The sequence below is a fragment of the Halorubrum halodurans genome, assembly GCF_002252985.1.
GTDB lineage: Archaea > Halobacteriota > Halobacteria > Halobacteriales > Haloferacaceae > Halorubrum > Halorubrum halodurans.
On the sequence record NZ_NHPJ01000092.1, the window covers coordinates 1 to 111,997 of the forward strand.

107 protein-coding genes, 1 tRNA gene and 3 pseudogenes (1 of these 111 cut by a window edge) are annotated in these 111,997 nt (G+C 69.5%); 48 read left to right on the forward strand and 63 right to left on the reverse strand.

Annotated features, from left to right (window positions below; all coding sequences use genetic code 11):
* Window positions 1-528 (reverse strand): iron chelate uptake ABC transporter family permease subunit (locus DJ70_RS09295; RefSeq protein WP_143421000.1); only part of this gene is annotated, 528 nt, incomplete at its 3' end.
* 62 nt (window positions 529-590) lie between these two features.
* Here DJ70_RS09295 and DJ70_RS09300 point away from each other — a divergent pair.
* Window positions 591-1,742 (forward strand): PGF-CTERM-anchored ABC transporter substrate-binding protein, encoded by a 1,152-nt coding sequence (locus DJ70_RS09300; RefSeq protein WP_094532235.1) that lies wholly within the window; start codon window positions 591-593, stop codon window positions 1,740-1,742.
* 61 nt (window positions 1,743-1,803) lie between these two features.
* Here the strand turns inward: DJ70_RS09300 and DJ70_RS09305 are convergent, their stop codons facing one another.
* The gene (locus DJ70_RS09305; RefSeq protein ID WP_094532237.1) at window positions 1,804-3,033 is read right to left on the reverse strand and encodes a pyridoxal-phosphate dependent enzyme; all 1,230 of its coding nucleotides are present in this window, start codon (window positions 3,031-3,033) and stop codon (window positions 1,804-1,806) included.
* Between the two features lie 164 nt (window positions 3,034-3,197).
* Between DJ70_RS09305 and DJ70_RS09310 the strand changes: the two genes are divergently transcribed.
* Window positions 3,198-4,520, forward strand: a complete 1,323-nt coding sequence (locus DJ70_RS09310) for an NAD(P)/FAD-dependent oxidoreductase (protein ID WP_094532239.1) — start codon at window positions 3,198-3,200, stop codon at window positions 4,518-4,520.
* A gap of 42 nt (window positions 4,521-4,562) precedes the next feature.
* On the opposite strand, the gene DJ70_RS09315 is transcribed toward DJ70_RS09310, so the two are convergent.
* The 3 genes from DJ70_RS09315 to proS form a co-directional block, all read right to left on the reverse strand.
* On the reverse strand, window positions 4,563-5,789 hold the full coding sequence (locus DJ70_RS09315; RefSeq protein ID WP_094532241.1) for a helix-turn-helix transcriptional regulator: 1,227 nt from the start codon (window positions 5,787-5,789) through the stop codon (window positions 4,563-4,565).
* Window positions 5,790-5,870: 81 nt separating this feature from the next.
* Complete coding sequence (locus tag DJ70_RS09320; protein ID WP_094532243.1) at window positions 5,871-7,067, reverse strand: DUF7096 domain-containing protein; 1,197 nt, start codon at window positions 7,065-7,067, stop codon at window positions 5,871-5,873.
* A 125-nt stretch (window positions 7,068-7,192) separates the two neighbouring features.
* Window positions 7,193-8,680: a proline--tRNA ligase gene (gene proS / locus DJ70_RS09325; protein WP_094532245.1), complete on the reverse strand. Its 1,488-nt coding sequence runs from the start codon at window positions 8,678-8,680 to the stop codon at window positions 7,193-7,195.
* A gap of 126 nt (window positions 8,681-8,806) precedes the next feature.
* On the opposite strand from proS, the gene DJ70_RS09330 reads away from it, so the two are divergent.
* Window positions 8,807-9,406: an NUDIX hydrolase gene (locus DJ70_RS09330; protein ID WP_094532247.1), complete on the forward strand. Its 600-nt coding sequence runs from the start codon at window positions 8,807-8,809 to the stop codon at window positions 9,404-9,406.
* Window positions 9,407-9,485: 79 nt separating this feature from the next.
* Window positions 9,486-10,781 (forward strand): Glu-tRNA(Gln) amidotransferase subunit GatD, encoded by a 1,296-nt coding sequence (gene gatD, locus DJ70_RS09335; protein WP_094532249.1) that lies wholly within the window; start codon window positions 9,486-9,488, stop codon window positions 10,779-10,781.
* Between the two features lie 115 nt (window positions 10,782-10,896).
* Here the strand turns inward: gatD and DJ70_RS09340 are convergent, their stop codons facing one another.
* Both DJ70_RS09340 and DJ70_RS09345 read right to left on the reverse strand, forming a co-directional pair.
* The gene (locus DJ70_RS09340) at window positions 10,897-13,386 is read right to left on the reverse strand and encodes an efflux RND transporter permease subunit (RefSeq protein ID WP_094532251.1); all 2,490 of its coding nucleotides are present in this window, start codon (window positions 13,384-13,386) and stop codon (window positions 10,897-10,899) included.
* A 75-nt stretch (window positions 13,387-13,461) separates the two neighbouring features.
* Window positions 13,462-15,498: a COG1361 S-layer family protein gene (locus tag DJ70_RS09345; RefSeq protein WP_094532252.1), complete on the reverse strand. Its 2,037-nt coding sequence runs from the start codon at window positions 15,496-15,498 to the stop codon at window positions 13,462-13,464.
* A 256-nt stretch (window positions 15,499-15,754) separates the two neighbouring features.
* On the opposite strand from DJ70_RS09345, the gene DJ70_RS09350 reads away from it, so the two are divergent.
* The gene (locus DJ70_RS09350) at window positions 15,755-16,426 is read left to right on the forward strand and encodes a TetR/AcrR family transcriptional regulator (protein WP_094532254.1); all 672 of its coding nucleotides are present in this window, start codon (window positions 15,755-15,757) and stop codon (window positions 16,424-16,426) included.
* Between the two features lie 16 nt (window positions 16,427-16,442).
* Here DJ70_RS09350 and DJ70_RS09355 read toward each other — a convergent pair whose 3' ends face one another.
* From DJ70_RS09355 to DJ70_RS09365, 3 genes are all read right to left on the reverse strand, one after another.
* Window positions 16,443-17,144: an HD domain-containing protein gene (locus DJ70_RS09355; protein ID WP_094532256.1), complete on the reverse strand. Its 702-nt coding sequence runs from the start codon at window positions 17,142-17,144 to the stop codon at window positions 16,443-16,445.
* Window positions 17,145-17,258: 114 nt separating this feature from the next.
* A complete protein-coding gene (locus DJ70_RS09360) occupies window positions 17,259-17,582 on the reverse strand; it encodes a transcription factor S (protein WP_094532258.1) in 324 nt (107 codons plus the stop codon).
* 98 nt (window positions 17,583-17,680) lie between these two features.
* Complete coding sequence (locus DJ70_RS09365; protein WP_094532260.1) at window positions 17,681-18,535, reverse strand: alanyl-tRNA editing protein; 855 nt, start codon at window positions 18,533-18,535, stop codon at window positions 17,681-17,683.
* Between the two features lie 97 nt (window positions 18,536-18,632).
* Between DJ70_RS09365 and DJ70_RS09370 the strand changes: the two genes are divergently transcribed.
* Complete coding sequence (locus tag DJ70_RS09370; protein ID WP_094532262.1) at window positions 18,633-19,145, forward strand: hypothetical protein; 513 nt, start codon at window positions 18,633-18,635, stop codon at window positions 19,143-19,145.
* 57 nt (window positions 19,146-19,202) lie between these two features.
* Here the strand turns inward: DJ70_RS09370 and DJ70_RS09375 are convergent, their stop codons facing one another.
* From DJ70_RS09375 to DJ70_RS09385, 3 genes and pseudogenes are all read right to left on the reverse strand, one after another.
* On the reverse strand, window positions 19,203-19,760 hold the full coding sequence (locus DJ70_RS09375) for a DUF7332 family protein (protein ID WP_094532264.1): 558 nt from the start codon (window positions 19,758-19,760) through the stop codon (window positions 19,203-19,205).
* Between the two features lie 48 nt (window positions 19,761-19,808).
* A complete protein-coding gene (locus DJ70_RS09380) occupies window positions 19,809-20,243 on the reverse strand; it encodes a methylglyoxal synthase (protein WP_094532266.1) in 435 nt (144 codons plus the stop codon).
* 101 nt (window positions 20,244-20,344) lie between these two features.
* Window positions 20,345-22,217: pseudogene (locus DJ70_RS09385) on the reverse strand (beta-CASP ribonuclease aCPSF1).
* Window positions 22,218-22,440: 223 nt separating this feature from the next.
* Between DJ70_RS09385 and DJ70_RS09390 the strand changes: the two are divergent.
* The gene (locus DJ70_RS09390) at window positions 22,441-22,956 is read left to right on the forward strand and encodes a hypothetical protein (RefSeq protein WP_094532268.1); all 516 of its coding nucleotides are present in this window, start codon (window positions 22,441-22,443) and stop codon (window positions 22,954-22,956) included.
* A gap of 37 nt (window positions 22,957-22,993) precedes the next feature.
* Here DJ70_RS09390 and DJ70_RS09395 read toward each other — a convergent pair whose 3' ends face one another.
* The 8 genes from DJ70_RS09395 to DJ70_RS09430 form a co-directional block, all read right to left on the reverse strand.
* Window positions 22,994-23,860, reverse strand: coding sequence for an SDR family oxidoreductase (locus tag DJ70_RS09395; RefSeq protein ID WP_094532270.1), 867 nt, complete (start codon window positions 23,858-23,860; stop codon window positions 22,994-22,996).
* Window positions 23,861-23,912: 52 nt separating this feature from the next.
* Window positions 23,913-24,395 carry a GNAT family N-acetyltransferase gene (locus DJ70_RS09400; protein ID WP_094532272.1) on the reverse strand — a complete coding sequence of 161 codons (483 nt, stop codon included), beginning with the start codon at window positions 24,393-24,395 and terminating at the stop codon, window positions 23,913-23,915.
* Between the two features lie 68 nt (window positions 24,396-24,463).
* The gene (gene psmA / locus DJ70_RS09405) at window positions 24,464-25,231 is read right to left on the reverse strand and encodes an archaeal proteasome endopeptidase complex subunit alpha (protein ID WP_094532274.1); all 768 of its coding nucleotides are present in this window, start codon (window positions 25,229-25,231) and stop codon (window positions 24,464-24,466) included.
* Between the two features lie 4 nt (window positions 25,232-25,235).
* Complete coding sequence (locus DJ70_RS09410) at window positions 25,236-25,715, reverse strand: Rpp14/Pop5 family protein (protein ID WP_094532276.1); 480 nt, start codon at window positions 25,713-25,715, stop codon at window positions 25,236-25,238.
* A gap of 63 nt (window positions 25,716-25,778) precedes the next feature.
* On the reverse strand, window positions 25,779-26,423 hold the full coding sequence (locus DJ70_RS09415) for a class I SAM-dependent methyltransferase (protein WP_094532278.1): 645 nt from the start codon (window positions 26,421-26,423) through the stop codon (window positions 25,779-25,781).
* On the reverse strand, window positions 26,407-27,135 hold the full coding sequence (locus DJ70_RS09420; protein ID WP_094532280.1) for an RNase P subunit p30 family protein: 729 nt from the start codon (window positions 27,133-27,135) through the stop codon (window positions 26,407-26,409). The genes DJ70_RS09415 and DJ70_RS09420 overlap by 17 nt, the downstream gene beginning before the upstream one ends.
* 85 nt (window positions 27,136-27,220) lie before the next feature.
* Window positions 27,221-28,117 (reverse strand): DUF6498-containing protein, encoded by an 897-nt coding sequence (locus tag DJ70_RS09425; RefSeq protein ID WP_094532282.1) that lies wholly within the window; start codon window positions 28,115-28,117, stop codon window positions 27,221-27,223.
* A gap of 133 nt (window positions 28,118-28,250) precedes the next feature.
* On the reverse strand, window positions 28,251-28,448 hold the full coding sequence (locus DJ70_RS09430) for a DUF5800 family protein (RefSeq protein ID WP_094532284.1): 198 nt from the start codon (window positions 28,446-28,448) through the stop codon (window positions 28,251-28,253).
* Window positions 28,449-28,733: 285 nt separating this feature from the next.
* On the opposite strand from DJ70_RS09430, the gene DJ70_RS09435 reads away from it, so the two are divergent.
* Complete coding sequence (locus DJ70_RS09435) at window positions 28,734-29,759, forward strand: amidohydrolase family protein (RefSeq protein WP_094532286.1); 1,026 nt, start codon at window positions 28,734-28,736, stop codon at window positions 29,757-29,759.
* 267 nt (window positions 29,760-30,026) lie between these two features.
* Here DJ70_RS09435 and DJ70_RS09440 read toward each other — a convergent pair whose 3' ends face one another.
* The 8 genes from DJ70_RS09440 to DJ70_RS09475 form a co-directional block, all read right to left on the reverse strand.
* Window positions 30,027-30,440: a Zn-ribbon domain-containing OB-fold protein gene (locus DJ70_RS09440; protein WP_094532288.1), complete on the reverse strand. Its 414-nt coding sequence runs from the start codon at window positions 30,438-30,440 to the stop codon at window positions 30,027-30,029.
* Window positions 30,437-31,603, reverse strand: a complete 1,167-nt coding sequence (locus tag DJ70_RS09445) for a thiolase domain-containing protein (RefSeq protein WP_094532290.1) — start codon at window positions 31,601-31,603, stop codon at window positions 30,437-30,439. The genes DJ70_RS09440 and DJ70_RS09445 overlap by 4 nt, the downstream gene beginning before the upstream one ends.
* A gap of 74 nt (window positions 31,604-31,677) precedes the next feature.
* On the reverse strand, window positions 31,678-32,433 hold the full coding sequence (locus DJ70_RS09450; RefSeq protein WP_094532292.1) for a proteasome assembly chaperone family protein: 756 nt from the start codon (window positions 32,431-32,433) through the stop codon (window positions 31,678-31,680).
* 81 nt (window positions 32,434-32,514) lie between these two features.
* The gene (locus DJ70_RS09455; RefSeq protein WP_094532294.1) at window positions 32,515-32,697 is read right to left on the reverse strand and encodes an RNA-protein complex protein Nop10; all 183 of its coding nucleotides are present in this window, start codon (window positions 32,695-32,697) and stop codon (window positions 32,515-32,517) included.
* A gap of 36 nt (window positions 32,698-32,733) precedes the next feature.
* Window positions 32,734-33,534 (reverse strand): translation initiation factor IF-2 subunit alpha, encoded by an 801-nt coding sequence (locus tag DJ70_RS09460; protein ID WP_094532296.1) that lies wholly within the window; start codon window positions 33,532-33,534, stop codon window positions 32,734-32,736.
* A gap of 17 nt (window positions 33,535-33,551) precedes the next feature.
* Window positions 33,552-33,725, reverse strand: coding sequence for a 30S ribosomal protein S27e (locus tag DJ70_RS09465; RefSeq protein ID WP_066414656.1), 174 nt, complete (start codon window positions 33,723-33,725; stop codon window positions 33,552-33,554).
* Between the two features lie 2 nt (window positions 33,726-33,727).
* Window positions 33,728-34,009 (reverse strand): 50S ribosomal protein L44e, encoded by a 282-nt coding sequence (locus tag DJ70_RS09470; RefSeq protein ID WP_066414660.1) that lies wholly within the window; start codon window positions 34,007-34,009, stop codon window positions 33,728-33,730.
* 160 nt (window positions 34,010-34,169) lie between these two features.
* Complete coding sequence (locus tag DJ70_RS09475; RefSeq protein WP_094532298.1) at window positions 34,170-35,261, reverse strand: M42 family metallopeptidase; 1,092 nt, start codon at window positions 35,259-35,261, stop codon at window positions 34,170-34,172.
* 175 nt (window positions 35,262-35,436) lie between these two features.
* Between DJ70_RS09475 and DJ70_RS09480 the strand changes: the two genes are divergently transcribed.
* From DJ70_RS09480 to DJ70_RS09515, 8 genes are all read left to right on the forward strand, one after another.
* A complete protein-coding gene (locus DJ70_RS09480) occupies window positions 35,437-35,694 on the forward strand; it encodes an MTH865 family protein (protein WP_094532300.1) in 258 nt (85 codons plus the stop codon).
* Between the two features lie 292 nt (window positions 35,695-35,986).
* Window positions 35,987-36,688 (forward strand): J domain-containing protein, encoded by a 702-nt coding sequence (locus DJ70_RS09485; protein ID WP_094532302.1) that lies wholly within the window; start codon window positions 35,987-35,989, stop codon window positions 36,686-36,688.
* Window positions 36,689-36,784: 96 nt separating this feature from the next.
* The gene (locus DJ70_RS09490) at window positions 36,785-37,825 is read left to right on the forward strand and encodes an NAD(P)-dependent alcohol dehydrogenase (protein ID WP_094532304.1); all 1,041 of its coding nucleotides are present in this window, start codon (window positions 36,785-36,787) and stop codon (window positions 37,823-37,825) included.
* A gap of 65 nt (window positions 37,826-37,890) precedes the next feature.
* Window positions 37,891-38,367: a hypothetical protein gene (locus DJ70_RS09495; RefSeq protein ID WP_094532306.1), complete on the forward strand. Its 477-nt coding sequence runs from the start codon at window positions 37,891-37,893 to the stop codon at window positions 38,365-38,367.
* 22 nt (window positions 38,368-38,389) lie between these two features.
* Window positions 38,390-39,595 carry a thiamine pyrophosphate-dependent dehydrogenase E1 component subunit alpha gene (locus DJ70_RS09500; protein ID WP_094532308.1) on the forward strand — a complete coding sequence of 402 codons (1,206 nt, stop codon included), beginning with the start codon at window positions 38,390-38,392 and terminating at the stop codon, window positions 39,593-39,595.
* A 116-nt stretch (window positions 39,596-39,711) separates the two neighbouring features.
* Window positions 39,712-39,894 carry a hypothetical protein gene (locus DJ70_RS09505; RefSeq protein WP_094532310.1) on the forward strand — a complete coding sequence of 61 codons (183 nt, stop codon included), beginning with the start codon at window positions 39,712-39,714 and terminating at the stop codon, window positions 39,892-39,894.
* 234 nt (window positions 39,895-40,128) lie between these two features.
* The gene (locus DJ70_RS09510; RefSeq protein WP_094532312.1) at window positions 40,129-40,890 is read left to right on the forward strand and encodes a ribonuclease H-like domain-containing protein; all 762 of its coding nucleotides are present in this window, start codon (window positions 40,129-40,131) and stop codon (window positions 40,888-40,890) included.
* Window positions 40,891-40,972: 82 nt separating this feature from the next.
* On the forward strand, window positions 40,973-41,467 hold the full coding sequence (locus DJ70_RS09515) for a universal stress protein (RefSeq protein ID WP_094532313.1): 495 nt from the start codon (window positions 40,973-40,975) through the stop codon (window positions 41,465-41,467).
* A gap of 40 nt (window positions 41,468-41,507) precedes the next feature.
* Here DJ70_RS09515 and DJ70_RS09520 read toward each other — a convergent pair whose 3' ends face one another.
* Entirely contained in the window at window positions 41,508-42,698 is a 1,191-nt protein-coding gene (locus tag DJ70_RS09520; protein WP_094532315.1) for a polymer-forming cytoskeletal protein, read from the reverse strand.
* Between the two features lie 208 nt (window positions 42,699-42,906).
* Here DJ70_RS09520 and DJ70_RS09525 point away from each other — a divergent pair, with 208 nt between their 5' ends.
* A complete protein-coding gene (locus DJ70_RS09525; protein ID WP_094532317.1) occupies window positions 42,907-43,083 on the forward strand; it encodes a DUF5786 family protein in 177 nt (58 codons plus the stop codon).
* A gap of 34 nt (window positions 43,084-43,117) precedes the next feature.
* Here the strand turns inward: DJ70_RS09525 and DJ70_RS09530 are convergent, their stop codons facing one another.
* Window positions 43,118-43,885, reverse strand: a complete 768-nt coding sequence (locus DJ70_RS09530; RefSeq protein ID WP_094532319.1) for a VOC family protein — start codon at window positions 43,883-43,885, stop codon at window positions 43,118-43,120.
* Window positions 43,886-43,998: 113 nt separating this feature from the next.
* Between DJ70_RS09530 and DJ70_RS09535 the strand changes: the two genes are divergently transcribed.
* Window positions 43,999-44,430: an EamA family transporter gene (locus tag DJ70_RS09535; RefSeq protein ID WP_094532321.1), complete on the forward strand. Its 432-nt coding sequence runs from the start codon at window positions 43,999-44,001 to the stop codon at window positions 44,428-44,430.
* A gap of 99 nt (window positions 44,431-44,529) precedes the next feature.
* Entirely contained in the window at window positions 44,530-45,975 is a 1,446-nt protein-coding gene (locus DJ70_RS09540; protein ID WP_094532323.1) for an MATE family efflux transporter, read from the forward strand.
* Window positions 45,976-45,996: 21 nt separating this feature from the next.
* Here DJ70_RS09540 and DJ70_RS09545 read toward each other — a convergent pair whose 3' ends face one another.
* A complete protein-coding gene (locus DJ70_RS09545; RefSeq protein WP_094532325.1) occupies window positions 45,997-47,196 on the reverse strand; it encodes an iron-containing alcohol dehydrogenase family protein in 1,200 nt (399 codons plus the stop codon).
* A 260-nt stretch (window positions 47,197-47,456) separates the two neighbouring features.
* Here DJ70_RS09545 and DJ70_RS09550 point away from each other — a divergent pair, with 260 nt between their 5' ends.
* From DJ70_RS09550 to DJ70_RS09560, 3 genes are read left to right on the forward strand one after another with little or no spacing between them, the layout of a single operon-like run.
* Entirely contained in the window at window positions 47,457-50,627 is a 3,171-nt protein-coding gene (locus DJ70_RS09550) for a tubulin-like doman-containing protein (RefSeq protein WP_094532327.1), read from the forward strand.
* A 7-nt stretch (window positions 50,628-50,634) separates the two neighbouring features.
* A complete protein-coding gene (locus tag DJ70_RS09555) occupies window positions 50,635-52,077 on the forward strand; it encodes a hypothetical protein (RefSeq protein ID WP_094532329.1) in 1,443 nt (480 codons plus the stop codon).
* A 6-nt stretch (window positions 52,078-52,083) separates the two neighbouring features.
* A complete protein-coding gene (locus DJ70_RS09560; RefSeq protein WP_094532331.1) occupies window positions 52,084-53,823 on the forward strand; it encodes an MSCRAMM family protein in 1,740 nt (579 codons plus the stop codon).
* Between the two features lie 350 nt (window positions 53,824-54,173).
* Here DJ70_RS09560 and DJ70_RS09565 read toward each other — a convergent pair whose 3' ends face one another.
* Both DJ70_RS09565 and DJ70_RS09570 read right to left on the reverse strand, forming a co-directional pair.
* The gene (locus tag DJ70_RS09565; RefSeq protein WP_094532333.1) at window positions 54,174-54,788 is read right to left on the reverse strand and encodes a DUF6517 family protein; all 615 of its coding nucleotides are present in this window, start codon (window positions 54,786-54,788) and stop codon (window positions 54,174-54,176) included.
* Between the two features lie 157 nt (window positions 54,789-54,945).
* Window positions 54,946-57,531 carry an outer membrane protein assembly factor BamB family protein gene (locus tag DJ70_RS09570; protein ID WP_094532335.1) on the reverse strand — a complete coding sequence of 862 codons (2,586 nt, stop codon included), beginning with the start codon at window positions 57,529-57,531 and terminating at the stop codon, window positions 54,946-54,948.
* Window positions 57,532-57,654: 123 nt separating this feature from the next.
* Here DJ70_RS09570 and DJ70_RS09575 point away from each other — a divergent pair, with 123 nt between their 5' ends.
* From DJ70_RS09575 to DJ70_RS09595, 5 genes are all read left to right on the forward strand, one after another.
* A complete protein-coding gene (locus DJ70_RS09575) occupies window positions 57,655-58,494 on the forward strand; it encodes an RNA ligase family protein (RefSeq protein ID WP_094532337.1) in 840 nt (279 codons plus the stop codon).
* 206 nt (window positions 58,495-58,700) lie between these two features.
* Window positions 58,701-59,561, forward strand: coding sequence for an IS5 family transposase (locus DJ70_RS09580; protein ID WP_094532339.1), 861 nt, complete (start codon window positions 58,701-58,703; stop codon window positions 59,559-59,561).
* A 239-nt stretch (window positions 59,562-59,800) separates the two neighbouring features.
* Window positions 59,801-61,261 (forward strand): oligosaccharide flippase family protein, encoded by a 1,461-nt coding sequence (locus tag DJ70_RS09585; protein WP_094532341.1) that lies wholly within the window; start codon window positions 59,801-59,803, stop codon window positions 61,259-61,261.
* A 93-nt stretch (window positions 61,262-61,354) separates the two neighbouring features.
* Entirely contained in the window at window positions 61,355-62,560 is a 1,206-nt protein-coding gene (locus tag DJ70_RS09590; protein ID WP_094532343.1) for a glycosyltransferase family 4 protein, read from the forward strand.
* Between the two features lie 536 nt (window positions 62,561-63,096).
* Window positions 63,097-64,032, forward strand: coding sequence for a glycosyltransferase family 2 protein (locus DJ70_RS09595; protein ID WP_094532345.1), 936 nt, complete (start codon window positions 63,097-63,099; stop codon window positions 64,030-64,032).
* Window positions 64,033-64,051: 19 nt separating this feature from the next.
* Here DJ70_RS09595 and DJ70_RS09600 read toward each other — a convergent pair whose 3' ends face one another.
* The 4 genes and pseudogenes from DJ70_RS09600 to aglG form a co-directional block, all read right to left on the reverse strand.
* Window positions 64,052-65,221: a glycosyltransferase gene (locus tag DJ70_RS09600; protein ID WP_094532347.1), complete on the reverse strand. Its 1,170-nt coding sequence runs from the start codon at window positions 65,219-65,221 to the stop codon at window positions 64,052-64,054.
* A 73-nt stretch (window positions 65,222-65,294) separates the two neighbouring features.
* Window positions 65,295-66,166, reverse strand: a pseudogene (locus DJ70_RS09605) (IS5 family transposase).
* 2 nt (window positions 66,167-66,168) lie between these two features.
* Window positions 66,169-66,996: pseudogene (locus tag DJ70_RS09610) on the reverse strand (IS5 family transposase); the annotation flags it as partial.
* A gap of 359 nt (window positions 66,997-67,355) precedes the next feature.
* Complete coding sequence (aglG, locus tag DJ70_RS09615) at window positions 67,356-68,294, reverse strand: glucosyl-dolichyl phosphate glucuronosyltransferase (RefSeq protein ID WP_094532349.1); 939 nt, start codon at window positions 68,292-68,294, stop codon at window positions 67,356-67,358.
* Window positions 68,295-68,396: 102 nt separating this feature from the next.
* Here aglG and DJ70_RS09620 point away from each other — a divergent pair, with 102 nt between their 5' ends.
* The 3 genes from DJ70_RS09620 (at window position 68,397) to DJ70_RS09630 (ending at window position 74,268) form a co-directional block, all read left to right on the forward strand.
* On the forward strand, window positions 68,397-71,501 hold the full coding sequence (locus DJ70_RS09620) for an oligosaccharyl transferase, archaeosortase A system-associated (protein WP_094532351.1): 3,105 nt from the start codon (window positions 68,397-68,399) through the stop codon (window positions 71,499-71,501).
* A 6-nt stretch (window positions 71,502-71,507) separates the two neighbouring features.
* Window positions 71,508-72,452, forward strand: a complete 945-nt coding sequence (locus DJ70_RS09625; RefSeq protein WP_094532353.1) for a DUF368 domain-containing protein — start codon at window positions 71,508-71,510, stop codon at window positions 72,450-72,452.
* Between the two features lie 139 nt (window positions 72,453-72,591).
* Window positions 72,592-74,268: an acyl-CoA mutase large subunit family protein gene (locus tag DJ70_RS09630; protein WP_094532355.1), complete on the forward strand. Its 1,677-nt coding sequence runs from the start codon at window positions 72,592-72,594 to the stop codon at window positions 74,266-74,268.
* Between the two features lie 57 nt (window positions 74,269-74,325).
* On the opposite strand, the gene DJ70_RS09635 is transcribed toward DJ70_RS09630, so the two are convergent.
* Window positions 74,326-75,129, reverse strand: coding sequence for a formate/nitrite transporter family protein (locus DJ70_RS09635; protein WP_094532357.1), 804 nt, complete (start codon window positions 75,127-75,129; stop codon window positions 74,326-74,328).
* A gap of 148 nt (window positions 75,130-75,277) precedes the next feature.
* Here DJ70_RS09635 and mce point away from each other — a divergent pair, with 148 nt between their 5' ends.
* Window positions 75,278-75,670, forward strand: coding sequence for a methylmalonyl-CoA epimerase (mce, locus tag DJ70_RS09640; protein WP_094532359.1), 393 nt, complete (start codon window positions 75,278-75,280; stop codon window positions 75,668-75,670).
* 13 nt (window positions 75,671-75,683) lie between these two features.
* On the opposite strand, the gene DJ70_RS09645 is transcribed toward mce, so the two are convergent.
* Together DJ70_RS09645 and purB are read right to left on the reverse strand one after the other, a co-directional pair.
* Entirely contained in the window at window positions 75,684-76,331 is a 648-nt protein-coding gene (locus tag DJ70_RS09645) for a sensor domain-containing protein (protein ID WP_094532361.1), read from the reverse strand.
* Between the two features lie 57 nt (window positions 76,332-76,388).
* Window positions 76,389-77,861 (reverse strand): adenylosuccinate lyase, encoded by a 1,473-nt coding sequence (gene purB / locus DJ70_RS09650; RefSeq protein WP_094532363.1) that lies wholly within the window; start codon window positions 77,859-77,861, stop codon window positions 76,389-76,391.
* Between the two features lie 168 nt (window positions 77,862-78,029).
* Between purB and purN the strand changes: the two genes are divergently transcribed.
* Complete coding sequence (gene purN, locus DJ70_RS09655) at window positions 78,030-79,634, forward strand: phosphoribosylglycinamide formyltransferase (protein ID WP_094532365.1); 1,605 nt, start codon at window positions 78,030-78,032, stop codon at window positions 79,632-79,634.
* Between the two features lie 39 nt (window positions 79,635-79,673).
* Here the strand turns inward: purN and DJ70_RS09660 are convergent, their stop codons facing one another.
* From DJ70_RS09660 to DJ70_RS09670, 3 genes are read right to left on the reverse strand one after another with little or no spacing between them, the layout of a single operon-like run.
* Entirely contained in the window at window positions 79,674-80,390 is a 717-nt protein-coding gene (locus DJ70_RS09660) for a type I 3-dehydroquinate dehydratase (RefSeq protein ID WP_094532367.1), read from the reverse strand.
* A gap of 25 nt (window positions 80,391-80,415) precedes the next feature.
* The gene (locus tag DJ70_RS09665; RefSeq protein WP_094532369.1) at window positions 80,416-80,808 is read right to left on the reverse strand and encodes a hypothetical protein; all 393 of its coding nucleotides are present in this window, start codon (window positions 80,806-80,808) and stop codon (window positions 80,416-80,418) included.
* A 30-nt stretch (window positions 80,809-80,838) separates the two neighbouring features.
* A complete protein-coding gene (locus DJ70_RS09670; RefSeq protein ID WP_066414566.1) occupies window positions 80,839-81,810 on the reverse strand; it encodes a transcription initiation factor IIB in 972 nt (323 codons plus the stop codon).
* A 221-nt stretch (window positions 81,811-82,031) separates the two neighbouring features.
* Here DJ70_RS09670 and DJ70_RS09675 point away from each other — a divergent pair, with 221 nt between their 5' ends.
* The 3 genes from DJ70_RS09675 to DJ70_RS09685 all read left to right on the forward strand — a co-directional run bounded on the left by DJ70_RS09675 (window position 82,032) and on the right by DJ70_RS09685 (window position 83,820).
* The gene (locus tag DJ70_RS09675) at window positions 82,032-82,823 is read left to right on the forward strand and encodes a cobalamin-binding protein (protein WP_094532371.1); all 792 of its coding nucleotides are present in this window, start codon (window positions 82,032-82,034) and stop codon (window positions 82,821-82,823) included.
* Window positions 82,820-83,389 carry a DUF84 family protein gene (locus DJ70_RS09680; RefSeq protein WP_094532373.1) on the forward strand — a complete coding sequence of 190 codons (570 nt, stop codon included), beginning with the start codon at window positions 82,820-82,822 and terminating at the stop codon, window positions 83,387-83,389. The genes DJ70_RS09675 and DJ70_RS09680 overlap by 4 nt, the downstream gene beginning before the upstream one ends.
* A 176-nt stretch (window positions 83,390-83,565) precedes the next feature.
* Window positions 83,566-83,820: a DUF7123 family protein gene (locus tag DJ70_RS09685; RefSeq protein ID WP_094532375.1), complete on the forward strand. Its 255-nt coding sequence runs from the start codon at window positions 83,566-83,568 to the stop codon at window positions 83,818-83,820.
* A gap of 29 nt (window positions 83,821-83,849) precedes the next feature.
* Here the strand turns inward: DJ70_RS09685 and DJ70_RS09690 are convergent, their stop codons facing one another.
* Together DJ70_RS09690 and DJ70_RS09695 are read right to left on the reverse strand one after the other, a co-directional pair.
* Window positions 83,850-84,452, reverse strand: coding sequence for a winged helix-turn-helix transcriptional regulator (locus DJ70_RS09690; protein WP_094532377.1), 603 nt, complete (start codon window positions 84,450-84,452; stop codon window positions 83,850-83,852).
* A gap of 66 nt (window positions 84,453-84,518) precedes the next feature.
* Complete coding sequence (locus DJ70_RS09695; protein ID WP_094532379.1) at window positions 84,519-85,655, reverse strand: SPFH domain-containing protein; 1,137 nt, start codon at window positions 85,653-85,655, stop codon at window positions 84,519-84,521.
* A 137-nt stretch (window positions 85,656-85,792) separates the two neighbouring features.
* On the opposite strand from DJ70_RS09695, the gene DJ70_RS09700 reads away from it, so the two are divergent.
* Window positions 85,793-86,536 carry a protein sorting system archaetidylserine synthase gene (locus tag DJ70_RS09700; RefSeq protein ID WP_094532381.1) on the forward strand — a complete coding sequence of 248 codons (744 nt, stop codon included), beginning with the start codon at window positions 85,793-85,795 and terminating at the stop codon, window positions 86,534-86,536.
* A gap of 59 nt (window positions 86,537-86,595) precedes the next feature.
* Here the strand turns inward: DJ70_RS09700 and psmB are convergent, their stop codons facing one another.
* A complete protein-coding gene (psmB, locus tag DJ70_RS09705) occupies window positions 86,596-87,327 on the reverse strand; it encodes an archaeal proteasome endopeptidase complex subunit beta (RefSeq protein WP_094532383.1) in 732 nt (243 codons plus the stop codon).
* Window positions 87,328-87,516: 189 nt separating this feature from the next.
* The gene (locus tag DJ70_RS17405; protein WP_179234027.1) at window positions 87,517-87,690 is read right to left on the reverse strand and encodes a hypothetical protein; all 174 of its coding nucleotides are present in this window, start codon (window positions 87,688-87,690) and stop codon (window positions 87,517-87,519) included.
* 276 nt (window positions 87,691-87,966) lie between these two features.
* On the opposite strand from DJ70_RS17405, the gene DJ70_RS09710 reads away from it, so the two are divergent.
* On the forward strand, window positions 87,967-88,659 hold the full coding sequence (locus tag DJ70_RS09710) for a uracil-DNA glycosylase family protein (RefSeq protein ID WP_094532385.1): 693 nt from the start codon (window positions 87,967-87,969) through the stop codon (window positions 88,657-88,659).
* 308 nt (window positions 88,660-88,967) lie between these two features.
* On the opposite strand, the gene DJ70_RS09715 is transcribed toward DJ70_RS09710, so the two are convergent.
* From DJ70_RS09715 to DJ70_RS09730, 4 genes are all read right to left on the reverse strand, one after another.
* Window positions 88,968-90,188, reverse strand: a complete 1,221-nt coding sequence (locus tag DJ70_RS09715) for an asparagine synthase C-terminal domain-containing protein (RefSeq protein WP_094532475.1) — start codon at window positions 90,186-90,188, stop codon at window positions 88,968-88,970.
* 37 nt (window positions 90,189-90,225) lie between these two features.
* Window positions 90,226-90,909 (reverse strand): PHP domain-containing protein, encoded by a 684-nt coding sequence (locus tag DJ70_RS09720; RefSeq protein WP_094532387.1) that lies wholly within the window; start codon window positions 90,907-90,909, stop codon window positions 90,226-90,228.
* A gap of 77 nt (window positions 90,910-90,986) precedes the next feature.
* Window positions 90,987-91,253, reverse strand: coding sequence for a DUF7513 family protein (locus tag DJ70_RS09725; RefSeq protein WP_094532389.1), 267 nt, complete (start codon window positions 91,251-91,253; stop codon window positions 90,987-90,989).
* The gene (locus tag DJ70_RS09730; protein ID WP_094532391.1) at window positions 91,250-92,788 is read right to left on the reverse strand and encodes a Na+/H+ antiporter NhaC family protein; all 1,539 of its coding nucleotides are present in this window, start codon (window positions 92,786-92,788) and stop codon (window positions 91,250-91,252) included. Before DJ70_RS09730 ends, DJ70_RS09725 begins: the two co-directional genes overlap by 4 nt.
* Window positions 92,789-93,108: 320 nt before the next feature.
* On the opposite strand from DJ70_RS09730, the gene DJ70_RS09735 reads away from it, so the two are divergent.
* The 6 genes from DJ70_RS09735 to DJ70_RS09760 all read left to right on the forward strand — a co-directional run bounded on the left by DJ70_RS09735 (window position 93,109) and on the right by DJ70_RS09760 (window position 97,340).
* Window positions 93,109-93,576 carry a 30S ribosomal protein S15 gene (locus DJ70_RS09735; protein ID WP_094532393.1) on the forward strand — a complete coding sequence of 156 codons (468 nt, stop codon included), beginning with the start codon at window positions 93,109-93,111 and terminating at the stop codon, window positions 93,574-93,576.
* 22 nt (window positions 93,577-93,598) lie between these two features.
* Window positions 93,599-94,759, forward strand: coding sequence for an exonuclease RecJ (locus DJ70_RS09740; protein ID WP_094532395.1), 1,161 nt, complete (start codon window positions 93,599-93,601; stop codon window positions 94,757-94,759).
* Window positions 94,756-95,178 carry a KEOPS complex subunit Pcc1 gene (locus tag DJ70_RS09745; RefSeq protein WP_094532398.1) on the forward strand — a complete coding sequence of 141 codons (423 nt, stop codon included), beginning with the start codon at window positions 94,756-94,758 and terminating at the stop codon, window positions 95,176-95,178. Before DJ70_RS09740 ends, DJ70_RS09745 begins: the two co-directional genes overlap by 4 nt.
* Window positions 95,175-95,816: a 30S ribosomal protein S3ae gene (locus DJ70_RS09750; protein ID WP_094532401.1), complete on the forward strand. Its 642-nt coding sequence runs from the start codon at window positions 95,175-95,177 to the stop codon at window positions 95,814-95,816. Before DJ70_RS09745 ends, DJ70_RS09750 begins: the two co-directional genes overlap by 4 nt.
* Before the next feature lie 109 nt (window positions 95,817-95,925).
* Window positions 95,926-96,204 (forward strand): DNA-directed RNA polymerase subunit L, encoded by a 279-nt coding sequence (locus tag DJ70_RS09755; RefSeq protein ID WP_094532404.1) that lies wholly within the window; start codon window positions 95,926-95,928, stop codon window positions 96,202-96,204.
* 107 nt (window positions 96,205-96,311) lie between these two features.
* Complete coding sequence (locus DJ70_RS09760; RefSeq protein ID WP_094532478.1) at window positions 96,312-97,340, forward strand: glycosyltransferase family 4 protein; 1,029 nt, start codon at window positions 96,312-96,314, stop codon at window positions 97,338-97,340.
* A gap of 32 nt (window positions 97,341-97,372) precedes the next feature.
* On the opposite strand, the gene DJ70_RS09765 is transcribed toward DJ70_RS09760, so the two are convergent.
* Window positions 97,373-97,717 carry a DUF7510 family protein gene (locus DJ70_RS09765; protein WP_094532407.1) on the reverse strand — a complete coding sequence of 115 codons (345 nt, stop codon included), beginning with the start codon at window positions 97,715-97,717 and terminating at the stop codon, window positions 97,373-97,375.
* A 114-nt stretch (window positions 97,718-97,831) separates the two neighbouring features.
* Between DJ70_RS09765 and DJ70_RS09770 the strand changes: the two genes are divergently transcribed.
* Genes DJ70_RS09770 through DJ70_RS09780 form a run of 3 tightly spaced genes read left to right on the forward strand, consistent with a single transcriptional unit; the run spans window position 97,832 to window position 101,516 of the window.
* On the forward strand, window positions 97,832-99,106 hold the full coding sequence (locus DJ70_RS09770) for a Single-stranded DNA binding protein (RefSeq protein WP_094532410.1): 1,275 nt from the start codon (window positions 97,832-97,834) through the stop codon (window positions 99,104-99,106).
* Window positions 99,103-100,716 carry a hypothetical protein gene (locus DJ70_RS09775; protein WP_094532412.1) on the forward strand — a complete coding sequence of 538 codons (1,614 nt, stop codon included), beginning with the start codon at window positions 99,103-99,105 and terminating at the stop codon, window positions 100,714-100,716. Before DJ70_RS09770 ends, DJ70_RS09775 begins: the two co-directional genes overlap by 4 nt.
* A complete protein-coding gene (locus tag DJ70_RS09780) occupies window positions 100,716-101,516 on the forward strand; it encodes a metallophosphoesterase (protein ID WP_094532415.1) in 801 nt (266 codons plus the stop codon). Before DJ70_RS09775 ends, DJ70_RS09780 begins: the two co-directional genes overlap by 1 nt.
* 27 nt (window positions 101,517-101,543) lie before the next feature.
* Here the strand turns inward: DJ70_RS09780 and DJ70_RS09785 are convergent, their stop codons facing one another.
* The 3 genes from DJ70_RS09785 to DJ70_RS09795 are packed head-to-tail and all read right to left on the reverse strand — an operon-like array spanning window position 101,544 to window position 104,505.
* The gene (locus DJ70_RS09785; protein WP_094532418.1) at window positions 101,544-102,638 is read right to left on the reverse strand and encodes a glycosyltransferase; all 1,095 of its coding nucleotides are present in this window, start codon (window positions 102,636-102,638) and stop codon (window positions 101,544-101,546) included.
* Window positions 102,639-103,625, reverse strand: coding sequence for a glycosyltransferase family 4 protein (locus DJ70_RS09790; protein WP_094532421.1), 987 nt, complete (start codon window positions 103,623-103,625; stop codon window positions 102,639-102,641).
* Between the two features lie 10 nt (window positions 103,626-103,635).
* Window positions 103,636-104,505 (reverse strand): hypothetical protein, encoded by an 870-nt coding sequence (locus tag DJ70_RS09795; protein WP_094532424.1) that lies wholly within the window; start codon window positions 104,503-104,505, stop codon window positions 103,636-103,638.
* 103 nt (window positions 104,506-104,608) lie between these two features.
* Here DJ70_RS09795 and DJ70_RS09800 point away from each other — a divergent pair, with 103 nt between their 5' ends.
* Complete coding sequence (locus tag DJ70_RS09800) at window positions 104,609-105,628, forward strand: lysylphosphatidylglycerol synthase transmembrane domain-containing protein (RefSeq protein ID WP_094532427.1); 1,020 nt, start codon at window positions 104,609-104,611, stop codon at window positions 105,626-105,628.
* A 43-nt stretch (window positions 105,629-105,671) separates the two neighbouring features.
* On the opposite strand, the gene DJ70_RS09805 is transcribed toward DJ70_RS09800, so the two are convergent.
* From DJ70_RS09805 to DJ70_RS09825, 5 genes are all read right to left on the reverse strand, one after another.
* Window positions 105,672-106,154 carry a Zn-ribbon domain-containing OB-fold protein gene (locus DJ70_RS09805; RefSeq protein WP_094532430.1) on the reverse strand — a complete coding sequence of 161 codons (483 nt, stop codon included), beginning with the start codon at window positions 106,152-106,154 and terminating at the stop codon, window positions 105,672-105,674.
* Entirely contained in the window at window positions 106,151-107,311 is a 1,161-nt protein-coding gene (locus DJ70_RS09810) for a thiolase family protein (protein WP_094532433.1), read from the reverse strand. Before DJ70_RS09810 ends, DJ70_RS09805 begins: the two co-directional genes overlap by 4 nt.
* Window positions 107,312-107,417: 106 nt before the next feature.
* Window positions 107,418-109,769: a DNA mismatch repair endonuclease MutL gene (mutL, locus tag DJ70_RS09815; protein WP_094532436.1), complete on the reverse strand. Its 2,352-nt coding sequence runs from the start codon at window positions 109,767-109,769 to the stop codon at window positions 107,418-107,420.
* A gap of 372 nt (window positions 109,770-110,141) precedes the next feature.
* Window positions 110,142-110,378 (reverse strand): CDGSH iron-sulfur domain-containing protein, encoded by a 237-nt coding sequence (locus tag DJ70_RS09820; protein WP_094532439.1) that lies wholly within the window; start codon window positions 110,376-110,378, stop codon window positions 110,142-110,144.
* A 281-nt stretch (window positions 110,379-110,659) separates the two neighbouring features.
* A tRNA-Leu gene (locus DJ70_RS09825) sits at window positions 110,660-110,744 on the reverse strand.
* A 101-nt stretch (window positions 110,745-110,845) separates the two neighbouring features.
* Here DJ70_RS09825 and DJ70_RS09830 point away from each other — a divergent pair.
* Window positions 110,846-111,154 (forward strand): cyclin, encoded by a 309-nt coding sequence (locus DJ70_RS09830; protein WP_094532442.1) that lies wholly within the window; start codon window positions 110,846-110,848, stop codon window positions 111,152-111,154.
* A 49-nt stretch (window positions 111,155-111,203) separates the two neighbouring features.
* Here DJ70_RS09830 and DJ70_RS09835 read toward each other — a convergent pair whose 3' ends face one another.
* Together DJ70_RS09835 and DJ70_RS09840 are read right to left on the reverse strand one after the other, a co-directional pair.
* Window positions 111,204-111,839 (reverse strand): fibrillarin-like rRNA/tRNA 2'-O-methyltransferase, encoded by a 636-nt coding sequence (locus DJ70_RS09835; protein WP_094532444.1) that lies wholly within the window; start codon window positions 111,837-111,839, stop codon window positions 111,204-111,206.
* Window positions 111,832-111,997, reverse strand: the 3' portion of a protein-coding gene (locus tag DJ70_RS09840; protein WP_094532447.1) for an NOP5/NOP56 family protein. 707 nt of this gene lie beyond the right edge of the window; 166 of the gene's 873 nt are visible here — the last part of the coding sequence; its start codon lies off the right edge, out of view — the gene reads right to left on this strand; the stop codon is at window positions 111,832-111,834. The genes DJ70_RS09835 and DJ70_RS09840 overlap by 8 nt, the downstream gene beginning before the upstream one ends.

Here is a 111,997-nt window from a genome sequence, read left to right on the forward strand (position 1 = left end):
CGCGCCGACGAACGCGAACAGGCTCACCCCGGTCCCGTAGGAGACGGCCACGTCGACCGCGCCGAGGAGGGGAAGCGTCAGCGTCGTCGACAGCGCGGTCGGGAAGACGATGAACGCCACCGCGCCGACGGCCGCGCCCGAGGAGACGCCGATGATCGAGGGGTCGGCCATCGGGTTCCGGAAGAAGCCCTGCATCACGGTGCCCGCGGCCGCGAGCGAGAACCCCACGAGCGCCGCGAGCAGGATCCGCGGGAGCCTGACGAGCAGCACGATCCGGCGGTGGACGTCGTCGACGGGGAAGGCGAACGGCGACCGGTAGGCGAACTCGACGCCGGGCAGCGCGAGCGACCCGACGCCCGCCGTGCCGAACTCCACGCCCGCGGGCACGACCGCCGCGTTCAACACGATCTTCGCCACCTCCGCGGGCGGGATCCTGACCGGCCCGATCCCGGCGCTGACGACGACGACGACCGCCAGCGCGGCCGCTAACGCGGACGACCACGCGACGGCCCGACGCCGGACTCGCATCCGATAGGCAACAAAACTTGTAGTAGATAAATACTTATTGGACCGTCCGTGTCGATACATCGATGCGAGACAGCTTCGCGGTCGCGGTCGCCCTGCTCGTGACGACCGCCCTCGTGGGGGGCGTCGCGGGCGGGGCGGCGGGCGCACAGCCGACGGTCGAGACGGGCGACGCTCCGGAGATCCGCGGGACGGGTGCCCACCAGGCGGACGACGCGGCGTGTTCGTTCCCGCTCACCGTCACCGACGCGACGGGCACGGAGATCACCCTCGAGGAGCCGCCGGAGCGGATCACGACGACGAACCCGTCGGCCGCACAGACGCTGTGGGAGATCGGCGCGCGCGACCGCGTCGTCGGCGTGACCCAGTACGCGGCGTACCTCGACGGGGCGGGAGAGCGAACGAACGTCTCCGCCGCGGGCCTCGGCGTCGACGTCGAGAAGGTCGTCGGGACGGACCCGGACCTGGTGTTGGCCCCGAACGCCTCCGCCGACGACGTGGAGCCGCTGCGGAACGCCGACCTCACCGTCTACCACTTCTCGGAGGCGACCGACGTCGACGACATCGCCGAGAAGACGACGACCGTCGGCCGGCTGGTCGGCGCGTGTGACGCCGCCGCCGAGACGAACGCGGAGATGAACGCCGCGGTCGCGGAGACCCGCAACCGGACCGCCGACCTCGACCGCCCGGCCGCGCTCTACCCGCTGGGGAGCGGCTTCGTCGCCGCCGGTGACACCTTCATCGACGAGCTCATGACGATCGGCGGTGTCGAGAACGTCGCCGCCGCCGAACACGAGGGGTACCCACAGCTCTCCGCCGAGGTCGTCCTCGAGCTGGACCCCGAGCTCATCCTCGTCAACGGTCCCGACGCGCCGATCATGGACGAGGAACCGTACGCGAGCACGACCGCCGGCCGGGAGGGGAACGCGGTCGTCGTCGAGGTCCAGTGGCTGAACCAGCCCGCGCCGCGCAGCGTGATCGTGGCGACGTCGACAATCGCGGACGCGGTCGAGGCGTACGAGGCGGAGAGCGACGACGACGGCGAAAGCGAGACGGGGAGCGACGACGGGGACACCGAGGTCGGGAGCGACGGCGACGACGAGTCCGACGACGCCGGATCGACCGGGACCGGCGACGAGGCCCCCGGATTCGGGGTCGTCGCCGCGGTGCTGGCCGTGCTCGCGACGCTCGCCGTCGGCGTGAGCCGCCGGCCGTAGGGAGGACTTGCCGGTCGTAGGGAGAACCCGCCGGGCGCGGAGGCCGGACGCGGGCGGCTCCTCAGATCCCCTGGCCCATCAGGTGGCTGCGCAACACGTCGGGCGTCTTGAGCCCGGCGTCGGTGTTGAGGAGGACCACCGTCTCGTCGCCGTCGAAGTACCCCTCCTCGGCGAGCTCCCACGCGCCCGCCGGCGCGGCTCCGCCCGCGGCGCCCGTCTCGATCACCTCGTTCTGGGCGACGGCGACCGCGCTCGCGAGGACGTCCTCGTCGTCCGCGGTCACCGCGGTCCCGCCGCTCTCCCCGATGGCCGCCAGGGCCTCGCGGCCGCCGGCCGGGTCGGGGATCTCCAACTCGCCGCAGATCGTGTCGGGCGTCGACCACGGCTCCGGCTCGTCGAGCCCGCGCTCGTGTGCGGTCGCGATCGGGGCACAGCCGCTCGCCTGCGCCGCGACGAGCCGGGGCACCGCGTCGATCGCGCCGATCCGCGCCAGCTCGACGAACCCCTTGTGGATCCCGGCGAGCACCTCGCCGGTGCCGGTCGGGACGACGACGACGTCGGGCGTGTCGCCGAGGTCGGCGACGAGCTCGAACGCGACCGTCTTCACCCCCTCGTGGCGGTAGGGGGTCGCGAACTCGTCGAGGTCCGTGTACTCCGTCTCCAGCTGCTCGTCGACGGCGGCGGCCGCGTCGGGGTAGCGCCCGCCGACGACCCGCATGTCGCCGCCGTGGACGTTCGTCATCGCCTTGTTCGAGAAGGCACAACGCGAGGGGACGAACGCGTACGAGCGCAGGCCCGCCCGCCCGGCGTACGCCGCCATCGACTGGCCGGCGTTGCCGGGGCTCGCGCACGCGAGCGGCTCGACGTCGCGGTCGTCGGCGACCGCCGCGACCGCGGTCATCGCGACCGAGAGCCCGCGGTCGAGGACGGTCCCCGTCGGGTTCCGCCCCTCGTCCTTGACGTAGACGCGCTCGACGCCGAGCTCGTCGGCCAGGCGGTCGGTCGGCACGAGCGGGGTCGACCCCTCGCTGCCCGAGAGCGCGGCCGAGGCGGGAAACGGCAGGAGCGCGTCGTACCGCCAGTGGCCGGGCGCGCGAGCCCGCTCGGCGCCCGCGCCGTCGCCCGCCGAAGCCGCTCCCGCGCCGAACAGCGCGTCGGGATCGACCGCGTCGTAGCGGTAGGTCGCCTCGACGTGCCCCGCCTCCTCCGGGAGGGCCGCCGGGTCCGCCGTCTCGTACACTCGACCGGACGCGCGACTCTCCAGCCCGCGGAACGTCTCCGTCGTCTCCATACGTGACCTTGCGGCGGGCCCGACTAATCGCTTCGCTTCCCGCGCGGGCCGGGGACGGGAACCGGCGGGTCGACACGCAGCGGACGGGTCGACGAACCGACACGCCGCGGACCGACCGACCCGTCCCGCGGCCGCTTATTACCCGCCGGCCCGATATCACGCGCATGGACGCAGACGCCATCGTCGTCGGCGGCGGCCTCGCCGGGCTCGTCTCGGCGGCCCGGCTCGCGGAGACGGGCGCGGACGTGACGCTTCTCGAACGGCGGCCGCGCGTCGGCGGCCGGGTCCGCTCCCGCGAGGTCGACGGCTTCACGCTCGACCGCGGGTTCCAGGTGCTGTTCACGAGCTACCCGGCCGTGGCGCGCGAGCTCGACACGGAGGCGCTCGACCTCCGCCGGTTCTCGCCGGGCGCGACGATCTGTCGGCCGGGATCGCGGGCCGTCCTCTCTGACCCGCTCCGCGAGCCGACCGCCGCGATCGAGTCCGCGCTCAACCGCGAGGTGCCCTTCTCCGACAAGCTCCGGACGCTCGCGCTCCGGTACGACCTCTCGAATCGCGCGGACGACGAGTTCTTCGCGGACGCCGGCTCCGACGCCTCGATCCGCGAGTACCTCGCCGACTGGGGCTTCTCGAGCGACTACGTCTCGAACTTCGTCGAGCCGTTCTACGGCGGGATCACCCTCGACCGGTCGCTGTCGACCTCCAAGGCCGTCTTCGAGTACACCTTCCGCGCGATGAGCCGCGGGTCGATCGCGATCCCCGCCGACGGGATGGCGGCGATCCCCGACCAGCTGGCCGAGCGCGCCGCGGACGCCGGCGTCGAGGTCCGTACCGGCGAGGACGTCGAGGCGGTCGACGTCGGGTCGGGCGGCCGGTTCCGGCTCGGCTCCGGCGGGCCCGTCGACGGCGCGCGCGTCGAACTCGCCGACGGGGAAACGCTCGACGCGAACTGTGTGGTCGTCGCGACCACGCCCCCGGAGGCGCGGCGGCTGACGGGCGTCGAGTCGGTCCCCGAGTCGGGGGTGCCGAACGTCACCGCGTGGTTCTCGCTGCCCGAGCGGTCGTCGTTTTCGACCCGGAGACGGATCCTGCTCAACGCGGCGGGCGAGTCGCCGAACGCGGTCGTCCCGATCTCGGAGGTCGCCCCCGAGTACGCACCCCGGAACCGGCCGCTGCTCGCGGCGACGTTCCTCGGCGAGGCGGCGCTGGAGCGCGAGGCGGCCGACCTCCGTGCGGACACCCGCGAGGCGCTCTCGGCGTGGTATCCGGAACGGGGGTTCGAGAGCCTCGAGACCGTCGCAGTCGACCGGATCCCGTTCGCGCAGTTCGCCCAGCCGCCGGGCGTCCACGCGACGCTTCCCGCCCCGGACGACCCGGAGGGGCCGGTGGTGCTCGCGGGCGAGTACACCGAGTGGTCCGCGATCCAGGGGGCGCTGGAGAGCGGGCGGACCGCGGCGGCGGCCGCGCGCGAGCATCTGGAGACGTAGAGCAGCCGGAGAGCGCGGCCGGCGTCGTCGTTCCCGCCGTCGCTACGCTCGATCGTCCCCGTCGGCGGAGTCGCCGTCGTCCTCGCCGGGCAGCCGGAGCACGTTCTCGCGTCCCAGCCGGAACCCCTCCAGGTCGCCCTCGTCGCGGAGCCCGGTGACCACCTGGCTCGTCTTGGCCGCCGTCCAGTCGAGCTCCTCGGCGACCCGTTTCTGCTTCATCCGCCCGCCCTCCCGCTCGATGAGCCGGAGGACCTGCTCCTCGTTGCTCAGAAGCTCCGCGTCGACGGGCGGCGTCCCCCCGTCCCCGTCCGGGGGGTCCTCGTCCGTCGGGGCACCCTCCGCCGGATCACCCTCCGCCGATCCCTCGTCGGTCGACCCCGCCCCGGTCGACCCGTCGGGATCGTCGACGACCGCCGACCCGGATCCGTCGTCGGGGCGTCCCTCGACGTCGCCCGCGCCGGCGGTCGACGCGGCCCCCGACTCGGCCGGGGACGCCCCGGACGACGTCGTCGACGACCCGCGCTCGCGCCGGGCGTACGCGGCCGCCCCGCCGAGGACGACGAGGAGGCCGGCGGCGAGGAGCGGGAGCCCGCTCGGGATCGAGTTCACCACGGAGTCGGGGACCGCCGCGATCCGCGGTTCGCCCCCGGCGAAGTCGACCGGACCGACCCAGACGACCGACCCGTCGCGCGTCTCCGCGGGCGCGGGGGAGGCCGTCTCCAGTTCGTGGGAGTCCGGCCACGAGACGATGAGGGAGCTCTCCTCGTCGAGGAACAGCCCGTCGATCGCGTCGCCGGCCGCGATCCGGCCGTCCTCGACGGCCGCGAACCCGCCCCACCGGAACCGATAGGTGACGATCCCGTACTCCTGGGGGATCTCCCGGCGCTCCGCGGTCACCGACACGTTCGAGACGCTCATCTCGCGGCCCGTCGCCGACGCGGACTCGTTGACCGTCGTCTCCATCCGTCCGCGAAAGCGGTCGGCGTACGCCGCGGGGTTCGCCTCGAGGTCCGTCCGGAACTCCTCGAAGGCCCGTTCCTCGTCGCTCGTCGAGAGCCGAACCCGGTACTCGATCGTCCAGACGGCGTCGCCGTCGGCGTCGACGGCGGCGGTGATCAGGACGTCGTCGGGATCGATCTCCTCCTGCTGAGCGAAGGGGTCCCCGGCGACCCCCGCGACGCCGCCGGACGCGCCGACGAGCAGGCCGCCGATGAGGAGCCCGACGACGAGGAGACGCCGGGGGACCGGCGGGAGCGTCGTTCGCTTCACGCCCGACCCGACACGCGGGCGCGCTAAATCGCTTCTCATGTCCGGCATCGACTCCGGACGTCCGTCGCCGACGGGGGCACGCTACGCGCCACCGCGCCGCTCCCCCCCGCCCGCTCCGTCTCCCGAACCGGGATCGCTTCCACCGGCACCGTCACCGGGGTCGCTGTCGCCGGCACCGTCACCGGGATCGCTTCCACCGGCACCGTCACCCGGACCGCTTCCACCGGCGGCGTCGCTGCCGTCGTCGCCGTCCGCCGTCCCTGCCCCGGTCGCGTCGGCACCGTCGTCCGCGGAGCCGCCGCTCGCGGAGTCGCCACCGGCGGGGGCGCCGGTCGACCCGCCGTTCCCGCTTCCGGTGGTGGCGTTCCCGGCAGTGGCGCTTCCGTCACCGTCGCTCCCGGCAGTGGCGTTTCGGCCGGAACGCGCCCCGCGGTCCGGTCCGCTCCGTGCCGGCCCGTCGCCGGCGGACGCGTTCCGCGGTCCCGACGCGTCGACACCGGGGCGATCGGCGTCGGTTCCCGGAGGGCCGCCGCCGGGGAGCCCATCGAGCGGAGCCCCGCCGCCGGGGGTTCCCGGAGGACCGCCGCCGGATCCGGGCGGACCGCGGCGGTCGGGGCCCATCGGCGCGCCGGTCCGGTTTCCGCCGATCTCCCGAGCGATCGCCGCGGTCTCGGGACCGCTCAGTTCGCTTGCGCTCCGGCGCAGGGTTCGGATCCGCTCGGCGTCGACGCCGCGCTCGACGAGCGCCTCCGCGGGAAGCCCAGCCGCGACGGCGGCGCTCCGGTTCGTCGTTCGGTTCACCACGGCCGCCCGCGTGCCGATCGCCGCCTTCCGGGCGGCGTACGCGCCGGGACTCACGTTCCCGGCCTCGCGGCGTTCGCGGAGCTCCCGTTGCCGCTCCCGTAGCTCCGCGAGCCGCCGCTCGTTCCGCTCGAGTTGCGCCGCGATGACCGCCGCGCGCTCCGCGTCGGTCTCCGCCTCCGCGAGCCGGATCTCGAAGGACCGCGAGGACACTTCGCCGTCGATCTCGGCCCCCTGGACGCCGATGACCCCAGAGAGCCGTTCGCCGGGCGAGAGGTTCGCCGTGGCGTTCGCCGGTCCGGTTCGCGTGTCGTTCTCGGGGGTCGTCCGGGCGACCGGCGCGTCCTCGCCGGCGGCCGCGTCGCCGGTCGCCTGCGGCGCTCCGGAGTCGCCGGTCACGGCGGCGCCGAGCGGGACCATCGCGATCAGTCCCGCGACCGCCAGGGCGGCGACGAGCAAGGTGATCCGTCGGGTCATGCGTCCCGATCGGCGACCGCCGCGTAAATACACCGACACCCTTCAGGTCGGATCAAGCCCGATCAAGCCGGATTAACTCGGGGTGATCGCGGCCGGACCGTCGCGACCGGCGGCCGACCGCGATCTCAGTACGACTTCGCGAAGTAGGCCGTCCGCTCGGCCGGGTCGCCGCAGATCGCGCATGTCTCGCCGTGGTCTCCGTTCCCGCCCTCCCCGGCGAGGGGGTCGTCGTCCTCGAAGGGAACCATGACGATCTCCGCGGCCATCGGCTCCTTGATCGGCTCCTCGCAGGCCTCGTCGCCGCACCACGGCGTCTTCACGTAGCCGCCGTGTTGGCCGAGCGTGCCGAGGATCCCGGCGCGGTCGTCCGCCTCCCGGACCTCGCCGTCGAGGGTGTCCTCGGCGGCCGCGTACAGCTTCGCGTACACCGTGTCGAGGTGGTCGCGGACGACGTCGACGACGTCCTCCCGGTCCTCGACGTGCTCCTCGCCGTCGGGGCGATGGTTCAGCGTCAGCTCGTCGTCCTCGACCTCGTAGGGGCCGATCTCGATCCGCAGCGGGATCCCGTTCAGCTCGTGTTCGTTGAACTTGAAGCCGGGGTTGCGCTCGTCGCGGTCGTCGAGCTCGACGCGGATCCCCGCGTCCTCGAGGTCGTCGGCGACCCCCTCCGCGTACGCGAGCACGTCGGCCTTGGTGTCCTCCTGCCAGATGGGGACGACGACGACCTGCGTCGGCGCGACCGTCGGCGGGAGCACGAGCCCCTGCTCGTCGGAGTGGGTCATGATCAGCGCGCCGAGCGCGCGCCAGGAGAGCCCCCACGAGGTCGTGTGGGCCGTCCGATCGTTCTCCTCCTCGTCGGAGAAGGTGATGTCGAACGCCTCCGCGAACGACCGTCCGAGGTGGTGGGAGGTCGCGCCCTGGACGGACTTCCCGTCGGGCATGAGCGCCTCGACGGTCGTCGTCGTGTCCGCGCCGGGGAACGCGTCGTGGTCCGGCTTCTGGCCCTTGAGGACCGGGATCGCGAGGAAGTCCTCGTAGACGGACTCGTACTGGTCGAGCCGGGTCATCGTCTCCTCCCAGGCGTCCTCGCTCGTCGCGTGGGCGGTGTGGCCCTCCTGCCAGAGGAACTCCTTCGTCCGGAAGAACGGCTTCGTCTCCGTCGCCTCCCAGCGCACGACCGAACACCACTGGTTCACCCGCAGCGGGAGGTCGCGGTGGCTCCGGACCCACTGGGAGATGTACGGCGTGATGATCGACTCGGAGGTCGGTCGCACCGCGAGCCGCTCCTCGAGCTCCGTGGTTCCGGCTTCCGTCACCCACGCGACCTCGGGGTCGAACCCCTCGACGATGTCCTTCTCGCGTTCGAGGTACGACTCGGGGATGAACATCGGGAAGTAGGCGTTCCGAACGCCGGTGTCCTTGAACTTCGCGTCGAGAAAGCCCTGGAGCCGCTCCCAGACCGCGTACGCCCGCGGCCGCGTGACGATGAAGCCGCTCATGCCCTCGGGGCCGTAGTCCGCGAGTCCTGCCTTCCGTACGACCTCGGCGTACCACTCGCCGGTGTTGTGTGACTTGGACTCGGTGATCCCGAGCTCCTGGTCGTCGTCGCTCATTGTTCCTCACACGGCGGGTCGCGGGCTTAAAAGGTCCGAAGGCGCGTGCGGGGGCGGCGCGGGCGCGGACGGGAACGAGGGACGGACGGAGAAAGGTTAACTCCCCCGCAGGTCCTACGCTCCGGCATGGACCTGTCGGGGCTCCGCCGTCACGCGTCGCGGTCGCTCGCGGGTCGCCGCGAGGCGGCCGTGTTGGCCCCGGTGATCGAACGCGACGGCGACGCCCACCTGCTGTTCACGAAGCGGGCCGAACACCTCGGGGAACACCCCGGCCAGATGAGCTTTCCCGGCGGCGGCCGCGAGCCGGTCGACCGGACCCTCACCGACACCGCGCTCCGGGAGGCGAACGAGGAGGTCGGGATGCGGCCGGAGGAGGTCGACGTCGTCGGCCGCATCGACGACACGCGGACCAGCAGCGCCTACGCGGTCCGGCCGTTCGTCGGGGTCGCGCCCGACCGCGAGTACGTCCCCGACGAGTCGGAGGTCGCCGAGGTCGCCGTCCTCCCGATCGACGACCTCGTCGACCCCGCGAACTACGAGTCCGAGCGGCGGCTCGGCCACCCGGAGTACGGCGACCACCGCGTCCACTACTTCCACGTCGACGGCTACACCGTCTGGGGCGTGACCGGGCGGATGGTGGTCCAGCTGCTCGAGCGCACGACCGACTGGCGCGCCCCGCCCGACCCCGACCGCGTCGTCGGCCCCGAGGCCGACTTCCCGATCTGAGCGGGAGACGACGGGCGACTCCGGTCGCCGCCGACCGCGAACGGCTGGATTCAAGTCCGCCGACCCGGAACCGGAGGGCATGCAACCCGGAGATCGCGTCCGCGTCGACCGCGGGGACGTCACGAACGAGGGCGTCCTGTTGCCCTCGACGACGCGCGACCACCTCGTCGTCAAGCTCGACGGCGGGTACAACGTCGGCATCGACCGCGAGGACGCCGACGTGGAGGTGCTGGAGTCGGGCGCGCGCGACGTCGACGACGCCGGCGACGCGGGCGAGTCGAGCGAGATCACCTTCGACGACGACCTCCCGACGGTGGCGCTCATCTCCACCGGCGGCACCATCGCGTCGACCGTCGACTACCGCACGGGCGCGGTCACGGCGCGGTTCGACGCCGAGGACGTGTTGCGGGCGGTCCCCGACCTCGCCGGCCGCGCGAACTACCGCGGGCGCGTCGTCGCCAACATCCTCTCCGAGAACATGGAGCCCGGCATCTGGCGGGACCTCGCCGAGGCGGTCCGCGAGGAGGTCGCGGCCGGAGCCGACGGCGTCGTCGTGATGCACGGGACGGACACCATGCAGTACTCCGCCTCGGCGCTCGCCTTCTCGCTCGACGTCCCCGTTCCGGTCGTCTTCACGGGGAGCCAGCGCTCGGCGGACAGACCCTCCTCGGACAACGTCATGAACGCCGTCTGTGCCGTGGAGGCCGCGAAGGCCGACCACGCGGAGACGCTCGTGTGTATGCACGCGAGTCCCTCCGACGACGTCTGCGCGCTCCACCGTGGCACCCGCGTGCGGAAGAACCACACCTCCCGGCGCGACGCCTTCGAGACGGTCGGCGCGGAGCCGCTCGGGCTCGTCGACTACGAGGCCGCCACCGCGGCGGGCGCCGACGGCGACGTCGCCGCGGAGGCGATCGCCTGGAACCGGGAGCCCGCCACGCGGGACGTCGAGGAGGGGGAGAGGGCCGACCCCGCCATCGCGGCCGACCTCGAGAGCGACGTCGAGCTCGTGAAGTTCACGCCGGGGATGGATCCCGCGGCGTGGGATTACCTGGAGGGGAAAGCCGGCGTCGTGATCGAGGGGACGGGGCTCGGCCACGTTCACACCGACCTCATCCCGCGGATCGAGTCGCTCGTCGTCGACGGCACGGTCGTCGTCATGACGAGCCAGTGTCTCGAGGGCCGGGTGTGCGACCGGGTGTACGACACCGGTCGCGACCTGATCGACGCGGGCGTGATCGAGGCGGGCGACACCCTCCCCGGCACCGCGAAGGTGAAGCTGATGTGGGCGCTCGCGAACCTCGACGACCCCGCGGCGGCGATGCGCCGGGACCTCGCGGGCGAACTCACCGAGGAGTCCCGCCCCTGGCGGTGAGCGGCGGCCGCGGAGGCCCGTCCGACGCGATCGCTCGCGACGCGACCCCGTGCCGGCCGCGACCGGACCCGTCGCCCCGCGGGATCCCCTGACGGGGGGATCCCGAGGGAGTCACCTACGGTTCGGCGTCCTCCCGGAAGGTCGCCTCCAGCCCGAGGCCGACGCGGGAGCCGTAGCGGTCCCAGACGACCACGAGCGACGGCACCAACACGATCGAACAGAGGTACGCGTAGAACACGCCGAGCGCGAGCAGCGCGCCGAACTCCTGGATCAGCGGGATGACGGCGAGCCAGAGCACGCCGAGGCCGGTGACGGTCGTGAGCATGCTCCCGGTGAGCGCGCCGCCGGTGCCGCCGATGGTGACGTCGAGCGCCTCCTGGAGCGGCTCGCCGGCCTTGTACTCGTCGACGAACCGGTGGACGAAGTGGACGGTGTAATCCACCCCGAGCCCGATCGACACCGAGAGGATGGGCGCGTTGATCGGCGTCAGCGGGATGTCGAGCAGCCACATCGACCCGACCAGCAGCCCGACGGTGGCGAGCACGGGGACGAGATTGAGCACGCCGTACACCGCCTTCCCCTCCAGGTACCGGTAGGACAACGTGAGGAACGCCGCCGTGAACACGAACGCCGCGATCAGGCTCCGGACCGCCGACTCGAGGAGCAGGTCGATCACGGCCTCGTTGACGACGAGGGTCCCGGTGGCGACCGCGGTCAGCGGCGTCCGGTCCGCGAGCTCCCGCACGTCGGCGACGGCCTGCTCGCTCTCGACGCCCGGCCGGATCGTGTAGTCGATCCGGGCGCTCCCCCGGTCGGCCGCGATGTAGCCGCGCGCGCGCTGCTCCGCGGGGGAGTCGAGCAGCGCGTCGTACACCTCGTCGACGTTGCGGTCGGGGACGCCCGTGCCGAGCCGGTCGTTCCGCTCGACGAGCCGACGGAACTCGGGGTCGCTCTCGGCGCGGTCCTCGATCACGGTGACGACGCTGGTGCTCCGTGCGCGACGCCGGTCGGTCGTCGCGAACGTCTCCGGCGGGTTGCGGGTGGTCCGGTCGATCAGCTCGAGCGAGTCGTCGTCGCGGACGGACTGGTCGATGTACAGCGTCACCGACCCCACGAAGTCCTGGTCGAACTCCTCCTCGAAGAGGGTGAGCACGTCGAGGAACGTGTACTCCGTCGGCGCGAGCGGCTCCGGAAGCTGGCTGTACGTCTCCAGCCGGTCCTCGTCCGGGAAGAAGGCCTCCTCCGAGAACTCCGTGTCGACGCCCGTGCCGTACGCGCCGCCGAGCGCCCCGCCGAGGAGCACGACGACCACGACGAGGACGGGCGCGACCCGCGAGAGGTCGACGCCGACGTGGAGGAGGCGGCCGAGCCGTGACCCGCCCGTGCCGAGCGGCGTCGACCCGAACTCGGGGACCGGCAGCCGGTCGCGCCACCGGTCGACGAACACCTTCGCGGCGGGGAGGTAGACCCCGAAGACCAGCAGGGTGAACACCATCCCGACGGCGGCGACGATCCCGAAGTCGCGGTTCGGGTCGAACGGACTCACGACGTTGGCGATCAGGCTGACCACGGTCGTGATCGTCACGAGCAGGAAGGCGATGAACAGCTGGTCGGTCGTCGTCCGCATCGACGCCTCGATCCCGCCGCCCTCCAGCCGCTCCTCGCGATATCGGTTGATGATGTGGATCCCGAAGTCGATCCCGACCGCGACGAGAAGCGGGAAGACGGTGACGAGCGAGTCCGAGAAGGGGATCCCCGCGTACCCCATGAACCCGAACGTCCACACCACCGACATCCCGAGCGCGGAGAGCCCGAGCGTCATGTCGATCGGGTCGCGGTAGGCTAAAAGCAGGAACAGGAGGATGAACACGAGCGCCGCGGGGAAGACGATGACCGCGGTGTCGGTGAGCAGCGCGTTGATCTCGCTCTGGAGGATCCCGTCGCCGAAGAGGATCGCGTTCTCGCCCGCCTCCATGCCGGGCACCGAATCGACGACCGCGACGCTGCGGACCTGGAGGGTCTCGACCCGCGCGGTCGTCGCCGCGTCGGGCACGTCGTAGGTGACGCCGACGATCGCGCTGTCGGCCTGCTGGGCGGTCGGGTTGTAGTCCGTCGACACCTGCGCGGCCACCGCGCCCGACTCGTCGGCGGCCGCGATCGCGGCGGCGAGCTCGGTCGGCGTCGCCGCGACGACCGCGTCGCGCTGCTCGCCCGGAGTCTCGGCCGACGGGTCGAGCTCGCGGGCGATCGCGTTCGCGTGGCTCGTCGTCGACGCGACCCGGAGCGTCGAGCGCGACTCCAGTCGCTCCTGCGTCTCGAGGATCCGCACGAGCGCGTCCCGCGAGAGGACGTCGTCCTCGGTGACGATGACCTGCCCGGCGGTGTCCGACCCGCCGATCGAGGACTCGAACTCCTCGTCTATCTCGTCGAGCGCCTGCTGGGCCGGGATGTCCTGGGTGAACTGGTCGGCCCCCGCCGACGTCGAGATGGCCGTGACGCCGCCGAACGCGACGACGGTCACGAGCAGGAACGCGACGATCACGGCGACCGGACGGCCGGTGGCGAGCTCGTCGATGCGCTCGACGAGCCGGTCTGCGGCGGTCACCGTCGCCTCCCCGACGGCTCGCGCGGCGTCGACCGTCCGTGCCAGCGGCGACGCGGATCGGGTCCGGTCATCGGGTCACTGTCGCCCGCGATACCAGACCGCCCCGCCGACGAGCCCGGCGAGGACCAGGATCCCGAACACGATCGTGGCCATCGAGGGACCCCCGCCGTCGTCGACCGGCTCGGTCACCTCGAGCGGGTACTGTGTCACGTCGGAGATCCGGTCGTTCCCCCGCCCGTCCTCGTACCGGAAGTCCAACTCCACCGGATACGTCCGGATCCCGGCGCCGCCGCCGGCGGACACCTCGAACCAGATCTCCGTCGACTCGCCGGGCTCGAGCTCGTCGACGAACGCCTCGTCGGTCGGGGCGGCGATCGGGTCGTCGGCGTACAGCCCGGCGTTGATCGACGAGAGCGTCTCGGGGCGCTGGTTCGTGATCTCGAAGGTTATCCGGCGCGTCTCGCCGGCCGGCACGGTCGGGTCGTCGGCCTCGATCGCGAACTCCGGCCGCCGCGGGGCGACCGCGATCCGGGCGGTCGACTCCTCCGTCAGCGTCGCGTCGTCGCCCATGTACTCCACGGTGAAGCGGACCTGCCGGGGACCCGGATCGGCCTGCCCGCTCACGTCCGCGTCGAACGAGAAGTCGGTCGACTCGCCGGGCGCGAGGTCCGGCAGCGCGTAGCGGCTCTCCCCGAGCGTCACCCGCGTGCTCTGCGGCTCGGCCACCAGCACCGCCTCGTCGACGGTCCGCGGGCCGTCGTTCGTGAGCGTCCCGTTTATCGACCCGGAGTAGCCGACCTCCAGGGTCGAGTCGACGCCGTCGACCGCGAACGACTGGCCGGGGCCGACCGGGATCCGGGCGGTCGACTCGTCGCTCGCGACGCGGTCGCCGCTCTCGTGTTCGACGGTGAACCGGAACTGTCGCGGGCCGGCGTCGGCCTCCGGAGTCACGTCGGCGTCGAGCGAGAACTCGGCCGACCCGCCGGGCGCGAGGTCCGGCAGCGCGTAGCGGCTCTCGGGGAACGTCACGCCGGGGCTCGTCGACTCCGCGACGAGGACGGCGTCGTCGACCGCCAACGGACCGTCGTTCGTCACCCTCCCGGCGACGGTCCCCGAGTGGCCGACGCTCAGGCTGCCGTCGACGCCCTCGACCGCGAACCGCTGTTCGGGCGTCGGCGTCACGCCGATCCGCGAGGACGGCGAAGCGACCTCCCCCCCGTCGCCGTCGCGGTACTCGACGCTCGTGCGCAACACGTAGGTCCCGCCGGCGAAGTCGGGCGCGACCGACGAGTCGAACCGCACGGTCCGGTTCTCCTCGGGATCCCAGTCGCCGACGAACACGTCCGGCGGACCGTTCGCGCCCACGGTGACGCCGCTGCCCGAGACGCTCCCCGTGACGATCGCGTCGCGGGCGGTCTCGTCGCCGACGTTCCGGAGCGTGACCCGGACCTCGCCGGTTCCGCCCACCTGCGCGTCGGTCCCGGCGTCGACGATCGCGAACCGCGCCCCGTCGTCGACCACGACGGTGACGTCCAGCTCCTCGCTCCTGGAGGAGTCGTAGGTGGTGCTACTGTTCGGGACGATGGTCCGGGTGTAGTGGTAGTCGACCGTCACGTCGAGTTCGTACTCGCCGTCCGCCGCGTCGTCGGGGACGGCGATCCCGATCGGGACTGAGGTGGGCGTGCCGGGCGGGACGTCGCCGACGGCGATCTCCTCGCTCGTCACCGCGATCGGGTCGTCGTCGTCCTCCGCCTCCGCCTCGAGCGTGAGGCTCCGCGCGGTCGTCACGCGCGGGTCGACGTCGTTGCCGATGGACATCTCCCCGGTGTTGAGGAGGTCGACCTCGATCGTCGTCTCCCCGCCGGTGGGCACGGTCGGCTGGGGGAGGTACGCCTCGAGGTCCGGCTCGCCGCGGACCTGCCCGACCTGCCCGACCGCGTCGTCGCCCTCGGGGCTCCCGACCGCGAGCGTGCCCGCCGCGTCGGGGCCGTCGGAGACGCCCGAGACCGGCGTCGGCTGTGCGGCGACGCCGGCGAAGCTCCCGACCGCGGCGACGAGGAGCGCGCCCGCGACGACGACCGCGACGACCGTGCGCCCGCTCGGGAGCGTCACCGCTCACCTCCGGTGCGCGAGCGACGGGAGGGGACTGTCCGGAGGACGGCGGCGCGAACGGCGGGCGAGGTGCGGAGGCGGGACGTGAGAGCGGCGGCGGAGGCGGCGGCCGCGAGCGTGAGGCCGCGGCGTCGGAGGGACGACCCTCCGATCGCCGGTGGTCGAGTCATGGCTTCGTCTCTCACGCCGACGGCATAAGCGTGTTGAATGAACGTTCAATCAGGAGCGATATATACTTCACCCCGGTACACTCCGCATGGACGACCCGTTCACGGAGCCGACGGACACGCGGGAGGCCATCCTCGGCGCGGCCTTCCGCGCGCTCTGTGAGCACGGGTACGCGGACCTCACGATAAAGCGGATCGGCGAGGCGTTCGAGAAGAGCCCCTCGCTCGTGTACCACCACTACGACGGGAAGGACGAGCTGTTGGTCGACCTCCTCGAGTTCCTGCTCGAGGACTTCGAGGCGGCCATCGCGGGGGGCGCCTTCGACCTCCCGCCGCGGGCGCGGCTCGACGCGTACGTGGCGGCGATGACCGATCCGGACGGGGTCGACGACGAGCACGCCCCCGACGGCCGGTTCCTCGTCGCGATGGTCGAGCTCCGCGCCCAGGCGGCGACCGACGGGGCGTACCGCGAGCACTTCGACCGGAGCGACCGCGTGTTCCGCCGGTTCCTCGAGCGATCCGTCCGCGAGGCGGCCGCCGAGGCGCGTCCGGACGGCCGGTCGGGCGCGGCGGGCGCCGTTTCCGAGGGCGTCGACGACGGGGTCGCGCCCGCCGCGGTCGCGGAGACGCTCCAGACGCTCGCGACCGGCGCGATGCTGCGCTGGTCGACGACGACCGACCGCGAGTGGGCCGGGGCGGTCCGCGAGGAGGCGAGCCGGTACCTGTCGCGGACGCTTCCGGCGGTGGATCCGGAGGCCTAGGGGAGCTGACGGCGGGTCATCGACCCGTGGCGCCGTCGGCGTCCATGCGGCTGACCTCCTCCTCGAGCCACTCGCGGATCCACTGGACGCGTTTGATCCGCTGGTGGGCGATGCTCTCCGCGGTGTCGGAGACGACGCGGTCGGTGTGGTCGCGGCCGCGGTCGAGCACCCGGTCGACCATCTTCGCGGCGTCCATGTGGGTGCGGGACTCGTACCCCATCCGCAACAGCATCAACACGGCCCCGTTCGCGCCGACCTTGTCGAGCACGTCGGCCTCGATCAGACAGCGGCTCTCCAGTGGCACGTCGGCCAGGTCGCCGGTGTAGGAGTGGTCGACGACCGCCCCGCACACCTCCTCGATGAACGACTCCGGGTAGTTCCCGCGGCTCTGGAGGTACTCGCGGGCGACGCGTGCGCCGGCCTCGGCGTGGACGTCCTGGTCGACCTCGAGTTTGGCCACGTCGTGGAACGCCGCCGCCACGCGGACGACGTCGACGTCCGCGCCCTCGGCCTCGGCGATCTCCTCGGCGAGGTCGATCACGTTGAGGATGTGATTGAACCGGTACTCCGCCGAGTGCCAGGGGTACCACCGCATGCGTCCGCCGTCCTCCTCGCTCTCGACGCTGGCCGCGAGGTAGTCCCGCACGAACCGTTTCATCTCCTCGAAGTCCTCGTCGTCCACCTCCGTTTCCTTAATCTCGACGCCCACGGAGACCACCTCGGGCGAAAAACTCGTGATTCATTGGCCTAACGGAGGGGCGTTCCGTTCTTAGTCGTTACGACGAGGGCCTCGGAGAGCGGGCCGATCCGGGCGTCACGAACGCGGAGCGGCTCAGTGGTCGTCCTCGCGCCACTTGTGTTCACACTCGGTACAGACGAAGAATCGGGTCTCGGACTCGTCGGCCGAGCGGATCTGCTGCATGTACCAGTACGCTCGGTCGTTGCCACACTCCGGGCAGTGTGCCGTCGTCTCCGGCAGTCCCTTGTCCTCGGCGTCGCTGACGTCGACGATCTCCGACTCCTCCTGTGACTGCGTGGTCCAGGCGTCCTCCTCGTCCCCGTCGCGGCCGACCTCGTGACCGCAGGCGTCACAGACCCAGTGGTCCGCTCCCTCGCCCGACTTCATCATCGAGCCGCACTCGTCGCAGAACTTCATGTACGAACCAACGAGAGGTCACACACATAAGCGGCGGGATCCCGCGGTCGCGCCCGCGGGAACTCCGAGTACCTCGCGGTCGGGATCGGCGACGGGTCTCACGCGACGTGATCGGCGAGGGCGAACCGGATCCGCTCTTCCCCGCTTCCCTTCGTCTCGCGGCCGGTGACGACGACCTCGCCGATCTCGCCGGTGGAGCCGACGTGCGTCCCCGCACAGGCCGTCCGATCGTACGGGTCGGCGTCGTCGCTGGCCGCGTCGGCGACGTCTCCGGTCGCCGCGTCCGCCCCGCCGATCTCGACGATCCGCAGCTCGGTTATCGAGTCCGGAAGCAGGTCGATCCGCGTCCGATCGGTGTCGAGCGTCGCCTCGGCGTCGGCGCGGTCCATCGTGTAGCTCGTGACGGGGCGGTCGTCGGCGACGAGCTCGTTGAGTCGCCGCTCGATCCGGTCGAGGTCGTCCGCGTCGAACCGGTCGTACGCCGCGTCGAGGTGGGCGCGGTCGGCGTACAGCTGGTTCCCGGTCGTTTGCGCGCCGAACGCCTCGAGGAGGAGCGCCGACAGCAGGTGCTGTGCGGTGTGGTAGCGCGCGTGTGCCCGCCGCCGGTCCCAGTCGATCTCGCCGATCACGGCGGTGCCGGGTTCGGGGAGCGTGGAGGCGTCGGGTGCCGCCGGGGCGTCGGGAGTCGCCGGAGCGTCGGGCCCGGCGGCCGAGTCGTCCCCGGAGACGGGGTCGAGCGTGTGGTAGATCGTGTCCGACTTCTCGACGTCGACGACCCGGAAGCGCCGGTCGGGATCGTCGGCGACGTACAGCGTTCCGGTGTCGTGGGGCTGGCCGCCGCCGGTCGGGTAGAAGTGGGTTCCGTCGAGGACGACCCGGTCCTCGAGGGTTCGCTCGACGGTCGCCTCGAACCGCCGAACCGTGTCGTCGGCGAGGTAGCGTTGCTCGGTCACGTGATCCGGGAGCGGTCGAGCGACCATAAACCGATCCCCCGGTCTCCCGGCTCACGGCCCCGTTCGTTTACGTGCGTTCCGGCCGAACGGGGTCGGTATGGACCCGCCGGTCGTCCCCGCCGAACGCCTCGACGGCTGGCGGCGCGTCGACGAGACGACCGACCGCCCGTTCGCCGCCGGCCCCGTCTCGGTGACCGCGAGCACGGTCCGGTACGAGCGCGACGACCGCCGGGAGCCGCGACCCTTCTTCTTCGCGAGTCGCCTCCGGATCCGCCCCGAAACCCCGCCGAACGCCGCGCTCACCCGACTCGTGGAGAACCGAGCGAGGACGGGCTTTCGCGACCGGCTCGCCGAGCGCGACGTCGAGGCGGTCGAGTCCCGCGGCGAGCGGACGATCGCGGTCGACGACCCCGACGCCGGGAAGGCGACGCTCGTCACCCTCCGCGGCCGCTGCGCGCTCGACGGGGGGACGGTCCCGGTCGAGGCGCTGCTCGCGACGTGGGAGGCCGGACCGTACCTGCTCGCCGGCGGCGCGTACCGGCTCGACGGGGACGCGACCGGCGTCCGGCGGGAGCTCCTCGGGCTCGTCCGCGGGGTGCGTCCCGACTGACTCGACGGGACCGCGCGCGTCACGCGGACGGGACGTGTTGGGGAAGGACCGCCGTCCTCAACACGGAACGACCCCCGCGGCCGAGCCGACCGGCGGGCGGTCCGCGTCGTACGTCGTCTCGTCGATCCCGCCGTCGAACATCGGCAGTCGGAGCTCGTAGGCGTACAGCAGGTCGAACGCCGCGAACGGGTCGATCCCGGTGGCGACCAGTCCGGGGGCGTCAAGCCGGACGCCGGCCGCGAGCGTCACGATCGGGTCGCCCTCGAGACGGCCGGCGAGCTCGACGCCGAGCTCGTCGCCGGCGGCGGGGTCGGTGAGCACGGAGACGTGAACGAGCGCGTCGATCGTCGCCGGCGGGTCGCCGATCGCGAGCGGGTACCCCTCGCCGGCGAAACACTCGGTCAGCGGCCCGACCTCGCGCTCGGCGGCCGGCTCGGGCGACCCCGCGGCCCCTCCCGCGACCGGTCCGTCGACCGCCCCGACCACCCCGCCGGGGACGGCCGCGACCGCGACGAGACACGCGAGGAGGACGGCCACGGACGCCCGCGTCGCGGGTGGGAGCGCCGACCCGCCGGCGGGGGCGTCCGCGGAGTCTCGGCCGGGATCGGTGCCCATCGATCGCGGCTACGTCGCCCCCCGAAATAAAGCTCGCCCGTCCGGTTATCACTCGCGAGATCCGTCGTCGCGAAGCGGCGACGCCTCGTCCAGGAGCTCCTCGTCGACGGAATGTTCCCCGAGAAGGAGTCCCCGTACGAGCAGCTCGGCCGACGCGACGTTCGTCGCCACCGGCACGTCCTTCACGTCACAGACGCGCAACAGCGCGGAGACGTCCGGCTCGTGCGGCTGTGCGGTGAGCGGGTCACGCAGGAAGACCAGCCCGTCTATCGCGCCGTCCGCCACCATCGCCCCGATCTGGAGGTCTCCCCCGAGCGGCCCGGAGGCCTGCCGGTCCACGGCCAACCCGGTCTCCTCGGCGATCCGCTTTCCGGTGGTGCCCGTCGTGACCAGGTCGTGATCGGCCAGCACGTCCGCGTGCGTCCCCGCGAACGCCACCATCTCGTCTTTGAGTTCGTCGTGGGCGATGAGCGCGATGCGCATGGATCGGCATCGGCTCGCCGGGACTTAAAGGGTCAGCCGCAAGCGCGGCCGAGACGACGCGGCAGCGACGCGCGACGGACGCCGTCACGCCGGTCGCCGGGTCACTTGAACCGGAACGTCTCGAGGTTCTTCGGCGCGAACGTCCGCATGTTGTAGTCGTGGTACAGCGCCGACGAGAGGTCCTGGACGGACCGCTCGTCGCCGTGGACGCACAGCACCTTCTCCGGGCGCGGGTTCATCGTCTTCACGAAGTTCTCCAGGCCCTGCCGGTCGGCGTGGCCGGAGAAGCCGTCGACGGTCTCGACACCCATCTCCAGCGAGAGGGTGTCGCCGCGGCCGCCGTTCCCCCAGTCGGAGACGGGGATCTCGTCCCAGCCGTTCTGGATCCGGCGGCCGAGCGTCCCCTGCGCCTGGTAGCCGACGAACATGAGCGTCGAGTCCGGGTCCGGCCCGATGTGGCGGAGCCACGACATGATCGGCCCCCCCTCGATCATCCCCGACGTCGAGAGGACGATACACTCCTCGCCGTCGGCGACGTCCTGCCGCTCGTCCTCGCCGCCGTCGATGTGGTTGAACTCCTCGGCGAGGAAGGGGTTCTCGTCCTCGTGGAAGATCCGGTTTCGGAGCTCGTCACGGAGGTACTCGGGGTAGGTGGTGTGGATCGCGGTCGCCTCCCAGATCATCCCGTCGAGGTGGACCGGCATCTCCGGGATCTCCCCCTCGCGCATCGCCTCCTCCAACACGAGCATGATCTCCTGGGAGCGCCCGACCGCGAACGCCGGGATGACCACCTTCCCGCCCTGCTCGTACGTCTCGTTGATGACGCGTTTGAGCGCCTCCTCGGAGTCCTCCTGGTCGGTCTGGTAGTCGTTGCGGCCGCCGTAGGTCGACTCCAGCACCAGCGTCTCGACGCGCGGGAAGTCGTTGACCGCGCCGTTGAACAGGCGGGTGTCCTCGTAGTGGATGTCCCCGGAGAAGGCGACGTTGTAGAGGCCGTCGCCGATGTGGAAGTGGGTCACGGCGCTGCCGAGGATGTGTCCCGCGTTGTGGAACGTGAGCTTGATGTCCGGCGCGATGTCGGTCACGTCGCCGAACTCCAGCGGGATCGTATGTTTGATCGTCTCGCGGACCTGTGCGGACTCGTACGGCGGCGTGCGGCCCTCCTTGGCCGCCACGTCGAGGTAGTCGAGCTGGAGCAGCCCCATCAGGTCGCGGGTCGGCTCGGTGGTGTACACCGGGCCGTCGTAGCCGTACTTGTAGAGCAGCGGGAGGAGCGCGGAGTGGTCGAGATGGGCGTGGGTCAACACGACGGCGTCGAGCGTCGCCGCGCCCGCCCCGAGCGCCTCGGGCACCTGGAGGTACGGGACCTCGCCCTCCGCGCCGNNCGGCGCGGCCGACCTCGCGACAGCAGCCGAGCGTCGTGATCCGGACCCACTCGTCGTCGGACATCTCCTCGCGGTGGATCTGCCTGCCGACGCGTTCGAGGATGTCGCGGCGCTCCTCGCGCTCGTTCTTCAGGAAGTTGCGGACGTTCGAGACGGTCGAGGACTCGATCGGCGGGGTCCGGACGACCTCCGGGGTCCAGCCGATCTCCTGGGTGATCTCCCGGAGCGTGGAGCCCCGGCGGCCGATCACCATGCCGGGCTTTTCGGCCTCGATCACCACCTCGCCGGTGTCCTCGTGGAAGTCGAGGTCAGTCACGCCCGCGTCGTCGGGGATGACCTCCCTGACCTCCTCTTCCGCCCGTTTCGGCGGAGAGAGCACCGACGGATCCGGACGGACCGTGATCCGCTTGCGGAGCTTCGAGGCGAGTCGCCGGATCAGGTCGCCGTCCCCCGCGAACCGCTTGGGGTCGCGGGTGTACACGACCAGTTCCGGCCCCTCGTATTTGACGTCCGTGACGCTCACGTCGTTCGGGACCTCCTGTTCTATCGTCGACTTCAGGTTCTCGAGTTGCTTATCGACTTGGCTCATAGCTCACCGCGGGCCGTAGATCGCCGTCGCCGTCGGGTCGGACCGGTATCGATGCGCGGCACGTCGCCTTGACGCTCGACCGTGACGGGGTAGGCATAGTGGAAGTACTGTCCGTATGTACCGTTGCGGGAACAGCCAGCGAAAACCCGCTTGCCTCGGAGTAGTTCCCCTTCGTTATAAAAGACTTCGCAAAACGGATACCGCTCGCCGGCGTGGTCCGCCCATGCGCGTCACCCCCGAGACCGTTCGCGAGGAGCACGCCCGCGTCCGCGACCGCGCCCCGGTCGTCGTCCCGATCCTCAACGACACCCGCGAGCGGCTCGGGGACCTGTTCGACGCCGAGGTCGACCGCGTCGCGGAGGAGACGTACCGCCGCGAGGTCGACGCCGTCTTCGCGGACGGCGAGGTCGGGGTCAACGTGGCGGGGTACGTCGCGGTCCTCCGTGATCTCGACGTCGCCGGCGACTATCCGGGGTTCGTCGTCGACGAGGTCCTCGGCCGGGAGCTGGCGGCGGCGATCGCCGGCGGCCAGCCGCTCTCGCTGCTCGCGCAGGCGACGTTCCACGTCGCGGACGTCCACGTCGACCGCGACGCCACGGCGGACGCGGCGGGGCCCGGCGCCGGAACCGCGGGCGCGGACGACCTCGACGCCGCGCTCGCCGCCGGCTTCCAGACGCGGCTCCCCGGCTGGGAGTGGCGCGAGGGAGAGAGCCCGTTCGCGGTCGACCCCGATCGGTGACCGGACGGAGCCTCGCGACGGGGACGAACCGACCCGGTTAGGAGGTGAAGTTCCGGAGCAGCGCGAACCCCTTATCGCGCAGCGCGTCGGGGAGAAACCGGGCGAGCACGCCGACGCGCGCGGGCGTCCCCGGCTGGACGCGGGCGGGGGGTTTCGTCGCGCTCGCGGCGTTGAGGATCTCCGCCGCGACGAGCTCCGGCTCGACCGCGCCGGGGCCGTCGCCGCCGATGGCCTTCGTGTCCTCGAAGAGCGCGTAGAACGCCTCGTACGCGCCCGACCGCTCGATCCCCTCCGTCTCCTCCGGATCCGCCTCGCGCGCGACCCGGTCGGAGAAGCCCGTCCGGACCGGACCGGGCTCGACGACGACGACGTCGACGCCGAACTCGCGGACCTCGTTGCGGAGGGCGTCGGACATCGCCTCGAGCGCGAACTTCGATCCGGCGTAGACGCCGCCGCCGGGGAACGACACCCGCCCCGCGACGGAGGAGACGTTCACGACCGTCCCGTCCCGCTCGCGGCGCATCGCCGGCAACACGGCCCGCGTCAGCCGGTGGGGGCCGTACACGTTGACGTCGAACTGCTCGTGGACCTTCTCCGTCGTGACGTCCTCCATCGGCCCGAACTGGCCGTAGCCGGCGTTGTTGACGAGCGCGTCGATCGCCCCCTCCTCGTCGAGGATCCGGTCGACGACGCGGTCGACGTCCGCCTGGTCCGTGACGTCGAGCGTCGCCAGCGTACAGCCCGCCTCGCCGAGCGTCTCGACGTCCGCGGGGTTCCGCGCGGTGGCGTACACGGTCCACCCCTCGTCGTTGAACGCGTGCGCGGTCGCGCGACCGATGCCCGAGGAACACCCGGTGATGAGTACCGTCTTCTGCACGCCTCGTCGGTCGGCCCCCGCCGGCATAACTCTCCCGACCCGGATCGGGGACGCTCTCGGCGAGTTCCGGTTCGGAGCGTCACAGCTCCTCGGTCCGGACCCCCATCGCCCGCGAGGCGGGCGCGGTCCGCTCGAACCCCCACCGCTCGTAGAAGCCGTCGACGTCGGCGAGGAGGTCGACGTACGCCCCGTCCGGCGCGTTCGCGCGGAGCCAGGCGACGAGCGCGTCCATCATCGCCGTCCCGATCCCCCGTCCCTGGTGGGGCTCCGCGACGGCCATGTCGGAGAGGTGGAAGATCGAGCCGCCGTCGCCGACGATCCGCGCCATCCCGACCGCCGCGCCGCTCCCGGTCTCGACCACGTGGACGCCGTACGTCGTGTTCGGGAGCCCCCGCTCGACCGCCTCCCGCGACCGGTCGCTCATGTCGGCCTCCCGGCGGAGCCGGAGGAACGCGTCGACCGAGGGGGTCGTCTCGCGCAGTTCGTAGCCCGTCGGGAGCGTCGGTTCCGTTCCTCGCTGCCGGTCCGGGAGCCCGGTCCCGCCGGCGTCGACGTCGCTCATGGAGCGTCCTTTCGTGTACCGAAGGATGGTCGTTTCGACCGGGGCCGGACGGATCGGCGCGGGACGTCCTACTCCTCGTCGGCGTCCGCCGACTCGTCGTCGTCTGTCGCGAGCAGGTCGCGCTCGGCGAGGACCGACTCGAGCTCGTCGGCGGGCACCTCGGCGTACTGCTCGTCGTCGACGGTGATCGTCGCGACGCCGACGCCCTCGGGGGTGAGCCCCTCGTCGTTGGTCTCAGCGAGGGTGTCGAGCGCGAGCCCGACCGCCTCGTCCGTGGAGATGCCCTCCTCGTACTCCGACTCGAGGTAGTCGCGGAGGTCGCTCCGGTCCGAGCCGATGGAGAGCGCCTGCCACTCGTAGGGCGTCCCGGAGGGATCCGTCTCGAAGAGCCGGGGCTCGCCGTTCTCGATCCCGCCGACGATGAGCGCGACGCCGAAGGGGCGCGCGCCGCCGATCTGGGTGTACTGCTGGATGTGGTCGGTGATCGTCTTCGTCAGCGTCTCGATCCCCATCGCCTCGCCGTAGCGCAGGCGGTTCACCTGCGCCTGCCGGCGCGCGAAGTCGATGAGCTGGCGGGCGTCCGCGACGTGACCCGCGCTGGCGACGCCGACGTGGTCGTCGGCCTTGTGGAGCTTCTCGATGCTCGCGGGCTCCATGAGCGGGGAGCGGGCGCGCTTGTCGGCGGCGAGGACGACCCCGTCCTCGGCGCGGATGCCGACGCTCGCCGTCCCGCGTTTGACCGCCTCCCGCGCGTACTCGACCTGGTAGAGCCTGCCGTCGGGAGAGAAGATGGTGATGCCTCGGTCGTACGCCTGCTGTTGGGATTGGCCCTGCATGATATCACTCGATGTCGAACGCCGCCGCGCCGACGTACCCCGACTCGGTCCGCACGTCACACGCGTCACCGCGCACGACGGCGGGCCGCTCGGCGCCTGCGAACGCGACGTCTCGCTGTGTCGAACTGCCGGCCGCGCGACCCATATATCTTTCTTCACAGGCACGGACCGTCCCGGAGATCCCCCGAACGCGGATCCCGACGGGGTCGCCGTCGACCTCGCTCACGCAGCCGATCGCGGCCCGCGCCTCGGCGACGTGGCCGCGGCGGACCCGGACGACCGCCTCGCCAGCGCCCCCCGAAAACGAGAAGGAGAGCAGTTTCACCCCCGCGTCGGCGCTGCCGGCGTCGCCGAGGAGGTTGCCGGCGGCGTACCAGAGCGCGCGCTGGAACGCGCGACGGCCGATCTCGGCGTCGGGCCACGCCTCGATCCCGACGGCGAGGTACCGCCAGCGCGGGCGGAGGTGTTTCGGGAGGTGTTTCACGGCTCGCACCCCCGGCTGCTCCCGACGGCACGGCCGGTCCCGCCGGGGCGGGCCGGCGGACGGTCACTCCGCACCGGGCACCTCGTCGCCCGAGCCGATCCGCTCGGCGACGATCACGCCGACCTGGTCGTGGACGCGCTCGGCCGCGACGACCGCGAAGCCGACCGACGTGAACGCCTCCACGAGCGTCCCCACGGTCGCGGGGTCGTCGACCTCGGGGCTGTAGTACGGCTCGTCGGGGTCCGGCTCCTCGAAGAACATCACGTCGCCGAGGACGATCCGGCGTGCGCCCGTCTCGGCCATGACCCGGATCGCCTCGCGCTTCTCGTCGTCCGCGAGGTGGTGCAGCGCGAAGTTCGAGGTGACGACGTCGACGGCCTCGCGGTCCGGCCCGTCGAGGTTCGGCTCGCGGAACTCGCCGTAGGCGAACTCGACGTTGGTGATCCGCTCCTCGGAGGCCTTCCGGCGGCCCTCCTCCATCATCCCCTCGCTGACGTCGCGGGCGAGCACGAGCTTCGCGTCGGGCGCGAGGGCCAGCGCGATCGCGCCGGTCCCCGCGCCGAGGTCCGCAACCACGTCGTCCGGGCCGGGGTCGGCGTAGTCGACGACGAGGCCCGCACAGGCGTGGTACTCGTCGCTCTTCGCGTCGTCGTACTCGGCCGCCTTCTCGGTGAAGCGGGCGGCGTGCTCCTCAACGCTCCGTTTCATACCGTCCACGTCGAACCCCCGGCTCCATGAAATCCCCGGAGCGCCGCTCGCGGTTCCGATCCGCGATGCGGCCCCACGCCCGGAGCCCTTCGCGAACCCACTCGGGGTCGAACCCGGCCTCCGCCGCGACGGCGACGACCTCGCGGGGCGCGCGGAGTTCGAGGTGGGAGGCGGCGTTCGCGCTGACGACGTACGGGGCGTCGTAGTAGGTCACGATCTCCCGCAGCTTCCGGAGGTCGGCGAGCGCCCGAACCCGTCCGCCGCCCGTCCGTCGGAGGACCGGACCGAGGTCGAACTCCACGTGGACGCCGTTGTCGCGGGCGGCCCTCGCGAGGACGTGGTTGAACCCGCCAGACCCCGCGTTCGGACGGGCGAGCACGTCGACGCGGGGCTCCTCGACCGCGTACCGGTTCAGCCGGTCGTCGCCCCCGACGACGCAGACGACCGTGTGTTCGGACCGACCGTTCCCGACCGCCCCCGAGGCGGCGGTCGGCCCGTCGACGTCGATCTCGACCGCGTCGACGACGTCGATCCCGTACTCGTCGGCGACCGCCTCGGCGTCGGCCGCGGGCGTCGCGGCGTCGCCGCCCGACCCAGCCAGCGCGTCCCGCGTCCGGACGACGATCCCGTCGTAGCCGTATCGCGCCGCCGTCGTGGCCTGTCTCGCGACGGTGGCGTCGCCGTCGGGAGACGCGTGGACCGCCTCGTACATGCCCGGCGGTTCGGGGGCCCGCGGTATCGGCGTTGCGTTTCCGATCGGTCGAGCCGGTCGCGTCGGTGCGGCCCGGCCCGCGGCCTCACCGCTCCCGCTCCTGCTCCCGCAGCCACTCGGGCCGCGGGTCCTCGGGCGCGAACCAGCCGGCGAGCCCGCCGGGATCGACCTCGTCGAACGCGATCCGCCGGGACCGGTCGGCGGCGGCCTTCGCGAGCGCGAACGGGATCACGTACGCCAGCGCGACCGGGTCGAGGTCGGGAGCCGGCGCGAGCGGGCCGAGCGCGGCCGGACCGACGGCGATCGCGTCGGTCGCGTCCGCGACGAGGAGGAGCCCGAGGAACGACGCCGGCACCGCCAGCATGCCGATACAGAGGTAGAAGGTGACGACCCGCTGGGCGGCCTCCTGAATCATGTACGCCGACCACTCCTCGTAGCGGGGCGTCACGAAGAACTCCCGGCGTATCTCGGCCGCCTGCGAGACGCAGACCGCGAGGGACGCGGCGAGGACCGTCGGCGACGCCGCCGTGGCGATCGGTTCGGCGACGACCGCGTCGGCGAGGACGAGCGCGCCGAACGCGAGGAAGCCGACGATCCCGAGCGACCGGGCGACGACGGGAACGTTCCGCCGGTAGATCGGCGGCACCCGCTCGGCGATCGACGGCGGCAGGACGCGGGCGACGAGCCCCACGGGCTCGGGATCGCCGCTCCAGCGGTCCTCGTCGAGGGTGGAGTTCTCGGAGAAGCCGACGATGTAGAACTCGCGGTCCGCGAGGTCGATCGGCCGCTCGGCGAACAGCGCGGCGACCCCGTAGGCGGCGACCATGACCACGAGTTCGATCCAGTAGACGACGAGGATCTCGGCCGCGCTCCAGCCGAGGGTGACGACCCCGGCCACCGGGAGGAGGTTGGCGGCGAGCACGACGGCGAGGCCGCCGCGACCGCCGCGGTCGCTCGGGGAAGGAGAACGGAGGGCGGACATCACACGTCGTGAGAACCGGCGGGCGCATAAAGTCCGACCGCTCCGGGTCGACCGTGCGGGCGGGCGGACGAGCGCGGCCGCGACGACTGGGACGACCCGACCGACGAGGCTCGGACGACCCGATCGACGACGACTACAGTACGTCGCCGACCCGGACCGGCTCGCCGTCGAGGTCCGGCTCCTCGGCCACGATCTGAACGATCTCGTGGTCGGTCACGTCCCGGTACTCCTTGCCCGTGGCCTCCTCTATCAGGTCCTTCTCCAGTTCGAACTCGATCCCCTCGTAGACGACGTCGACGCCGTCCTCGGTGAACGTCAGCTCCGTGCTCATGGCCGGAGTAGCCCGTCGACCGATAAAAGCGGCGCGACCGAGGGACGCCGTCGAGATCCGCGGACTCGAGATCCCCGGACTCAGCCTTCCGCGTGCGATCCGTTACGGTACGGGTGGCTCGCGCAGCGGCCTACTCACGGGGGCTTCCGCCGACTGCCGAGATCACCGTTCGGGATGCGGAGGACACGCTCAGCACGAAACCGGATGGCTTCCAGGGGAGGCCGACGTTCGATCGCCTCCGCGATCATCACGAGACACATATAGCCCCGCCGGCCTCACTGTTGTATGGAGGAGATCGAGGGAACCGTCCTCGCCGGGGAGTCGTTCGAGCCGATCCACGGTCGGGTCGTCGTGGAGGAGGGTCGTATCGTGGCCGTCGACGAGACGCCCGAACGCGACGGCGAACCGAGCCGCATCGTCCTGCCGGCGTTCGTGAACGCGCACACCCACGTCGGGGACTCGGTCGCCAAAGAGGCGGCCGTCGGGCTCGGCCTCGAAGAGGCGGTGGCCCCGCCCGACAGCCTGAAACACCGGCGGCTGGCGGCGGCCGACCGCGAGACGCTGGTCGAGGCGATACGTCGCACGCTCCGGTTCATGGAACGAACCGGAACGGCCGCGTTCCTCGACTTCCGCGAGTTCGGCGTCGAAGGCGCCCGGACGCTACGCGAGGCCGCCGAGGGCCTCGACGTCGAGGACTTCGTTTTCGGGAGCGACGACCCTGCGGTCCTGGACGTGGCCGACGGGTTCGGTGCCAGCGGCGCCAACGACGGCGAGTTCACCGACCAGCGAACGGCGGCGAGGGAGCGCGGCGTCCCGTTCGCCATTCACGCCGGCGAGCCCGACGCCACCGACATCCACCCGGCGCTGGATCTGAACCCGGATCTGCTGGTCCACATGGTCCACGCCGAAGCCGACCACCTGGAACGGGTCGCAGACCAGGAGGTCCCGATCGCGGTCTGTCCCCGCGCGAACCGCGTCCTCGGGGTCGGTCAGCCGCCGGTCGAGACGCTGCTCGAGTACACCGACGTGGCGCTCGGGACGGACAACGTGATGTTGAACGGGCCTTCGATGTTCCGCGAGATGGAGTACACCGCGAAGACGTTCGACCTCCCCTCGCGGACGGTGCTTCGGATGGCGACGGCCGCCGGAGCCGACGCGGTCGGCCTCGACTGTGGCGTCATCGAGCCGGACCGCCGCGCCGCGCTGCTGGTGCTCGACGGCGATTCGGACAACCTCTCCGGCGTCGCGGATCCGGTCGATGCGGTGGTCCGACGGGCGACGGCGCTCGACGTCCGGAACGTCATCTGCTGAACGGCAAACCGGACCCGTCCTCGGCCCACCTTCCGGCGCGAGTGCGGCGTACGCGCCCTGTATCTCGCGGAGCCAGCAGGACGCCCGCCGGAGCATCAGGACACGTCGCGGACGACGGCGTTCGGAACGCAACGGCCGGGTCGCCGCGACCGGGGCCGGCTTCGGACGATCTCTCCGGGGGGACTCGTCCAGGGAGACCGTCCGAGACGGACCGGTCTTCCACGGGGGACCGATGGACGACCCGCTCCGCAGCCGACTCCGGCCGCGTCAGGGCTCGACCGGTCGGAAGGCGACGATCCGTCCGCCGTCGGTCTCGCGCTCGCCGACGTCGGCTTCGACCGTGGCGCCGACCTCGACCCCGTCCTCGTCGCCCGCCGGATCGATCCCCCGGACGATCCCCGTCAGCCGAACCGGACCGAACCGCACGACCGCGGTAACGTACGGCGCGTCGTCGGCGAATCGCGGCGAGGGGACGTGGACGACCGTGTACGTCTCGACGGTCCCGGTCTCGGGCAGCGGCTCCCCGGCGAGGTCGGCGGCGCCACACTCCGGGCACACCCGCCGCGGCGGCAGCGATCCGTGGCCCTCGGGACAGACGAGCGCGTGGCCGTCGCCCGCCGCCAGCGCGTCGATCCACTCGTCGTAGCCGGCGTTCGCGGTCGGCGCGCCCTCGTCCGTCATTCCGCCACCTCCAGCACGTGGACGACGGCGCTCGCGACCGTTCCGCCCGCGTTGTGGGCGACGGCCACCTCGGCGTCGGGGACGTGTTCGCTGTTCGGATGATCGCCGCGAAGCAGCCGGGTCAGCTCCGCGATCTGTGACCCGCCGGTCGCCCCGACCGGGTGCCCCTTGGCCTTCAGCCCGCCCGAGAGGTTCACCGGGACGTCGCCGTCGGCGGTCGTTCGGCCGTCGCGGGCGGCCGAGATCCCCTCGCCCGGCTCGGCGAGCCCGAGCGACTCGATCGCGAGCACCTCGGCGATCGTGAAACAGTCGTGGACCTCGGCCAGGTCGACGTCGCCCGAGCCGACGCCGGCGTCGTCGTAGGCGGCGGTCGCGGCGGCGGCGGCCGCGGGCGTCGCGGCGAGGTCGGCCCGATCGGCGAGCGCCATCCGGTCCGTCCCCTGCCCCGTTCCGGTCACGGAGACCGGCGCGTCGAGGCCGTTCTCGGCCGCGTACTCCGCGGAGACGAACACGAGCGCGCTCGCGCCGTCGGTGATCGGGCAGGCGTCGTAGAGGTGGAGCGGCTCCGCGACCGGCGGGGAGTCGAGCGCCTCCTCGACCGACACCTCGCTGCGGAACTGCGCGTACTCGTTCGGGAGGGCGTTCGCGTGGTTCTTCGCGGCGACGTGCGCGAGGTCCTCGCGGCTCCCGCCGTGCGCCTCGAAGTAGGCGCGAGCCATCAGCGCGTACGCGCCGGGGAACGTGACGCCCGCGCGCACCTCGAAGAGGTCGTCCGCCGCTATCGCGAGCCCCTCAGTGGCCCCCTCCGTGTCGAGGTTCGTCATCCGCTCCATCCCGCCGGCGAGGACCACGTCGGCCTCCCCGGACCGGACGGTTCGAACCGCCTCGCGAACCGCGACGCCCGCCGACGCGCACGCCGACTCGTAGCGGGTGGCGGGACAGCGGACGCCCGCCGCCTCGGCCATCAGCGGGGCCTGATGGCCCTGGTGTTCCGCGAGCGCGCCCATGAAGTTTCCATAGTTCAGCTCCTCGACGTCCGTCCGGTCGACGCCGGCGTCCGCGAACGCGCTGTCGGCCGCCTCCGCGAACAGGTCCCGACCGGTTCGCTCGGGGTGGCTCCCGAACCGCGTGAGTCCGACGCCGGCGACGCGTACCTCGGTCATACACGATCGATGACCGGTGACCGCGTTTAGCTCTGCCGGAAGCGGGGACTGGGGGGAGAAACCGACGGGACGAGCTACCCGATGTACCGCAGGTCGTCGTCGGGGACGGCCGGCCCGTCCTGCATCTCGCGGATCTTGCCGACGACCTCCTCCATCTCCTCGGCGCGGTCCTCGAGGGAATCGTAGCCGAGCTCGAATCCGAGCAGCGCCTCGAGGACCTCGAGCACCGCCCGCGCGCTCTTCGGGTCGACCAGGTAGCCGCTCGTCTCGCCCATCAGGCAGGCCGCCTCGAGCCCGCGACGCCCGCCGAGCCCGAGCACGAGCCCGGAGACGCCGACGATCCCGCCCGCCGGCTCGTCCGGCCGGAACTCGACGTCCGCCTCGCGGAGGTCGTCGGCGAGCGCCGCCTCGGAGACCGCGCCGAGCACCGTGTACTCCTCGACGAGCTCGCCCGTTGGCACCCCGCCGAGCGCGAACGCCCGCGTCGCGCCGAACGACTCCGCGACGTCGAGGAACGTCGAGGTCAGCCGGTAGTGGCCCGCGTTCGACCCCGCCTGGTGGTCGCCCGTCAACACGAGCAGGTCGGCGCCGTCGGTCTCGACGGCGTGAAACTCCGCACAGGTGAGCTCGGCGATCCCGTCCTCGCCGTCGACGCTCACCTGCGGCGGGAACTCCGTGGCGTACACGCGGCGAACGAGTTCGCCGTCGAACTCCTCGAGGAGGTGTTCGGCCGCGAGCTTTCCGACGTGGCCGACGCCCGGCAGCCCCTCGATCAGCACCGGGTCGTCGAGCTCCGGCGTCGCCACCTCGTCGATCTCGATGTCGTCCATACGGTGTCCGTGCGGGCGGCGGTCACAAGAGGGTGGCTATTCGGCGAGCGCGGCTCGAGGCACGCGGTTCGCCGGACGCGGTCAGTCGGGACGGTCCGAGCGCGCCCGGCGGCGGTACTCGCCGTACCGGTCCGTCGGGTCGAACGGGGCGGGCGCGCCGTTCTCGGCGGGAGCGCCGCACTCCGGGCAGCGGTCGCCGAGGGTGTACACCGGTCGGTCGTGGGCGGCTTCCGGGTCGGAACAGACGTGGATGTCGGAGCGCACGGGTCTGAGAGGAGGTACGGGAGACTGCGGCGCGGGTTACTCGTCGTCCTCGCGCCGCTCGCGGTGGAACGACCCGACGCCGCCGGCGGACTCGATCGCCTCGCGGGCGCGCTCCGCGGCGGCCTCGAGCTCGTCCTCGGCGGTCTTGTAGTCGGGCGCGCGGACCTTGATCCGGTACTCGGGCGAGCCGACGTAGCCGACGTCGAGGTCGACGCCGTCGGGGATCTCGCCGTTCCCCTCGGCCGCCTCCAGGGCGGCCTTGACGTCGTCGACGCCGTCGGCGGCCGTCGATTCGAGGTCGACGTAGCCCGTGACGTCGACGTACGGGACCGAGACGTTGTCGCGGGCCGCGTCGACGATCGAGTCCGCCGCGTCGTCGTCGAGATCGACGTCCTCGAGCGCCTCGAGGCCGCGGATGGCCGACGCCTCGAAGGCGTCGTACAGCGAGTCGTACTCGCGGAGGAGGGCGTTGGCGACCGAGGTGTAGCGGTCGTCGTCGACGTCCTCGCCGAGCGCGATCAGCATCCAGTTGTCGGCCTTGCGCTCGTTCTTCCAGTCCTGTATCGTCTCCTTGCGCTGGTGTTCGTTGACGTCCTTGATCGACAGGTCGATCTGGTTCGAGGACTGGTCGACCTCCAGCACCTTCGCGACGACCGTCTGTCCCTCGCGGACGTGGTCGCGGACGTTCTTGATCCAGCCGGAGGCGACCTCGCTGATGTGACAGAGGCCGCGTTTGTCCTCGTACTGGTCGAGGTCGACGAAGACGCCGAAGTCGGCGATCTCGTCGATCTCGCCGACGACGAGCTCACCGGGTTCGGGCCAGCCGCTGTACTTCATGATAGGGGGCGAGGCGGTTACCGCGCCTCAACGGTTTCCACGACGTCGCCGGCAAGCTCGGCCTCCCCGCCGGTCGGGGTCGCGAGCGTGGTGCCGCAGACGGCACACGAGACGACCGAGGACGCCTTGCCGAAGACGACTTGTTCGTTCTCACAGTCCCCACAGCGCACGCGGTGGAAGCTTCCCGCCATGCTCACTCCTGGAAGGTGAGTCGGCCCGCGCGCCATCCCTCGCGCATGTGGGCCTTCCCGCAGTCGCTACAGCGGTACTTCAGGTGGGTCTTCTTGGTGGGTTTGTCCCCACCGGGCACCTTCGAGTACCCGCCGGCGTTGCCGATCGTCGCGAGCGCGCGGCGTCGCTGTCGCGCGTCGCGTTTCATGCCGGTCGCACGACCCGATCGGACCTTCTCGACCTCGTGCTCCTGGTGGGAGTCACAGTGAGGGCAGTACGTATTGAAGCGGCGTGGCATTTCCATGGATATCTACCTTGGGAGCCGGTTCGACGCCGACGCTTAAAACGGGTTTGGTCTGGGGTGGACGGCGGACGACGCGGGCCGCGGCGCCGCCGCGATACCCACGTCGTCGACCGCGTCGCCGGCGCGACGCCCGTCGTGTCGTCGCCGCGACGCTCCGACCTCACAGCGTGTAGTCGTGCTCGCCCGTCTCCGACTCCAGGAACGCCGTCAACAGGTCGACCGTCGCCGCGACGTCCCGCACGTTCGCGGTCTCCGTCACCGTGTGGAGGTAGCGGGTGGGGATCGAGATCGCGCCGACCGGCTTCGCGCCGCCCGGCGTCTGGAACCCGGCCGTGTCGGTGCCGCCCGCCGGCAACACCTCGTGTTGGTGCTCGACGCCGTTCGACTCGGCGGTCTCGGTCAGCCGCCGGTGGACCTTCGGGCTCGTGATCACGGAGGAGTCCTTGAGCTTGATCGCCGTCCCCTCGCCGAGGCTCGTCACCGCGTCGGCCGCCTCGCCGATCTGCGGGACGTCGTTGGCGACGGTGACGTCGAGGGCGATCGCCAAGTCGGGGTCGACGTCGACGCCGAGGGCGTGCGCGCCGCGGAGCCCGACCTCCTCCTGGACCGTCGCGGCGACGTGGATCGTGACGTCCGGCTCCGCGATCCGCCTCGCGGCCTCGAGGGCCGCGAACAGGCAGACGCGGTCGTCGAGCGCCTTCCCGGTGACGCAGTCGCCCATCCGCGTCGTCGTCTGGTCGAGCGTGACGAGGTCGCCGACGCTCACCAGATCGGCGACCGCCTCCGCGTCGCGGCCGAGGTCGATGAAGACGTCCGACACCTCGTCGTCCGCCTCGCGCTGCTCGTCGGTGAGGGTGTGGGGCGGCACGGAGCCGATGACGCCCGTGAGGTCCGCCTCGCCGTGGACGGTCACGCGCTGGGCCCGGAGCACGCGCGGGTCGAACCCGCCGAGCGCGTCGACCCGGACGAACCCGTCGTCGTCGACGTGCCGGACCATGAACCCGATCTCGTCCATGTGGGCCGCCACCGCGACCGAGTAGTCCGGGTTCGCCGTGCCCTCGATCGTGCCGACGACGTTCCCCATCGCGTCCGTGCGGACGTGGTCGACCGACTCCGCGAACTCCCGGCGGACGATCTCGCGGACGCGGTCCTCGTATCCCGGAACCCCGCGGGCCTCGGTGAGTTCGAACAGCAGGTCCTCGTCGAGCGATCCGTCGCCGGCGAACGGGTCGTCGTCTGGCGTGGCGGACATGCGTGAACCAAGCGCCGCCACGGTGAAAGTACCGTAGGATCCGGTGCTCCTCCGACGGTGGGATCCGGCGGCCCCCGCGGGCGGGGCCCGCCGGTCGTCCGTCGGCGTCGAGAACGGTGAACCGATTTATCGTGGTTCCACAACGCTTTTGCGGTCCCTCCGGAGAGATGCGGGCATGACCGACGTCAAAGCGGAACTCCGCGAACAGTTCATGGACGCGTTCGGCGGCGCGGACTTCCCGGTTCAAAACCAGATGGACCTCGTCCCCGCGCTGCCGAACGGTCCGGCGACGAAGTTCGAGGCGGGCGACGTGAGCTTCACCGCGATGGAGCTCGCCGCCAAGCTCGGCAGCGACCAGGACTTCCCGTACGACACGCCCGAGGAGCTCGTCGACGACGTCCTCGAGGCGCTCGAGTCGAAGGACCTGATCTGAGTCGGTCGCGGGGTCGGGACGCGCCGGGCGGGTCGGTCCCTCACGTCCGTTGAGATCCGCTTTTTCGCCCGGAGAGTCGGGAACCGATCGATCGTCCCGAGCGAACGATCGCCGTTGGGGGGAGATCGTTGCCGGCGCAGTGAACACGACCGCAGAGAACGTCTCCAAAGCCCCAGCCCCGCACCTCACGCCTCCCCAGCCTCGTCGCCGGCGAGACCCCGAAGCCGATCGGAGGCGGATCCACGCTCCCCGCCGGCGAGAGGTTGATACGCACGCGGCCGTTACCTCGGCCGTGACCGTGGCCGCCACCGGTGCCGTCCCGCAGTGGGTGTTCGTAGGGGTCGCCCTCGGCGTCGTCGCGAGCGTCGTCGTCGCCGCCGTCTTCTACGTCGGACACCGGCTGTTCCCGGAGCGGGCGTCGTCCGTCGAGGGGACGCCGAGCGGCGACGCGCGCCGCCGCGACGAGATCCGCGCGTACCTGACCGCGATCGGCGAACGCTTCCTCGAGGACCACGCGGTGGGCGGGGTCGTCGTTCCCTTCTACCTCCCGGCCCGCGGCGTCGCCGTGACCTTCGACGCGCACGACTACTTCCGGCTCGAGGGCGAGAACGTCCACGCCGTGTTGTGCGAACACGAGATGCCCGGCCGCGGGCTCGGCCGGCGGCTCCCGTTCGACGTGACCGAGCCCGACTGGGGCACCGACCCCGATCGGTCCCGACGGGACGGCCACGTCGCGGACGCGTACGCCGAGCTCGGGCTCCCGACCGACGCCGACGTCGACGCGGTGAAACGCGCCTACCGCGAGCGCGTCAAGGAGACGCACCCGGACCGCGGCGGCGACGAGGAGGCGTTCCGCCGGGTCCAGGAGGCGTACGCGACCGCCAGCGACCACGCGGACGGGAACGCGGCCGCGGCCGGTCGCGCCGGACCGGGCGATCGGTCCGGCCGTTCCCGTCGCGAGGACCGCCGGAGCGGATACGGGTTCGGGCGCTGAAACGGTCGCATGGCCGCCCGCACGCCGCTCCGCCGCGTTCGACGCCCCGTGGCGAACGAACGTTTATGCCGATCGGTACGCCAACTCGTACCACACATGCGCGCAGCCAGACTCCACGAGTACACCGACGACATGACGGCGGGGCTCTCGATCGACGAGGTCGACCGTCCGGCGGCGACCGGCGCGAGCGACGTGATAGTCGAGGTCGAGGGCGCGGGGTGGTGTCAGACCGACAACCACATCATCGAGGGGATGTGGACGGAGTACGTCCCGCAAGAACTCCCGATGACCTTGGGCCACGAGAACGCCGGCACCGTCGTCGAGACGGGCGAGGACGTCGAGCTCGTCGATCCGGGCGACCCCGTGATCTGCCACCCGGTCCAGACGTGCGGCACCTGCCGGCCCTGCCGGCTCGGCGAGACGATGTACTGCGAGAACGACGCGTTCAACGGGCTGACCACGGACGGCGGCTTCGCCGACTACCTCCACACGAGCGAGCGCTCGGTCATCCCGCTGCCCGACGGCGTCAGTCCGATCGACATCGCGCCGCACGCCGACGCCGGGATCACGGCGTACCACGCCGCGAAGAAGGCGGTCGCCGAGTTGAACCCCGGCGACCACGCGGTCGTGATCGGCATCGGCGGGCTGGGCCACATCGGCCTCCAGTGTCTCGACGCGATGAGCGCGGCGCGGATCACCGCGGTCGACCTCAAGGAGTCGGCGCTCGACCTGGCCGAGGGGTACGGCGCCGACCACCTCGTGAACCCGAGCGAGGCGGACGTGCCCGCCGAGATCGAGGCGATCACGGACGGGACGGGCGCGGCGCAGGTGCTCGACTTCGTCGGCGAGGACGTCACCACGGCGTACGCGCCCGACGTCACCGCCGCCGGCGGCGACCACCACGTCATCGGCTACGGCGGGCACGTCCACGAGCCGGCACAGGCGCTGGTGAACGGCGAGTTCTCCTTCGTCGGCAACATCGTCGGTCGGTACGCGGAGCTCCAGGAGCTGGTCGCGCTCGTCGAGCAGGGCGACGTCGACCTCCACACGAGCCGGTACGACCTCGGCGAGGTCAACACCGTCGCGGAGAAGCTCGAACACGGCGAGATCGACGGCCGCGCCGTGATCACGCCCTGATCGGAGATTCAAGCCGGCGTTTCACCCTCGAGAAGAACTATCCGACGCGTTCGTGACGTTCGCGTATGGATCTTCCGTCCGTCTCTCGGCTCTCGTCGTCGCAGCGGTGGTCGTTCCTCGCCGGCGTCTACGCGTTCGGCTGTGCCACCCTGACGGCGAGGCTCCTCTCCGGCATGCTCGGGCTCTTCGCCGAGGTGATCGGGCTGCCACCGGGGGTCTCGGTGGCGATCCTCGCGAGCCCGGCGCTCGTCGCCGGCGCGGGGATCTGGTGGGCGCTCGTCGAACGGCGCGGCGCCTACACGTATCCGGCGGGAGCCGCGTTCGGGCTGCTCACCGCGCTCGCGACCGGGATGGCGTGGACCGTCCGATTCGTCTCCGTCTGGAGCCTCGAGATGCTCACGGCCGGCCCCGTGCCGCTCCTCGTCGGCCTCGTGCTGGGGATGACGGCGCTCGCGGGGACCCTCGTCGGCCTCCCGATCGCGTACGCCCGCCGCCGGAGCGCGAGCCGGACGAGCCCCGCGACGACCGCTAACTCCTTGTGATCACGGAACACACCTGTCGGGCATGGACGAGAGCGACGACGCCAGCGACGACGGCTCCGTCAATGCCGCCCCCGCGGATCCCCTCGCCGACGAGGACGTCCACCGCGTGCTCGGGCCCGAGGGGCGGCCGCTGCCCGACGCGACCGTGCCGGCCCTCTCCGACGACCGGTTCCGGGCGATCTACCGCGACATGGTCACCACCCGCCGGTTCGACGAGCGCGCCGTCAGCCTCCAGCGACAGGGTCGGATGGGAACGTACGCGCCGTGTGCCGGCCAGGAGGGGTCCGCCGTGGGGTCGACCCACGCGCTCGAGGACCGCGACCTGATCAGCTACCAGTACCGCGAGCACGGCGCGGCCGTCGTCCGCGACCTGCTCGCCGAGTACCTCCCGTACTGGATGGGCCACGAGTCCGGAACGGCGGCGATCGCCGAGGGGAACGTCCTCCCGCTCAACATCGGGATCGCGGCGCACCTCCCGCACGCGGTGGGGGCGGGCTGGGCGTTCGACCTCCGCGACGAGGACCGCGTGGTGGCGTGTCACTTCGGCGACGGCGCGACGAGCGAGGGCGACTTCCACGAGGCGCTCAACTTCGCGGGCGTCCTCGACACGCCCACCCTGTTCTGTTGTCACAACAACGGCTGGGCGATCTCGGTTCCACGGGAGCGCCAGACCGCGAGCGCGACGCTCGCGGCGAAGGCGACCGCCTACGGCTTCGAGGGCGTCCGCGTCGACGGGATGGACCCGCTCGCGAGCTACGCCGTCACGCGCGAGGCCGTCGAGCGCGCCCGCGGCGGCGGACCTGCGGGGGACGCGAGCGTGATCGACGGCGGGAGTGCCGACGCGGCGGGGGCCGGACCCCCGAGCCGTCCGGTCCTGATCGAGTTCGTCGAGTACCGCTACGGCGCGCACACCACCGCCGACGACCCCACCGCCTACCGCGACGACGACGCGGTCGACCCCTGGCGGGCGATCGACCCGATCGACCGCATGGAGACGTTCCTCCGGGAGACGGGCCGGATCGACGACGAGGGCGTCGCGGCGGCCCGCGACCGCGCCGACGACCTCGTCGCGGAGGCGATCGACGCGGCGGAGGCGATCGAGCCCGACCCGGCCGCGATGTTCGATCACGCCTACGCCGACCTCCCGCTCGAACTCCGCCGGCAGCGCGACGAGCTGCTCACGGCGATCGAGGACCACGGCGAGGAGGCGTTCGACGCGGGCGAGTGAGCGCTGACGCTGTTACCAGTGAGGATAGGAGCAGGAGACGGGAGCGCGATCGGTCGTGTGACACGAACCGATACGGACGGGAGAAGAGTTAATCCGCATACCGTTGAGTGCTCCGTATGGACGACCGGCGGAACCTGTATGTGGCCGCGTTCGTCGGGGCGTCGCTATCGTATGTGTTCAACGTCCTCGCATTCACAGGCACGTTCGATACCTTTCGTTGGTTCGTGTTCGCCGCGATCTTCCTCGGGTTCACGTACGGGTTCGAGAGGTTCATCGGCTGGCAAACCACGTCAGATTGATTCTCCTTACCGTATCCGTCCGTCATATATCACACGGTGCTCTCAGCAGTCACCGAGAGACCCCGTGAGCGGGCCGATGGGTGAACTCCCCGAGATCCGGAACCGCGGTTCCGGATCTGGGGTCGTTGGTGTGAAAGAACGTCCACCGGACGATACGCCGCAGATCGAAGGGGCCGGCCGGATCCCGCCGGAGCCAACGCGGGGTTTTTGGCCGCCCGTCTCCCGGTAGCGGACATGCGCATCGAGAACAGCTTCATTCCGGTCGAGGGAGTCGGCGAGACCACGGAGCGCCGGCTCTGGGAGCGGGGCGTCCGGACCTGGGACGAGTTCGACCCCGCCGTCGACGTCGCCGGCGTCGGCTCCACCACGACAGACCGGATCGAGTCGTTCATCGCCGAGGCGCGCACACACCTCGACGACGGCGACGCGACGTACTTCGACCGGCAGTTCCCGAGCGGCGAGCGCTGGCGGCTCTACGAGGACTTCCGGGCGGGAACCTGCTTCTTCGACATCGAGACCACCGGCCTCGACGAGCACCGCGACCGGGTCACCACCGTGAGCTTCCACCGGGACGGCGAGACGACGACCCTGGTGGCGGGCGACGACCTCACCGCCGACCGGCTCCGCGAGGAGTTCCGCGAGGCCGACCTCCTGGCGACGTTCAACGGGGCGCGGTTCGACGTGCCGTTCCTCGAGACGTCCTTCGGGATCGACGTCGACACCCCGCACCTCGACCTCATGTACCCGGCGAAGCGGATCGGGCTCTCCGGCGGGTTGAAGCCGATCGAACGGGAGATCGGCATCGAGCGCGACCGTCCGGACCTGTCCGGGCGGGACGCGGTCCGGCTCTGGCGCGAGTACGAGCGCGGCGACGACGACGCCCTCGAGACGCTGGTGTCGTACAACCGGGAGGACACGGAGAACCTCCGGATCCTCGCCGACGCGGTCTGTGAGTCGCTCCACCGCGACGTGTTCGCGCCGGCGGTCGGGGAGTGATCGCCGGGGGGAGTGCCGAGCGTCGGAACGCGGGAATCCCCGACGTGTTTTTCAGCTGTCATCGAGAAGTGCGTGTGGGACCATGTACCGTGACATACTCTACCCGACGGACGGGAGCACCGGGTCGGAAGCGGCGGCGGAACACGTTCGAAACCTGGCGTCGGCGTTCGACGCGACCGTTCACGTGATACACGTGGTCGACACGCGTCACGCCGGGCTCGGGGCGAGCGGGGGGTTCCTCTCCGACGAGCCCTCGGCGATGAGCGCCCGGAGCGCCGAGACCGGCTACGAGGGGATGGAGGGATCGGACCTCGACGACGAACTCGCGGAGCGGGCGGAGACGGTCGTCGAGGAGACGGCCGCGGCGCTCGACGGCGTGGAGACGGTAACCGCCGTCGAGACCGGGACGCCGCACTCGGCGATCCTGCGCTACGCCGACGAACACGACGTCGACGCCGTCGTGATGGGAACCCACGGCCGGACTGGCGTCGAACGCTACCTCCTGGGAAGCGTCGCGGAGAAGGTGGTTCGGATGGCGGACCAACCGGTGTTGACGATACGTGGCGACGACACGTAGCGACGAGGGCGGACGACGTCCGGCCCGTCGGCCGGCGCCGTCACTCCCGAGACGGGTCCTCCTCGCCCTTCGATCCCGGCGGCCGGTCCGTCCCGGAGGACCCGCGATCGTCCGCGTCCGCCTCCTCGAGCGTCGCGTGTAGCGCCCCCGACGCCGCGGGGGAGGCGTCGTCGGGAGCGTCCCCCACGTCCCTCTCGGAACCGTCCTCCACGTCCCCCTCGGAACCGGACCCGTCGGCCGTCGCCACGGGGCGTTCCGGAGTGGCGGAGCCGGTCTCGTCGTCGCCAGACTCCGATTCCGGCTCTTCGACCGACTCCGATTTCCCGTCCGGTTCCGGGTCGGCGTCCGCGTCCGACGCCGAGTCGGTATCGCCTTCCGCTCCGTCGCCGTCGTCGGCCGGCCGGACCAGTTTCATCTCGCCGTGGGCCCGCAGCGAGCCGTCGATCTCCGCGCCGTCATGGATCACGAGGTCGCCGGCGGAGACGTCGCCGCGGACGTGCGCGTCCGCCTCGATCGTGACCGTCCCGCCGCGGGTGGTCACGTCGCCGTGGATCGTGGAGCCGCCCCCGACGACGACGTCCTCGCGGGCACGTAACGAGCCGAACACCTCGTTGCGCTCGCCGACCGCGATCGACTCGGCCCGGAGGTTGCCGTGGAGCCGGCAGTCGTCGCCGACGGTCGCGGGCGTCGACACGCGCCAGGCGTCGTCCGAGACCTCGGCGCCGCGCGGAACGAGGAGCGGGTCGCGGACGTCGTCGCCGTCGGCGAGGGCCTCGGCCAGCTCGTCGGCGGCGTCGGTCTCGCCGACCCGCAACAGCTGGGAGAGCACGATGAAGTAGAAGACGAGCGTGGGGACCGGGTTCCGGATGACGATCCAGCCGTTGGCCTCGAACCCCTCCTCGATCTCCACGTCGTCGCCGATGTCGAGGTCGCCGGAGACCATGAGCCGGCCGGTGACGGTCACCCGCTCGCCGAGGTAGGCGTCCTCGCCGACGAGGACGTTGCCGTCGACGGAACACCAGGTGTCGAGCCGGCAGTCGCCGTCCGCCTCGATGTCGTCGCCGACGGCGACGCGCTCGCCGATCGCGACGTTGCGGCCGCGGATCCCGAACTCGACGGTCGACTGCCCGCCCACGAGCACGTCGCCGTCGACGACCACGTCGTGCTCCTCGACGGTGGTCCCCGACGGAACCGAGAGCTCGTCTATCGGACCGCTCCGCCTCAGTGACACACCCGTGGGAACTGCCTCGGGAGACATAAACGATAGGGGCCGTCCGACGGGCGTCGGACGACCCGCGGTTCCGCGGGCTCGGCACCGGCACAGTGCGTGTCGTCGACAGCCCCGTGCGTGCGTCGACGCCGGCTCCGTGCGTGTGCGGATCGATCCCGAACCGCGCCGCGGTCATCGCCCTTTTCACTCCGCTCCGCGACCCGGAGGTATGGGATTCGGATCGTACGACGAGAGCGAACAGGGTAGCAAGGACGTCGAGACCGACGAGGACGGGGCCGTGAACGTCCACGAACACGACCACGACGGGGACGTCTCGGTCGAGGGCGACGCCGACACCGACGAGCTCGTCGACCGTCTCGGCGCGATGAAGGGCGACGACGAGTGAAGGCGCGAGCCGGCCGCGGCGAGCGCGTCCGGCCTCAGTCGTCGGTGACCAGCTCGACCTCGTGGCCGTCCTGGTCCGTGGTGAACGCGTAGCGGTTGTCACACGATGCGGGATCGCGGTAGTCGGCGGACTCGCGGACCATCAACTCCTCCCACGCGTCGTCGAGGTCGTCGACCGCGACCGCGAGGTGGCCCCACGCGTCGCCCAGCTCGTAGCTGCGGCCGTCGTAGTTGTAGGTGAGTTCGAGCGTCATCGCCTCCTTCGGGGCGTCCTCGGGCGCGACGAAGTAGTTCGCGAAGGTGTCGGCCTCCCAACGGTCGCGGGCCTCGCCGTACTCGAACTTGCGCGTCCAGTAGCCGAGCGCCTCGTCGGCGTCCTCGACGCGGATCATCGTGTGGTCGAGGCTCCACTTCGCGCCGTAGTCGCGCTTGACGATCTCGACCTCGTGGCCGTCGGGATCCTTCACGAACGCGTAGCGGTTCCCGCAGGACTCGGGGTCGCGGTAGTCCTCGACGCCCTCGTCCATCAGCTGGTCGTACGACTCCTGGAGCGCGTCCTCGGGAACGCGGACCGCGATGTGACCCCAGGCGTCGCCCATCTCGTAGGAGCGGCCGTCGTGGTTGTACGTGAGTTCGAGCAGCGCGCCCGCGTCGTGGACGTCCTCGGGGCCGAGGAACACGTTCGTGAACGTGTCCGCCTCCCAGCGTCCCTTCTCCTCGTAGTTCAGATGCGTTTGATACCAGTCGAGACTCTCCTCTAAGTCCTCGACGCGCATCATCACGTGGTCGAACGTGGACTCCATGTCCGTCCGTTCGGCCGCTCGACGCAAAAGCGTACTGAAGCGTTCCACCGCGGGCCGACGATCCCTCCGTCCTGGGTCGGCAGACACTTGTCGCCGCCGCCGCACCTCCCGGCATGGACACAACCTATCTCCCGTACGCGCTGCTCGCGATGGGCGCGTACACGTTCGTGTCGCCGCTCATGCGGATCGCGACGACCGGCCCCGACGCGATCCCGAGCGACGTCGCCGTCATCGTCTCGAACACGCTGCTCGTCTCGATGGCGGTCGGCATCGTCTGGTACACGGGACAGGGATTCACCTCGCATCTCGGCTCCCCGAAGCTCCTCCACGTCCTCGCGGCCGGCGTCTTCCTCGCGGTCGGGATCCTCGCGCTGTACCGCGCCCTCTCCCTGGGTCCCGTCAGCGTCGTGACGCCGATCTTCGCCACCTTCCTCGTCTTCTCCTCGCTGATCGGGGTCGTCCTCCTCGGCGAGTCGTTCTCGGCGCGGAAGGCCCTCGGGATCGTCTTCGCCGTCGCGTCGGTGTATCTCGTCTCCGGCACCTGACGGCGCGGACGACCGGAACGCCCCCGTCGGCGCGATCCGGAAACGCCCGCCGCGTGAGGAAACGCCTTTATCACTGCCGGAGAAGGGCCCGTACTCCCAGTGTCCTCCCTCCCGAACCCGTTCCGGCTCGTCGTCCTCTACATCGGCTTCGGGCTCGCTCGCCTGGGGCTCATCGACCGCCACCGGGTGGTCCGGACGACGGACCTCGCGTGGCCCCGGATCGTCACCGGCGTCGCGCGGATGTCGAAGAACGCCGTCGACGTGGCGATGGTCGGCGTCGCCATCGGGACCAGCGCGGTCGCCGGCGTCGGCTTCGCCGGGCCGTTCTGGGGCGTGGCGTTCGCCATCGGCGGAGGAGTCGCCGGCGGGACCATCGCGTTGGTCTCACAGCGCTACGGGGCCGAGTCGTTCCGGGAGCTCGGCGACGCGGTCCGGGCCAGCACCCTCCTCGTGGTCGCGATAAGCGCGCCCGTCACGGTCGTCTTCTGGACGTACTCGACCGAGCTCATCTCGCTCATCAGCAGCAACGAGGCGGCGATCCGGCTGGGTGCCGACTACCTGCGGATCGTCGGACTCGGAGTCCCCTTCGCGGGCTTGAACCTCGTCGGGAGCCGGGTGCTCGTGGGGTGTGACGACGCCTACACCGCGATGCAGCTTCGGGCGGGCGGCGCGGCGGTGAACGTCGTCTTGAACGTGGGGTTCATCTTCGGGCTCGGCTGGGGCGTCGAGGGGGCCGCGCTCGGGACCGTCCTCTCGAACGTCGTCGTCACCGCGGCGTTCGCGGCCGGGCTCGCGTGGGGTCGGCTCCCGTTGCTCGGCGCGTTCCCGGTCGCGATCGACCCGTTCGGGTCGTACCTCAACCCGAAGATGCTCCACGACCTCGTCGAGATCGGGCTCCCCGTCGGGGCCCGCAACCTCGTGTGGACCGCCGCCGAGTTCCCGATGCTCGCCGTCCTCGACATCTTCGGCGAGAACACGGTGGCGGCGTTCGTCATCGCCCGACGGATCTGGGGGATCATGAACACGCCGGGGTGGGGGTTCGGCCTCGCTTCCTCGAGTCTCGTCGGCCAGGAGCTCGGCGGCGACGACCCCGGCGAGGCGGAGGCGTACGCCCGCGACATCATCCGCTTCTCCGTCGGGACGTACCTCGTGAGCGCGGCGCTCATCGCGGCGTTCGCGACCGACGTCGTGGTGCTGTTCGCCGACAGCGCGGCGAGCCCGGAGGTCCCCATCGCCGTGAACCTGGTGTACGCCGCCTGCGTCGCGGTGATCTTCCAGGGGATCTCCGGCGGGGCCGCGGGGCCGCTCGACGCCGCCGGCGACACGAAGATCCCCTTCGCCAGCCAGTTCGTCGGGATGTTCCTCGTGTCTATCCCGTTGGCGTACGTCGGCGCGACCACCGGGCTCGGGCTGTGGGGGCTCTACCTCGCGTTCCTCGCCGAGACGACGATCCCCGCGGCGATCAACTACTGGCGGTTCCGGTCGGGCAAGTGGAAGGCGATAAGCCGGGCGTATCGCCCCGACGCGGCGGTCGCCGACGACTAGCGGGACCCCCACAGTCCGCGTTCACCACGCCCCGCGGAGCACGCCCTCGATACGCTCCGGGGTGGCGTCGATCCCGGCCGGCGCCCGATCCATCGGCGGGTCCTCGGCGACGAACGCCGCGATCGCGGGGAGGTCGTCCTCGCGGACGGCGTCGACGTCGCGGAGGCGGGTCGGGACGGGGAGCGCGTCGCGGACGGCCGCGGCCGCCTCGACGACCGCCTCCGCGACCGCGTCGTCGTCGCGGCCCTCGGCGTCGATCCCGAACCCCGCGGCGAGCGCCCGGCGGCCCGCGTCGGCCTCCTCGAGGAGGTACGCGAGGACGTGCGGGGCGACGACCGCGTGGATCGCCCCCTGTTGGACGTCGTACCGGCGGGCGAAGCCGTGGCCGAACGCGTGGATGACGCTGATCTTCCGGTCGATCTGGACGAGGAGCGCGCCCGCGACCGCCCGGTCCATCGCGGCCGCCTCGTCGCCGGCGCGGTCGCCCGCGACGACCGGGAGCGCCCCGGAGAGGAGCCGGATCCCGTGGATCGCGGTGGCGTCGCTGACGGGCGAGGCGTCGCGGGCGTACGTCGTCTCGATCCCCTTGTCGAGGCCGTTCATCGCGGAGCCGGCGAGGGCGGACCGGGGCGTCGTCTCGAAGAGGTCGGGGTCGAGCAGGTCGACGGCCGGCATCGCGGAGCCGCGCACCGGGACGGGCTGGCCCGTCGTCGACGCGGCGGCGGAGAGCACCTCGAGCGACCCGCCGGCCGAGAGGTCCGCGCCCGCGAACGTGGTCGGGACCGCGACCACGGGGAGGGCCGGATCCGCGGTCGGCGGCTCGATCGACCCCTCGCGCGCCTCGGCCTCGAGGGCCGCGAGATCGCGGCCGTCCGCGGCGAGGACGGCGGCCTGCCTGGCGACGTCGAGGCTGCTCCCCCCGCCGACCGCGACGAGGGCGTCCGCCTCCGCCTCGGCGGCCGCCTCGAGGAGTTCGAAGGCGGTCTCGGCCCGCTTCGCCGGCGTCGTCCCGTCGAAGGTCCCGGCGTGTCGGTCGCCGAGGCCCGCCCGGATCGGCCCCATGAGGTCGTCGTTCGCGCCGACGTTCGAACCGCAGACGACGAGCGCGTCGCCGATCCCCCGGTCGGCGAGCGACGCCTCGAGGTCGGCGACCCGTCCGCGTCCGTACAGTACGTCACAGCCGTCGTACGTCGACTCGAACCGGTCCGCGATCGGTAACATGCCAGTTCGTACCACGGCGACCGGTTTGTAGCTGTGGGAGAACGGAGCCGCGGGGAACGGATCGGTGCCGTGGAAAGCGGATCGGAGCCGCGGGGAGCGGATCGGAGCCGCGGGGAGCGGATCGGAGCCGTGGGGAGCGGACGGATCCGATACGTAGCCCGAGCGCGCCGATCGGCGCCGATTCGTTTTCGGGAGCTGTCAAAAACATATCCAGCCATCGAATAATTTATAGATTGTTGTAAGGATCGTTGAGTGTCAGCATGAATCTCCCAAGCCGGATATTTGCGATCGGGGGCGCTGGGAAGGCCATTACCTACGAGCTGCTGAAGGCCGATTGGGTCCAGGAGGCGATCCTGCGGCCCCGCCCGAATCCCGAGTCGTTGACCGTGACCGTGATCGACACGGCGGAGGAGGAGGAGAACCGAGACCTCGAACGGATCAAGGAGATCGAACAGCAGATCCAGGAGACCAAGGACCGCCTCCGTTCGGAACACACCGGTCGACCGGGGGAGATAACGATCGAGTACCTTCCGCTCACGCGGAACATCCAGCTCCACGACCAGAACGACCTCATCGGGGAGGAGGCGGTGCCGCGCATCGCCTCCGGGGTCGGCATGGAGGAGGAGAACTGGTGGCTCCAGCCGGAGTTCATCAACGAGAACCTCGACTTCGCCACCGGCGTCGTCCGGAAGCGCGGGCTCGGGAAGGGGCTCTACTACAAGGCGTACGCCGAGGACGACGACGTGCGGACGGCCATCGACCTTCCGGGTCGCGGGAAGGTCGCAGTCATCGCCGGCCTGGGGGGCGGCTCCGGCTCCGGGATCTTCATCGACCTGGTCAAACACCTCAAACGCACCCAGCGGACGGCCGAGATCACGCTGTTCGGCGTCCTTCCGAACGACGACGAGGGCGACGCGGAGAACGCCAACGCGCACGCCGCGCTCTCGGAGCTCGAGTACCTCAGCCTCCAGGACGAGGACCTGTTCAAGGACCGCATCCTCATCCCGATCGATCCCACCGGCTTCGGCGGAAAGAAGGCCAACATCCTCCAGAGTTCGGACGCCCTGCTCGAGTTCGACCGGGCCGCGATCTACCTGATCGCGACCTACTACAACATGATGGACATGGAGGACCCGTTCGCGGACACGCCCTCCTACGCCCCCTTCATCATCGGGATCCCGCAGGTCCTCCGGTACAACGTCGACGCGATACAGGACGCCAAGACCGTTACGAAGGACATCCTGAACGCCAAACAGGACGCCCTCGAGGCGGAGGCGGACATCTACGCGGGCGTCGACCGGTTCCTCTCGCGCGAGTGGAGCCCGGACGGGATGAACGGCGAGCTCCACGACTCCGACCGGACGGACCTCGAGGCGCGGCTCAACAACGTGAAGTCGCTGCTCGATCTCGACCTGTTCACCGAGCTCGACTACGAGTCGGTCTCGATCTACCGCGAGATCGTCTCGGAGGCGGAGATGGAGGCCGACGACATCGTCGAGCTCATCGAGGTGATCGGCGGCTCGATCCGCGCCGGCACCGCCGAGGTGAGCAGCGACGGCGAGCAGTTCGTCGACAGCATCGACAAACAGCTCGGCGACGTGATCCGCGACGAGCTGAATCGCCTCGCCCACCGGAAGGACCTCCTCGTGCGGCTCCGCGCGGTCGACGACAACCGCGTCGAGAGCACGATCAGCTACCTCCTCGCGTTGGAGGACGAGGGGATCAACGCGGGCGTCCGGCTCAACCAGCTCGAGGCCAAACTGGAGGAGGCCACGGAGCGACGTGACCGGCTCCAGTCCGACCTGGAGGACGCCGACGAGGAGCTGGAGGAGCGACGCCGCTCCCAGCAGGACGAGGTCGACCGCCGCGTCGACGAGTGGGAGCGGTCGGTTCGGCCGGTCTACGAGGAGTACGAGGACTGTCGGTCGATCGACGCCGAGCGCCTGGGCGACGACCTCGAGATGGCCCTCGAGACGTACGGTCGCGAGGTGAAGAACGCCGAGACCGAAGACCAGCTCGAGGCGGTGAGCGACGGACAGGTCCGAAGCACGCTCAACGAGCTCTCAGAGGAGTTCGACCGCGTCGGGATCAACGTCTCCGACACCGAACGGCGCATCAACGCCTCGCTGGCCGATCTGGCGGACGCCAAACAGGCGTTCATCCAGATGAACCAGGACGAGGGGACGCTCGAGTCGATCCTGCCGTGGGACACCTCCGGCGAGGAGGAGCGCAAGCAGGCACAGAAGAACTACCGGATGAAGCGCAACCAGCTCGACGACAACGAGGTGTTCACGATCTCCCGCGCCGGGGACTCGTTGTCGATCGAGCTCGAGTTCTCCGTCGGCAGCCTCCAGCGGACGATAGAGGAGGAGCTCGAGGACCGTCGCCGCGAGATCGTCGCGGAGACGCGCGCCGAGCTCGAGACCGACAGCCCGCGCGCGCTGGAGGAGGTCGAACGCCAGCTCGACTCGGGCGCGAACTTCTCCGAGATCGCTCGCGAGTTCGAGGCGGTGATCAAAGACGAGGTCATCGAGACCGACGACGTCGAGCGGCGGCGCGACGAGCTCCGGTCGGAGCTCGAGGACGCGGAGCACAGGGCCGACCTCTACGAGGGGACGGTCAGCCTCTTCGAGGAGCTGAACGGGCCGCGGGACGCGTTCATCAACGCGCAGAACCGCTACCGGAACCTGCGCGAGAACTACAACGAGAGCCGGGAGACCTCGGTCTCGACGGAGGACGAACAGTACCGCTACGTCAAGACCGTCAAGCCGCACGACATCCTCCAGCTCAGGGACGACGCGGACATCGCGGAGAGCAAGCTGTTCGACGACGAGACGGAGCGCCAGCGGCTCCGCGGCTCCCTAGAGGAGCTCGCGAAGAACGCGCACAACCCCAAGTACACCGGGATCCGGAAACGCCGGATCAGCGGCGACCGCTCGCGGTACAACGACATGAACATCGTCGTCGGGGTGATGAGCCGGGCGATAAACCAGATCGGCGACGTGGCCGACCTCAAGCCCGTCTTCCAGGGCGCGTACAACCTGGGTGCCGGCAGCGAGAACTTCGCGTCGTTCCCGGTCGAGGCCGGCGGCAGCTGGGACATCGGGCTCGGGATCTTCATCGACGGGATCTTCCTGGACAACCTCCGTGCGGAGGTCGAAGCCGACGGCTACCAGACCGGCTACCGGGCCAAGGAGGCGTCCGACGACACCGACATCCTGGTCCATCACACCTACGGCCTCGACGACGGATACTACGTCCGGCGGAACGAGGTGTTGAACCTCGAGAACCCCAACGACACGCAGTTCTTCCTCAGAGACGAGGGGGAGATCAAACGCGACCTCCTGGAGGAGCACATCGAGAACGTTCCGTTCACCGACGAGGAGGCGGAGGCCGACGCACCCTCCGAGACGCTCGACGGGGGGGAGTGATCGGTAGATGACGGCGATCGGTGAGTTCCTCGAGGAGAACGGCGAGAAGGTGTTTCTCGTCGTCTACTTCGCCGTGATGGTGATCGTCGCCGGGCCGCTGTTCCTCTCGCTCGGCGAGGCGTGGCAGGCGTCGGACATCGTCAGGCCGGCGATCCTCGCGTTGAACCCGCTCGTGGGCGTCACCCTCGAGCAGTTCTCCGCGCTGATGTTCGGGCTCTACCTCGGGCTGTTGGTCCTCGTGACCCTCGACCCGAAGAAACGGGTCCAGGGCATCCTGCTGTGGCTGGGAACCGTCTCCGCGCTCGTCGCCCTGCTGTCGATCGGGCTGTTCATCCCGAATATCGACTTCGCGGCCAACATCGTGTGGGTCCTCGCCGGCTTCGTCGGCGGCGGGCTCGTCGGCGGCGGTCCCAAACTGCTCGAGGTCCGGACGGCGAGCGCCCTCGAGTTCCGCCGGTCCGCGACGATCCTGTTCTACCTGATCAGCGCCATCGTCGTCGGCGGGCTGATCGAGTACCACGTCAACTTCCCGCAGTTCCTCCAGGTCTCGGCCGAGACCGTGCGGATCGTGCCGCCGAGCCCGACCGTGAGCGTCGAGTGGGCCAGCATCGGCGTGAACACGCTCATGGCGGCGGTGTTCGTGGTCACGCTGCGCCGCTTCGTGACGTACGACGCAGAGGAGAACTTCTTCGTGTTGGGTCCGCAGGGGTCGGGGAAGTCGCTGTTCCTCGTCGGGAAGTACCTGGCCGCGCTCGACGACGCGGTCGGCCGCGAGGCCGACACGCCGCTGAACCCGAGCAGCGACCTCATGGAGCTGGTCGGGTCGCTCGACGCGGCGTCGAAGGACACCGGCTGGAAGCTCGACGCGACCGGGCAGACCGACGTCGAGGACCTGAACTTCAACTTCGTCGACGGCCGCGTGTTCCCGAAGAACATCCAGCTGTCGAGCCTCGACTACGCGGGCGAGTACCTCGAGCGCCTCCCGAACGCGCTGATGAGTCCGGACGACGAGATCGACAACTCGACGCTCCGGCTGCTCGCCCAGCGGGTTCGAGACGCCAACACGCTGATCCTGATCATCGACGTCGAGCGGTACCACAACAACGAGCCGCTGGAGATAGAGCCGTACTTCGACATTCTGGACGTCGCCTCGAACAAGGACGTGCTGTTGGTCGCCACGAAGTGTGACATCCTCGCGGAGGAGTTCCGGGACAAACAGGCGCTCGAGGCACACCAGTACTTCGACGAGTTCCAGGAGTTCGTCAGCGAGACGCTGATCGAGAACAACCAGACGGTTCGGACGCTCGTACAGGACACCTCCGGGTCGAAGATCCACCCGGTGTACTACCAGACGACGACCGACGAGAACGGCGAACGCGTTCCGATGCGCGACCGCAACGGGAACGTGATGACCGTCGGATTCGACGAACTCCTCGAGAAAATGGGGTGACAACGGATGCCATCACTACGCGTATACGACACGAAAGGAAACGAACACTCGCCGACGGGCGGCGGCGGCCGGTCGAACGAACGGGTGAAGGACCTGTTTTACGACGGAGTGAGGCTGGCGATCGAGGCCGGCCGCGAGCGCAAGTTCACGATGTTCTTCCGGGCGCGAGAGACCCGGAACGCCCGCACCGAGCAGTTCTACGCCGTGTACACCACCCGCGACGGTTCGATGCGGGAGTTCATCGACGCGTTGAGAGACCGGATCGAGACCGAGTGGGGGTACACGATAGACGACTCCGCCGACGACATGAGCGTCTTCCGGGCGATCGACGCCGGCAACACCTCGCTTCCGGGCTCCGGTCAGGACAGGGCGATACTCGAGGAGCTCGTCGGGTCCCGCCGGGGCGGGACGGTCGGCGTGCGCGACGCCGAGAGCGCGCTCGGGCTCGTCAACGAGCTCATGGGCACGTACGACCGCGCCGCGGTCGCCGACTCGCCGGAGTCGAACGCGCTGTCCGACTTCGACCTGGTCGTCGCCCCGAACGGGTCGAGCGGCATCGCCCCGATCGGCGACACGGAGGGACAGTGGGAGTCGACGAAGGAGTCGATCCGCAGCCGGCTCATCGACGAGGAGATCGCCTCGATCAACGAGTCGGTCCAGACGCTCTCGCGGGAGCACGGCCTCTCGAGCTCGGAGATCCGGCGGCGAGTGGGCCAGCGCGTCCCGGCGTTGAGCGCGCCGAGTTCGGGCGGCTCCACGACCGACCGGCTCTCGACGTCCGGCTCCTCGAGCCGGTTCGACATGGCGGAGATCGGCAAGTACGTCGCCATCGCCGCAGTGGTGTTGCTCGTGTTGATCGGTGGGTTCGTCGGCGCGAGCGAGCTCGGATATATTGGTGGTGGGGGCGGTGACGTCGCTGCCACGGTCAACGGGACCGTCTACGGTGCCGACGACGAGCCGCTGACGACGGCCACCGATGTCACTCTCGAACCAACTGCCGCCTCCACCGGGAACGAGACCGCGCCGGAACCGGAGACGGTCACGGCCGAGAACGGGGAGTTCGCCTTCCAGAACGTGTCGGCCGGCAACTACACCCTGTCGGTCGCGTCGACGGAGCGGTTCGCGTACGACAACGAGTCGGTCGAGGTCCCCGGGAACACGACCGAGCTTGAGGTCTCGCCGGCGGACGGGATCGTGAGCGGTCAGGTCGTGGACGCGGAGACGGGCGACCCGCTCTCGACCGACGGCGACGGCGAGGTCGACGCGTCGATCGAACTCGTCGACGGGGCGGGCGAGACCGTTGCCTCCGCGACCGGCGGGAGCTACGAGTTCACCGTCGGTCTCGACGGGAGCTACACGCTACGCGCCAGTGCCGACGGGTACGAGTCGGCCGAACGGTCCGTGGGATCGTTCGGCGAGCAGGAATCGATCGAACTCGAATCGACGGGCGGGACCCAGGAAGAGGCGGAATCGACGGGCGTAACCCTACAAGGAGAGGTCACCAACGCCACGAACGGGAACGCGATCGAAGGTGCGACCGTCGATGTAGTAGTCGGTCTGGGGGAGGTTTATGAAGGGACGAGCGAGTTAACAGGGGATTACGAGGTCACCGGGATCCCTCCGGGTGACACGTACCGGGTCGAGGTGAGTGCCGATGGGTACGAGGAGGCCTCACGGCAGGTCGACTTCAGCGGTGAGAATCAGGTCTTTAAGTCGGACTTCGAACTCGAACCGACCCAGTCGTAACCATGCGTCCCGACCGAACCCTCTCCGGGAGCGACCTAACGATCACCGCCGGAGAGCGGATCGGGACGAGCACACACTGGGGAGACGTTCGACGGACGAACCGCCGACGGCAGCGATCCCGTCGCGATAAGAGTGCCTCGTGGCCGAATTCCGGAGGCCGAGTACGACCGGTTCGACTCGATCGCGGCACAGTAGCGGAACGTCTCCGGTCCCGAGACCATCAGAACGCTCGTCGACTGGAAGATCGGTCCCAAGCCGTGGGTCGCCGTCGAATGCGTTCCCGGCGAATTCGAGCAGTCGAGTTCAGAGGCCACCACTTGAAGCGGCATTCCTTTGATCGTTGAACAGCTCTATTCGTTTCCCTCCAACGATTCGAACAGCCGCTCGATCCGCTCGCGTTCGCCCTCGACGCCTGCGGGGTACGCGCCAGCGACGAGGACCACGTCCTCGCCACGCTCGACGATGGTGAGGTGGATGTACCCCCGCTCCTCGGTGCCGTCGGGGAGGACGACGGTCGCCTCGTAGACGCTCACCTCGGTGGTCTCGCCGAACACCTCCTGTTCGATCGTCTCGTCGAGCTCCGGGTCGCGGATCTCGCCCGCGTACTCGGCGCTGATCTCGCCGCGCGCCTCGTCGATCAGCTCGTCCTCGTCCATGTTGGCGAGCGGGCTGAGCTGCTGTCCCGCGGCGGAGACGCCGGGCGTGCTCACGACCGCGAACACCGACTGCTCCTGGCCGGTCAGCTCCGACTCGATCTCCCGGAGGTACGCGCGGACCTCGGTGCGCGCGGTGAACTCGCGGCGCTGGCCGAACTCCTCGAACTCCTCCTCAACGACGACCGTCTCGTTTCGGACCTGCTCGAAGCCGGTCTCCTCGACGCTCGACTCCGCCGGCTCGGCCGGCTCCGCGGACCGCTCGATCTCCTCCTGTGTCGCGATCTCGACGGCGTCGGTGCACCCGCTCACGGCGATCGCCCCCGCCGTTGCCCCCGCAACCAGAAATCGACGACGTGATGGCATTCGGTGACACGTTCTCCGTCGACAGATATATCACTTGTCCATCCATTCTCAGCGTCGATATCGAACGGAGCCGGTTCGGGACCACCCTGTCGGCGGCGGTCGCTCAGTCGAAGGCCGCCAGCCTGAGCACCCGCGCGAACTCGCCGATCGAGTCGTACCGCTCGTCCGGGTTCGGGTCGATGGCGCGGGTTATCGGTCGGTCGAGCGCCGACGGCACGCCGGCGTGCTCGCTCGGCTTCGCGGGCCGGTGGTCGGCTGGCGGGCTCCCGGTCGCGGCGTGATACGCGAGCGCGCCGAGCGCGTACGTGTCGGGTTTGCCCCGCCAGAGCGGCTCCTCGGAGTCGGAGAGCTGCTCGGGCGGGGTGTACGGCGAGGGCGCCCGCGTCCCGTGATCCGGCGTGTCCCGCACCGCCGAGAGGCCCCAATCGTCGACGAGGCCGGTCGGTTCCCCCGCCGACCCGAGGACGCGGATCGTCTCGGGCGAGAGGTAGTAGTGTCTGACCGTGTAGCGGCTGGCCTGCGACATCGCCTCGGCGGCGTCGACGACCGGCGACAGCCGGGCCGCGGGATCCGCGGGCGGGTCGTCGAGGAACTCGCCGAGCGTGGCGACGTCCCCGATCGGGTCGGTGAGCACCCACGGGTACGGCTCGGTTCCGGACCCGTACACCGTGACGATCCCGTCGTAGTGGCTGACGCTGCCCCAGTCGGTGGCGACGGAGCGGAACCGGTCGGCGAGCTCCCCGCCGTCCGCGGCGTCGGGAAGCGCCAGGACCCGCCCGTCGACGCCGTCGATCCGTTCGTCGGTGACGGCGTACGCCGCCAGCGGCCCGACGGACTCCAGCGGTTCGACCGACGAGAGCTCGTCCACCGCCGCGAGCAGCGCGTCGCCGTCCGCCGATCCGGCGTCGCTGTCGACTCGAGAGTCGTCGCCGTCGTCGCCCGCCGCGGCCGCCGCCGCAGTCGGCGACGTCGGCTCGCCGTCGACGCCGTCGTCCGCCGACGTCTCCCTCCCGGCGCTTCGCTCTCTCCCGGTGTCGCTCGTCGCCGGCTCGCCGGCTTTCGGTTCGCTCGCCGCGTTCGTCGTCGACGGTCCCTCCGACGGGGAGGCGGCGTCCGGTCCCGCTCCCGACGACGCGTCGGTCGACCCCCCGCCGAGGAATCGGTACGCCGCGAGCGCGCCGACCGTGAGCCCGCCGGCCGCGCCGAGGAGCCCGATCGTCGGGATCCGACCGATCGGTCCGGTCGACCCCGCCCCGTCCGCCGTCGAGAGTTCCCCGGACTCGGCTCCGTCGGTCGACTCGGTCGACGGGTCGACATCGCCGTCGTCCCCGCCGCCCCCGTCCGTGGATCCGTCCGCGCCGGAGGAGCCTCCGGATCCCGTCGATCCGGACGGGGCGCTCCCGTCGCTGCCGGAACCGCCACCCTCCGCGAACTCGACGCCCGCCGCCACGTGGTGGTGTCCGAGCGTCCCGAGCGCCGTCCGTGACCCGACGCCGTGGCCGTCATCCGCCAGGTCGACGACGGTCGGCGAGGAGAAGACCGCGTCCGTCGGGTCGTCGAAGAGCCACCGCCGTCCGCCGTCGTCGGTTTCGAACCCGTACACCTCCCCGGCAGCGTTGCCGACGAAGACGGTCCCCGCTCGGACCGTCGGCGAGGAGTTGACCTGGTCGCCGGTGTTCTTCGACCACACCGGATCGCCGCCCTTGGCGTCGAGCGCGTACAGCGACCCGTCGACGGAGCCGACGTAGACCGTTCCGTCGACGACCGTCGGCGAGGAGACGACGCCGGCCACCCCGTCGGTCGTCCACCGCGCGTCGCCCGTCTCGGCGTCGAGCGCGTGGAGCCCGACGTCGACGCCGACGGATCCGACGTACACGGTTCCGTCGACGACCGCCGGCGAGGAGAAGACGACGTCCTCGAGATCGGTACGCCAGGCCGTCGAACCCGCTTCGACGTCGACCGCGTACAGCCGCTCGTCGAACGAGCCGACGTACAGCGTCCCGTCGACGACCGCCGGCGACGAGGAGATCCCGCCCTCCGGGGACGTGACCCGCCACCGCTCCGTTCCGTCCGCCGTCGCGAGCGCGAGGACGTCGCCGGTTTCCGTCCCGACGTACAGCGTCTCGCCGTCGACGGCCGGCGAGGAGACGACGGCCGGCGACGGCGAGACGCGCCACGCCTCCGTACCCTCCCCCCGGTCGAGCGCGACGATCGCGCCGGAGCTGGCGCCGACGAACACGCGATCGGTGATCACGGTCGGCGAGGAGACGATCCCGCCGTCCTCGCCGTCGCCGATCTCGAAGGACCACACGGACGACCCGTCCGTCGCGTCGACCGCGTACAGCGACCCGTCCGTGGATCCGACGTAGGCCACGCCGTCGACGACCGTCGGCGACGAGGAGACCGCGTCTCCGGGCTCCGTGAACCGCCAGACTGAGTCGCCGGTCGCGGCATCGATCCCGTACAGCGACCCGTCGTCGGAGCCGACACAGACGATCCGGTCCGGCACGTGGTTCGTCGCCGACGCGGTCGAGAGCCCTCCGGCGACCCCCCACGTCGAGACGCCGGCCGCCGACGACACGCCGGCCGTCCAGCGGAGCACGGACCGCCTGGTGAACCGATCCCGACGCACCGCCTCTCCGGCACCGTCCCGATCGCGACTCGCCGCCGATCCGTCGGGTCCCGTCATGCCGAACAGTAGTCAGACCGATAGCATGAGTGTTTCCTCATCGGCCGGGACCGCCGTGACGCCACAAGAGCCATTCGGGTCCGCCACTGAGACGGTACCGACGATCGATCGCGTCCACACGACATGAAACGCTACCCGCCGATCCCGGCCGTAGCCGACGCGTCCGAGGATCTCCTCACCGGCCACCTCTGGCTCCTCGAACTGATCGACGGCTGGCACCTCCGGTTCCGGATGGCCGACTCCGGGCTCATCCGGTTCGGCGACCGCGAGGCCGTCTACGACGACCCCGACGACCTCCCGGACGCGTACGGCCACGCGGTCCGACACGTCCGGGAGCGGTTCGACCGGGAGGCGCTCCGGAGCGCGGTCGACGACGTGACCGACGTCGTCTTCTTCGGCGTGGCTACCGGTCGGCGTCGGGTCGAGTACGACTGGGAGCGGCTCCCCTCGTTTCTCGGCCACGACGTGTGGTCCGAAACCGCGGGATCGTTCCGGCCGCCGGACGCCGCGGAGGCGATCTTCGAGCGACTCGGTCTCGATCCGGTGAACGCCGTCGAACGCGAGCGCCGCGCCCGCGACTTCGATCCCGAGTCGTACGCGGTTCCGTCGTCGGCGTGGTACGACGGGCCCGCCGCGGGCGTCGTCGTCCGGAACAAGGCGGGCGGCCGGGGCGTGATCCGGAGACCGGAGCGGTCGACGTCAGTGGACCGGGGGACGGTGGGTGCCGACCTCGTGGAGGCGGCCGCAACTCACGCGGATCGGGAGCGGCTGGTGCGGATCGTCGCCCGGATCAAGGATCGCGGTGAACCGGTCACGGTCGACGCGCTCACGGAGCGGGCGTTCGAGGCGTTCCTCCGGGAGCGGCACCGGTTGGTCGCCGAGAACGGCGAGAACTGGGAGGCCTTCCGACCGGAATTCCGTACCCGGGCTCAGGCGTTCCTCGACGACGCTGAGGCCGGTTGAGATCGACGGAGTAGTGAGCATTAGGAAGCCACCCGGCCAGACTCTTGAGTCTGCGTGGTGTGAAGAAATTGATGTAGGAACGATCTCGCGAGATCGTACACTCAGGATCTGGGCCTTGTTTAGACGGATAGACTCGGTCAGTCTGAGGAGTGTGTCACTAGTATCGTCATGCTAGTAGCTCTAACGAAGTGACAAATCTATAGGAAGTGAAGCGGGACGGATTGGGTGTGCAAACCAAGACCTCCCGCTTCGCAGAGGCGGTTGTATCGCTCTCCAAAAAAGCCGTCGCTGGCGAGCCAGCTCCGGCATACCGGCCCGGAAAAGACGGGTATGCCGATTGGGTAATTCTCGCCATTCAAGGCTTCAAAGAGTATCTCCAACACGATTACAGGAAATTGATGGACGTTTTGCGAGAAATGCCGAGAGTTGCGAAATCTCTCTGTTTGACGGTTAAGACACTCCCTCACTTCTCGACCGTGTGTGCACGAAAGCAAGCGATTCCGATGAAGCGGTGGCGAGCGATCCTCGACGCGTCGCTCGAAATGTACGAACTCGGAGATATACAAGCAATCGACGCAACCGGCGTGGATCGTATCCAAGCGAGCCAGCATTACGCGAAACGGACGGATTACACGTTCAAGGCGGTCAAAACCACGTTGCTCATCGATTGTGAAACGAGTGCGATTCTAGACATACACTGTTCGATGAAACAACCGCACGATACACAGATCGGTTTACAGGTTTTGGTGCGGAATCTCGACGATCTGACGGCTGTAGCGGCTGATAAAGGATACGACTGGGAAGCACTTCGGACGAGGTTACGTGCTGAAAGTATCACACCGCTGATTCCGCAACGCGGCCCCGGTTTCCGAGGCTGGGCGAGAAACTTACTTATCCACGACCGGGCGTATAATCAGCGTTCGAACGCTGAATCGGTGTTTTTCGGCTTACGGCAGCGATACGGTGAGACGCTGTGGGCGAGAACGTGGTTCGGTCAATTCCGCGAACTTGTCATGAAATCGGCGATGCGAAACATTGAACGCGCGATCGAGGGGGAAGACCGTTGAACGCTGGCGTCTAAACAAGGCCCAGGATCTGTGTTCGTGGAAGGTGACCAATCAGTACGGGAAGACCGACGATATTATTCGGGTCGCCGACAGACTCCAGACAACTTAATCCTATGTCATCGTCAGAATCCGAATCAGCCTCCAGATGGACGGAAATTGACGCCCTCGGCGATGTAGGAGAATGACCTCCTCCGATCTATGGACAACTGCTGATAAGATAGACGATATATAATCCAATCATGTCGACCCTTCTTCGATCGGTTTTTTCAATCTTTTCAGGAAGATTGGCCAATATTCTGATAAGTCTGGGATTCACTCCGATACTGGTTCGGATCGTTTCTCAAGAACAGTACGGATTATACGTCAGCGTACTCGCCGGGTTCTCGATCTTCGCTCTTCTCGCCAAAGGAGGACTGTTCGATGCGAGTCGAAAGATCATCGCCGAGAACATCAAAGATCAAACAAAAACGTCAGAGATCGTCTCAATATCTATGCTAATAAGTGTCGGATATGGGATCACTGCGGTGTCGATCGCTGCGATCGGGCTACGAGCCGAAGTAGTTCCGTCTCGTTACGTCCCATTCGTGTGGATTCTGCTGTTAGCGGTGGTTTTTGAAAATATCTTTAGTATCGTGAGAGGCACCTTCTATGGACAACAGCGGGAACACGTGGCTGAAATTCTCAACGTCGGAAGACGGATTTTCTACGTGGTTATTGGGTTGAATCTGGCGTATATTGGGTATGACCTGATCGGGCTATTCGCTGCTTATAGCGTATCCTTCATCGTTGTTGGAGTGGTTGGGATCTTATATATTCTCAGACATTTCGAGTTCTCAGTCCCTTCCATCGAGAGCATCAAGAGACACGGACGAGAAGTAGCAACGTTCGGAGGGTTTCAGTTGATCGGAGGACTGAGTGCGGCCTTCTTGTATAAGGCGGATATTCTCCTCGTTGAGTACTTTCGAACGTCCACGGCGACTGCGCTATACAACAGCGCGATCGTACCCGCTGAGATGATCTGGTTCATCCCGTCCGTCATCCAGCTTGCGTTCTTACAGCAGACTGCGAACCTCTGGGCGGAGGATGACATCGAAGGAATAAACGACCAGATCCGAACCGGGATCAAATACAGTATACTGGCCCTAACGCTGTTCGGTGTCGGTCTGTTCGCTCTCGCTGAACCGTTTCTCCAAGTCTACTTCGGCGAGAACTACGTTGCTGCCACTTCGACGTTGCGATTGCTCATCTTAGGAACGTTCTTTTTTGGAATCACTCGAGTGGTTGTTCCTGTCTTCCAGGCAACCGGGTGGGTGAGACATACGGAACTGATGACTGTCGGAGCTCTCCTACTCAACGTTCTGTTGAACGTCGCTTTGGTCCCTCGTTATGGGATCATCGGTGCGGGGATCGGAACGTCGATATCGTACGTCATGCTGTTCGTCGGAAACGTCTGTATCTGGCTTTCTTCCCCATTCGAAGTGGTTTCACTCCGATGGATCACTCCACTCGTGCTTGCCCAGGGAGTATTCGCCATCGTGTTCTTCGCGACTGTGTTCAGCGTTGAGGTCTCACCATTGATCTCTCTGCTTGTGTTTCCGCCTTTGGGATTTGTGCTATTCATCGGGATCAACGTCGTCTTCGGACACATCCCGATACAGGAATTCCGATCTCATGTCAGTACAGTCGTGAAGCGATTCTGAGACGGAAAGTCGAGATTGAGGTATCACTCCGATCGCCATTCACAATCTATAACAACAGCTGCTTACGGATTAGTACATAGGCGAATTTGGGATATGGAACAGTTAGGAATCTTGTACTACGTTGACTCATTTCCAAAATTATCAGAGAGTTTCGTTCTAAACGAAATAAGTGAACTCACACGCAGAGGACATGAGGTCGCTGTGTTCGCTCTGAAGGATCCGGGAGAGCGCACTACCCATGAGGAGTACGAAGATCTCGACGTTCCAGTCTACTATGGGAACGTCTCGTACACCGATTTCTCGGATCTATTTTCACGGAAAACCCTCAGGATGGCGACAGAGCACGTAACCGGCGGTCTCTTCACTCGACTTTCCTCTAAACAGGTCGGACATAACTTGTTATTAGGACGCCGATGTTCGGAGTTCATCGAGTTACTCGAGTTTAATATCGACATCATTCACGGCCATTTCGCGAATCCCAGCAGGATTGGTGAAATGCTTGCTGCGAGACATCACGACATCCCATGTACGGTTACGGCTCATGCCGTTGAAATATTCAAGAAACCAAACGTCAGCCGAATACGCTACATCTGTGACGGGATGGATCACGTGATCGTTCCATCGGAATACAATCGTCGATACCTGCGCGAGGAGATTGGAGTACAGAACGGTATCACGGTCGTTCCCGCGACATCACGGGTCGAAAAGTTCGAACCATCCGAACCCACAATCGAGAATAGACTCCTGACTGTCGCTCGATTAGTAGAAAAGAAAGGATATCCGTTCGCGATCGAGGCGGTAAACCATCTGGTCGAACAGGGATACGATATCGAATATCATATCATTGGAAGTGGAGACCAAGAGGAGCAACTACAACAGAAGGTGAAGAAACACGGTGTCGAAGATCACGTTGAATTTCTCGGGCATGTTTCGGACGAAACGTTGCGACGGGAATTAAGTGAAGCCTGCGTCTTTTTGCTCCCCTGTATCGTTGCCGAAGACGGTGATCGGGACGCGATGCCCGTCGCACTGAAAGAGGCGATGGCGTCTGAAACAGCATGTGTCTCAACGACAGTATCCGCCATACCAGAACTCATCACAAGTGGACATGATGGTCTACTCGTATCCCCAAGGAGATCCGGAGAATTAGCAACGGCTGTCCAAGATCTTCTTGAAGACGCTGAAACGAGACGGAAAATAGCACAAAACGGACGAGATACGGTTCATACGAAGTTCGATATAAGCGACTCGGTGGATACGCTGTTAGAAGTGCTTGAGTCGTGTGTATGTTCTTCATAGACTGCTCTGTTGAATCCACTGAAAGTGTAGGGATCAGCTCTAGTTTGATTAAACGAATAGCTGTTCTGATTGATTTCTCGAACCGTGTTTTTCGGAACCGTCCTACTAACCGTCTACTGGCCGGCAGACCCGAGCGAAAGAACGATAGATTTGAAAAGAGACTTGGTTCGATCTAACGACGATCTCTTTGTCGTCATCGGATTCAACAGAGCGATACGGTCCTATAATATAACATGAATGAACACTCTTACGTAGCATATTGTTGATGGTACGCCATTCTGTGATTTGGATCTGTGTAGCAGAAACTCTAGTCAAGCCAAGAAGGCATTTAGATCGGTGTTTGTATACAGCCGTCAGAAAACTATAACTATATCAACAATCTCTTACAGGAGAGTTCTTGTGGAATAGATTCACCAATGGGGAGAAATACATGTGGAGATGAGACAAGAACGTACTAAAAGAATAACACTAGATATCCAAGCATCTCAGATAATGTATTAGGACACCGAGATCGAATCACATATACGATATAATTCATGAATGGACGAACCTATGAAAATCCGATTGTAAGTATTGTTATTCCAGTTTACGAGCAACCTGACCTTCTAGTTGATGCTCTCAACAGCATCTCCAGGCAGACCTTTGATAATTACGAAGTGTTAGTTGTAGATGATTCGTCAAAGGAGAAATTCAAACCGATCATCGACAAGTATGATGACCGAGTTCGCCTTCTCACCCACGATGAGAATAAAGGTGCTGCTGAAGCTCGAAACACAGGTATCAATGTTGCTCGTGGTGAGTTTATCGCGTTCCTCGACGCTGACGATACGTGGGATCCAACGAAGTTAAAGAAACAGCTCAGGGAGTTTGAGAAGTCCGACAACTATCTCGGCTTAGTATACACTGGATTTGTACAGTACGAACTTGATGGAACCGAGTGGAAACGATACCCGGAGGCAAGTGGTGACATCTACATTGAAGAATTGGAACGCGATCGCATCCATCCAACGTCGACAGTGATGGTTCGTCAAGAATGTCTCGATCATGTCGGTGGATTCGATTCATCTTTACCGAGCCGCCAAGACTACGACCTCTGGATCCGCATCACGGAACACTATGAAGTCGGCCAGGTCGACGAAATTCTTGTCGATAAACGCGAGCAACCGGACAGCATTTCGAAGGACTTCGAGAGTAGAATCAAAGGAGATCTCGCAGTGTTCGAAAAAGTCCAGAAACGGGCTGGTGATCTGGATCTCTGGACGCGCAATCGAATCCTTTCGTACCACCATCACGTCATCGGGCGCGACTACGAATCAAACGACGATCGATTGCTAGCTCTGAAACATCTCGGACTCGCAATTCTGCGGTATCCTGCGAGGCCATTTTCCTGGGTGATGTTTGTCATCGCATTACTGGGGATCAATAGAGATGGATGGTTGCTCACTTTCGTGAAAAGATACATTCGAGAATGAGCTAATCGCCGCGTTATTTTCATGAATTCGTCTCATATTCGGAAAACCATTCAGGAGTAATATCGGCTTCATCCATCACACGCGAAACTACATTTCTCATTTTACTGTGAAATGTATCTACTGAAAACCGATCGGCGAAGGTCTCAATCATTTCAGCGTCCCAGTCAATTCCTTCCATTTCGAACTGTTGAGTGGCCTTACGAATCGTCGCACCAGTTCCATCACGTTTGAAGGTGTATCCGTTTTTCCCGTTGATGACTTGGTACTGCGTCATTCCCTCTTCGACACCGAGCAACGGAGTTCCCGCGGCGAGTGCTTCGACGGGAGAGATTCCAAAGTCTTCGTCTTGACCGTTGAACACGAACGCCTTCGCTCCGGCAAGTAGTTCTCGCTTATCAGCCTCACTGACGTACCCAACGAACTCGACGTTATCGTCCGCGATCGATTCCAGTTTATCCCGTTCCGGCCCGTCTCCAGCGACGATCAATCTAGCATCAAGGTCGTCGAACGCACGGACGATGTCCTCCACGCTTTTGTGCCAGTCCAGTCGAGAGAGCGTGAGGTAGTAGTCTCTCGTCTCTGCGTCGTCGAGTGAGTACTTGTGCGTGTCCACGGGAGGATAGACGACATCAATTTTCTCTTCGGGGATTCCCCAGTATCGAACCATCCGGCGTTTCACCTGCTCGGAGTTGGCCACGAACTGATCGGGTTTGTGAGTGTTGTGATCGAAGGTGACTCGAACCGCGTAGTAGAAGAGGAGCTTCAACAATGGGATTTTACCGCGTCCGACCTGGTCGATCTGGTCGGATTGTCGGCGGTTCGTATGATGAATGTAGGCGATCCAAACTTGCTCGGTCGGTGGAACGTAGAACAGTGGCTCGTTCCCGCTGGTCACGAGCACGTCGTGGTCACGGAGGGGCTCAGCAATTTGCCACCCGAGCAAATGGGACAACATTCGTGTGACGCCACCTCGCTGGAGCGCCCACTCGTTCAGACAACCGTTGATCAACTGCTCGGCGTCGATATCGTCAGGTTCGATTGCTTCGTCTCGCCACCCAACGTACAGCGGTGCGTCCTCGAACGCCCGTACGAGCTCCCAGGCAACGCGGTCCCCTCCACCGTTGACGTGTTCTCCCCAATGCGCGATGGCAATATCATCGCTACCCGACGGAAGAGGATCATCACTCATGAGGATTTAGTGGGACGTAAGCCATAATAGGTTTCACGAAAACGCGAACAGGGCCTTGTTTAGACGCCAGCGTTCAATGGTCTTCCCCCTCGATCGCGCGTTCAATGTTTCGCATCGCCGATTTCATGACAAGTTCGCGAGATTGACCGAACTACGTTCTCGACTATATCGTCTCATCGTATCGCTGCCGTAAGCCAAAAAGCACCGATTCAGCGTTCGAACGCGGATTATACGCCCAGTCGTGGATGAGTAGGTTTCTCGCCCAGCCTCGGAAACCTGGGCCGCGTTGCGGAATCAACGGTGTGATACGTTCAGCACGCAACCTTGTCCGAAGTACTTCCCAGTCGTATCCTTTATTTGCCGTCACAGCCGCTAAATCACCGAGATTCCGTACCAATACCTGCCAGCCGACTGGGTATCGTGCGATTGTTTCACTGATTAGTGTATATCTAGAATCGCACTCGTTTCACAATCGACGAGCAGCGTAGTCTTCACTGCCTCGAGCGTGTAATCCGTCCGTTTCGCGTAGTGCTGGCTCGCCTGGACACGATCCACGCCGGTTGCGTCGATTACTTAGACCTCTCCAAGTTCGTACAACTCCGACGCGTCGAGGATCGCTCGCCACCGCTTCATCGGAATCGCTTGCTTCCGCGCACAGATCGTGGAGAAGTGAGGAAGCGTCTCAACCGTTAGACCGAGCGATTCCGCGACTCCGGGCATCTCTCGCAGAACATCCATCAGCTTCCTGTAGCCGTGTTCAAGATACTCTTTGAAGTCCTGAACGGCGAGAACCACCCAGTCGGCATACCCCTCTTTTCCGGGTCGGTATGCTGGAGCTAGCTCGCCAACGGCGGCTTTTTTGCAGAGCGAGACAACCACCTCTGCGAAGTGGGAGGTCTTGGTTTGTACACCCTGCTTTGTTGAATCCGATGACGGCGCGGGGATCGCTGTTTGAGAGCTTGTTCTAGGTTGTAGACTGCGGCGGTCAGCACGAGTTCGCGGAACTCGCGGTACCAAGCGCGAGGGTGGACAGCGGGGCCGAACCGACGCTTGATGGCCGAAAAGGCGGTCTCGGCCATCCACCGCTGGCCGTATAGCTCGCTGTCCAACCGTGCGTTGTGCGCGTGATCGTACGCAGCGAACAGCCGGTGACGCAGCAACGGCCGGACGCCCTCTGAACGGAGGGCGTCCCGGAGAGATTGGTCGTCATAGCCTTTGTCGCCGGCGAGACTCTCGATTTTCTCGGTGTTGCGAAGGGCAACTCGACGGCCAGTTTGCGTGTCGTGAGGCCAGTGTGCCGAGCAGTGAATATCGAGAATGGCACACGAATCTGTATCGACGAGCGCCGTCGTTTTGAGCGTGCGTATGTGGCGATCCGAGCGGTGTTGGTAGTGTCTCGATGCCGTTTCGCGGTCGAAGAATGTGGCATCGATGGTACCGTGCGAGCCCGGAGCGCAGACGTTCGCGGACTCACGAAGGAAGGCGCGCCACACGGACATGGGCACCCTCTCAAACGACCGGTACAGCGTTGAGGGTGCGGGAAATGCCGTTCGAGCGAGCTGTAACAGCCCACGAACGCGATCCATCTCACTCGCCCAATCCACGATCTCGCGGTACGTCGCGTCCATGTGAACCCGCAAAAAGTGGAGCGTCACATGCTTCCAGCCGGGAAATCCGTGGCCAGTCGGATCACTCACCGCCGTTGGACTGGCGGCACAGCGCTTTTGAGCCAGCGACGCGGCTTGCTTAACGAAGCGGAAGAGTAGGTTAGTCACATTCGGCTCTTCCGCTTCGCTTCCACCTTCAGAGCGACGCTATCTCGCCGCCTTCTGCGGATTCAACAGAGCAGTACACCCAATCCGTCGCGTTTCACTTCCTACTAGATTTGGTACTTCGCTAGAGTTGCTAGTATGACGATACTAGTGGAACAGCTTTCAGACTGATCGAGTCTAACCGTCTAAACAAGACCCAAGAACAGAATACACAATAAAATAAGTGTCGAACGTCAAAGAACGATCATCAGAAATTCAACTAATGTCGGTTAAATGAATAATAAATATTATATTATGAAGCAAGATCCTTCGATATCGATCATTGTCGATCAAGTTTGCTATTTAACTATATGTGAGCTCGGTTATCTATTCGCCTTCTCAACGAGATCTGGAGTCACCACCGCGTACAAGTATCCCAGCCCGACTGCCCCGGTGAACGCGCCGATCGCCGCCAGCTGCGTCACTGCGGCCACGGAAGGGGACCGGATCAATCCCTCCACCCGGCGTGGTACCCTGTCCGTCAGCAACCACTTCAGATAATCTCCCTTGTCGTCGGGCGCATCCGGATACAGCAGGTCCATCACGCGCTTCGAATACCCCTGCCAGAACGACCGGAACAATAGCCAACGGAATTCCCCTCGATACTCGAACAAGGTGTGGTGGACGACCGCGGCCTCGGTGAACATCATCCCCTTCCCGAACTCCTCTAACAGACGAATCCCCACCGGCGCTTCGTGCGCTTGGAGGTGTTTGTCCCCCTTCCGTCCGGTGTTCGGATCGTAGCCGCCGACCGCCAGGAACTTCCCGCGACGGTACGAGATGTTCGACCCGTACGTGTTCCGGACCTCCTCGCCGTCCTCGGCGAAATCGGGCTCGACACAGCCGACGAGCCAGTAGAACTCCTCGGGGAAGAAGTTCGGACGGTCACCCTGCCAGTTCGGTCGCACGTCCCCGCCGACCGCGATCGCGTCGGTCGTCTCGTACACCTCGACGAGCGACTCGATCCAGTCGCTCTCCGCCACGCCATCATCGTCGATGAACGCGACGATCTCTCCGGACGCCAACTCCGCGCCCTTCGTCCGGCTGTAGGAGATCCCGCGGTTCTCCTCATTGTCGTGGATCACGACGCTCTCGCGGTCGCCGAAGTCCGCGACCGTCCGTTCGTACACCTCGGGGTTCCCGTCGATCACCAACACGACCTCGATCGGGTCGTACGTCTGAGAAAGCGCGCTCTCGACGGCCTCCGTGAACACGTCGTAGCGGTCCATCGTATACGTACAGACGACGACGGAGACCTTCATCGGTCGATGGTTCCGGAGGTGGACGAATAAACATTCTGACCTCCCGCCGTCGCCGACCAGTTATAACAAGGCTTATGGACGTTTTCGGAGTGTTCCCGTGTAATGAGCGAACGAACGGATACCGCCGAGGAGGACGAGAGGTCCCCGCTCGTCCTCCTCGAACGCTGGTACCACGTCCCAGCGATCGCGGGCGTCTTCGCGTTTATGTTGTGGACTCGACTCCGATCGTACGGCAACTTCGTCCGTGACGGCGAGGTGTACTTCCGGGGGAACGACCCGTGGTACCACCTCCGGGAGACGAGCTATCTGCTCGAGAACTGGCCGAACACGCTCCCGTTCGACCCGTGGACTGGGTTCCCCTTCGGTAACCAAGCTGGACAGTTCGGGACCCTCTGGGACCACATCATGGCCGTCGGCATCTGGGTCGCCAGCCCGGTCATGGGTGGCCCGGAGGAAGTCATGCTCGTCATGGCTCCGATCGCCGGGGCACTCGTCGCGGTTCCCACGTTCTTCATCGCGCGCCGGTTCGTCGACCGTCCGGCCGCCCTCGTGTCGTCCGGCGTGCTCGCGCTCCTCCCGGGCACGTTCTTCAGCTACTCGCTGGTCGGGTTCCCCGACCACAGCGCCGCCGAGGTGTTCTTCCAGTCGGTCGCCGTCCTCGGGTTCCTCGTCGCCTTCGCGGTCGCGGAGCGTGACGCACCCGTCTGGGAGCTCGTCGTCGACCGCGACTGGGACGCCCTCCGCCGACCCGCCGCGTACGCCGCGGCCGCGGGCGTCGCGCTCGGCCTCTACATCTGGACGTGGCAGCCGGGGATCCTGATGGTCGGGTTCACCGGCGTCTACCTCGCGGTCAAGATCACGAGTGACACGTACCACGGCAGGAGCCCGGAACCGATCGCCTTTGCCGGCTCCGTCGCGATGGCCGTTTCGGGTCTGATGCAGGTGATCCCTCTCGACACGTTCTCGTTTCAGGTGACGGACTACTCGCTACTCCAGATCGTCCTCCCGCTCGGCGTCGCCGCGGGAGCGGTCTTCCTCGCGTGGCTCGCCCGCCAGTGGGAGGCGCGCGACGACCTGACTCCCGGCACCTATCCGGCGGCCGTCGGCGGCCTGATCGTCGCCGCCGCCGGCTTCCTCTGGCTGGCGCTTCCGTCGCTGTGGTCGACGCTGTCGAGCAACCTCCTGAACTTCGTCGGCTTCAGCGCCCGCGCCACGTTCCGCACCATCGGCGAGGGGCAGCCGCCGCTTCAGAACGCCTCCTTCGCCGACTTCGTCCTCGGCCAGTACGGGCTCGCCTTCTTCCTCGCGCTCGCGGCGGTCCTCTACGTCGTCGCGCGTCCGCTCTACCGCTCCGACGACCCGAACCACACGCTGTACATCCCCGCGGCGCTCGCCGTCGTCGGCTCCGTCTACGCGGTCCCCCAACTGTACGACGCGATCGGCGGGCTCGTCGGCGTGAGCTGGCAGGTGGTCGGACTCGTCATCGCGGCGGGGTTCCTCGTCGGCGCGACGTTCCTCGTGGAGTACGACGCCGAGGAGCTGTACTTCGTCGTGTGGGCGGCGTTCATCGGGAGCGCCGCGTTCACGCAGAGCCGCTTCAACTACTACCTCGCGGTGGTCGTCGCGGTCGGCGCGGCGTACTTCCTCCAGGTCACCTTCGACGCGATCGACCTGGGATCGCTCGACGCCCTCCGCGAGATCGAGGGGTGGCAGGTGTTGACCGCGCTCGCGGTGCTCGCCGTCCTCCTCGTACCGCTCGTGGGCGTCGCCACGCCGGTGTGGACCGCGGGCAACTCGACCGGGCCGGGCAGCGTCGTCGAGTGGGACGAGAGCCTCCAGTGGATGAACGAGGAGACGCCGCATCCGGGCGAGCTCGAGGGCGCCGACAATCCGATGGAGTACTACGGCACCTACGAACGACCCGACGACGGCGACTTCGAGTACCCGGAGGGCGCCTACGGCGTCCAGTCGTGGTGGGACTACGGCCACTGGATCACCACCCGCGCGGAGCGGATCCCGAACGCCAACCCGTTCCAGCAGAACGCCGCCGAGGCGGCGAACTACCTGCTCGCGCCGAGCGAGGAGGCCGCACGGGAGGTGCTCGCGGGCCAGAGCACGGAGGGCGAACACACCCGGTACGTGATGGTCGACCGCCAGATGGCCTCGCCGAACTCCAAGTTCGGCGCGCCGGTCACGTTCTACGACGCGGGCAACGTGACGCGGGAGGACTTCAACCGCGTCCTCTATCAGCAGACCCAGCAGGGCGGGTTCGGCACGGTGATGCAGGTGAACACCCAGCGCTACCACGAGAGCCAGATGATCCGGCTGTACGAACACCACGGGAGCGCGGTCGAGCCCGAGCCGGTCGTCGTCGACTGGGACACGCAGGCGGCCGAGACGGCGGGCGGCGAGCAGGTCGAACTCGCCGTGCTGCCGGAGGATCCGAGGACGATGATCCGGCAGTTCGAGAACGTCTCCGCGGCCCGTGAGTTCGTCGAGGAGGACGGGAGCGCGCAGGTCGGCGGCGTCGGGGGGCTCCCCTCCGAGCGCGTCGAGGCGCTCGAACACCACCGGCTCGTCCACGCCACCGAGTCGCAGGGACGCTCCGCCTCCGCGGGACAGGTGGGCGTGCTCCAGCAGCTCGGCGTGAACTTCCAGGACGTCCTCGGCGAGTCGGCGCTGGCCGCGTTCCGTGACGACTGGGTGAAGACGTTCGAGCGCGTCCCCGGCGCGACGATCGAGGGGAGCGGCGCGGAGCCCGGCGAGGAGGTCCGAGCGACGGTGGAGATGGAGAAACCCTCCGGCGCGACCTTCGAGTACACGCAGTACGCGACCGCCGACTCCGACGGGCACTTCGAGTTCACGGTGCCGTACTCGACGACGGGCTACGACGAGTTCGGTCCCGAGGAGGGGTACACGAACACGAGCGTGCGGGCGACCGGGCCCTACGAGGTCACGACGGGAACGACGACCGACGAGGACCTCTACACGACCCGGAGCGTCGGGCAGGTCGAGGTCACGGAGGCACAGGTGATCGGCGAGGACGACGCCGCCGCGACCGTCGAACTCGAGGAGGAGATCGTCGACTGTCCCTCGGGCGATCCCGAGTGTCCGGTCGGTGACGGCTCGAGCGGCTCCGGGGACGGCGGGACGAACGAGTCGAGCGGCTCGCTCGCCGCGTCCGACCGCGTCGCCGTGGCCGCCTGATCCGGGATGACGGACGTCCGGGAGTGGATCGCGATATATCTGAAGGGCCTGGCGATGGGGACCGCGGATGCGGTTCCCGGCGTCTCCGGCGGCACCATCGCGCTGGTCGTCGGGATCTACGAGCGGCTGATCGCGGCGGTGACCGCGATCGATCCCGACCGGATCGCGCGGGTGCTCGCCGGGGTTCGAGCGAGCGAGCGTCCGGACGCGCGGGCCGCGTTCCGCGAGGTCGACGGCGGGTTCCTCGCCGTCCTGGGCGCGGGGATCGGCACCGCGGTCGTGCTCGTGTTGAGCCTCGTCGACGGGCTCCTCGCGGCGTTCCCCGTGGCGACCTACGGGTTCTTCTTCGGGCTGATCGCCGCCTCCGCGGTCGTGCTCTACGGGGCGGTCGACCTGGCGACGACGGGCAGGAAGGCGGCCGCGGTCTGCGGCTTCCTCGCGGCGTTTCTCGCGTCGGGGTACGCCGCGACCGCGCTCGGCCACGCGCTCCCCGTCGTCTTCGTCTCGGGGGCGATCGCGGTCAGCGCGATGGTCCTTCCGGGCCTCTCCGGATCGCTTCTCCTCGTCGTCCTCGGCCAGTACGAGTTCATGTCGGGGACGCTCGCCGCGTTCCTCGACGGGATCGCCGCGGCGGCCGCGGGCGAGGGCGCCGCCGGGATCACGGGGGCCGTTCCGACGATCGTCGCGTTCCTCGCCGGCGGGGTCGTCGGGCTGTTCACGATCGCCCACGCGGTGCGCCGCGCGCTCGAGGCCGCCCGCGCCGCGACGCTCGCGTTCCTCGTGAGCCTGATCGTCGGCGCGCTGCGCGCGCCGGTGATCGAGGTCTCGATGCGGCTCGCCGACTCCGGCGAGACCTGGGCGAGCGCGTTCCCGCGGTTCGCGGCCGCCGCCCTCGTCGGCGCGGTCGCCGTGATCGCCGTCGACCGGCACGCGGGCGTGCTGGAGTACTGAACGCGGGCGTACTGGAGTACTGAACGCGGGCGTGCTGGAGTACTGGCGGCGCGGTCGGCCGGGCTCGCGCCGTGGATGCCGAGCACTTCGCCGCACGTCGGGTCAACCGTTAAGTCGCGGTCGGTCGACCGTGTAGGTAATGTACGACCCCGAGGAGCTTGCCGAGATCCGGGCGGCGAAGGAGTCCTGGGAGGAGGGAACCTACGGCGACACCGTCGACCGGTTCGGGGAGCGCGAGGCGGAGTTCACGACCGACACCGGCGGTCAGTCGGTCGACCCGCTGTACACCCCCGCCGACCTCGCCGATCACGACTACCGCGAGGACGTCGGGTTCCCCGGCGAGGAGCCGTACACGCGCGGCGTCTACTCGACGATGCACCGCGGGCGACTCTGGACGATGCGGCAGTACGCCGGGATGGGCACCGCGGCCGAGACCAACGAACGGTTCCGCTACCTGATCGACGAGGGCTCCTCGGGGCTCTCGATGGCGTTCGACCTCCCGACGCAGATGGGGTACGACTCCGACGCCGCGATGGCCGAGGGCGAGGTCGGTCGCTCGGGAGTCGCCATCGACACGCTCGACGACTTCGAGACCGTCTTCTCCGGCATCCCGCTCGACGAGGTCTCCACGTCGATGACGATCAACGCGCCCGCCGCCGTGTTGCTCGCGATGTACGTCGCGATGGGCGACCAGCAGGGGGTCCCCCGCGAGGAGCTCCGCGGGACGATCCAGAACGACATCATGAAGGAGTACGTCGCGCGGAACCTCTACATCTACCCGCCGGAGCCGTCGATGCGGCTCATCACCGATATCTTCGCGTTCTGTGCCGAGGAGGTCCCCGGATTCAACACCATCTCGATCTCGGGATACCACATCCGCGAGGCGGGCTCGACGGCCGCCCAGGAGGTGGCGTTCACGCTCGCGAACGGGATCGAGTACGTGGAGGCCGCCCTCGACGCCGGCCTCGACGTCGACGAGTTCGCCCCGCAACTCAGCTTCTTCTTCAACGCTCACAACAACGTCTTCGAGGAGGCGGCGAAGTTCCGGGCGGCACGCCGGATGTGGGCACGGATCATGGACGAGCGGTTCGACGCCGAGAACCCCGCGTCGAAACAGCTGAAGTTCCACACCCAGACCGGCGGCTCCACGCTGACCGCCCAACAGATCGAGAACAACGTCGTTCGAGTGGCGTACCAGGCGCTCGCTGCGGTGTTGGGGGGGACCCAGAGCCTCCACACGAACGGGAAGGACGAGGCGCTCGCGCTCCCCACGGAGAAGTCGGTGCGGACCGCCCTGCGGACCCAGCAGATCCTCGCACACGAGTCGGGCGCGGCCGACACGATCGACCCCCTCGCCGGGAGCTACTACGTCGAGAGCCTCACCGACGGGATCGAGGAGGAGGCGTTCGGGATCCTCGAGGAGATCGACCGCCGCGGCGGGGCGCTGGAGGCGGTCGAGAGCCAGTGGGTCCAGCGGCAGATCCAGGACGTCGCCTTCGAGCGCCAGCGCGAGATCGAGGCGGGCGAGCGGGTGATCGTCGGCGTCAACGAGTTCCAGGTGGACGAGGAACCCGAGATGGACTTAGAGGAGGTCGACCCCGACCAGGAGGCCGAACAGCGCGAGCGGCTCGCGGCGGTGAAGGCCGACCGCGACGAGGAGGCGGTCGAGGCCGCGCTCGCCGCGGTTCGGGAGGCCGCACGCGGCGAGGCGAACGTCATGCCCCCGATCGTCGACGCGGTGAAGGCGTACGCGACCGTCCAGGAGATCTCGGACGTGTTCCGCGAGGAGTTCGGCGAGTACAGCCCGTCCCGGTGAGACGGGCTTCGTCGTGGCGCGGCTCGAACGGCGGATCGGCGAGGGACCGAGCCCCCGTCAGTTCGCGCCGCGGACGACGTGGCCGTACTTCAACAGCGCGACGAACACCGAGCCACCGACGGCGTTGCCGACCGTCGCCAGCGCGAGGAAGCCGACGTAGTCGAGCAGCGTGATCGACGGCGACATGAACAGCCCGAACAGCACCTCCACGTTGCCCGCGATCGAGTGCGGGAGGTGGAGGAGGCCGATGGTCCCGGTGACGACCAACACGAGGATCAGCCGGCTCGTCGTCTCCTGGGCCGCCGTGATCAGCCACGCCAGAAGTCCCATCAGCCAGCCGGCGAAGACGCCGCCGACGAAGAGCCACGGGAGGTCGTGAGTGACGAGTTTCGACGCGATCGTCTCGAACGCCGCCGGCGTCACGACGCCGAGCTCCGGCATCAACAGGATCACGAGCAGGGTGAAGAGGAGCCCGCCGACGAGGTTGCCGACGTACACCAACCCCCAGAGCCGGCCGAGGTCGCGGAGCGACGCCTGGCCGTCGAGGACGGGGATCACCGCCAGCGTGGTGTGTTCGGTGAACAGCTCCGATCGCCCCAGGATCACGAACATGAACCCGATGGAGTAGACGCTCGCCAACAGCAGCTCGGTGGTGAGGTCTCCGAACCCGCCCGGCGAGAGCGTCAACACCACCGCCATCATCAGCGGACCGAAGCCGATGTCGAGACCCGCCGAGAGCCCCGAAAGGAGGAGCCCGGAGCGTTCCCGGTTCATCTCGTGGAGCGCGGTGTCGAGGATGGTATCGAGGACGCTCCGCGAGGTCATCTGCTCCGTCGCTCCGTCGGCGTTCGAGTCGGGCACCGTCGACGCGTTCGACGCGCTGGCACCCAAACCTTTCCATCGGAGCGGATCCCGCCGCATCGGCCGGTGGAGTCGGGACGACACGGTCGGGCGGACGTAACTCGATGGCGACTGGCGGGTATAAGTCGGGGCCGACCCACTCCCCGGCATGCGCTTCGATCACGTCGGCGTCGCCGCCCGCGACGCCGCCGACCTCGCCGCCCTGTTCGCCGACCTCCTCGAGGCACGGATCGCCCACGAGGAGACGTTCGACGGGATGCGCGTCGTCTTCCTCGAACTTGACGACGGCGGGTTCTTCGAACTGCTGGAGCCGGCCGCGGAGGGGACGATACGCGAGTACCTCGACCGCGAGGGACCGGGGATCCACCACGTCGCGCTCGCGACCGACGACCTCCCCGCGGCGCTCGAGCGCGCTCGCGATCTCGGCGTCGATCTCGTCGACGATACACCCCGGCCCGGCGCGTGGGGTCACGAGGTGGCGTTCCTCCACCCGCGGTCGACCGGCGGGGTGCTCGTGGAGTTCGTCGGGTCGGGCGAGTGAGCCGGGGGCGCCGTCAGCCCCCGTCGGGGCCGCGGCCGAGCAGCGCCACCGCCGTCCGCCGGGCGGCGTACGCGACCGCGTTGGACGCGTGGAGGACGACGACGAGCCCGCAGAGCGCGACCGGCACCGCGAGCGCGGCCTCGGGGAGGGTGTCGATCGTCCACGTGACTGGCTCGCCGTTGACGGTCCCGAACTCGGCCGTGTACGGGTACCGGGCCGGGGCGGCGACGAGCGAGAGCGCGGTCCCGGTCCCGAACAGGAGGAACGTCGTGGGGACGACGATCCAGACCTTCGACGAGAGGAACCCGAGACTCCGCCACGTCGACGGCGCGTCGACGTACCCCTTCGCGAGCGGGAGCAACCCGTCGGCGTCGTCGGGGACGTCGTCCGGCGGCCGGAGGTCGAGCGACCACGCGGCGTTCGCCAGCCGGCGCTCGAGCCCGGCGAGGAGCCGGGAGCCGACCAGGGTCGCGAGCAGGACCACGACCCCGACGCCGACGACCGAGAGGAGGGTCCCGAACACGATCCCGAAGGTGAGAAGCATCGAGTAGGCGATGCCGAGCGGCGCGCCCACGAGCAGGTACGCCAGGTTCGCGTACGTCCGGCGGGCGGCGACGACGCCGACGACCGGAACGGCGGAGGGCTCACGGAGGGAGACCATGGCGATCCGGCCGGCGGCTCGCGAGAAAACGGTTACGCTCCCGGGTCGAGGAACGGGCTACGCCCGACGGTCGTCGCGGGCGTCGCCCGCCACGTCGGAGCCGCCGTCCGCGAGGTCGGCCGCGATCCCGGTGTAGCCCGCGGGTGTCAGCGCCCGCAGCTCCTCGCGGACCGCGGGGTCGACGTCGAGGTCGTCGAACAGCGCCCGGAAGTCCTCCAGGGTGACCCGCGAGCCGCGGGTGAGCTCCTTGACGCGCTCGTAGGCGTCGACGTCGCCCTCGCGTCGGAGGATCGTCTGAACCGCCTCCCCGATCACCTCGGGAGTCGCCTCCAGCTCCTCGCGCATGACGACCTCGTTCGGCACCACCTTCGCGAGCCCGTCGGCGGTCTTCGAGTAGCCGATCAGGCAGTGCGCGAACGCGGCCCCCACGTTGCGTTTCACGGTCGAGTCCGAGAGGTCGCGCTGGAGCCGCGAGGTCGTGACGTAGTCGGCGAGGAAGACCAGATCGGCGTTCGCCTTCGAGAGGTTCCCCTCGGCGTTCTCGAAGTCGATCGGGTTCACCTTGTGCGGCATCGTCGACGAGCCGGTCTCCCCCTCGACGGCGCGCTGCCCGAGGTAGCGGTCGGAGACGTACAGCCACGCGTCGAGATCCAGATCGAGGAGGACGTTGTTCACGCCCCGCAGCGCGTCGAAGAGCGCGGCCAGGTCGTCACACGGGTTCACCTGCGTCGCGAGCGGGGCGTGCTCGAGCCCGAGACCCGTCACGACGGATCGGGAGACGCCCGGCCAGTCGACGTCGGGGTAGGCGGCGACGTGGGCGGCGTAGGTGCCGGACGCGCCGGCGAGCTTGCCGGAGAGGTCGTCGACCGCGGCGTCGACGCGGCCGAGCGCGCGGCCGAGCCGCGCGGCGTAGACGGCCATCTCCTTGCCGAACGTCGTCGGCGTGGCCGGCTGGCCGTGCGTCCGCGCGAGCATCGGGGTGTCGCGGTGCTCGCGGGCGAGCCTCGCGAGCGCGTCGCGCACCTCGCGAACCGCCGGCACGAGGACCTCGCGAACCGCCGGGGCGACGAGCAGCCGGTGGGCGAGGTTGTTGACGTCCTCGCTCGTCAGCCCGAAGTGGATCCACGGGAACAGCGCCTCGGGCTCCGCGATCGAGCCGGCCTCGCCGAGCTCCTCGAGGCGCACCCGCAGGAAGTACTCCACCGCCTTCACGTCGTGGTTGGTCGCGGCGTAGCCGGCCGCCCCCTCGACCTCCAGGTCCTTGATCAGCCGGGCGTCCTCCGCGGAGAAGGCGTCGTGGAGGTCGCGCAGGGCCGAGACCGTCCCGTCGTCGAGCGAGATCGGCGTCGCCTCGAGGGCGGCAAGCTCGATCAGGTACTCGACCTCCACGCGGGTCCGCGCCCGCATGAGCGCCGCCTCGCTCGCGTACGGCGAGAGGGGCGCGGTTCGCCCGGCGTATCGCCCGTCGAGCGGGGAGACGGCCGCGAGGGGGTCCGAACGCGAGAGTCCGGGAATCGGGTCGTCGGTCATGTCCGCGAGTGCCCCCGGAGCGCGCAAAAGCGTGTCGATGACGATACCCACGGAGATGTATACTCGTGCGGCCCTGGCGGCGGCGTATCCACGGACATATCCTCGATCGTGTACATCGATCCGGCGACGACCGTAACCGATAAAGCCGGTCGGTCGGAGGGGTGAGACATGAAGATCGCCGGACTCGCCAGCAATCGGGGACGGAACCTACGCCACATCGCCGACGTCGCGCCGGGCGGCGCGAAGCTGTCGGTCGCCCTGACGAACCGCGAGGGCGCGCCGATCATCGAGGCGGCCGCCGAACGGCGGATCCCGACCGAGGTCGTCGTCCGCGAGGAGGGCGAGTCGCGCGCGAGCCACGAGCGCCGGATCCTCGACCGGCTGTCGGGGTACGACGTCGACGTCGTCTGCCTGGACGGCTACATGCGGGTGCTCACGGAGGAGTTCCTCGCGGCCGCCCCGACGACGCTGAACGTCCACCCCTCGCTGCTGCCGGCGTTCCCCGGCACCGACGCCCACGAGCAGGTGCTCGAGGCGGGCGTGAGGACGACCGGCTGTACCGTCCACCTCGTCACCGAGGCGGTCGACGACGGCCCGATCCTCACCCAGGAGCCGGTCCCGGTCTACGCCGACGACGACGCCGCGTCGCTGAAACGGCGGGTGCTCCAGGAGGCGGAGTTCACCGCGTACCCGCGGGCCGTCAGATGGCTCGCGGAGGGGAGCGTCGGGATCGAGACCGACGAGGACGGGATCCCCCGATCGGTCCGGGTCGACGGCGACACCGGCGGCTCCTTCCCGGCCCGGCGGTTCGCCTCGGAGGACCGTGCCGACCGCCTCCGCTACGGCGAGAACCCCCACCAGGAGGCGGCGCTGTACGCCGATCCGGCCTGCGAGGAGGCGAGCGTCGTCGGGGCCGAGGCGTTGAATCCCGGCTCGAAGGGGATGGGGTACAACAACTACAACGACGCCGACGCCGCGCTCGGGCTGATCAAGGAGTTCGACGACCCCGCCGCCGCCGTGATCAAACACACCAATCCCGCCGGCTGCGCGACGAGCGACACCCTCGCGGACGCGTACGACCGGGCGCTCCGGACCGACGCCAAGTCGGCGTTCGGGGGGATCGTCGCACTCAACCGGCGGTGTGACGCCGACACCGCCGAGGCGATCGCGGACTCGTTCAAGGAGGTCGTCGTCGCGCCCGGCTACACCGACAGCGCGCTCGACGTGCTCACGGAGAAGCAGAACCTCCGCCTGCTCGACGTGGGGCCGCTCGGCGAGGGCGACGACCGCTTCTCCGAGCGGTTCGTCGAGAAGCCGATCGTCGGCGGGCGGCTCGTCCAGGAGCGCGACCGCCAGTCGCCGACCGCCGACGACCTCGAGGTCGTCACCGAGCGCGAGCCCTCCGCGGACGAGATCGAGACGATGCTGTTCGCCTGGCGGACGCTCAAACACGTCAAGTCCAACGGGATCCTGTTCGCGACCGGCACCGAGACGGTCGGCGTCGGCATGGGACAGGTCTCCCGCGTCGACGCCGTCACGCTCGCGGCGATGAAAGCCGAAAAGGATGCGGAGGGGAAGTCGGCCGCGGGCGCGGTGATGGCCTCCGACGCGTTCTTCCCGTTCCCGGACGCCATCGAGGAGGCGGCCGACGCCGGCATCGAGGCCGTGATCCAGCCCGGCGGCTCCGTCAACGACGAGGACGTGATCGCCGCCGCCGACGACCACGACATGGCGATGGCCTTTACCGGGTCGCGCTGTTTCCGGCACGACTGAACCGACTACCGTCCCGTCGGTCTACCGTTTCGACTCCGGCTACCGCCCCGTCCCCGATTCGTCTCCCTCCCCCCGTAACCCGTCGACCAGGTCCCGAAGCGTCGCGAGCGGATACTGGCCGGGCGCGGTCGCGTCCGCCGCGTCGACCGGGGCGTACCCGATCCGCGAGCCGTACAGCGGGGCCACGGCGCGGGTGTGGCGACCCGGTTCGCCCATACACATCGTCGCGACGCGGTGGCCCGCCGCGGTCGCCTCGTGGGTCGCCCGCAGCATCGCGAGCGCGTCCCCGCGACCGTTGGCGGTCGTGGCCAGCTTCCCCACGTCGCCCTCGCTCGCCGCGTCCGCGAGCAGGTCGACGAGCGTGCCGAACTCCGGCGTCGACTCGAAGTCGTGGACCGAGGCGATCACCGACACGCCCGCCTCGCGGGCGTTCGAGCGGAGCGCCGTCGCGTGCGATCGCTCGCCGGCCGGCGCGTTTCCACGAAGCGCGGCGAGCTCGACGTCGACCGCGGCGACCGACTCGTGGCCGATCGCCTCCGCGAGCGCGTCGTACCGGCCGAGGTCGTCGGCCTCGCCGCCCTCCCACGCCGCGCGGTTCGTGACGACGAGCGGGAGCGTCCCGTCGTAGGCCGCGAGCTGGTCCAGCGGGTCGGCGGCCAGATCCATGCGGAACTCCACGGCGTCGGCCGCCTCGCGGGCGCGCGACGCCGCGGACAGGTCGGCGGTGCTCGCCGCGAGAACGAACTCCTCGAACATGTCCGCTGCTTCGACCGTGGGGGAGTTAACTCTCCCCGTCGGCGACCCGGTCCGGCCGCGGTCGATCGCCGCGGACGGCCCGGAGCCAGCCGGCGGCGACCGCGAGGAGGCCGCCGAGGATCAGGACGACGGAGAGCGCGTCGAGGCCGTCGCCGACGCCGTCGAGCCCGAGCGCGAGGATCGACGCGCCGAGCGCGACGATCGCGAGCGCGCGGAAGCGATCGGGCGTGAGGTCGCGGCCGGCGACCGCGGCGTCGACGTCCGCCCCGGCGAGCAGGTACGCGACGCCGGCGACGCCGCAGCCGACGCTGGCGACGAGGAGGGGAACGCGGCCGCCGCCCCCGCCCGTGGTGACGAGAAACCAGCCGGCGACGGCGACGAGCGAGCCGCCGGAGAGCAGGTCGCGGGAGCGGGACATGTCGTGTCGGCGTGTCGTGTGGACGGTTGCTTACGCGACGAGGCCGTCCTCGGCCTCGAGCAGCTCGTGGTAGCGGTTGCGGATGGTGACCTCGGAGATGTCCGCGACCTCCGAGACCGCGGCCTGCGTCGTCTTCTCGTTGGTGAGGAGGGCGGCGGCGTAGACGGCGGCGGCCGCGAGGCCGACCGGCGACTTCCCGCTGTGGACGCCCTTCTCCTTGGCGTTCTTCAACAGGCCCTTCGCGCGCATCTCCGACTCCTCGGAGAGTTCGAGGTCGGAGGCGAACCGCGGCACGTACTGCTCGGGGTCGGCGGGCTTGACCTCGAGTTTGAGCTCGCGGACGACGTAGCGGTACGTCCGGGCGATCTCCGCCTTCTCGACGCGGGAGACGTCCGCGATCTCGTCGAGGCTGCGCGGGACGCCGGCCATCCGGGCGGCGGCGTACACGCAGGACGTCGAGACGCCCTCGATGGAGCGGCCGGGGAGCAGGTCCTCGTCGAGCGCGCGACGGTAGATGACCGAGGCGGTCTCGCGGACGTTGTCCGGCAGCCCTAACGCCGAGGCCATCCGGTCGATCTCGCCGAGCGCCTGCTTCAGGTTCCGCTCCTTCGAGTCGCGCGTCCGGAACCGCTCGTTCCACTTGCGGAGCCGCTGCATCTTCTGGCGCTGGCGCGCGCCGAGCGACCGGCCGTACGCGTCCTTGTCGCGCCAGTCGATGTTGGTCGACAGCCCCTTGTCGTGCATCGTGTTGGTCGTGGGCGCGCCGACGCGGGACTTCTCGTCCTTCTCGCGGGAGTCGAACGCGCGCCACTCCGGCCCGCGGTCGACCGAGTCCGCCTCGACGACGAGCCCGCAGTCCGCACACACCGTCTCGCCGTGCTCCTCGTCGTTGATGACCTGGCCGTCACACTCCGGACAGCGCAGCGTCTCGTCGGTGCTTTCCGATTCCTCCTCCGTCTCCCCGCGGGTGCGACTCCCTCGGGTATGTAGTCGTTCGGTCATAGCTCTCTGTCCCCCGGTGTAATCGAGAACGCACGGGAGCAGTCTTGTCCGGTAGACGGGCGAACGTAACTTAAAAGACCCGGAACGTGTCGCCGCGCCGGCGACGAATGAACACGATCGATCACGAGGAACGTCGCCGGACCGGCCGGGATCGGTCGACCCGATCGGTCCGGTCCCCGCGATCCGAACCCTTTCGACCGACGGGAGCGAACCCGCCACCCATGACCGACCCTCGCGTCGTCTCCCTCGCGCCGAGCGCGACCGCGACCCTCTCGGCGCTCGGCGCGGCCGAGCGCCTGGTTGGCGTCACTCACCACTGCGACCCGCCGGCGGACGCCGGGTCGGCGCACGGGACGGACCCCGTCGCCGTCGGCGGGTGGACGACCCCGTCCCTCGACCGCGTCGCCGAACTCGACCCGGACGTGGTGTTCACGAGCGACGGCCTCCAGGCCGGGATCGCGGAGGAGTGTCGCGAACGGGGCCTCGCCGTCGACCACCGGGAGCCGGCCACGCTCGAGGACGTCCTCGAGGGGTTCCGGGGGATCGGGGACGCGGTCGGCCGCCCGGACGCGGGCGCGGAACTGGCCGCCGAGGCCCGCGGGCGGATCGAGGCGGTCGGCGACGCGGCCGCCGGGACGGGCGGCGACACGACCGACACGACCGCGGACCGCCCCGTCGTCTACTGTGAGGAGTGGTCCGACCCGCCGATGGCCGCGGGCAACTGGGTCCCCGACGCGGTCCGGGCGGCCGGCGGCCGCTACCCCTTCGTGGACGCCGGCGAGCGCTCCCGCGAGGTCGACCCCGAGGCCGTCGCCGCCGCCGACCCCGACCGCGTCGTCGTTCACGTCTGCGGGCGCGGCGACCGGGTCGACCCCGCGACCGTCGCCGACCGGGAGTGGATCGACGCGCCGGTCCACGTGATCGACGACTCGCTGTTGAACCAGCCGAGCCCCGTCCTGATCGAGGGGATCGAACGGCTCGCGGCGCTGTTCGCCGGCGGGGTGGAGCCGTGACGCGGGACCGAGGGCCGCGGGTGGGCGTCGGCAGCGGCAACCCCGTGAAGCGGCGGGCGGTCGAGCGGGCACTCGAGACCGCGGGACTCGAGAACGACGGCGGCGAGGCCCCGGCGGGCGAACCGCCGACCGTCGAGTCCGTCCCGGTCGCCTCCGGCGTGAGCGAGCAGCCGGCCGGCCACGCCGAGACCGTCGCCGGCGCGGAGAACCGCGCGGCGGCGGTCCTCGAGGCGGGCGGGTACGACCTCGGCGTCGGCCTCGAGGGCGGCGTCGCCCGGTTCGAGGGCGCCGCCGGGCTCTTCCTCGTGATGTGGGCGGCGGTCGACGACGGCGACCGCGTCGGCCGCGGCGCGGGGCCGAGCCTCGAGCTCCCCGACGACGTCGCCGCCCGGATCGAGGGGGGCGCCGAACTGGGGCCGGTGATGGACGACGTGCTCGACACGACGGGCGTCGCTCGACGCGGCGGGGCCGCCGGCGCGCTGACGAACGGCGGCCTCGATCGCGCCGACGCGCTCGCCGCCGCGGTCTCCGGGGCGCTCGGCCCGTTCGTCTCCGAGCTGTACTGACGCGGACCCGATCCGGGGCCCGCGTCCGAGCGGTCGGTTCGAGGTTCGGGGTTCGTACCGAAACGAGCCGTCGGCGGGGCGCGGACGCCCCCGCTACCGCGTCGAAACCGCACGACGTGACGGTGTTAACCCGGTCTACCAACCGCCTTTTGAGGGATCCCTCCCTGTGTAGTGACATGAGCACGGCACGCGCGGAGCCCGTCGCGGTCGAACCGGCCGGCCTCTCCGAGAAACAGACCCGGATCCTCGAGTACCTCCGGGCCAACGCGGACGACCGGACGTACTTCAAATCGCGGCTGATCGCCGACGAGCTCGGTCTCTCCGCGAAGGAGGTCGGCGCGAACATGGGCGCGGTCGCCGACGCGGCCGCCGACGTCGACGTCGAGAAGTGGGGCTACTCGTCGGGAACGACGTGGATGGTGACGACCTGAGTCGGACGTCGGGGTCGCCGTCGACGCGACTACGGGTCGTACCTGACGAGCGTGGCCGCCTCGTCGGCGAGCGCGACCGCGTCGGCGTCGAAGGAGTCCGCGTACCGCACGACGAGCGTCAGGAGCCGCTCCGGCTCGGTCAGTTCGTAGCCGTCGGTGCGGTCGAGGAGGCCGGCGGCGGCCAGATCGCCCGCCGCGGCGCTTATCGTCGGCCGAGAGACGCCGAGCGCGTCGGCGAGGTCCGCGCCGGTCGCCGCGGGGTCTGACAACAGCGTGAGGATCATTCCCCGCGGCGTCTTCCGGCGGAGGTAGCCGAGCGCGCACTTGTCGAGGTCGTCGAACCGCCCGGCCGGGAAGTACCGCCGGTAGTCGGCGTCCTTCGCCGACTCGATCTCGCCGTCCGCCTCGAGCTTCCGGAGGTGATGCTGGGCCTCGCCCGTCCCGAGCCGGAGGTCGTCGCGGAGCTTCGAGAAGTGCGCGCCCGGCGTGGCGGGAACGTAGCCGCGGATCGCCTCCCGCGTCTCGTTGGTGTCGTCCGCGGCGCTCGCGGTTCCGACGAACGGGGCCGCCGCTCCGACGGCGGCGAACCGCCGCAGCGTCCGACGTTTCCGCTCGTCGACCTCTTCCGTCACGCTCCGTGGTACGCGATCGCCCGGCAAAAGCGCTTCGCTCGGGTCCGAAACGGCCGAATCGCCGCCTCAGCTCTCCTCCGCCGGCTCGACCTCGCCCTCGGGGACCTCCTCGTCCATCTCCTGGATGACCTCGTCGGCCGACTTGATGTTCGAGCCCGCGTCGCCGGACTTGACCGCCTCCGCCTCCTTCTCGAGCTCCTCGACGTCCATCTGGGCCGCCTCGTCGATCTGCCCGAGGATCTCGTCGATGTCGTCGAGCCCGAGCATCTTCCGGGTGTCCTCGTCGAACTCCAGCCCCTCGAGGCCCTCCATCTCCTGGACGTCGGAGCCGGAGAGCGCCTTGCCGTAGCGGCCGACGAGGCTCGTGAGCTCCTGTGGAAGCACGAACGTCGTCGACTCGCCCTTCCCGATCTCCTCTAACGTCTCCATGCCGCGCTCGATGATCGCGCGCTCGCCCATCGACTCCGCCGAGCGGGCGCGAAGCACCGTCGAGATCGAGTCCCCCTGTGCCTCGAGGATCTGGCTCTGTTTCTCCCCCTGTGCGCGGATGATGTTCGACTGCTTGTCACCCTCGGCCTGCTCGACCGCCGACCGCCGTTCCCCCTGCGCCTCGAGGATCATCGCCCGGCGACGGCGCTCCGCGGAGGTCTGTTGCTCCATCGCCTGCTGGACGTCCTTCGAGGGGTTGACCTCGCGGACCTCGACGCTCTCGACGCGGATCCCCCACTCGTCGGTCGGCTCGTCCAGCTCGCGGCGGATCTTGGCGTTGATCTCCTGGCGTTTGTTCAGGGTGTCGTCGAGCTCCATGTCGCCGAGGACGGCCCGGAGCGTCGTCTGGGCCAGGTTCGAGACGGCGTTCTTGTAGTCGTCGACCTCGAGGAACGCCTTCTTCGCGTCCATCACCTTGATGTAGACGACCGCGTCCGCCGTCACCGGCGAGTTGTCACGCGTGATCGCCTCCTGGCGCGGCACGTCCAGCGTCTGCGTCCGCATGTCGAACGCGTACGTCCGCGAGACGAACGGCGGGATGAAGTTGATACCCGGCTCGAGCAGCTTCCGGAACTCGCCGAACACCGTCAACGCCTCCTTGTCGTAGGCGTCGACGATCTCGACGGACTGCCAGAGCGTGACGACCACCAACATGAGAAACAGGAGGCCGACGCTCACCAGTCCGAACCCGGTTTGGAGGGGAAGTGAGTCCATACCGTGGGTTAGGCCATCGGACGCTTAATAGTTCGCCCGCGGCCCGGTCCGGGCCGTCCGGCCCGGAGGACGCGGAACGGGCCCGCGCCGCCGACCGGATAACAAACCCTAAAAGCGGGGTCGTCGACCGATCCGGTATGTCTCTGCGGGTCGGTCGGCTGGGTCTCGCCGACGCGGTCACCGTGGCCAACGCCGCGGTCGGCTTCCTCGCGGTGGTCGCCGCCACCGTCGACGCCGCGCTCGCGGCCCGACTGATCCTCCTGGCCGCCATCGCCGACGGACTCGACGGGGTGGTCGCCAGACACCAGGGGTCGACGCCGGCGGGGCCGTTCCTCGACTCGCTCGCCGACGTGGCCTCCTTCGGCGTCGCGCCCGCGGCCCTCGTCGCCGCCGTCGTCCTCGGCGACGACCCGGCCGCCGCGGGACCGCTCCTCGTCGCCGGCGGCCTCGGGGCCGCGGCGCTCTTCGTCGCGATGGCGGTCGCGCGGCTCGGACTGTACACGGCCTACGACAGCGGGAGCCGCGAGACCGTCGGCGTCCCGACGACGCTCGCGGCGACCGTCCTCGCCGCCGCGGTGCTGGCGGGCTACACCGCGGCCGTCCCGCTCGTCGTCGCGACCGCGGCCTTCGCGGTGCTCATGGGGTCGACGGTGACGTACCCCGACCTCCACGCCCAGGACGCGCTCGTGATGGGGTTCGTCCAGGCGGCGGTGGTGGTGACGCCGGTCGCACACGCGGTCACGGCCGCGCTCCCGCCGTGGATCGGCGAGGGGTTCGCCTTCGCGCTGCTGTTCCTCTCCGGCGGCTACCTGCTCCTGGGGCCGCGCTTCTACTGGGGCGACGGCATCCGGCCGCCGGAGGAGGACGTCGACCGGGCCTGAAGCTGCCGTGGAGGCGGACTCCGGCGGCGGAGAACGGGAGAAGAGAACGGGACGGGGTCTTACAGCAGGTCGTCGAAGTCCTTGTGGCGGGTGATCTCGACGCCCTCGTCGGTGACGACGGCGACGTTGATCCCGTTGCCCGAGGCGAGGTCGCGCTCGACCGCGGACTGGATCGCCTTCGCGGCGATGCCCTTCGCCTCCTCGACGGTGACGTCGTCGTGGTACTCCTGTTCGAGGACGCCGAGCGCGTACTGCGAGCCGGAGCCGGTGACGGTGTACTCCTCCTCGGTGGTGCCGCCGAGCGCGTCGATGGAGTAGATGTGGGCTCCCTCGTCGTCGACGCCGCCCAGGATCGGCTGGACGATGAAGAACGCGCCCGTGCGGAGAAGGTTGCCGGTGAGCGTCGAGAGCGCCTCCATCGACATGTCCTTGCCGCGACGGGCCTCGTAGAGGTTGGTCTCCGCCTTGAGCGTCGAGATGAGGTTCTGGGCGGCGGAGACGGAGCCGGCGATGGTGAGCGCGCCGCGCGGGTGGACCTCCTCAACCTTCTGGACGTCCTTCGAGGAGACCATGCCGCCGAGGGAGGCGCGCATGTCCGTCGCCATCACGACGCCGTCGGCGGTGCGGATGCCGACCGTCGTCGTGCCGGTCTTCATCTCGCCCTCGCCGTCGGCCTGTGCGGCGCGGCGCTCGCTGTGTTCGAACTCGCCGAGCTCCGGGCCGAAGACCGGCTGGTCGCGGCCGAGTTCGAGGGACGCCCCGTCGGAGAGATCGTCGGTCGGTGTTCGCATTACCGCCCCGTTGGCCCCTCGCGCTGATAAAGGCAACCCTTCGGGGACCCGCCGCCGCTTCCGACGACCATATCCCGGACGGGAGCCGCCCGGACCAGGCCGGCAGCCGGCGGCGTCGATCCGGATGCCCGGAGCGGCGGCTCGCCGGGAGTCGAGTCGGACGAAACGACGGAAAACGATGCGCTCGGATTACTCCTCGACGTCCTCGATGGCCTCGGTGGTGGTCTCGACGAGCCGGTGAACCGGGATGTTGATGCCGAGCTGCTTGCGGGCGAAGACGGCCACGGGGAACGCGGAGATCCCGATGGCGACGGTCGCCTGGTGGAGCCCGAAGAGGGCCGCCGTGCGGATGCGGTCGAACATGGGTCTTCGATGGTCCGGAGTCGAGGGGCGTATATATACTTTGTGACCGGGGCGTCGAGTCGATCCCGCCGCGGTCTAGCGATTCGGTTGAACGTTTCGGATCCGTTGAACGTCCGCCGCCGAATCGCGATCGAGGCGTATCACAAGCCCGTCGAACCCCGCTCGTTTCCATAACTTATGAGAATCCCTCGCCACGCATGCGCCTACCTGTGGGACGCTCGGCGGCGCGGCCCGGTATCGAACGGGCTATTACGGGTCGCGTTCCTACCGAATTCCGTGAAGAACGTCACCGACCGCACGCGCAACCCGTTCGGAATGCGGCCGGACTGTCCAGCGTTCGTTCCGGGGTACGGCGACGCCAACGCCGACTTCCACGTGATCGGGGACCACCCCGGCGTCCACGGCGGTCTCGACGAGCGGATCCCCTTCACCGGCGAGCCGTGGTCGCCGGCGTTCCTCGGCGCGCTGGCCGACGCCGGCCTCCTCGCGGGGGGCGGCACGGAGGCCGGCCGGGCCGAAACGGCGGACGCCAGTCCGTCCGAAGCCGCGGAGGACCACGCCGGCCGGCCGTCGACGGACCGAACGTACCTCTCGTACCTCCACATGTGTCTACCCGACGGGGAGCCGACCGCGGCCTCCTACGACGACATGGAGCGGTACTTCGACGCGGAGCTCCGGGCGATCGCCGCCCACGTCCTCCTCCCGGTGGGCGCGAAGGCCACCGACCACGTCCTCCGGCAGTACACCGCCCGCGCGTGGAAGACCGAGGTCGACATGGACGCGCTCCACGGCGAGGAGCTGCTCGGGTCGGGCTGGCTCGTCCTCCCGATCAAGGACCCCGCGGCGTGGGACGACGGCGACGCCGACGAGCTGGTCGGGGCGCTCCGGCAGCTCCGCTCGACCGACTTCCGGCGGGAGTCCGACCTCGGTCGCTTCATCGCCGGCAGCGACCCGTACCTCGTCAGGTGAACCGGGGACGACGCGGACGGGCGCCGTGCGGCGAACGCGTGCCACGCCACCGAAGCGTCGAATTCCGCTCCGGATGGGGGACCGGGATCTGACGTTCGTCCCGAAATTCTCGAGTTCTCCTCGAAGATCGTTGTGTTTCGTCCACGACAGGTGGTTATATTTGTCGCTACTGCGCCGATTTTATACGATACCCGGCTTCGGTTCCGATGGCGCCCGGATCGATCGGGCGTCGGCCGCAGGACTGGTACTCCGACGCGCGGCTTGGTCAGGGCCGGCCCGCGCGGGCCGGTCCCTTCCACGGGAGGAACTCAGCCGGCGTGCTCCTCGAGCAGCGCGTCGACGTACCGCCCGACGTGGTCCTCCATCCGCCGCTTGAACCCGTTTTGCCGCGCGAGTCGATCGATCTCCCGCGAGACGTACGTCCCGTACTGGACCGCCTTCTTGTCGGCCGTGGACGCCGACTCGGGCACGCGCCCGGCCGCGGCGCGCCGGAGCGCCACCTTCCGCTCGTCGGCGGTCGCGAGCAGCTCGCCCGGCAGCCGGAGCGCGGCGTCGACGACGCGGTCGTCGAGCAGCGGCGCCACGGGCTCGACACCGGCGGCCCGCAGCGCCGACACGTCCCGTTCGAGCTGGGCGGGCAACGTCCGAACCGTCTCAGTGCGCGCGCCGCGGACGGTGTCGGCGTCGACCCGGTCGTCGGCCGCGGGGTCGACGACCTTGCTGTAGCCGCCGAACAGCTCGTCCGCCCCCTGGCCGACCGCCACCCGGTCGACCCCGTCCGCCGCGGCCGCCTCCGCGGTCAGGTACAGCGGGACGGCGATGTTCAGGTCCATGGGGTTCCGGCGGCCGGTCGCGGCGGCCACCGCGGGGATCGCCCGCCGGAGGTCGTCGTGCGAGAGCGCCACCACCCGCAGGTCCAGGTCCATCCCGGCCGCGGCCTCGCGTGCGGCCGCGACGTCGTGGCAGCCCTCGAACCCCGCGACGTAACAGGGCGCGTCCGGGACCGCGCTCGCGACGAGCGCCGAGTCGACGCCGCCGGAGAACGCCACGGCGAGCCGGCCGGTCGAGGGATCGTCCGTCTCGGCGGCGAAGTCGGCGAGGGCCGTCCCTATCGCGTCGTCGACGGCGGTCCGTGCGGGTTCCGGCTCGGAGGGGGCGGGCGTCGGGAGCGGCCAGCGGCGGTCGCTGCCCGAGGCCGAGACGATCGATCCGGCGGGAACCGGCTCCGGGCTCCGGAGGTCGTTCCGGTCGAAGCTCCACGACGCCGGACGGGTCGGGTCGGCCGCGTCGGCCTCGACGAACAGCGGCTGGCGCCCGAGGACGTCGCGGACGAGGACGGGGCCGCCGTCGGGGGTCCCGTCCGGCTCGTCGACCGCCGCGGGCGGATCCGCCAGCAACCCGGCGAACCCCCGAGTGCCCGGAAGCGGGTCGCGGTCGCGGACCGCGGCGGCGACGAGGCTCGCGGACGCGCCGCGGAGACGACTCGCGTCGGATCGGTCGGGGACCGCGTCGGATCGGTCGTCGGTCATCGGGACCACCCCGGCGCGACGCGAGACGTCCGGACGGTCACCGGAGGTCCCCGATCGTTCGGAGCGCCCGACGCTTCGCCCCGCCGGCGAACTGGCGGAGCGAGACGCGCCACGGCGTGCGTTTCCCGACGACGCTTGTCCGGCCGTCGGCGACCGCCTCGAGGATCGCCTCGGCCGAGCGCTCGTCCGCGCCGACCTCGGTGACGGCCTGACCCACCATCTCGGAGATGTGCGCGTCGCTGCCGGCGGTCATCGGGAGGTTCCGCCGGACGGCGAACGTCTCGGCCTGCCGGTTCGCGCGCCCGGTGAAGAGGCGGGAGTTGTACACCTCGATCGCGTCGGCGCTCGCGAGCTGCTCGTCGGAGACGTGCGCGGCGACGCCGTGGCGGGTCTTCTGGAAGGGGTGCGGGACGACCGCGATCCCGCCGGCCTCGCGGATCCGGTCGAGCGTCTCGTCGAACGGGAGCCCGCTCGGGACGAGCTCGTCGATCCCGAACGCGAGCACGTGGCCCGCGGCGGAGGTCACCTCCATGCCGACGATCCCGACGAGCCCGTAGTCGGCCGCCTTCTCGGCCGCCTCGATGCTCGCGTCGATCTCGTCGTGGTCCGTGACGGCGAGCGCGTCGAGTCCGACCGCGGCGGCCTGCTCCAGGAGGAGGTCGACCGGGTCACGCCCGTCGTGGGACAGCGCCGAGTGGGAGTGCAGCTCGACGGATAACACGCCCGATCCTTCGGGAGTCGGCTTAAAAAGCGCCCCGGTCCGGGTGCGGCGGCGGACGGGCGGCTCCCGAGGGTGGCTCAGAAGGCGCTCTCGCCGACCGTCCGCCGGTACGTTCCGGTGCCGCGGTGGGTCGACGCGTCCCACGTCTCGACCGCGACCAGCACGCGGGCGTCCACCGCGTCGTCCGGCGCGCCCTCGATCCGGAGCGTGGAGTCGCCGACGCGCGCGACCGCCTCCCCGCCCTCGCGACCGGTGACCATCACCTCGAGGACCTCGCCCGGCTCGAAGTCGGGGGTCGAACTCCTGAACGACCACCCGGCGAGGAGCTTCTCGAGCGCGCTCATGCGCGCGACACCTCCTCGGAGGGCCGGTCGGGGACGTACTCCCGCCCGAACCCGGTGACCGCCGCCGCCAGGAAGACGATCACGAGGAACCAGCCGTGGAAGACGTACGGCACGACCTCGATCGGGTTGACGACCATCTCCGGGCCGTACTTCGTGCCGAGCCCGTTCGGGCCGACCATCACCTGGTATCCGACGAGGACGCCGCCGGCCCACGGGAAGATGTAGCCGAGCGCCGACGTGTTGGCGTCCAGAACGTTCGCCCGACGGTAGCCGTTGATGTTGAACTTCTCGCCGATCCGTGCGACGTACGGCGCGATCGCGATCTCCGCGGCCGTGTTGATCGTGATCATCCCGTTGATCGCGGCGGTGCCGAGCACCATCGTCACCTCGGCGCGGCGGACGGTGGTCGCGACGGCGTTCAGGAGGAACTCCAGGATCGCGTCGAACCCGCCGCCGCGGATCATGATCTGTGCCATCGACACGATGAGCAGGGTCAACACGATGAGCGGGAAGAAGCCGATCGCGCCGGCGTAGAGGCTGCCCCCGACGCCCGTCGCGTCACCCACCGCGACGAACGGCAGCGCGGTGAACGGTCCCGGCTCGGTCACGGTGAACACGAGGATCTCGCGCACCGACGAGAGCCCCAACGCGAGGTTGAACCCGACCGCGACGACGAGCCCCCACGAGATCGCCTCGACGATGTGGCGTCCCGCGACCGCGGTGACGATCACCACGCCCATCGAGACCAGGTGGGCCAGCCCCGCCGGCGTCGCCGTGTCGCGGAGCGCGGCGACCCCCTCGAGGCTCGCCCCCGACAGCAGCGACCCCATGACGAGGTAGGCGACGAAGGCGGGCACCGCGGCGACGATCGCGTACTTGAACCGCGAGGCGACGACGCCGCCGATGTCGGCGTTCTGCGTCACCGCGCTCACGATCGTCGTGTCGCTGACCGGCGCGAGGTTGTCGCCGAAGACGGCTCCCGAGAGGATCGCCGCGAAGAGCAGCGTCGGGTCCGCGCCGATGAGAACCCCCGCCGGGAAGAACAGCGTGACGAACGCGACCGTCGCGCCGTATCCCGTCCCGATCCCGGTCGCGAGCAGTCCACAGAGGACGAACGCGGCCGCCGGGAACGTCGCCGCGCCGACGTTCAGCGCGTCGGCGGCGAAGATGAGCCCCTCGACGAAGCCGCCGACCTGGAGCGTCTGGGCGAACATGCCGGCCCACAGCCACGCGACGATCGCCGTCGCGGCGACGCGCTGGGTCATCCCCTCGAAGATCGTGTCCGCGTACGCCTTCCAGTCGCCGCGGACGAGGAACATCCCGAGGATCGTCCCGATCAGCGCCCCGATCACCAGCCCGTTCGTGTCGCCGATGCCGAGGACGCCGCTCTGGAAGACGGCCCAGACGATGAAGAAGGCGAGCGGCACCGCGCTCGCCCGCTTCCCGCCGTAGAAACTGATCCGCGGTTCGGAGTCCGAACCGCCGCCGGCCCCCATCGATACGGACGGATCCGCGCCGTCTGGTCGGTCTGTCATGAGATCATCGCGCCTATCGACCGATTTCACAGGCGGAATTTAAGCGCTACCTTCCGTCGGCGACGCGCTCGCGGGCACCGGTTCCGGGACGGCTCGGCGCGAACTCGACAAGAACACGTTTAAGCGTCCCGACGGCGACGGTTCCCGTGGGAACAGCACAGCTTCGGATCCGACGCGCCGGGGCCTCTTCGCCCACGGCTTGGGAACGTAGCGGTGCACCGTCGCTCCGGTGACGCGGCAGCGACCCGTCTCGGGTCCGAGAGCCGCGTCCCGCGGGGCACGGTCACGTACACGCGGTTGTGCCGTTCCAATCTCAGACAATGGCACGAATGCACACGCGCCGTCGCGGTTCGTCCGGTTCGGACAAGCCGGCGACGGACGAGAATCCGGAGTGGAGCGACGTCGACGCCGAGGACATCGAGTCCCGCGTCGTCGAACTGGCGGAACAGGGCCACGACCCCAGCGTCATCGGCATCAAGCTGCGTGACGAGGGCGTCAAGGGCGTCCCGGTGCCCGACGTCAAGCTCGCGACCGGCAAGAAGGTCACCGAGATCCTCGAGGAGCACGACGCCGAGCCCGACCTCCCCGAGGACCTGCGGAACCTGCTCGCCCGCGCGGTCCGCCTGCGTGAGCACATGGCCGAGAACGGACAGGACTACCAGAACAAGCGCGCGCTCCAGAACACGGAGTCGAAGATCCGCCGGCTGGCGGACTACTACCGCGGCGACGAACTCGCCGAGGACTTCACCTACACCTACGAGAACGCCGCCGAACTCCTCGAGGAGTAGTCGACCCGACGACCCACCACCCGTGACCGAGACCACCGCCGACTCCGCGCCCGCCCCCGACGCGCTCGCCAGCGTCCTCGCCGACGCGCCGTTCGTCCGGCTCGTCGCGACCGACGACGGCGACGCGCTCGCGGCCGCCGGGACGCTCGCCCGCGCGCTCCGGGAGCGCGCGGTGCCGTTTCAGGTCCGGATCGCCCGCGATCCGGTTCCCGAGGCGGCGAGCGACGACGTGGCGGTGGTCCTCGGCGTCGAGCGGGGTCCACACGCGATCCCCGGCGCGGGACGGCCCGCGAGCACGGCCGCCTTCGCGGTCGCCGGCGAACTGGGCGTCGAGCCCGACCCGCTGACCGCGCTGGCCGGCGCCGTCGCCGCGGGATCCGTCCCCGGCACCGACGGGTCGGGCGAGGCGCTCGCGGCCGCGGAGCGCGCCGGAGCCGTCTCCAGACGCCCCGGCGTGGCGGTGCCGACCGTGGACGTGGCGGACGGGATCGCGGCCTCGACGCTGCTCCGGACCCCGTACTCCGGGGACGTCGAGGCGACGCGGGCCGCCGTCGCGGCGCTCGACCTCCCGACCGAACTCGACGAGGACGCCCACCGACGGTTGGCCTCGCTCGTCGCCGTCGACGTCGCCGCCGCCGAGGGCGCGAGCGCGCGGAGCACCTCGGCCGTGGAACGCGCGCTCCGACCGTACGCGATCGCCGCGGACGCCGCGCCGTTCGAGACGGTCGGGGGCTACGCCGACGTCCTCGAGGCCCTCGCGCGCGAGGAGCCGGGTACGGGCGTCGCGCTGGCGCTCGCGACCGATCCGGGGGACGACCTCCGGACCGCCGCCGTCGACGCCTGGCGCTCCCACGGAACCGCCGCCCACCGCGCCGTCGACGCCGCGACGACCGGCCGGTACGACGGCTGCCTCGTCGCCCGCGTCGACGCGTCGGCGAGCGTGCTCCCGACGGTCGCCCGGATCCTCCGGGACTTCCGGTCGCCGGAGCCGGTCGCGATCGCCCTCGACGAGTCGTCGGGGACGATCGCGGCGGCCGCGACCGGGGACCGCGGGATCGGCGACGCCTGCCGGTCGGCCGCCCGCGAGGCGGGCGGCGACGGGTGGGGGGACGGCGCCCGCGGCGGGATCGCCGTCGACGGGGACCCGACGGACGCGCTGGCCGCGCTCCGGGGGGCGCTATGAGCGACGACGGCCGCGCGGACGGACCGCCGGTCGCGAGCGACGAGGAGGACCCGGCGGTCGAGGCGGACGGGCCCCGGACCGCGACGGTCCGGACGACCCACGGCGACGCCGGCCTCGTCGCGGACGCGCTCGCGCCCGACGACACCGACTCGATGGCGGTCAGCGTCGACGGCGACGCGATCGACTGCCGGATCGAGCGCCCGACGACGGGGGGGCTGCGGTCGACCGTCGACGACTACGTGGTGAACCTGCGGATCGCGGAACGGATCGCCGAACGGGCGCGCGAACACCGAGCCGCCGACGGGGCGGTCGGCACCGAGACGACCGCCGACGGGACGGCCGCCGCCGAGGGGGCCGTCGACGCGGCGGAGACACGAGACACCGACGCGGACACACGACACACCGACACCAACACATGAGCGAACGATCAGTTTCCAAGAGCAGAGAACAGAAACGCTGGTACGACGTACAGGCACCCGAACAGTTCGACCGCGCGGAGCTCGGCGAGACGCTCGCCGACGAGCCCGACCAGGTGGTCGGCCGCACGATCACGACCACGCTCGGCGAGCTCACCGGCGACTCCAGCGCGAACAACACGAAGCTCACGTTCAAGATCACGGACGTGGGCAGCGACACGGCCTACACCGAGTTCATCAAGTACGAGCTGACGCGCGATTACCTGCGCTCGCTCGTCCGTCGCGGCGCCTCGAAGGTCGAGGCGTCGATCACGGTCGTGACGACGGACGACTACCGGATCCGCGTCCAGCCGGTCGCGCTGACGACGAAGAAGGCCGACCGCTCCCAGGAGAAGGCGATCCGCCGCGTCATGATCGACAAGGTCCACGCCGCCGCCGAGGAGCGCACCTTCGAGGAGTTCGTCGACGCGATCGTCGACGGGAACCTCTCGTCGGCCGTCTACGCCGACGCGAAGACGATCTACCCGCTTCGCCGCGTCGAGGTCCAGAAGCTGACCCTCGAGGCGCGCCCCGCGGAGATCGCCGCCGAGGAGGAGGCCGCCGTCGACGTCGATGCCGGCGACGTCTCGGTCGACGAGTAGTTCCCGGATCCGACGCCGGTTTCGTTTCGGTCGCCGCACGCGACGGCCGCCGCGACCGACGATATCCGGGAGACGAAACGTTGAAACGCCGTTCGGGCGAATCGTGGGTATGGAACTGCGGGTCATCGAGAAGACCGACACGGAACTCCGCATCGAGATCGCCGGCGAGGACCACACGTTCATGAACGTGTTGAAGGGCGCGCTGCTGGAGGCCGACGAGGTCGCCGCCGCGACCTACGACATGAACCCCGAACAGTCCGGCGGCCAGACCGAGCCCGTCCTCACGGTGAAATCCGAGTCCGGCGACCCGCTCGACGCCGTCGAGGCGGCGGCGACGTCGATCACGGACCGGACGGCCGCGCTTCGCGACGCCGTGTCGGCCGCGTAGGCGGGGCCGGAGCCGACTCCCGTTTTTCGCCCGGCGATCCGCGACCGTGAGGGACCATAGCTAAGTGGCGACTCCCCGTTCGTAGGCGTATGCCGCCGAGCGTGCTCATGTTAGGTTGGGGGTATCCGCCGAACGTCACCGGCGGGTTGGACGTCCACGTCGGGGAGCTGTTCTCCGGGCTGCGCGACGAGTTCGACGTGGACGCGAAGCTGGTGTTGCCCGCCGAGTTGGCGCCCGACGACGAGCCGGGGCTGGAGGGCGTCGAGACCGGCGAGGGCGACGTGGCGACCCGCGTGGGGCGCCTCAGCGACCGCTTCGTCGAGCTCGCGCCCGACTACGACGTGATCCACACCCACGACTGGTTCGGCTACGGGCCGGGGCGAGAGGCGTCGCGGGCCTCCGACGCGACGTGGGTCTCCTCGTTCCACTCGCTGGCCAGCGACCGCAACATCGACCCGCCCACCCGCGAGGTCGAGACCGAGCGTCGGCTCGCGAACGCCGCGGACGTCAACATCGCCGTGAGCGAGATCGTCCGCGAGGACATCCGAGAGCTGTACGGCGCCGACTCGCGCGTCGTCTACAACGGCTTCTCGACGCCGACGTTCTCCGGCAAGGACGTCCGCGAGGACCTGGGGATCGACGGCGAGATGCTCTTCTTCGTCGGGCGACACACGGACCAGAAGGGGATCTCCCACCTGCTGTACGCGATGAAGAAGCTCCGCGGCCGCGACGTCACGCTCGTCGTCGGCGGCTCGGGCCACCAGACCGAGCAGCTGAAGCGGTTCGTGGAGCTCGTGGGGATAGGAGAGAAGGTCGAGTTCGTGGGCTACGTTCCCGAGGCGGAGCTGGGCGACTACTACGCCGCGAGCGACGCGTTCGTCTCCCCGTCCTTCTCCGAGCCGTTCGGGATCACGATCACCGAGGCGCTGGAGGCGGGCACCCAGGTCGTCTCGACGCGCTGTGGCGCGGCCGAGATCCTGCCGGAGGGGTGTCTGATCGAGGTGACGCCGGACTCGGAGTCGATCGTCGACGGGCTCGCCGCCGCGCTCGACCGGGAGTCGCCGCCGGCGTACGAGCGCCGCGACTGGTCGGCGGTCGCCGAGGACACGCTCGCGGTGTACGAGGACGTCGCGTAGGCGGTATCCCGACCGCCGACCGCTGACGCCGTCTACTCCGCCCGATACACGTCGAACTCGGTCACCGGCTCCGGGTGCCGGATCCGGAAGCCGTCCGCCGTCTCGATCACGCCGCGGGTGCTCTCGACGGCCCCGCGGTAGGGGGTCCCGTCGTCGTCCTCGCGGGCCCTCGCGTCCTGATACGGCGAGGTGTACGGGGAGCCGTACGACGACTCCGAGACCGGGTCGTCGAAGCTCTCCGGCGGGAGGTAGATCCGCTCGCCGCCGGCCGAGCGGACGACGACCGCGACGTCCCGCGTCCCGGTCACGTCGATGACGGTTCGTTCCGCCGTGACGCGCGTGTCGATCCCGACCTCGCTCGTCTCGATGTCGGCCATGTGCCCTCCTGTGGACGGGGACGGGTTAACTGTGCCGCCCGACCGCCCCGGTCGAAACGAGGGACTCACGCCCGTGGTGAACCCTTTTGTGCGGTCGCGCCGAACTCGCGGGCGATGGACGTCAACAGCCATGCCGAGGAGCTCGCCTCCGACCTCGGCGTCGACAAGGCGGAGGTCAAAGCGGACCTGGAGAACCTACTCGAGTACAGCGTCCCGATCGACGAGGCCAAACAGAGCGTCCGGCGGAAACACGGCGGCGGTGGCGGCGGGTCGAGCCCGACCCCCGAGTCCGTCGACCTCGCCGAGATCACGACCGACCACGGCAACGTCACGGTCACGGTCCGGGTGCTCACGCGGGGCACCCGCACGATCCGGTATCAGGGCGACGACCTCACGATCCGCGAGGGAGAACTCGCCGACGGAACGGGGACGATCGCCTACACCGCCTGGCAGGACTTCGGCTTCGAGCCGGGCGACTCGCTGACGATCGGCAACGCAGGCGTACGGGAGTGGGACGGCGAGCCCGAGCTCAACCTCAACGAGTCGACGACGGTCGCCATCGCCGACGAACCGGTCGAGGTCGATCGGGAGGTCGGCGGCGACCGCGACCTCGTCGAGATCGCGGCCGGTGACCGCGGCCGCAACGTGGCGGTCCGGGTCCTGGAGGTCGAGGAGAAGACGATCTCGGGCCGGGACGGCGAGACGGAGATCCGCGAGGGCGTCGTCGGCGACGCGACCGCGAGACTTCCCTTCACCGACTGGGACCCGCGTCCGGAGCTGGAGGCGGGCGCGAGCCTCCGGATCGAGGACGTGTACGCCCGCGAGTTCCGCGGCGTCCCCTCGATCAACCTCACCGAGTTCACGACGGTGACCCCCCTCCCCGACCCCGTCGAGGTCACCGAGAGCGCGCCGCGGCTGTCGGTCGCGGAGGCGGTCGCCTCCGGCGGCATGTTCGACGTCCAGGTCGTCGGGAACGTCCTCGAGGTGCGCGACGGCTCGGGGCTCATCGAGCGCTGTCCGGAGTGCGGCCGGGTGATACAGAACGGCCAGTGTCGGAGCCACGGCGAGGTCGACGGCGAGGACGACCTCCGCGTGAAGGCGATCCTCGACGACGGCACCGAGACCGTCACCGTCGTGCTCGACGACGAACTCACGGCGGCGGTGTACGGCGGCGGCCTCGAGGACGCGCTCGCGGCCGCGACCGAGGCGATGGACAAGGACGTGGTCGCGGAGTCGATCGCCGAGACGCTCGTGGGCGGGGCCTACCGCGTCCGCGGGAGCCTCTCCGTCGACGAGTACGGCGCGACGCTCGACGCGACCGCGTTCGAGACGGCCGACGACGACCCGGCCGACGCGGCCCGCGCGGCGCTCGCGGAGGTGCGCGCATGAGCGACGACGGACCGGGGACCCGCGAGGTCGCCCACCGGGTGTTCGCGGCGGAGTTCGACGACGCCTCGCTGTCGTACTCCGAGAGCGACGAGGAGCGGGCGCCGAACTACGTCGTGACGCCGACGGGCGCGCGGGTCAACCGGCTGTTCGTCGCGGGCGTGCTCACCGAGGTCGAGCGCGTCAACGACCAGACGAGCCGCGGCCGGGTGGTCGATCCCTCCGGCGCGTTCGTGACGTACGCCGGGCAGTACCAGCCGGACGAGCAGGCGTTCCTCGAGCGTGCGGAGACGCCCGCGTTCGTCGCGCTGACCGGGAAGGCCCGGACGTTCGAGCCGGAGGACTCCGACCGGGTGTTCACCTCCGTCCGTCCCGAGAGCCTCAGCGAGGTCGACGCCGGGGTCCGCGACCGGTGGGTCGTCTCCGCGGCCGAGGCGACGCTCGACCGGCTCGCGGTCCTCGAGCGGGCGCTCGCGTCCGACCTCCGGGGCGAGGAGCTCCGGAGCGCGCTCGAGGCCGGCGGCGCCGCCGCGTCGCTCGCGGCGGGGATCCCCAAGGCGCTCGCCCACTACGACACCTCGCCCGCGTACGTCGAGGCGGTCCGGCGGATGGCCGTCGACGCGCTCGAGATGATCGCGGGCGAGCGCGACGAGGTCCGCGGACCCGACGTCGCGCCCGACGCCGGCGGCGACGCGACGATCGGTTCCCTGCCGGACACCGACGTGCGGATCGAGGCGGCAACGGCCGGAGCGGACGCGGCGACGACGGCCGATCCGACCGGGTCGGAGGGGGCGACGGGATCGGCAGAATCGACGGCACCGATCGACGAACCGACGAAAACGACCGACGAGGCGGCGGATCCGACCGACGAACCGACGGAAGCGACTGATGAGTCGACCCTCGACGCTGCGGAGGAGTTCGCCTCGGAGGAGTCTCGATCGGGCGAGTCCGCCCCGACCGCGACGCTCGACGACGGACCGGAGGACGTCGACGCCGCGGACGGTCCCGACGGTCTCGGCGATTTCGACGGCTCCGGGGGTCTCGACGAGGCCGACGCCATCGATGACGCCGGCGACACGGACGCCCCCGCCGCTCCCGTCGGCTCCGCGGACGACGACGAACCCGGTCTCGACGACGTCGACGACGGCGGGACCGACGAGATGTACGAGCTCGACGACGAGGAGCGCGAGGAGATCGAATCCGAGTTCGGCACGGACTTCTCGACCGGCTCGGAGGTCGACGAGCCGGGAGAGGCCGACATCGACGTGCCCGGTCCCGAGGAGACGTCAGAGGACGTCGCGACCGGTGACGCGGCGGACGGAGCCGGAAGCGAAGCGTCCGCGGCCGAGCCGGCGAGCGTCGGCGACGCGACCGAGGACGTATCCGAGACCGACACGTCCGAGGCCGATCCCGCCGACGTCGACCTCGAGGCCGCGGCGGTCGCGGAGATGGAGGCGCTCGACGACGGCGACGGCGCGGACCGCGAGGCGGTCGTCGAGGCGGTCGCGTCCGAGTACGGCGTCGACCCCGACGACGTCGAGGACGCCGTCCAGGACGCGCTGATGGGCGGGAAGTGTTACGAGCCGGGCGACGGGTTGCTGAAGGCGATCTGATGGCCGCGGTCGAGCCGGTCGTCGGCGAGCCGGCCGCCGTCGCCGACCTCGGTGGGGAGCGCGCGCTGCTCGTCGCGGACGTCCACGCCGGCATCGAGGTCGGCCTCCGCTACGAGCGCGGGGTGGAACTCGAGAGCCGCGCCGACGAGCGGCGCGACCGGCTGTGCTCGCTGATCGACGAGACCGGCGTCGACCGGCTCGTCGTCCTCGGCGACCTCGCCCACCGCGTCGGCGCGCCCGAGGGCGACGAGCGCGAGGAGCTCGAGGCGCTCGTGGGGGCGGTCACCGATCGCGTGCCGCTGACGCTGGTCGAGGGGAACCACGACGCCGGCGTCGCGGCGGCGTTCGCCGGCGACGACGTCGGCGTGATCGATCCCCGCGGCGGCCTCCTGACGGACCGTGACGGGTCGAACCCGGCCGCGGCCGGCGTCGCCGTCCTCCACGGTCACACCCGGCCCGACCCGTCGCTCCGGTCCGCGGCGGTGGTCTGTATGGGCCACGAACACCCGCAGGTCAGACTCGAGGACGCCGTCGGCGGGTCGCGGACGGAGCGCGCGTGGCTTCGCGGCCCGCTGAGACCATCGGTCCTCGACGGCGAGGGGGGCACGGATGGCGACGGGGAGCCCGCCGGTTCAGGGCCCGAACTCGTCGTGTTCCCGGCGTTCAACGAGCGCTCCGGCGGCACGTGGATCAACGTCGAGGGCGGGTCGTTCCTCGCGCCGTTCCTCCCGGACGGGCTCGCAGCCGGCGACGCGTACCTCCTCGACGGGACGCGGCTCGGCGACTTCCGCCGGATCTGATCGGGGGTCGCGGCCGGCGTTACGGGGTCACTCGACGGGGTCCTCGGGGAGGGGCCACCCCTCCTCGACGGCCGCGGGGGAGTCGTCCGGCGTCCGCGCGTTGCGGTAGAGGTGTTCGAGGTTCTCCAGCGTGCGGTCGACGTCGAACCGCTCGACGGCCGCGCGCGTGTCGCGCTCCGTCGAGAGGCACGTCTCGATGGCCTCGACCATCGCCCGGAGGTCGCCGCGAGCGAACCGTTCGCCGTTCTCGGGGCCGATCGTTCGGTCGAACGGGGGGACGTCGGCGGCGGCGACGGGGGTGCCGCAGGCGTTCGCCTCGAGCGTCGAGAGTCCGAGCGTGTCGCCGGTGGAGGCCGTGACGAACGCGTCGACGGAGGAGTAGAAGGTCGGCAGGTCATCACGCGGCAGGAAGTCGCGGATCGTCACGTTCCCCGGCGCGTCGCGCTCGAGCGCCTCGCGGCGCGGGCCCTCGCCGACGACGACGAACCGGTGCTCCGGGAGCGCCTCGGCGGCACGGAGGATCTCCTCGACGTTCTTCTCCATGCTCAGCCGGCCGCTGTACCCGATCACGGTATCGTCGGGGTACCAGTCCGCCGCGGTCGGCTCGAAGAAGTCCATGTCGATGCCGACCGGCAGCGGGACGTGTTCGACGTCGCGGTCGATCCGTTCCGTCGAGGCGGTCACGACGTCGAACGTCCGGAGGAACGCGTTCTCGAGGGGGACGTACAGCCGCGAGAGCGCCGACGCGACCGCCTCGGACCCGACGCTCTGGTGGAAGTACTCCTCGAGCGGCGTGTGGTGGGTGTACACCGACGGGAGGTCGCGGTTCCGGGCGTAGTACCGGCCGAGCATTCCGACCGGCGCGGGGCCGTGACAGTGGACCACGTCGAGCTCCGGCAGCGCCGAGAGGCGGCGGTACGTCGGGATCCGGTAGCCCTCGTAGAACGGGTTCGGGAGCGACCGGACCGGGAACTCCCTGCGGCCGGGCTCGTAGTCGCCGTCCGGGTAGATCACGGACACCTCGTGGCCGCGCGCCTCGAGCTCCTCGCGCCAGAGGTCGATGGTGTAGGTGACGCCGTCGATTCCGGGGAAGTAGCTGTCGGTGAAGAAGCCGATCCGCACTCAGACCACCTCCTCGTACAGCGACCGATAGCGCCCCGCGACCGTCTCGAGCGCGAACTCCTCGCTCCGGTCGGCCGCGTTCGCGCCGAGCCGCTCGCGGAGGGCCGGATCCGCGAGCCGCTCTATCGCCTCGACGAAGGCGTCGACGCCGGCGTCCGCCGCGGTCTTCACACACTCCCGGCCGTCCTCGAGCCACTCGAAGGGCTCGATGTCGCGGACGACGACCGGCTTCCCGGCCGTCATCGCCTCGAGGAGGGCGATCCCCTCGTTCTCCTCGTGGGTCGGGAAACAGAACACGTCGCCGGCGGCGTAGGCTCCCCGGATATCGTCGACGTATCCGGTGAACGTACAGTTATCCGGGGATTCCTCGATCAGCGTCGTCGTCTCGCGCCCCTTCAGGGAGAGATCGAGCGGGCCGAACCACGCGAAGTCGACGTCGGGCAGCCGGCGGGCCGCCTCGACGAACGTCTCGAGACCCTTGCGTTTGATCACGTGGCCGACGAGGAAGACGACCGGCTCCTCGAGGTCGTACCGCTCCCGGTAGGTCGCCTCCAAGCCCTCGAAGCCCGCGAGCTTCTCGCGGTCGACGCCGTTAGAGATCACGGTCGTGGGGACGTCGACGTACGACTCGATCACCCCCCGGTTGTACTCGGAGGGGCAGACGAGCGCGTCGGCGAGCCCGTAGGCCCACTCGAGGTACGGTCGGAGGGGTCTCGCGAGCGCGTTCGTGAACCGGAAGCTGTCGCCGAAGTCCTCGGCGGTGACGTGGGTGTTCGCGACGACCGGCACGCCCCGGCGGGCCGCGCGTCGCGCGTACCACGCCGATCGGGGGCCGAGCAGGTTACAGTGGAACACGTCGGCCTCGAGCGTCGGCTCCGTCGTGTACTCGATCCCGAGCCGATCGAGCATCTTCCGCTGGTGGGCCACCGACTCGCGGATCCCGCCCGTGATCCGCGACTCGAACTCGAAGTAATGACAGACCTTCATCGTTCGGCCGTCACTCCACCTCGAGCCACGGCACCTCCATCAGCGGCGGGATGTGCGTCTCGATGTGGTGCTCCCAGACGCCCTCCTCGCCGAACGCCTCGCCGTGGTCGGCGGTGACGACGACCGTCCCGTCGAGCTCCTCGACCAGGTCGGCGACGGACTCCAAGGCGATCCGCAGGTTCTCCTCGTAGAGTCGGAGCGCGGTCACGCGCGTGCCGTCCGTCACGAGGTCGGCCGGATCGAGCTCCAGCCACAGCCCGGCCTTCTGGGCGAACTCGCTGTCGTCCAGCCGGCTCTCGATCTTCGGCCGGATGGAGTCGCTGAGCGAGGAGAGGAGGCCGTCGCTCCCGTCGTCGCCGTCCCCGTTGGCTTCCGCCTCCTCCTGACGTTTGATCCCCTTCTGGATCTGTTTGAGCTTCTGGCCCGTGCCGCGCGAGAGGTACGGCGCGTGCGGCTGCATGTAGTGGAGGACGGTGCGGTCGGCGGCCTCGACGGCTCCCTGGTTGTCGTAAAACGCCTCCGCGAGCCCCTCCGGCGGGACGGTGCCGAGGTCGTCGTCCCAGCCGGTCTTCCAGACGTCGTGGATGTCGCTGATGTGGTCGGAGGCGGTCCACTCGTAGTCACAGCTCGCGCCCCACTTGAGCTCGTTCAGCGGGATCCCCAGGTCGTTGATGAAGGGGTTCCCGGAGAAGTACGCGATGTCGTGGTCGCCGGTGAAGGTTCGGTAGGCCCACTCGGGCGTCGAGGAGCCGACGCTCCAGCGCTTCTCCAGGTCGCCCTCGAGGTAGTCGTCGTAGACGTCCCGGAACACGTCGTATCGGCAGGCGTCGAGCACCAGACAGTAGTCCCACTCCGATTCGAGGAAACGCTGGTCTTCCATCGGTTGCGGGTACGTTTCGGATCGACCGTTGTATTCTTATTGATCCGGGCCGCCGCCGGGACCGATCAGACGTTTCAAGTTCGCTACCGCGATAGGGTCGGGCATGCCCGACGGGAACCGCCGCGCGTTGCTCCTCGGGTCGCTCGCGGCGGTCGGCGTCCTCGCGGTGCTGTTCTTCCTCGTCGGCGCGGGGGAGGTCCTCGACATCCTGTCGGCGGCCGATCCACGGTTCGTGGCGGCGACCGTGGCGTTCGCGCTCTGCTGGCTGGTCGCCTGGGGGCTGATGCTCCGGACCGTGCTCGGCTCGCTCGACGTCTCCGTCCCCGTCCACACGTCGGTGCTCGTCTACGTCGGGGCCGTCTTCGCAAACAACGTGACCCCGTTCGGACAGGCCGGCGGCGAGCCCGTCGCCGCGCTGCTCATCTCGAAGGTCTCCGACTGCCGGTACGAGACCGGCCTCGCCGGCATCGCGAGCGTCGACGTCCTCAACGTCGTCCCCTCGCTCTCGCTCGTCTTCGTCGGCGTCGGCTACTACGCCACCACCGCCGCCGTCGGCGACCGCCTCGGGACCGCGGTCGCCTCGGCCGTGGCGCTGGTCGGCGGCGTCGTGCTCGCGATCGCGGTCGTCTGGCGGTACCGCGAGACGCTCACCGCCCGGCTCCCGGCGCTCGTCAGCCCGTGGATCGGCCGGCTCGGTCGGGGGCGGTACGACGCCGCGGCGCTGGAGACCGACCTCACCGGGCGGTTGACCCGCTTCTTCGACGACATCGAGCGCGTCGGGACGGACCGCTGGCGGCTGTCCGTCGTCGTCGCGCTGTCGCTTCTGGGCTGGCTCGCGCAGGCGGTCGCGTTGACGGCGGCGTTCGCCGCGGTGGGCCACGCGATCCCGCCGCACGTGGTGCTCTTCGCCATCCCGCTCGCGAACCTCGCCGGCGCGACGCCCATGCCCGGCGGCCTCGGCGGGATCGAGGCCGCCTACGTGGCGCTGCTCGTGCCGATCACCGGGATCGACGCCTCCGCGATCACGGCCGCCGTGCTCGTGTTCCGCGGCGGAACCTACTGGACGCCGGTCGTACTCGGCGGGATCGTGACCTCGACGCTCGGCGTCCACACGCTCCGGTGACCGGCCGGACCTCGTCGCCGCAGCCGCGCCGCCGACTCGGTCGCTACTCCACCGGCCGGAACCGGAACCCGTCCCACGACTGGCTCTCCGGCTCGCGGATGCCCGCGCCGGGCTCGCGGAGCTCGTCGGCGTAGACGGGCTCGACGCGGTCGCCGATCGCGACGTCGTACGTCCCGCCGTCGGGGTCGTCGGGGTCGGCCGCGACCTGTCCGAGCGCGCGAACCGGCGGGCCGTCGCCCTCGTCCAGCTCGAACTCGACGATGGCGAGCGTGTTCGGCTCGCGGACGCCGGGCGGCGTCGCCGTCGAGGTGGTCCACGTCACGACGCGCGCCTCGCGGTCGCGGAGGTCCACGCTCCCGACCCGCTCCGCGCCGTTCGGTCCGACCGGGTGCGGCGGGTAGGTGACCGTCCCGTCGGCGTACGCCGCCGCCTCGAAGGCCGGCTCCGCGTCGTTTCCGTCGTTCCCGTCGCGTCCGTCGTCCGATTCCGCCGTGTTCGCTTCCGTCGTCGTGTCGTTCTCGCTCATTGGCTTCCCTCCAGGATCGCGGTGGTCACGCAGTTCCCGAACCCGCCGACGTTACACGCGAGGCCGGTGTCGGCGTCGACCTGCCGCGGGCCCGCGTCGCCGGTGACCTGTTTGACTATCTCGTACACCTGCGCGACGCCGCTCGCGCCGAGCGGGTGCCCCTTCGATTTGAGCCCGCCGGAGGTGTTGATCGGGAGGTCGCCGTCGCGGTCGGTGACGCCCGCCTCGACCGCCCTCCACCCCTCGCCCTTCTCGAAGAAGCCGAGGTCCTCAGACTGGAGGAACTCGAGGATGGTGAACATGTCGTGGAGCTCCGCGACGTCGACGTCGTCCGGCCCGATCCCGGCCATCTCGTAGGCGGTCGCCGAGGAGTCGACGACGCCGCCCATCGTGGTCGGGTCCGCGCGCTCGTGGACGACGTGGGTGTCGGTCGCGCCGCCGATCCCGCTGATCACGGCGTACTCGTCCTCGGGGACGTACTCCGCGGCGACCGATTCGGGACAGAAGACGAGCGCCGCGGAGCCGTCGGTGATCGGACAGAAGTCGTACAGCCGGAGGGGGTCGGCGACGACCGGCGAGTCGAGGACCGTCTCGAGGTCGACCTCCTTGCGGAACTGCGCGTGGGGGTTGTCGACCCCGTTTCGGTGGTTCTTCACGGCGACCTTCCCGAGGCTCTCGCGGGGGGCGTCGTAGGTGTCGAGGTAGAGCCGCGCGGTGAGTCCCGCGAACGAGGGGAGCGTGACGCCGTGTTTGTACTCGACGGGATGGGTGAGCGAGGCGATCACGTCGGTCGCCTCCGCGGTGCTTCGGTGGGTCATCTTCTCGCCGCCGACGAGCATGGTGAGGTCCGACGCCCCGGAGGCGACCGACTGCCAGGCGGCGTAGACGCCCGCGCCGCCCGAGGAGGAGGTCTGGTCGATCCGGGCGGTGTATGCCGGCTGGGCCGCGAGGTCGTGGGCGAGCGCGTTCGGGACGCCGGTCTGTCCCTCGAACTCGCCGCTGGCCATGTTCGAGACGTACAGGTGATCGAGGTCGTCGCCGGCGACGCCGGCGTCCGCGAGCGCCGCCTGGCCCGCCTCCGCGAGGAGCTCCCGGACCCACGCGTCACGCTGCCCGAACCGGGTCATCGACGCGCCGATGATCGCTACGCGTTGCATACGTCGGGGTGCGACCGGCACACCAAAAGCGTGCCTCTCCGGGAGCTACGGCCCCGCCGGCGCGCCGCGCGGCCCCGGCCGCCGGCGACGGCGGCGGGCCGGCGGCTCACTCCGTGCGGCGCCCCGCGTGGCCCGGATAGTCGCGCTCGAACCGGGATTCCAGCTCCCCGCGGTCGAGCCGGATCACCACCGGGCGGCCGTGCGGACAGGCGTAGGGGTTCTCACACGCGTCGAGCCGGTCGAGGAGGTCGACGACCCTCCCCTCCGTGAGCGACGTGTTCCCCGTCACGGAGGGGTAACACGCGAGGTCGGCGAGCAGCTCGTCCACCGCGTCCGCCACCGAGTTCCGTCCCGACCCGCCCGCGGCCGAGGCGTCCCCGTCGGCCGATTCGGCGGTCCGGGCCGCGTCCGCGACGAACTCCGCGAGCACGTCCCGGAGGAGTTCGGGATCGAGGGCGGCGTCGAAGACCGCGGGAACCGCCTCGACGACGACCTCGCGTTCGCCCGCGCGCTCGGCGCGGAAGCCGATCCCCGACAGCTCCCCCAGGAAGTCGCCGAACAGCGCCGCCTCCCGCGCCGTCAACTCGATCGTCACGGGTTCCGCGAGCGCCTGAGCGGGGGGGCCCTCCGCGAACTCCCGTTTGAGCCGCTCGTAGTTCACCCGCTCGTCGGCCGCGTGCTGGTCGATCAACACCAAGCCGTCGGGGGCCTCGGCGACGACGTAGGTGTCGTGGAGCTGGCCGAGCACGCGGAGCGGCGGCAGCGAGTCGTACGCGCGCTCGGCGCCCGTCTCCGCGCCGTCGAGGGTCCGCTGGCTCGTCGCGGCGCGTCGGGGCGTCGGATCGGCACCGGCGTCGGCGGGTTCCGCGTCGACGTCGGACGCGAGGTCGGGAGCGTCGGCGACGGGTTCGGAGTCCGCATCGATGGCGAAGTCGGAGTCGGTCTCCGCGTCGCGGTCGGCGGGACCGGAGACGTCCGCGAGCGATCCGTCGGCCGCGTCGATGGGGTCGTCTCCGGCGGTCCCGGCTCCCGCTTCGGCGTCGTCCGCCTGCCAGCTCCGCGGGGAGGGGCGGTCGGGCGCCGGACGACCCGCGTCCCCGCCGCCGCCCGAGGCTCGATCCGAGTCGGCGTCGCGGTCCGCGGTCGCGCCGCCCTCCGATTCTCCCGCGAGACCCTCCACCGACCAGGCGTCCTCGTCGTCCGGGTCGAGCTCCGTCGCCGACGCGGGATCCGGATCGACCCCCGCGGGTTCGGGATCGGCGCTTCCGTCCCCGCTCGGATCGGCTTCGTTCACTTCTGGTTCGTCCGATTCGCATCCGCTGCGCCCGTCCCCAACGCCCGTGCCCCCGACGACCTCGCCGTCCGCGCTCTCGGGGACGACGTCGACCTCGTCGGGGGCGGAGCGTCCGCGCGGCGCGGTCGATCGGATCAGGCCGTGGTCGAGAAGCGCCGCCTCGACGGCCGACTCGACCGCGGCCCTCACGCCGGCCTCGCGGTCGAATCGAACCTCGAGCTTCCGCGGGTGGACGTTCACGTCCACCTCGTCGGGCGGGACCTCGACGAAGAGCACCGCGAAGGGGTACCGGTCGGGCGCGAGCTGGCCGCCGTACGCCTCCAGCACCGCCTCGCGGAGCGCGCCGGCCGTGACGTACCGGTCGTTGACGTACGTCGCGAGGTAGTCGCGGGCCGACCGGGTCGTCTCCGGGTGCGAGACGAGACCGCTGACGCGTTTCACGGGGTTGTCTCCGCCCGCCGCCGACGGGTCGGGTTCCCAGTCGACCGCGACCATCGACTCCGCGACCTCCCGGCCGTACACCGCCAGCACCGCCGACCGGAGGTCGCCGTTCCCCTCGGTCGCGAACGTCTCGCGGCCGTCGTGTTCGAGCGAGACGGCCACCTCGGGGTTCGCGAGCGCGTACCCCGTGACGACCGTGTTGACGTGGTCGAACTCGGTGGTCACCCGCTTGAGGAACTTCTTGCGGGCGGGCGTGTTGTAGAAGAGGTCCTCGACCTCGACGGTCGTCCCCGTCGGACACCCCGCGGGGCGCACCGCGCCGACGTCGCCGCCCTCGACCGTTATCTCCGCGCCCGCCTCGGCGTCGGACGGGCGCGACCGGACCGTGAGCCGCGAGACCGCGCCGACGGTGTATAACGCCTCGCCGCGGAACCCGAGCGTCCCGACGCCGGCCTCGAGATCGTCGATGTCGGCGATCTTCGAGGTGGCGTGTTCGGCGACCGCGGCCTCGAGCTGGTCTTCCGGGATCCCGACGCCGTCGTCGCGGACGCGGATCCCCTCGGTGCCGCCCGCCTCGACCGAGACGGCGACCCGGCTCGCGCCCGCGTCGAGGCTGTTCTCGACCAGTTCCTTCACGACGCTGGCCGGCCGCTCGACGACCTCGCCCGCCGCGATCCGCTGGATCGTCCGCTCGTCCAACCGCTCGATGTCGGGCGGCTCCATCACTGCTCGTGGGTGGGGGCAGCGCGTACTTGAAACCGTCCCCCGAAAGTCGGCGACCCCGACGTGATCCGCCGCGGTGGCGCGTGCCTCCGAGCGGCCGGAGGCCGCGAGGAGACCACGCGAGGGACGCCGCGAGCGGAGCGAGCGGCGAGGTTGGGGAGGTGTGAGGTGCGGTCGCGGTGCGGGGTGGGACTCAACGGGGCAGTCGCGAGGACGACGCTTGACGAAGTAAGCACCACAGACCGTGAACGAAGTGAACGGGCGAGGAGCGCAGCGAGTCACGCGAGTCCTCGCGACTGGGGCTTTGGAGGCGTCTTTCGAGGTCGCGTTCCCCGCTTCGTACCGCCGAGCGAACGGGGCTTGAGAAGCCCGTCACTCGTCCGCGTAGACGATCTCGGCCACCTCCCGCCGCGGTCCGTCCGGATCGTCGTTCTCGTACTTGTAGCGGACGTCCTCCTCCTCGTCGGCGGCGGCCCTGTGCGAGCCGTCACAGAACGGTGTCGACCCCGAGAGCCCGCATCGACAGACGTAGATCAGGCCGTCGTCTCCCATGTCCGTCTCGTCGAGCCGCACCGGCTCCGCCGCCTCGTGTGTAACTTCACGGGCCATACGCCCACCCAGGATCCGCGCCGGAATACGGTTTGTGGGCGCGAAACGCGAGAGACCGGATTCGAACCGGAGGGAGACGATCGGCCTCGCTCCGCTCGGCCGCTGCGACTCCCAGGGCACAAATCCGCTCCTGCTCCCTCGCTCAGTCACTCTGCTCCTTCGCTCAGTGCGCGGGACCGGATTCGAACCGGAACCGGACGTGCTCACTCCGTTGCGCGCGACCGGTAGGATTCGAATCCTCCGTCGCGCATACATGCCTCTCACGTTCGTTCGAGGCAGTATGCGCGGGACCGGATTCGAACCGGCGGACCCCTACGGGATAGCGTCCTAAGCGCTACGCCTTTGGCCTGGCTCGGCAACCCGCGCGCGGTAGCCAGTAGGCGAAACCGATTCAAGAACCTGACGAACGCCGGGGCGAATCCGGAGCCCGCGACCCCTTTTTGTACCCCGACCCCCAACGAGGGGGCATGTACCGGGCGAGTGACCGCGTCGACAACGCCGAGTGGATCGACCGCCTCGAGGACGCCTGCGCCGACCTCGACCTCGACGACGACGCCTGCGCGACCGCGACCGACCTCTTCCTCTCGGAGATCCCGGACGAGGAGCGCTCGAAGCCCGCGACCGCCGCCGCCAGCCTCTACGCCGCCGCGCTGATCCGCGGCCAGGAGCGCCCCCAATCAGCCGTCGCCGACGCCCTGGACGTCTCGCGGCTCTCCGTCCAGCAGCGCTGGAAACCCCTCCTCGAGAACGCCGGGTTCTCGCCGCCGACGTGGTGACGGCGTTCATCGGAGGACCCGCCGACTCGCCTCGGCGCGACGCGGTCTCTCACCTCGGCGTCGCCACGACCCCGAGGTGGTCCTCGTGGAACCGGTCGAGCCGCTGGGTCTCGATCACCTCGTAGGTCCCCTCGAGCTCCGCGAGCACCTCGGCGAACACGTCGGCCGGCTCGGCGGTGACGTCCTCGCTGCGTGCCTTCACCGCCAGCAGCAGCCGCCCGTCGTCGGCGAGGAACCGGGCGTTCCGCGTCGCCACCGCGGCCTGTCCGCGGGTCGCGACGTCCTGGACGATCGCGTCGACCCCGCTCTCGACGACGTGGGCGTACGTCTCCGGCTTTCGGGCGTCCTTCAGGAGGGGAAACAGCCGATCGCGGGCCTCGGCCACCTCGAGGAGGTCCCGCGTCGGCCGCGGCGCGAACTCCACGGCGTACGTCGGGCCGGCGAAGTCGGCGACGTGGCTCGCGGTCGTCCCCGAGGCCGCGCCGAGGTACAGCACAGTCTCGCCGCCCGAAAGGCCCGTGTCGAAACCGAGCTCGAACATCCCGCCGAGCTTCGACCGCTCGGGGTCCCACGCGCGCCACTCGCCGTCGGTCGGCTCGCCGTAGACGGGCGGGCCGCGGGTCGCGAGCCGCGTCTCGCCGTCGATCTCGCGGCGCTCGACGCCGGCGGGAAGCGAGTCACTCATCGTCGACCTCCGCGCCGCCGTCCGCGTCCGCCCGTGCCCGGATCGTCGCCATCCGCTCGCGGAGGTCCTCGTGGAGCACCTCGCGGTACTCCCCCGAGTAGTGGTCCGCGCGCGCCGCGAGCGCCAGCTTCCCCGCGAGCGCCCGCGCTGCCGACCCG

Excerpts from the sequence above, each read along its gene's own strand:
- DJ70_RS09300 (WP_094532235.1), top strand. The coding sequence starts at position 591 with ATGCGAGACAGCTTCGCGGTCGCGGTCGCCCTGCTCGTGACGACCGCC.
- DJ70_RS09305 (WP_094532237.1), bottom strand. The coding sequence starts at position 3,033 with ATGGAGACGACGGAGACGTTCCGCGGGCTGGAGAGTCGCGCGTCCGGT.
- DJ70_RS09310 (WP_094532239.1), top strand. The coding sequence starts at position 3,198 with ATGGACGCAGACGCCATCGTCGTCGGCGGCGGCCTCGCCGGGCTCGTC.
- DJ70_RS09320 (WP_094532243.1), bottom strand. The coding sequence starts at position 7,067 with ATGACCCGACGGATCACCTTGCTCGTCGCCGCCCTGGCGGTCGCGGGA.
- proS (WP_094532245.1), bottom strand. The coding sequence starts at position 8,680 with ATGAGCGACGACGACCAGGAGCTCGGGATCACCGAGTCCAAGTCACAC.
- DJ70_RS09330 (WP_094532247.1), top strand. The coding sequence starts at position 8,807 with ATGGACCTGTCGGGGCTCCGCCGTCACGCGTCGCGGTCGCTCGCGGGT.
- gatD (WP_094532249.1), top strand. The coding sequence starts at position 9,486 with ATGCAACCCGGAGATCGCGTCCGCGTCGACCGCGGGGACGTCACGAAC.
- DJ70_RS09350 (WP_094532254.1), top strand. The coding sequence starts at position 15,755 with ATGGACGACCCGTTCACGGAGCCGACGGACACGCGGGAGGCCATCCTC.
- DJ70_RS09360 (WP_094532258.1), bottom strand. The coding sequence starts at position 17,582 with ATGAAGTTCTGCGACGAGTGCGGCTCGATGATGAAGTCGGGCGAGGGA.
- DJ70_RS09370 (WP_094532262.1), top strand. The coding sequence starts at position 18,633 with ATGGACCCGCCGGTCGTCCCCGCCGAACGCCTCGACGGCTGGCGGCGC.
- DJ70_RS09375 (WP_094532264.1), bottom strand. The coding sequence starts at position 19,760 with ATGGGCACCGATCCCGGCCGAGACTCCGCGGACGCCCCCGCCGGCGGG.
- DJ70_RS09380 (WP_094532266.1), bottom strand. The coding sequence starts at position 20,243 with ATGCGCATCGCGCTCATCGCCCACGACGAACTCAAAGACGAGATGGTG.
- DJ70_RS09390 (WP_094532268.1), top strand. The coding sequence starts at position 22,441 with ATGCGCGTCACCCCCGAGACCGTTCGCGAGGAGCACGCCCGCGTCCGC.
- DJ70_RS09395 (WP_094532270.1), bottom strand. The coding sequence starts at position 23,860 with ATGCCGGCGGGGGCCGACCGACGAGGCGTGCAGAAGACGGTACTCATC.
- DJ70_RS09400 (WP_094532272.1), bottom strand. The coding sequence starts at position 24,395 with ATGAGCGACGTCGACGCCGGCGGGACCGGGCTCCCGGACCGGCAGCGA.
- psmA (WP_094532274.1), bottom strand. The coding sequence starts at position 25,231 with ATGCAGGGCCAATCCCAACAGCAGGCGTACGACCGAGGCATCACCATC.
- DJ70_RS09415 (WP_094532278.1), bottom strand. The coding sequence starts at position 26,423 with ATGAAACGGAGCGTTGAGGAGCACGCCGCCCGCTTCACCGAGAAGGCG.
- DJ70_RS09420 (WP_094532280.1), bottom strand. The coding sequence starts at position 27,135 with ATGTACGAGGCGGTCCACGCGTCTCCCGACGGCGACGCCACCGTCGCG.
- DJ70_RS09425 (WP_094532282.1), bottom strand. The coding sequence starts at position 28,117 with ATGTCCGCCCTCCGTTCTCCTTCCCCGAGCGACCGCGGCGGTCGCGGC.
- DJ70_RS09430 (WP_094532284.1), bottom strand. The coding sequence starts at position 28,448 with ATGAGCACGGAGCTGACGTTCACCGAGGACGGCGTCGACGTCGTCTAC.
- DJ70_RS09435 (WP_094532286.1), top strand. The coding sequence starts at position 28,734 with ATGGAGGAGATCGAGGGAACCGTCCTCGCCGGGGAGTCGTTCGAGCCG.
- DJ70_RS09440 (WP_094532288.1), bottom strand. The coding sequence starts at position 30,440 with ATGACGGACGAGGGCGCGCCGACCGCGAACGCCGGCTACGACGAGTGG.
- DJ70_RS09445 (WP_094532290.1), bottom strand. The coding sequence starts at position 31,603 with ATGACCGAGGTACGCGTCGCCGGCGTCGGACTCACGCGGTTCGGGAGC.
- DJ70_RS09450 (WP_094532292.1), bottom strand. The coding sequence starts at position 32,433 with ATGGACGACATCGAGATCGACGAGGTGGCGACGCCGGAGCTCGACGAC.
- DJ70_RS09460 (WP_094532296.1), bottom strand. The coding sequence starts at position 33,534 with ATGAAGTACAGCGGCTGGCCCGAACCCGGTGAGCTCGTCGTCGGCGAG.
- DJ70_RS09465 (WP_066414656.1), bottom strand. The coding sequence starts at position 33,725 with ATGGCGGGAAGCTTCCACCGCGTGCGCTGTGGGGACTGTGAGAACGAA.
- DJ70_RS09470 (WP_066414660.1), bottom strand. The coding sequence starts at position 34,009 with ATGGAAATGCCACGCCGCTTCAATACGTACTGCCCTCACTGTGACTCC.
- DJ70_RS09475 (WP_094532298.1), bottom strand. The coding sequence starts at position 35,261 with ATGTCCGCCACGCCAGACGACGACCCGTTCGCCGGCGACGGATCGCTC.
- DJ70_RS09480 (WP_094532300.1), top strand. The coding sequence starts at position 35,437 with ATGACCGACGTCAAAGCGGAACTCCGCGAACAGTTCATGGACGCGTTC.
- DJ70_RS09490 (WP_094532304.1), top strand. The coding sequence starts at position 36,785 with ATGCGCGCAGCCAGACTCCACGAGTACACCGACGACATGACGGCGGGG.
- DJ70_RS09495 (WP_094532306.1), top strand. The coding sequence starts at position 37,891 with ATGGATCTTCCGTCCGTCTCTCGGCTCTCGTCGTCGCAGCGGTGGTCG.
- DJ70_RS09500 (WP_094532308.1), top strand. The coding sequence starts at position 38,390 with ATGGACGAGAGCGACGACGCCAGCGACGACGGCTCCGTCAATGCCGCC.
- DJ70_RS09505 (WP_094532310.1), top strand. The coding sequence starts at position 39,712 with ATGGACGACCGGCGGAACCTGTATGTGGCCGCGTTCGTCGGGGCGTCG.
- DJ70_RS09510 (WP_094532312.1), top strand. The coding sequence starts at position 40,129 with ATGCGCATCGAGAACAGCTTCATTCCGGTCGAGGGAGTCGGCGAGACC.
- DJ70_RS09515 (WP_094532313.1), top strand. The coding sequence starts at position 40,973 with ATGTACCGTGACATACTCTACCCGACGGACGGGAGCACCGGGTCGGAA.
- DJ70_RS09525 (WP_094532317.1), top strand. The coding sequence starts at position 42,907 with ATGGGATTCGGATCGTACGACGAGAGCGAACAGGGTAGCAAGGACGTC.
- DJ70_RS09530 (WP_094532319.1), bottom strand. The coding sequence starts at position 43,885 with ATGGAGTCCACGTTCGACCACGTGATGATGCGCGTCGAGGACTTAGAG.
- DJ70_RS09535 (WP_094532321.1), top strand. The coding sequence starts at position 43,999 with ATGGACACAACCTATCTCCCGTACGCGCTGCTCGCGATGGGCGCGTAC.
- DJ70_RS09545 (WP_094532325.1), bottom strand. The coding sequence starts at position 47,196 with ATGTTACCGATCGCGGACCGGTTCGAGTCGACGTACGACGGCTGTGAC.
- DJ70_RS09550 (WP_094532327.1), top strand. The coding sequence starts at position 47,457 with ATGAATCTCCCAAGCCGGATATTTGCGATCGGGGGCGCTGGGAAGGCC.
- DJ70_RS09555 (WP_094532329.1), top strand. The coding sequence starts at position 50,635 with ATGACGGCGATCGGTGAGTTCCTCGAGGAGAACGGCGAGAAGGTGTTT.
- DJ70_RS09560 (WP_094532331.1), top strand. The coding sequence starts at position 52,084 with ATGCCATCACTACGCGTATACGACACGAAAGGAAACGAACACTCGCCG.
- DJ70_RS09570 (WP_094532335.1), bottom strand. The coding sequence starts at position 57,531 with ATGACGGGACCCGACGGATCGGCGGCGAGTCGCGATCGGGACGGTGCC.
- DJ70_RS09575 (WP_094532337.1), top strand. The coding sequence starts at position 57,655 with ATGAAACGCTACCCGCCGATCCCGGCCGTAGCCGACGCGTCCGAGGAT.
- DJ70_RS09585 (WP_094532341.1), top strand. The coding sequence starts at position 59,801 with ATGTCGACCCTTCTTCGATCGGTTTTTTCAATCTTTTCAGGAAGATTG.
- DJ70_RS09590 (WP_094532343.1), top strand. The coding sequence starts at position 61,355 with ATGGAACAGTTAGGAATCTTGTACTACGTTGACTCATTTCCAAAATTA.
- DJ70_RS09595 (WP_094532345.1), top strand. The coding sequence starts at position 63,097 with ATGAATGGACGAACCTATGAAAATCCGATTGTAAGTATTGTTATTCCA.
- DJ70_RS09600 (WP_094532347.1), bottom strand. The coding sequence starts at position 65,221 with ATGAGTGATGATCCTCTTCCGTCGGGTAGCGATGATATTGCCATCGCG.
- aglG (WP_094532349.1), bottom strand. The coding sequence starts at position 68,294 with ATGAAGGTCTCCGTCGTCGTCTGTACGTATACGATGGACCGCTACGAC.
- DJ70_RS09620 (WP_094532351.1), top strand. The coding sequence starts at position 68,397 with ATGAGCGAACGAACGGATACCGCCGAGGAGGACGAGAGGTCCCCGCTC.
- DJ70_RS09625 (WP_094532353.1), top strand. The coding sequence starts at position 71,508 with ATGACGGACGTCCGGGAGTGGATCGCGATATATCTGAAGGGCCTGGCG.
- DJ70_RS09630 (WP_094532355.1), top strand. The coding sequence starts at position 72,592 with ATGTACGACCCCGAGGAGCTTGCCGAGATCCGGGCGGCGAAGGAGTCC.
- mce (WP_094532359.1), top strand. The coding sequence starts at position 75,278 with ATGCGCTTCGATCACGTCGGCGTCGCCGCCCGCGACGCCGCCGACCTC.
- DJ70_RS09645 (WP_094532361.1), bottom strand. The coding sequence starts at position 76,331 with ATGGTCTCCCTCCGTGAGCCCTCCGCCGTTCCGGTCGTCGGCGTCGTC.
- purB (WP_094532363.1), bottom strand. The coding sequence starts at position 77,861 with ATGACCGACGACCCGATTCCCGGACTCTCGCGTTCGGACCCCCTCGCG.
- purN (WP_094532365.1), top strand. The coding sequence starts at position 78,030 with ATGAAGATCGCCGGACTCGCCAGCAATCGGGGACGGAACCTACGCCAC.
- DJ70_RS09660 (WP_094532367.1), bottom strand. The coding sequence starts at position 80,390 with ATGTTCGAGGAGTTCGTTCTCGCGGCGAGCACCGCCGACCTGTCCGCG.
- DJ70_RS09665 (WP_094532369.1), bottom strand. The coding sequence starts at position 80,808 with ATGTCCCGCTCCCGCGACCTGCTCTCCGGCGGCTCGCTCGTCGCCGTC.
- DJ70_RS09670 (WP_066414566.1), bottom strand. The coding sequence starts at position 81,810 with ATGACCGAACGACTACATACCCGAGGGAGTCGCACCCGCGGGGAGACG.
- DJ70_RS09675 (WP_094532371.1), top strand. The coding sequence starts at position 82,032 with ATGACCGACCCTCGCGTCGTCTCCCTCGCGCCGAGCGCGACCGCGACC.
- DJ70_RS09685 (WP_094532375.1), top strand. The coding sequence starts at position 83,566 with ATGAGCACGGCACGCGCGGAGCCCGTCGCGGTCGAACCGGCCGGCCTC.
- DJ70_RS09695 (WP_094532379.1), bottom strand. The coding sequence starts at position 85,655 with ATGGACTCACTTCCCCTCCAAACCGGGTTCGGACTGGTGAGCGTCGGC.
- DJ70_RS09700 (WP_094532381.1), top strand. The coding sequence starts at position 85,793 with ATGTCTCTGCGGGTCGGTCGGCTGGGTCTCGCCGACGCGGTCACCGTG.
- psmB (WP_094532383.1), bottom strand. The coding sequence starts at position 87,327 with ATGCGAACACCGACCGACGATCTCTCCGACGGGGCGTCCCTCGAACTC.
- DJ70_RS17405 (WP_179234027.1), bottom strand. The coding sequence starts at position 87,690 with ATGTTCGACCGCATCCGCACGGCGGCCCTCTTCGGGCTCCACCAGGCG.
- DJ70_RS09715 (WP_094532475.1), bottom strand. The coding sequence starts at position 90,188 with ATGACCGACGACCGATCCGACGCGGTCCCCGACCGATCCGACGCGAGT.
- DJ70_RS09725 (WP_094532389.1), bottom strand. The coding sequence starts at position 91,253 with ATGAGCGCGCTCGAGAAGCTCCTCGCCGGGTGGTCGTTCAGGAGTTCG.
- DJ70_RS09730 (WP_094532391.1), bottom strand. The coding sequence starts at position 92,788 with ATGACAGACCGACCAGACGGCGCGGATCCGTCCGTATCGATGGGGGCC.
- DJ70_RS09735 (WP_094532393.1), top strand. The coding sequence starts at position 93,109 with ATGGCACGAATGCACACGCGCCGTCGCGGTTCGTCCGGTTCGGACAAG.
- DJ70_RS09745 (WP_094532398.1), top strand. The coding sequence starts at position 94,756 with ATGAGCGACGACGGCCGCGCGGACGGACCGCCGGTCGCGAGCGACGAG.
- DJ70_RS09750 (WP_094532401.1), top strand. The coding sequence starts at position 95,175 with ATGAGCGAACGATCAGTTTCCAAGAGCAGAGAACAGAAACGCTGGTAC.
- DJ70_RS09755 (WP_094532404.1), top strand. The coding sequence starts at position 95,926 with ATGGAACTGCGGGTCATCGAGAAGACCGACACGGAACTCCGCATCGAG.
- DJ70_RS09760 (WP_094532478.1), top strand. The coding sequence starts at position 96,312 with ATGTTAGGTTGGGGGTATCCGCCGAACGTCACCGGCGGGTTGGACGTC.
- DJ70_RS09765 (WP_094532407.1), bottom strand. The coding sequence starts at position 97,717 with ATGGCCGACATCGAGACGAGCGAGGTCGGGATCGACACGCGCGTCACG.
- DJ70_RS09770 (WP_094532410.1), top strand. The coding sequence starts at position 97,832 with ATGGACGTCAACAGCCATGCCGAGGAGCTCGCCTCCGACCTCGGCGTC.
- DJ70_RS09775 (WP_094532412.1), top strand. The coding sequence starts at position 99,103 with ATGAGCGACGACGGACCGGGGACCCGCGAGGTCGCCCACCGGGTGTTC.
- DJ70_RS09780 (WP_094532415.1), top strand. The coding sequence starts at position 100,716 with ATGGCCGCGGTCGAGCCGGTCGTCGGCGAGCCGGCCGCCGTCGCCGAC.
- DJ70_RS09790 (WP_094532421.1), bottom strand. The coding sequence starts at position 103,625 with ATGAAGGTCTGTCATTACTTCGAGTTCGAGTCGCGGATCACGGGCGGG.
- DJ70_RS09795 (WP_094532424.1), bottom strand. The coding sequence starts at position 104,505 with ATGGAAGACCAGCGTTTCCTCGAATCGGAGTGGGACTACTGTCTGGTG.
- DJ70_RS09800 (WP_094532427.1), top strand. The coding sequence starts at position 104,609 with ATGCCCGACGGGAACCGCCGCGCGTTGCTCCTCGGGTCGCTCGCGGCG.
- DJ70_RS09805 (WP_094532430.1), bottom strand. The coding sequence starts at position 106,154 with ATGAGCGAGAACGACACGACGACGGAAGCGAACACGGCGGAATCGGAC.
- DJ70_RS09810 (WP_094532433.1), bottom strand. The coding sequence starts at position 107,311 with ATGCAACGCGTAGCGATCATCGGCGCGTCGATGACCCGGTTCGGGCAG.
- mutL (WP_094532436.1), bottom strand. The coding sequence starts at position 109,769 with ATGGAGCCGCCCGACATCGAGCGGTTGGACGAGCGGACGATCCAGCGG.
- DJ70_RS09820 (WP_094532439.1), bottom strand. The coding sequence starts at position 110,378 with ATGGCCCGTGAAGTTACACACGAGGCGGCGGAGCCGGTGCGGCTCGAC.
- DJ70_RS09830 (WP_094532442.1), top strand. The coding sequence starts at position 110,846 with ATGTACCGGGCGAGTGACCGCGTCGACAACGCCGAGTGGATCGACCGC.
- DJ70_RS09835 (WP_094532444.1), bottom strand. The coding sequence starts at position 111,839 with ATGAGTGACTCGCTTCCCGCCGGCGTCGAGCGCCGCGAGATCGACGGC.